This is a genomic window from Arthrobacter sp. M2012083 (genome assembly GCF_000281065.1).
Taxonomy (GTDB): Bacteria; Actinomycetota; Actinomycetes; order Actinomycetales; family Micrococcaceae; genus Arthrobacter.
Map to the genome: position 1 here is coordinate 57,672 of NZ_AKKK01000004.1, position 83,842 is coordinate 141,513.

66 protein-coding genes and 1 pseudogene (1 of these 67 running past the window's edge) are annotated in these 83,842 nt (G+C 60.9%); 49 read left to right on the plus strand and 18 right to left on the minus strand.

The features are described 5' to 3' along the window. Both A477_RS0102375 and A477_RS22680 read left to right on the plus strand, forming a co-directional pair. Positions 1 to 911 carry the 3' portion of a hypothetical protein gene (locus A477_RS0102375; protein WP_157367024.1) on the plus strand. It extends 202 nt beyond the left edge of the window, so only the last 911 of its 1,113 coding nucleotides appear in the window; the start codon falls outside the window, past its left edge; the stop codon is at positions 909 to 911. Between the two features lie 780 nt (positions 912 to 1,691). Further along, positions 1,692 to 2,165 (plus strand): GNAT family N-acetyltransferase, encoded by a 474-nt coding sequence (locus tag A477_RS22680; protein ID WP_017197444.1) that lies wholly within the window; start codon positions 1,692 to 1,694, stop codon positions 2,163 to 2,165. A 1,231-nt stretch (positions 2,166 to 3,396) separates the two neighbouring features. On the opposite strand, the gene A477_RS0102385 is transcribed toward A477_RS22680, so the two are convergent. Beyond that, positions 3,397 to 4,044 (minus strand): TetR/AcrR family transcriptional regulator, encoded by a 648-nt coding sequence (locus tag A477_RS0102385; protein ID WP_017197445.1) that lies wholly within the window; start codon positions 4,042 to 4,044, stop codon positions 3,397 to 3,399. A gap of 181 nt (positions 4,045 to 4,225) precedes the next feature. Between A477_RS0102385 and A477_RS0102390 the strand changes: the two genes are divergently transcribed. The 10 genes from A477_RS0102390 to A477_RS0102435 all read left to right on the plus strand — a co-directional run bounded on the left by A477_RS0102390 (position 4,226) and on the right by A477_RS0102435 (position 18,353). Then, positions 4,226 to 4,447 (plus strand): hypothetical protein, encoded by a 222-nt coding sequence (locus A477_RS0102390; RefSeq protein ID WP_014921494.1) that lies wholly within the window; start codon positions 4,226 to 4,228, stop codon positions 4,445 to 4,447. A gap of 32 nt (positions 4,448 to 4,479) precedes the next feature. Continuing rightward, positions 4,480 to 6,282 carry a sigma-54-dependent Fis family transcriptional regulator gene (locus A477_RS0102395; protein WP_017197446.1) on the plus strand — a complete coding sequence of 601 codons (1,803 nt, stop codon included), beginning with the start codon at positions 4,480 to 4,482 and terminating at the stop codon, positions 6,280 to 6,282. A 220-nt stretch (positions 6,283 to 6,502) separates the two neighbouring features. Next, positions 6,503 to 7,450 (plus strand): C-terminal binding protein, encoded by a 948-nt coding sequence (locus A477_RS0102400; protein WP_017197447.1) that lies wholly within the window; start codon positions 6,503 to 6,505, stop codon positions 7,448 to 7,450. An 18-nt stretch (positions 7,451 to 7,468) separates the two neighbouring features. Then, positions 7,469 to 8,755 carry an aspartate aminotransferase family protein gene (locus A477_RS0102405; protein WP_017197448.1) on the plus strand — a complete coding sequence of 429 codons (1,287 nt, stop codon included), beginning with the start codon at positions 7,469 to 7,471 and terminating at the stop codon, positions 8,753 to 8,755. Positions 8,756 to 8,757: 2 nt separating this feature from the next. Then, complete coding sequence (locus A477_RS0102410) at positions 8,758 to 9,657, plus strand: fumarylacetoacetate hydrolase family protein (protein ID WP_017197449.1); 900 nt, start codon at positions 8,758 to 8,760, stop codon at positions 9,655 to 9,657. Between the two features lie 31 nt (positions 9,658 to 9,688). Next, a complete protein-coding gene (locus A477_RS0102415; protein WP_017197450.1) occupies positions 9,689 to 11,779 on the plus strand; it encodes a hydantoinase/oxoprolinase family protein in 2,091 nt (696 codons plus the stop codon). Between the two features lie 3 nt (positions 11,780 to 11,782). Further along, a complete protein-coding gene (locus A477_RS0102420; protein ID WP_017197451.1) occupies positions 11,783 to 13,543 on the plus strand; it encodes a hydantoinase B/oxoprolinase family protein in 1,761 nt (586 codons plus the stop codon). An 81-nt stretch (positions 13,544 to 13,624) separates the two neighbouring features. Beyond that, positions 13,625 to 14,758, plus strand: coding sequence for a Gfo/Idh/MocA family protein (locus A477_RS0102425; RefSeq protein ID WP_237715699.1), 1,134 nt, complete (start codon positions 13,625 to 13,627; stop codon positions 14,756 to 14,758). A 184-nt stretch (positions 14,759 to 14,942) separates the two neighbouring features. After that, on the plus strand, positions 14,943 to 16,904 hold the full coding sequence (gene iolD / locus A477_RS0102430; RefSeq protein ID WP_017197453.1) for a 3D-(3,5/4)-trihydroxycyclohexane-1,2-dione acylhydrolase (decyclizing): 1,962 nt from the start codon (positions 14,943 to 14,945) through the stop codon (positions 16,902 to 16,904). Positions 16,905 to 16,997: 93 nt separating this feature from the next. Further along, positions 16,998 to 18,353 (plus strand): aldehyde dehydrogenase family protein, encoded by a 1,356-nt coding sequence (locus tag A477_RS0102435; RefSeq protein ID WP_026005296.1) that lies wholly within the window; start codon positions 16,998 to 17,000, stop codon positions 18,351 to 18,353. Positions 18,354 to 18,427: 74 nt separating this feature from the next. On the opposite strand, the gene A477_RS0102440 is transcribed toward A477_RS0102435, so the two are convergent. Beyond that, positions 18,428 to 19,612 (minus strand): Gfo/Idh/MocA family protein, encoded by a 1,185-nt coding sequence (locus tag A477_RS0102440; RefSeq protein ID WP_017197454.1) that lies wholly within the window; start codon positions 19,610 to 19,612, stop codon positions 18,428 to 18,430. 188 nt (positions 19,613 to 19,800) lie between these two features. On the opposite strand from A477_RS0102440, the gene A477_RS0102445 reads away from it, so the two are divergent. The 12 genes from A477_RS0102445 to A477_RS0102505 all read left to right on the plus strand — a co-directional run bounded on the left by A477_RS0102445 (position 19,801) and on the right by A477_RS0102505 (position 35,865). Further along, positions 19,801 to 20,568 (plus strand): SDR family NAD(P)-dependent oxidoreductase, encoded by a 768-nt coding sequence (locus A477_RS0102445; protein WP_017197455.1) that lies wholly within the window; start codon positions 19,801 to 19,803, stop codon positions 20,566 to 20,568. A gap of 52 nt (positions 20,569 to 20,620) precedes the next feature. Further along, entirely contained in the window at positions 20,621 to 22,381 is a 1,761-nt protein-coding gene (locus tag A477_RS0102450) for an IlvD/Edd family dehydratase (protein ID WP_187329936.1), read from the plus strand. A gap of 59 nt (positions 22,382 to 22,440) precedes the next feature. Beyond that, positions 22,441 to 23,415 carry a D-2-hydroxyacid dehydrogenase gene (locus A477_RS0102455; protein WP_014921507.1) on the plus strand — a complete coding sequence of 325 codons (975 nt, stop codon included), beginning with the start codon at positions 22,441 to 22,443 and terminating at the stop codon, positions 23,413 to 23,415. Positions 23,416 to 23,567: 152 nt separating this feature from the next. Next, positions 23,568 to 25,031 (plus strand): APC family permease, encoded by a 1,464-nt coding sequence (locus tag A477_RS0102460; RefSeq protein WP_014921508.1) that lies wholly within the window; start codon positions 23,568 to 23,570, stop codon positions 25,029 to 25,031. 41 nt (positions 25,032 to 25,072) lie between these two features. Beyond that, positions 25,073 to 26,080, plus strand: a complete 1,008-nt coding sequence (locus A477_RS0102465; protein WP_017197457.1) for a Gfo/Idh/MocA family oxidoreductase — start codon at positions 25,073 to 25,075, stop codon at positions 26,078 to 26,080. A 296-nt stretch (positions 26,081 to 26,376) separates the two neighbouring features. After that, complete coding sequence (locus tag A477_RS0102470; RefSeq protein WP_043470061.1) at positions 26,377 to 27,261, plus strand: ATP-binding cassette domain-containing protein; 885 nt, start codon at positions 26,377 to 26,379, stop codon at positions 27,259 to 27,261. Next, complete coding sequence (locus tag A477_RS0102475; RefSeq protein ID WP_231745402.1) at positions 27,258 to 28,256, plus strand: ABC transporter permease; 999 nt, start codon at positions 27,258 to 27,260, stop codon at positions 28,254 to 28,256. The genes A477_RS0102470 and A477_RS0102475 overlap by 4 nt, the downstream gene beginning before the upstream one ends. 72 nt (positions 28,257 to 28,328) lie before the next feature. Further along, entirely contained in the window at positions 28,329 to 29,297 is a 969-nt protein-coding gene (locus tag A477_RS0102480; RefSeq protein ID WP_014921512.1) for a sugar ABC transporter substrate-binding protein, read from the plus strand. 110 nt (positions 29,298 to 29,407) lie between these two features. After that, positions 29,408 to 32,356, plus strand: a complete 2,949-nt coding sequence (locus A477_RS0102485; protein ID WP_017197458.1) for an FAD-linked oxidase C-terminal domain-containing protein — start codon at positions 29,408 to 29,410, stop codon at positions 32,354 to 32,356. Positions 32,357 to 32,990: 634 nt separating this feature from the next. Next, positions 32,991 to 33,614: a carboxyltransferase domain-containing protein gene (locus A477_RS23940; RefSeq protein ID WP_353579759.1), complete on the plus strand. Its 624-nt coding sequence runs from the start codon at positions 32,991 to 32,993 to the stop codon at positions 33,612 to 33,614. Between the two features lie 38 nt (positions 33,615 to 33,652). Then, on the plus strand, positions 33,653 to 34,354 hold the full coding sequence (locus A477_RS0102500) for a TetR/AcrR family transcriptional regulator (RefSeq protein WP_017197460.1): 702 nt from the start codon (positions 33,653 to 33,655) through the stop codon (positions 34,352 to 34,354). 47 nt (positions 34,355 to 34,401) lie between these two features. Then, a complete protein-coding gene (locus A477_RS0102505; protein ID WP_017197461.1) occupies positions 34,402 to 35,865 on the plus strand; it encodes an APC family permease in 1,464 nt (487 codons plus the stop codon). 1,586 nt (positions 35,866 to 37,451) lie between these two features. Here the strand turns inward: A477_RS0102505 and A477_RS0102510 are convergent. Both A477_RS0102510 and A477_RS0102515 read right to left on the minus strand, forming a co-directional pair. Next, positions 37,452 to 38,828, minus strand: a complete 1,377-nt coding sequence (locus A477_RS0102510; RefSeq protein WP_017197462.1) for an MFS transporter — start codon at positions 38,826 to 38,828, stop codon at positions 37,452 to 37,454. Positions 38,829 to 38,945: 117 nt separating this feature from the next. Continuing rightward, complete coding sequence (locus A477_RS0102515) at positions 38,946 to 40,511, minus strand: helix-turn-helix domain-containing protein (protein ID WP_017197463.1); 1,566 nt, start codon at positions 40,509 to 40,511, stop codon at positions 38,946 to 38,948. 107 nt (positions 40,512 to 40,618) lie between these two features. Between A477_RS0102515 and ppnP the strand changes: the two genes are divergently transcribed. After that, positions 40,619 to 40,990 (plus strand): pyrimidine/purine nucleoside phosphorylase, encoded by a 372-nt coding sequence (gene ppnP, locus A477_RS0102520; RefSeq protein ID WP_017197464.1) that lies wholly within the window; start codon positions 40,619 to 40,621, stop codon positions 40,988 to 40,990. Between the two features lie 459 nt (positions 40,991 to 41,449). Next, positions 41,450 to 41,653: pseudogene (locus A477_RS23590) on the plus strand (IS21-like element helper ATPase IstB); the annotation flags it as partial. A 353-nt stretch (positions 41,654 to 42,006) separates the two neighbouring features. Here the strand turns inward: A477_RS23590 and A477_RS0102535 are convergent. The 4 genes from A477_RS0102535 to A477_RS0102550 all read right to left on the minus strand — a co-directional run bounded on the left by A477_RS0102535 (position 42,007) and on the right by A477_RS0102550 (position 45,080). Next, the gene (locus A477_RS0102535; RefSeq protein ID WP_017197467.1) at positions 42,007 to 42,339 is read right to left on the minus strand and encodes a hypothetical protein; all 333 of its coding nucleotides are present in this window, start codon (positions 42,337 to 42,339) and stop codon (positions 42,007 to 42,009) included. Positions 42,340 to 42,445: 106 nt separating this feature from the next. Next, positions 42,446 to 43,018, minus strand: coding sequence for a flavin reductase family protein (locus tag A477_RS0102540; protein WP_017197468.1), 573 nt, complete (start codon positions 43,016 to 43,018; stop codon positions 42,446 to 42,448). Between the two features lie 2 nt (positions 43,019 to 43,020). Continuing rightward, entirely contained in the window at positions 43,021 to 44,067 is a 1,047-nt protein-coding gene (locus A477_RS0102545) for a methionine synthase (protein WP_017197469.1), read from the minus strand. Positions 44,068 to 44,087: 20 nt separating this feature from the next. Then, positions 44,088 to 45,080, minus strand: coding sequence for a DUF1852 domain-containing protein (locus A477_RS0102550; RefSeq protein WP_017197470.1), 993 nt, complete (start codon positions 45,078 to 45,080; stop codon positions 44,088 to 44,090). Positions 45,081 to 45,200: 120 nt separating this feature from the next. On the opposite strand from A477_RS0102550, the gene A477_RS0102555 reads away from it, so the two are divergent. The 6 genes from A477_RS0102555 to A477_RS0102580 all read left to right on the plus strand — a co-directional run bounded on the left by A477_RS0102555 (position 45,201) and on the right by A477_RS0102580 (position 52,078). After that, positions 45,201 to 46,142, plus strand: coding sequence for a LysR family transcriptional regulator (locus A477_RS0102555; RefSeq protein WP_017197471.1), 942 nt, complete (start codon positions 45,201 to 45,203; stop codon positions 46,140 to 46,142). A gap of 627 nt (positions 46,143 to 46,769) precedes the next feature. Next, a complete protein-coding gene (locus A477_RS0102560) occupies positions 46,770 to 47,045 on the plus strand; it encodes a hypothetical protein (RefSeq protein ID WP_017197472.1) in 276 nt (91 codons plus the stop codon). 561 nt (positions 47,046 to 47,606) lie between these two features. After that, positions 47,607 to 48,440 carry an aldo/keto reductase gene (locus tag A477_RS0102565; RefSeq protein WP_026005298.1) on the plus strand — a complete coding sequence of 278 codons (834 nt, stop codon included), beginning with the start codon at positions 47,607 to 47,609 and terminating at the stop codon, positions 48,438 to 48,440. Positions 48,441 to 48,700: 260 nt separating this feature from the next. Further along, positions 48,701 to 49,012: a putative quinol monooxygenase gene (locus tag A477_RS0102570; RefSeq protein WP_011774555.1), complete on the plus strand. Its 312-nt coding sequence runs from the start codon at positions 48,701 to 48,703 to the stop codon at positions 49,010 to 49,012. A 64-nt stretch (positions 49,013 to 49,076) separates the two neighbouring features. Beyond that, complete coding sequence (locus A477_RS0102575; protein WP_017197474.1) at positions 49,077 to 49,712, plus strand: TMEM175 family protein; 636 nt, start codon at positions 49,077 to 49,079, stop codon at positions 49,710 to 49,712. Between the two features lie 143 nt (positions 49,713 to 49,855). After that, a complete protein-coding gene (locus A477_RS0102580) occupies positions 49,856 to 52,078 on the plus strand; it encodes a catalase (protein ID WP_017197475.1) in 2,223 nt (740 codons plus the stop codon). Positions 52,079 to 52,152: 74 nt separating this feature from the next. Here the strand turns inward: A477_RS0102580 and A477_RS0102585 are convergent, their stop codons facing one another. Genes A477_RS0102585 through A477_RS0102595 form a run of 3 tightly spaced genes read right to left on the minus strand, consistent with a single transcriptional unit; the run spans position 52,153 to position 55,103 of the window. Next, positions 52,153 to 52,740, minus strand: coding sequence for a hypothetical protein (locus tag A477_RS0102585; protein ID WP_017197476.1), 588 nt, complete (start codon positions 52,738 to 52,740; stop codon positions 52,153 to 52,155). An 11-nt stretch (positions 52,741 to 52,751) separates the two neighbouring features. Continuing rightward, positions 52,752 to 53,900 carry a zinc-dependent alcohol dehydrogenase gene (locus A477_RS0102590; protein ID WP_014921687.1) on the minus strand — a complete coding sequence of 383 codons (1,149 nt, stop codon included), beginning with the start codon at positions 53,898 to 53,900 and terminating at the stop codon, positions 52,752 to 52,754. A gap of 54 nt (positions 53,901 to 53,954) precedes the next feature. Then, positions 53,955 to 55,103, minus strand: coding sequence for a glutathione-independent formaldehyde dehydrogenase (locus A477_RS0102595; protein WP_017197477.1), 1,149 nt, complete (start codon positions 55,101 to 55,103; stop codon positions 53,955 to 53,957). Between the two features lie 780 nt (positions 55,104 to 55,883). On the opposite strand from A477_RS0102595, the gene A477_RS21920 reads away from it, so the two are divergent. Then, a complete protein-coding gene (locus A477_RS21920; RefSeq protein ID WP_017197478.1) occupies positions 55,884 to 57,011 on the plus strand; it encodes an EAL domain-containing protein in 1,128 nt (375 codons plus the stop codon). Positions 57,012 to 57,077: 66 nt separating this feature from the next. Here the strand turns inward: A477_RS21920 and A477_RS23635 are convergent, their stop codons facing one another. From A477_RS23635 to A477_RS22875, 5 genes are all read right to left on the minus strand, one after another. Then, entirely contained in the window at positions 57,078 to 57,659 is a 582-nt protein-coding gene (locus A477_RS23635) for a helix-turn-helix domain-containing protein (RefSeq protein WP_237715701.1), read from the minus strand. Positions 57,660 to 58,265: 606 nt separating this feature from the next. After that, a complete protein-coding gene (locus A477_RS0102610; protein ID WP_017197480.1) occupies positions 58,266 to 59,375 on the minus strand; it encodes a hypothetical protein in 1,110 nt (369 codons plus the stop codon). A gap of 34 nt (positions 59,376 to 59,409) precedes the next feature. Next, complete coding sequence (locus A477_RS0102615; RefSeq protein ID WP_017197481.1) at positions 59,410 to 61,035, minus strand: PucR family transcriptional regulator; 1,626 nt, start codon at positions 61,033 to 61,035, stop codon at positions 59,410 to 59,412. 158 nt (positions 61,036 to 61,193) lie between these two features. Then, on the minus strand, positions 61,194 to 62,933 hold the full coding sequence (locus tag A477_RS0102620; protein WP_017197482.1) for an FAD-dependent oxidoreductase: 1,740 nt from the start codon (positions 62,931 to 62,933) through the stop codon (positions 61,194 to 61,196). A gap of 23 nt (positions 62,934 to 62,956) precedes the next feature. Further along, positions 62,957 to 63,220 carry a UBP-type zinc finger domain-containing protein gene (locus A477_RS22875; protein ID WP_011774567.1) on the minus strand — a complete coding sequence of 88 codons (264 nt, stop codon included), beginning with the start codon at positions 63,218 to 63,220 and terminating at the stop codon, positions 62,957 to 62,959. Between the two features lie 466 nt (positions 63,221 to 63,686). On the opposite strand from A477_RS22875, the gene dnaK reads away from it, so the two are divergent. The 8 genes from dnaK to A477_RS0102660 all read left to right on the plus strand — a co-directional run bounded on the left by dnaK (position 63,687) and on the right by A477_RS0102660 (position 72,482). Then, positions 63,687 to 65,585 carry a molecular chaperone DnaK gene (gene dnaK, locus A477_RS0102625; protein WP_017197483.1) on the plus strand — a complete coding sequence of 633 codons (1,899 nt, stop codon included), beginning with the start codon at positions 63,687 to 63,689 and terminating at the stop codon, positions 65,583 to 65,585. Positions 65,586 to 65,593: 8 nt separating this feature from the next. Continuing rightward, positions 65,594 to 66,133 carry a nucleotide exchange factor GrpE gene (locus A477_RS0102630; RefSeq protein ID WP_017197484.1) on the plus strand — a complete coding sequence of 180 codons (540 nt, stop codon included), beginning with the start codon at positions 65,594 to 65,596 and terminating at the stop codon, positions 66,131 to 66,133. After that, positions 66,126 to 67,055 (plus strand): DnaJ C-terminal domain-containing protein, encoded by a 930-nt coding sequence (locus tag A477_RS0102635; RefSeq protein WP_017197485.1) that lies wholly within the window; start codon positions 66,126 to 66,128, stop codon positions 67,053 to 67,055. Before A477_RS0102630 ends, A477_RS0102635 begins: the two co-directional genes overlap by 8 nt. Next, positions 67,052 to 67,369: a chaperone modulator CbpM gene (locus tag A477_RS0102640; RefSeq protein ID WP_017197486.1), complete on the plus strand. Its 318-nt coding sequence runs from the start codon at positions 67,052 to 67,054 to the stop codon at positions 67,367 to 67,369. Before A477_RS0102635 ends, A477_RS0102640 begins: the two co-directional genes overlap by 4 nt. Continuing rightward, a complete protein-coding gene (gene clpB / locus A477_RS0102645) occupies positions 67,366 to 70,002 on the plus strand; it encodes an ATP-dependent chaperone ClpB (protein ID WP_017197487.1) in 2,637 nt (878 codons plus the stop codon). The genes A477_RS0102640 and clpB overlap by 4 nt, the downstream gene beginning before the upstream one ends. Continuing rightward, entirely contained in the window at positions 69,999 to 70,427 is a 429-nt protein-coding gene (gene trxA / locus A477_RS0102650) for a thioredoxin (protein WP_017197488.1), read from the plus strand. The genes clpB and trxA overlap by 4 nt, the downstream gene beginning before the upstream one ends. Before the next feature lie 339 nt (positions 70,428 to 70,766). Further along, a complete protein-coding gene (locus A477_RS0102655) occupies positions 70,767 to 71,345 on the plus strand; it encodes a WxL domain-containing protein (RefSeq protein WP_017197489.1) in 579 nt (192 codons plus the stop codon). A 150-nt stretch (positions 71,346 to 71,495) separates the two neighbouring features. Continuing rightward, on the plus strand, positions 71,496 to 72,482 hold the full coding sequence (locus A477_RS0102660) for a DUF916 domain-containing protein (RefSeq protein ID WP_237715702.1): 987 nt from the start codon (positions 71,496 to 71,498) through the stop codon (positions 72,480 to 72,482). A gap of 40 nt (positions 72,483 to 72,522) precedes the next feature. On the opposite strand, the gene A477_RS0102665 is transcribed toward A477_RS0102660, so the two are convergent. Further along, positions 72,523 to 73,551, minus strand: coding sequence for an AraC family transcriptional regulator (locus A477_RS0102665; protein ID WP_044568139.1), 1,029 nt, complete (start codon positions 73,549 to 73,551; stop codon positions 72,523 to 72,525). Between the two features lie 282 nt (positions 73,552 to 73,833). Continuing rightward, the gene (locus A477_RS0102670; RefSeq protein WP_017197492.1) at positions 73,834 to 75,102 is read right to left on the minus strand and encodes an ROK family transcriptional regulator; all 1,269 of its coding nucleotides are present in this window, start codon (positions 75,100 to 75,102) and stop codon (positions 73,834 to 73,836) included. Between the two features lie 250 nt (positions 75,103 to 75,352). On the opposite strand from A477_RS0102670, the gene A477_RS0102675 reads away from it, so the two are divergent. The 8 genes from A477_RS0102675 to A477_RS0102710 all read left to right on the plus strand — a co-directional run. Further along, positions 75,353 to 76,489: a Gfo/Idh/MocA family protein gene (locus A477_RS0102675; RefSeq protein ID WP_017197493.1), complete on the plus strand. Its 1,137-nt coding sequence runs from the start codon at positions 75,353 to 75,355 to the stop codon at positions 76,487 to 76,489. Further along, positions 76,486 to 77,529: a Gfo/Idh/MocA family protein gene (locus A477_RS0102680; protein ID WP_017197494.1), complete on the plus strand. Its 1,044-nt coding sequence runs from the start codon at positions 76,486 to 76,488 to the stop codon at positions 77,527 to 77,529. The genes A477_RS0102675 and A477_RS0102680 overlap by 4 nt, the downstream gene beginning before the upstream one ends. Positions 77,530 to 77,572: 43 nt before the next feature. Beyond that, positions 77,573 to 78,712: an ABC transporter permease gene (locus A477_RS0102685; protein WP_017197495.1), complete on the plus strand. Its 1,140-nt coding sequence runs from the start codon at positions 77,573 to 77,575 to the stop codon at positions 78,710 to 78,712. A gap of 65 nt (positions 78,713 to 78,777) precedes the next feature. Then, entirely contained in the window at positions 78,778 to 79,767 is a 990-nt protein-coding gene (locus A477_RS0102690) for a sugar ABC transporter substrate-binding protein (protein WP_017197496.1), read from the plus strand. A gap of 75 nt (positions 79,768 to 79,842) precedes the next feature. Continuing rightward, the gene (locus A477_RS0102695) at positions 79,843 to 80,694 is read left to right on the plus strand and encodes a sugar phosphate isomerase/epimerase family protein (protein ID WP_017197497.1); all 852 of its coding nucleotides are present in this window, start codon (positions 79,843 to 79,845) and stop codon (positions 80,692 to 80,694) included. Beyond that, positions 80,687 to 81,541, plus strand: coding sequence for a sugar phosphate isomerase/epimerase family protein (locus tag A477_RS0102700; RefSeq protein ID WP_017197498.1), 855 nt, complete (start codon positions 80,687 to 80,689; stop codon positions 81,539 to 81,541). Before A477_RS0102695 ends, A477_RS0102700 begins: the two co-directional genes overlap by 8 nt. Continuing rightward, positions 81,538 to 83,034: a sugar ABC transporter ATP-binding protein gene (locus tag A477_RS0102705; protein WP_017197499.1), complete on the plus strand. Its 1,497-nt coding sequence runs from the start codon at positions 81,538 to 81,540 to the stop codon at positions 83,032 to 83,034. The genes A477_RS0102700 and A477_RS0102705 overlap by 4 nt, the downstream gene beginning before the upstream one ends. A gap of 26 nt (positions 83,035 to 83,060) precedes the next feature. Further along, positions 83,061 to 83,842 (plus strand): sugar phosphate isomerase/epimerase family protein (locus A477_RS0102710; RefSeq protein WP_017197500.1); only part of this gene is annotated, 782 nt, incomplete at its 3' end.

An 83,842-nucleotide genomic window follows, 5' to 3' on the forward strand; every position in this document is an offset into this window, starting at 1 on the left:
ACGAAATTGCCTTCATTTTCGATTCAACTCGAGTTGAAAACTGGAATTACGGTCTGGAGCTTGCCAAGAGTTGGATTCCGGCGCTGAGCGATCTTGGACCGGAGAAGACTGCGATAAGCGTAGGTGATCTCATCGGACTGCCAGCGGAGCTGGCATGGGCGGCGTTGCATCGATACCTCGTCGGTCCAGAGGACTTCCAGCTCCATTCGCCCGAACTCTATTTCGTCACGTACATGACGAATATCACAGCGGGACAGCTGAAGAAGATGGACTGCGACCTACGGGGCAGGACGAAAGCATACCTTGGCTACGTCGACTGTACGGTCTGGAACCCGCTGAAATTGGCGATGCTTCTTCCGCAAGTTGGACTTCGCGTCGGACGTAAGATCATCACTACGGCCGACGAGGATGGCAACGCCAACCTACCGGGCTACCCCTTTATGTCCAGTGGGTTTGAAATCGTAGGTGTTGAGGACGATCATTACTCGATTCTGCTCGATCACCGCTTGGATAATGGCGTACCCACTTGGGCGCAAGAAGACAGCCGAATAGCTCTTAGTGTGCTGGGAGGCGACTTCTCCCCACTCTCTGAGGGTGATGTCTTCGCGAAAGAAATGCGAATCACCTATCTCCAAGAGAATCACGGGGCATCCCTTCAACGAGCAGGCCTCCTCGGGTCCGATAATAATGTTCTCGTTGAAGCCATCAAGGAAAAGATTGCCTCCGGGTTGGTTTACAACCTCCGGTTTATTGAGGGCAGCGTCGGATCAGAACGAGTGCCTGAGTTGGATGCAACTATGTTTACCGTCCAAGTTGAGTTCCCCGACGAAGAAGCGGAGGTGAAGCGCTACCAAGTGGGCTTGAAATACCGCGCCGAAGACCACTCGAGCGAGATCACTACCTTCTTCTGAGACGAAGGTGTTTCTGTCGATTTGCTCTGCACTCGGTAGCTGCAGTGTGGGTGTCTAGTAGGGTGTCCGGTCCGAGTTCATCGGTGAGGGGTGGAGGCCAGGCCGAGTTGTTTCTGGATGCCCCATACGCCCCGGCCCTCCTCGAAGAATCCGAGGTACCCCGCAACCTGCGGGCCCCACGCCGAGACCACGTAGAACGCCCTGATCAACAGTAGGGACGGAAAAAGTCCTTCGATACTTTTCGCTTGGGTGCTTGGACTCCTTTCCCACTGCAGTCGCGCTCTCAAACCCGGGGGACGCAAAGATCGAGAGGACAACGGCGAGTAAGAGAGCTTACCTGGTCTGGACATTGGCAACGTTGAAAACATGGAAGTTCACTCGTCCGGGGGCTTGGCGGGAACATCCCAGCGACCGCGAGCCCCACCGACGGCCATTTCGAAGATCGTCATGACTACGGGGAGTTTGATGGGAATCACTGTGCGGGTACGCGAAGGCGATGGAGATCACCAGGTGAGCGGCATCGTACGCCCACAAAAGAATCCGGATGCCGTACTTGTGCCGAAGCTCGCCCCGGGCTGATCACGGAACACTGACTCTGTTCGTTTCCAGCTGCCTGGCTCAAGGACGTCTGATGCTTTCTTCAGCGTCGCGCGGCTCTTTTGCATCCCAACCGTTGTCCACTTGAAACGATTTCCATTCGGAAGTTGGCGCCGAGCGTGCAGTTTAGTGGCGGCTGCCTTGGGAAGAACGAACGCTCGAGCCACAGTTAGAATCGGGAGCGTGAAAAAACCCCATGTTCAAGCTGTAATAGTCCCACCAACTGCGGTCAGCGGGTCGTTCTATAAGCCCTTCGAAAAGATTGAAGGCTTCGACGAGTATTGGTGGCACGATGTCATTTTGGCAGACCAGCGGAGCCAAACGCATTTCGTGTCAATGCACGTGGCCGGGGAAGAGGTCATCCGTGCGGAGCTCACGCTGCGCAAGAACCCGCCAGGCACTTACCCAGGCTGGACAGGGCCCGGCCCGTTCGCCGCCATCGAGTTCTTCGAGGTTGCAGAGCGCCACCGCGGTAAAGGACTTGGAACACAGGCTGTTTTCAGCGTTGGGACGTTGTTCCCTGGCTTTCGCCTGCATGCGTTGTCGGAAGAGGCGGACGGCTTTTGGGCGTCACTTGGTTGGGCACGGTACTCGCACTTTGAGGAACCCAGAAACCGGCCGTTGTACCTGAGCCCAACCTTCACTGAGAATTCTTAGGCACTAGTACGTTGCGGGCCGTGGCGCACGGACGGCGCTTCTACCTGTTTGTCGGATCAAGGCGAGGTCCCGGTTTGTCTCGAAGCTGCTGTCAATCCCAAGTCATGAGGCGGAGAATGCAATCGTCGAAGTGACGACGAAGTCATCGTAGTGATGTCGCATGTCAAACCGCTCCCGTTCACCATTAGCCCATGCCGCATCGAACGTCGGTGTAATCGCCTCGTCATACCCGTGTATCTGTCACCGGCTGTTCGACTAAGCCGCTCGAATGGTCGGAGATCTCTGACGGCGCGAGCCTGCAACCCAGATCTCCCTAGGAAGCTGGAGCGCTGTGAGCTGTTGGGAAATGCAAAACAAACTTCTGTCGGATGTAGTTATCGGTCCGCCGTGGCGGGTTGTGAAGTACTCGGAAGCTATACGTAGTCATGTCGCTGCATTTGCGATCAGCCATGGATATCTGAAAGGAGGAAGTCTGATGAAGGCGCTTTTCCTCCCATGTGTCCGCTTTAGCGGCACTCTCCGAGTACCTGCCGTTCACCCCGTTGTGCCCTATATTTCTCCGGCCGGGATCTCGTTCGAGATGACTCCGTTTGGGCACAAAGAAAGTGTGGACAATGTCCACACTTTCCGTCTCGAACTGGCCCGTACAGGTATCGGACTGGCCCGGATTGCTTGTGTTTCCGCCACTTCCCAGTGTTTTTAAGGCCCGGAATCCCGTTCGAGTCCCACCTCGGGCACAGCATACCCCCTCGTCAGAGGGGGTTTTTGCTTTAATGTGTGCACAAATGTGGACATGAGACTCTGATGTGTGGTGCCGGCTCGTGCCTGGCCGCCGGTTGGCCTGTTCAGTTATGGGGGAGCGGGTTCAAGGTCTTGGCTGGGCGGCCCTCCGCTTGCTCTTTACCGAGGTTCGTACTTCCATTCCGGTTGCATGGCGGCCAGGGTTAGCCGCTCACTACTCCATACGCCCGGGTAGTCCTGAGAACATGACTTTGAGCGACTCCTTCCGGAGTCTTTCCAGAGTTGTTGCTGTGTCCTCGAGGGAAGACGTGCGCCTGCCGGAACTTAGACCGAACAATGGATATGTGGAGACCAACCCTCGCTCATTCCGAAGCATTGGCCATGATTTACCACTCCCGGCGGTCCCGATTGGTGGGGGAACGAGATGCCGATAGATACCGGCGACCTCCTGAACAGCTACCCGGCCATCCCGCCGCAGCTGACCCTCCTGCTAGAAATCCGCCGCAAGAATCGTACGGGACAGGACGACGGCCCGGTCGGTGAGTTCAGCAAGCTCGGCATTGTCGCATTCCGGTGATGCCCACCGGGTGGCTCCTTCGAGGAGCGTCACGACGACTTTGACCCGTTCTTCAGCCTGTGGAAAGCCCATGTCAACGGCGGCGGCGACGTACATGTTTTGGTGGAGGTTCACCCAATCGTCTACCTGGGAACGCAGCTCGCTGGGGAGAATGTTGGCCATCCTGTCGGTCGCAACCAGAAGGTCCCAGAGGTTGCTTTCGGGGAGTCTCACCTGGCGGGTGAAGTGCAGCCGGACCATGCAATCCCAAAATTCGGATGCCGATTGCGCGTGGTCCACGGCCTCCAGTAGTGCTTGGCCGAAGCGGTGGAAATGCCAGCGCAGCGATTCGGCGACGATCTCGTCCCGTCCGCCCGGGAAATGCGAGTAGAGGCTGGGTGGCTTGATGTTGACGGCATTGGCGATGGTGCGCATCGATACGGAGTTGAATCCGCTGGCAATGGCCAACTCCAGAAAGGCTTCAAGGATGTGCCGCCTTGATGCTCCTTGGCCAGCCCAATCCCATTCCTCCAGACGGTGCGCGAACGTGTCGCGGGCGGACTTGTAGGACGTGCTGCTCATGATGTGACCCTAACAGTCGGGTGGACGCTGCCTCATTTATCGTGACGCGAAGGGCGTTCGAAGTTCAGTCCAACTCTACAGAAACTCTTGGCTAACGACCATTAGTTAGGTACTCTGAAAGTGGCGCAAAGCAGCACCCGCTGGCTCCGCCGTCTGAACGCCTTAGCGGAAGGAACGAGTCATGGATATCGAGGATTCGAGCCGGGGGGCCAAAGGAAGCACCATCATTTTGGGCAGCGGCCTCTCTGGCATGGTGGCCGCTTATATCAGCGCCCGGGCGCTGGAAGACGACGCCACCCACGACCCAAACTGGCGCGCGCAACAGGCTTTCCGTCCTAAAGGCCGAGGCTGGAGAAGCAAGTGGCTGGCTTCGCGCCGTGGCGGCACCGCCGTCGTCTCCTGACAACCTCCACCCCACGAAGGAACGTGTTTGATATGGCCGCTGCTGAAGTCCTTTCTCCTTGGTTGCCCCATGAGTCGCTGCGCCAAACAGACCGGCTGCGCGAACTCTTCCTGATGCAGCCTCACGCTGACCTCACCGGAATCCGGCCGATTGTGGCACGCTCCTGGTACAGAAGCCGTGCGGCTGGCGTCGACGCTGTGGTGGACCGGGGATTCTTTGATGAAGGCCGGGTGGACGAGTTCACCATCAGTGCTGCGGGCCCGCACTTGCAGAAATTGGATGAAGTCGCAGCTGACATGGGAGGCTACGTCAACATCACAGCCCCGAACGGAGTCCTCGTCAAGGCAGACTTCCTGCGCGACGACGGCTTTCCAGCAGGGTATTCACTCTTGGAAGAGAGTTGCGGCAGCAACGGAGAAGGTCTCGCTCTGGAAGAAGGGCGGGGCGTCTGGCTCGCACCGGAGGAACACTTCCGCGAAGACATGAGGGGCAACTGGTGTTTCGCTTCCTTGGTCCGTGATCCCTTCCACAACCGGGTCCGGGCTGTTATCGGTCTTACGTTGCCGGCCAACAGGGTCTCCGCGCTGGAACCGTCATCGACCCTGCTGATGCTTGAGGGGGTTGCATCCCGAATCGAACGCGACATCGAGGTCCGCACGTCATCCAGGGAACGGGCGCTGCTCAGCGAATACTTGACGGTCTCGCGCCGCAGGGGCAATCGCGCCGTGATTGCCTTGGATGGCAAGAACTCCCTTCTCAATGCCTCCGCAACCGCTAGCTTGGAGGACAGCGACTTCTCCATCATTTCGGGCTACGCAAAAGCGGTGATGTCCTCCGGTCGGGAAATGAACTATGAGGTATCGCTTCAGGGACCCGGGCGTTCCACGCTTGAAGTTTCACCGGTGACGCTCTCTGCATCCAATGTCGGTGCCATCGTGGTTGTCCGTCCTCATGTTCCTGTGAAGGTGCGCATTTCCGAGTCCGTCAGCGACCTTAATAGACCGGAACCATCATTGCCGGACACTACGAACCGGCTCATGAAGCATTTGGACGGGACAAGCATGGGTTTCAAACGTGCCCTGAATCTGGCCCGCAAAGCTGTAGAGCAAGAACGCTCAGTGGTAGTGATCGGTGAACTGGGCAGCGGTAAGCGCAGGTTGGCCGGCGCCATTGCGTCGATGCGTGGTGAGCAGATGGTGGTAGATGCGAGGACTGGGGCGCTGAGGAATCCGCAAATTCGGGACGTGATTCACCGCGTGTCCACGGAGCTTCCGCCAACTTTGGTTGTTGAACACGCCGACGAACTCTCCCAAAATGAAGCCGCCGAGCTGGTCAGTAACCTGAGAGGCAACACCACCACCAAACTGGCGTTCACTATCACTCACCCCACGGATGCCACCCTCCTGCTCTCGGACGCATTCGACGTCCTGGAAATCTCGGTGGAGCCCTTGCGTAATCGCAGGGAAGACATCCCACCGCTTGCTTCTGCCATCGCCGCAGAGATGGGCGACCGGAAACTGTCCCGCCGTCTCCTCACCACCCTGACTCACGCGGATTGGCCCAGGAACATCGATCAACTGCGGGCCGTCGTGTCGAATGCCGTGGAGCGTGCCGCCGGGGCCGAAGTGACTGTGGACGATCTTCCTCAGGGCTACCACAGGGTCCTTACCAAGGGGCGGCTGTCCAGGCTGGAGGACGCCGAGCTCAGTGAGCTCCGCACGGCCCTCCAGGAAGCCGATGGCAACCGCAGCCTGGCAGCAGTGGCCTTGCAGATTGGCCGTTCCACCCTCTACCGCCGGATGGACTACTTCCGCAGCCGCGGATTCGACCTCTAATTCGGGAACTTAAGGCAGCCGGCTACCGCTTAGGGCCGGCTGCTTTTTGCTGCCTGCCAAACAGCCTGGCGAAGCTGGGACAGTGTCCCACCCAGGTGTCTCGATCTGGTACGGATCAGCCATACGGACCCGCGTTCTACTTGAAACTACCCGGACACCGGCACCCCTCCACGGGGCGCTGGCAGATCAAGAGGGTACAAAAACGAACAGGACGACGACTATGACCCGCGATGCCCACGGAACCATTCTTGTGGCCCCACATCACTTTCCGAACCTGGACCGCGAGCACGCGCTCGCCAAGGAGTTCGGTTACACACTCAATCCGGCTGCCGACGCCGATTCCTTTCGCAAAGGACTTCCCGACGCCGACATCGTGATGATCACTCCGTACGCGAAACTCACGGCGGTGGACTTCCCTCTGATGTCCAACTGCAAGGCTGTCATCAGGTATGGAATCGGCTACGACAACATTGATGTTGCCGCAGCTACCGAGGCCGGCATTCCGGTATCCATTGTCCCTGGGACTGCGTCGGAAGAAGTTGCCTCGCATGCTTTTGCCATGGGCCTGGCCTTGGCCCGCAGGTTGCCTGCTGGTAATGCGTCCATCCGGGACCTCGGCTGGGCCGGGACCATCGGCTACGACACCCCGGTTCTTTCCGAACTAGAGGTCGGCGTTTTGGGAATGGGCCGCATCGGCCAGCACGTTGCCCGCATGTATCAAGCTGTTGGGGCACAGGTCCGGGCCTACGACCCATTCGTCACGGAGAGCTTTGTGGACCTGACCACTCTGGAAGACATCCTGGAGAATTCCGACGTCGTCTCACTGCACCTGCCGCTGACTGCGGATACGGCCAACCTCATTTCCAAGGATGTTCTGGCCCGGATGCGCAAAGGTGCGGTGGTTGTCAACGTGTCTCGTGGCGGCCTCATCGAGGAATCAGCCCTTGCCCAGGCGCTCACCTCCGGGCACATTGCCGGCGCCGGCATCGACACCTTCGCCGAAGAGCCACTCGGTGCTGAACACCCGCTTCGTTCAGCGCCCAACACCATCCTGACGCCCCACATTGCGTGGCGTTCCAACCGCTCCACGGGTGCTCTGCAGGAGGGCGCCGTGGAGAGGGTCCGCCTGGCTTTGACGGGGCAGCCGCTGATCGACCTCGTGAACTGAAAGACTGGAGAGAACCAAGTGGGAACAGAGCAAAAGAACGCCATCACGCAGAACCACCCCGCGGAGGATCCACATCTGCGCAGGGGACCCCGCGGCTTCCCGTTGCTGCCCGGCGGCTATGGCCGATCGACGTACTACACAGGTGCCCCGAGCCCTTACGCCATCCGGGGCGAGGGGTACCGTGTCTGGGATGACCGCGGCCACGAACTGATCGATGCAAACAACAATTTCACGTCCCTGATACACGGCAACGCCCACCCTGAGATCACGGAGGCCGCCACCAAGGCACTCACAGCCGGTGCCAGCTGGGGAATCCCCAACCTCTACGAGTGGGACCTGGCCGACCTGCTGTTGTCCCGTCTACCCGACCTCGATCAGGTGCGGTTTGCCAACTCCGGCACGGAAGCGGTGATGTCCGCGATTCGCATTGCGCGGGCCAGCACCGGGCGGGAACGCGTCATAGTCACCAAGGGCGGCTACCACGGCACATCCGAGGTCGCTCTGGTTCCAGGCGGCCCCTCCTACCAGAGGGGAGTCACTCAGGGTGTCATTAATGACGTCACTGCGGTGCCGCTCAACGATGTCGAGGCCCTGCGTCAGGAGGTGGAGGCAGCACCGGAATCCTATGCTGCGATAATCCTTGACCTGCTGCCGAACCGTGCTGGCCTGCTCCGGATTTCCGAGGACTTCGTTCACACGGCCCGTGAGTTGGCCACGCGGTACGGGATCGTTCTGATCATTGACGAGGTCATCAGCCTTCGGCTTGGTTTCAACGGCTTCAGTGGAGAGTACGGCGTTTCTCCGGACTTGCTCACCACAGGAAAGTTGATTGGCGGAGGGTTCCCCGTGGGAGCAGTGGCTGGTCGTGCTGAGCTGATGGCCGAAGTGGATCCGACCCGCCCCGGCAGCTTGCCACACGGCGGCACGTTCTCGGGGAACCCGGTCAGTATGGCAGCCGGAGCAGTTGCTTTACGCCTTTTCACTCAAGAAGAAGTCAAGAGACTGAATCACCTCGGCGACACAACACGGGACGCCGTGAACGCGCGGATCGCAGACGCCGGCTGGGAAATACGTGGGCGGGGTTCGCTGCTGCGGGCTGTTCCCTCAGGCGCGGAGAAAGTGGGCGAGCGCACCCAGCATGAACTGTGGTGGGCGTCCTATGAGCGGGGTTTGCTCGGCTCGCCAGCCAACCTGCTGTCCTTGTCCACGCCCATGGACGAAAAGGTCGCGGAGGACATCGCAGATCGACTGACCGATGCCGTGCTCGCCGTGGCAGATGGCACGGCCACGAAAGGGGAGAAGTAACCATGAAGATCGTCTCCTACAAACACGAATCCGGCGTTCGCGGCGGTGTCCTGATCGACGACGCTGTCTATGATCTCGAACTGCTGCTCCAAGGATCCACGGACGCAGTTCACGGCGCCACCAGCTCCGTCCGAGGTTTCCTGGACCTTTACGGCGACCGGATCCCGGCGATCTCGGCGGGGATCGCTGCTGTAGCAGCTGAGGACCCCGTGGCCCGCGTCGGCGCGTTGTCTGAGGTTACCTTGACCACCCCTGTGGCGGACCCGTCAAAGGTGCTCTGCATCGGCCTCAATTACAAGGACCACGTGGCCGAAACCGGAAGGGCGTTCCCTGAATACCCGGATGTGTTCGCAAAATTTGCGTCAACGATGATCGGCCCACAGGACGAAATCGGCGGAACCCGGGTCAGTGAAAACCTCGACTTTGAAGGGGAAGTCGCTGTGGTGATTGGCCGCCGGGCCAGTGAAGTGTCTGAGGACGAAGCCTTGGACTACGTTGCCGCACTGGCGCCCCTGAACGACATCACCGCACGAGATCTCCAGTACCGCGGCACCCAATGGCTGGCCGGTAAGGCCGTTGACGGTTCCACCCCCTGGGGTCCTGCGCTGGTAACGCTGGACGAAGTGGGGGACCCGCAGGCACTGGACATCACCACGTGGGTAAACGGCATCGAAGTCCAGCATTCCAACACGCAATACCAGATCTTCTCCATCGCCCGTGTTGTCTCTTACCTGTCGAGCTTCCTCACCCTCGAACCCGGAGACGTCATTGCCACAGGTACACCGCAAGGCATCGGCGCCAAGCGCAACCCTCCCGTCTGGCTCGAACCGGGCGACACGGTCGAAATTGAGATCGAAAAGGTCGGGCTGCTCCGCAACCGCGTGGCCAAGCCCCAGCGATAAACACTTCAACTCCTAGAAAGACAGAAATCCCATGAGCGAAGTACAAACACAACCGGGTGAAGCGAGGTACCGCATCGCCGTCGATACCGGTGGCACGTTCACAGATGTGGTGGTCGGATCAGATACAGGGGACATGGCCGTTGGCAAGGCCCTGACCACTTACGACCGCGTCTTCACCGGCTTCGAAGCCTCTGTCCGCCGCGCTGCCGAATCTGTTGGCTGGAGCGGCGATGACGTCCTGCGGAACGCAGATGTCATTGTCTACGGCACCACCCACGCCACCAACGCTGTTCTCACCGGCAAAGTGGCCAAAACGGCACTGCTGACCACGGACGGTTTTGCCGACACCCTCCTGCTCCGTGAAGGTGGCCGCAGGGATGCCTTCGATTCAAAGGCCGCCTACCCGCCGCCCTACATTCCCCGCCAGCTGACCTTCGAAATCACCGAGCGCATCTCTGCCGAGGGCGACGTCCTGGTGTCACTGGACGAAGAGCAGGTCCGCGAAGTCCTCGGATCCTTCAAGGAACAGGGCATCGAAGCCGTAGCAGTCTCCTTCCTGTGGTCCATCATCAACGATGCCCACGAGAAGCGGGTTGCCGAGCTGATCCAGGAAATCCTCCCCGGAGTTCCGTACACGCTCTCCAACGCGGCAAACCCCACCATCCGCGAATATCGACGCTCCTCGGCAGCCTCGATCGACGCTTCCCTGAAGCCGTTGATGGCCGACCACTTGGGCAAGCTCCGCTCGGACCTCCAGGAGTACGGTTTCGCGGGGGACCTCTTGGTGGTCACCTCCGAAGGTGCCGTCCTCGACGTCGCCGATGTCCTTGACCGTCCCGTCCTGCTTCTGAACTCCGGCCCGTCCATGGCACCGTTGGTGGGCGCGGCTGCTGCTCCAGACCACGACACCGTGGTGGTCTGCGACATGGGCGGCACCACCTTCGATGTTTCCTTGGTGGAGAACGGCGTGGTCCGTCACACCCGTGAGGCGTGGCTGGGGGAGCCGTTCGTCGGTCACCTCACCGGTTTGTCCTCCGTCGCGGTGTCCAGCATTGGCGCCGGCGGCGGCAGCATCGCCTGGATCGACGGCGGCGGGCTGCTTCGCGTGGGCCCGCAGAGTGCACGCAGCACCCCCGGTCCGGCAGCCTACGGCCGCGGCGGCGAAGAACCAACCGTCACGGACGCTTGCGTGGCGCTCGGCTACCTCGACACAGAGGGCTTCGAAGGTGGCTTCACCCTGAACCGCGAGGCTGCCATTAAGGCCATTGACACCCGCATCGCCGGGCCGCTGAAGATGGACACCCTGCAAGCTGCCCAGGCCATCCTGGATGTCTCCGCCAACCACATGGCCACCGCCATCCGACAGTCCGCCCTCGAACAGGGCGTTGATCCCCGGGGCGCGCTCATTGTTGCCGGCGGTGGCGCAGGTGCCATGGTCGCAGCGATCATTGGCAGGCTGCTGGAAGCCGACACCGTCCTTGTCCCGGCGACCGCCGGCGTCCTGGCCGCCTACGGCGCCCACCGCGCCCCGATCGCCACAGAGTTCCTCTCTCCGCTGCACAACGACACCCGCAGTTTCGACGCCGGTTCGGCCTCCCGTGCTGTGGAGGACCTGACAGCCAAGGCTGAGGTCTTCGTGAAGCGCTTCGATGGCGTGGGAAACGAGCCCAACGTCACCTACTTCGTTGATGCCCGCTACCCGGGCCAAGCCTGGGACCTTCGTGTCTACCTGGACGCTGCGCCAGATACCGCAAGCGACGCCGCAGGGATCATTGAACGCGCCTTCCACGAAGAGCACGACCGTCGCAACGGCACGCACGATCCTGATAGCCGGGTGGAGATCATCACCTGGGGTGTCCGCGTGGAAATCCCGCGGCCGGAACACACCAAGGAAGAAGCGGGGATCAGCCGGGAGACCGAAGTCCACCGCACCGACTCCATTGTCTTCGGTGGGGAGAGCTTCAGCACTCAGCGCTACCGCGGAGTCACCCTTGCCCCTCGGGACAAGATCGAAGGCCCGGCCGTCATCGACCAACCCACAACCACCATCGTGGTCCCACCAGAGTGGAACGCCACGCTTGACGAACGATCCAACATCTACCTCACCCGTAAGGAGGCGTAGGAAATGACACGCGAATTTGACCCCGTAAAGCTCTCGGTACTGGCCAACGCATTTGACGGCATTGTCCGCGAAATGACCAGCGGCCTGCTGCGTTCGGCCCGATCCTCCGTGATCAACACTGCCCGCGACTTCTCCTGCGCAGTACTTACAGCGGACAACCAGCTCCTCGCTGCTGCAGAGGGGGTACCGGTACACGTCTTTGGTGCCGGACCCCTGGGCGAAGACATGGTGGAACTGCACAAAGACATCCGCGAAGGCGACGCGTTTCTCCATAACGACCCCTACATGGGAAACTCGCACGCCGCAGACCATGTGATCCTGGTTCCGATATTCGTCCACGGACGGCACCTGTTCACGGCCGTCACCAAAGCCCACCAGGCAGATTGCGGCAACTCGCTCCCCACCACATTCTTTGCTACCGCACGGGACGTCTATGAAGAAGGTGCGCTGATCTTCCCTTGCGTCCGGGTGCAGCGCAACTACACGGACATTGACGACATCATCCGTATGTGCCGGTCCCGCATCCGCGTCCCCGATCAGTGGTACGGCGACTACCTCGCATCGGTCGGGGCTTCGCGCATCGCCGAGCGCCGCATCCACGAGCTCGCCGAAAAGTTCGGGGTGGAAGACCTTGAAGACTTCGTGGACGCCTGGTTCGACTACTCCGAGCGCCTCACCGCGAGCGCGATCGAAACATTGCCCGAATACGTCCTCCACGGATCCTCTGACCACGATCCCTTCCCGGGTACCGGCCCAGAAGGCGTGCACCTGCAGGCAACCCTTGAGGTAAAGCCCAAGCAGGGCAAGATCATCATTGACCTGCGGGATAACCCGGACAACCTCCCCAATGGCCTGAACCTGACCAAGGCCACAGCCACTGGCGCGGCACTGGCAGGAATCCTCTCCGGCATCCCGGAGAACCTTCCCAGCAACGCGGGAACCTTCCGCCGGGTGGAGGTGCTGCTTCGCGACGGCTGCGCCGTAGGGGTGCCGAAACATCCGTACTCCTGCTCGTCGGGTACTACCAACCTGGCCGATCGGGTGGTCAACATTGTTCAGGCCGCTTTCTCGCAGATCGACGACGGCTATGGCACCGCTGAGGGCGCCGCCGGGCAGGCACCGGCAAAGTCGGTGATCTCGGGTATCGACGAGCGCAACGGCAACGCCTACGTCAACCAGATCCTGGTGGGCGGGGTTGGCGGCCCGGCTACTCCCTACGTAGACGGCTGGCCCACATACCAGCGTCCAGTGTGCGGAGCCCTTCTTTACCACGACAGCGTGGAAGTCGATGAGCAGCGCTACCCGATCCTGGTCCACGAACGCACCCTGGTAGCCGACACCGGCGGAGCCGGCCGCCAGCGCGGCGGACTCGCAACCCGGGTCACCATGGAACCCCGTGGGGAGAGCGTCACCCTCACCTACGGCATCGAAGGCAAGATCAACCCGCCCAAGGGTGTCCGTGGCGGCCACGACGGGGCAGAACCGTCCGCCTGGGTAGAGGACCTCAAGACCGGCGAACGGCGCGAGATACCGGTAGTAGGCCGCTACGACCTGCAGTCGGGCGAGAAGGTCGTATCCATCACCCCCGGCGGTGGCGGCTACGGCGATCCGCTGGAGCGTGACGTCCTGGCAGTCCTCGACGACTACCGGGAATCACGCGTCACTGCCGAGGCCGCAGCTGCCGATTACGGCGTCGTTATCACCGACGGCGCAGTTGACGAGGCAGCCACGGCGAAGGCCCGCCAGGAACGCCTGGCCGGCTAGCCGACAGCTATCGCAACCCATCCCGAGGCGGGGTATATTCCTCGCCTCGGGATGTTCCAACAAACATTTACGGAGATTCACATGGAACCCATTCGAGTCGGCATCATCGGCGTCGGAAATGTCCTTAACCAATACCTGGACAAGATCGGCGTCCACCCCGACGTCAACATCGTTGCGCTCGCGGATGTGAACCCCGAGGCAGTGCGGAAGCGTGCTGCCGAGTACGACGTTCCCAAGGCCCTCACTCCGGACGAGTTGCTCGCAGATGAAGACGTGGAGTTGGTCCTCAACCTCACGCCGCCCAAGCTCCATGCGCCGGTCACCCTCCAGGCGATCGCGGCCGGCAAACATGTCCTTTCGGAGAAGCCCTTCGCAACCTCCCTTGAGGAAGCCAAGCAGATCCTGGACGCAGCAAGGGCAGCCGGCGTCAAAGTCGGCTCCGCGCCCACCACGTTCCTGGGTTCCGGCATGCAGACCAGCCGCAAACTCATCGACGACGGCTGGATCGGCGAGCCGGTGGCGGCCTTCGCATCGTTCGCGTGCCGGGGCTATGAGCACTGGCACCCGAACGTGGACCCCTTCTACAGCCCCGGGGCTGGCCCAATGCTGGACATCGGCCCGTACCTGATCACCAATCTGGTGAACTTCTTCGGCCCGGTGAAGCGGGTATCCGCGACAACGCCGCGTTCCTCCGAGACCCGTCCCCGCCCGGGCAAAGAGGGCGAAGTCATCCAGATCCAGACCCCCACGCACGTCACGGGCGCCCTCGACTTCGAGTCTGGCGCTACAGCTACGGTGATCGTCAGCTGGGACATCTGGAACCACAACCTGCCGCACCTGGAAATCTACGGCACGGGCGGTTCGCTGGCCGCTCCGAACCCGGACCACTTCTCCGGCGCTCCCGTGCTGCGCCGCGGCGAGCCTGGCGACCTTGCGTTGGACATGACACCTCCCGGTGGCGGAGATTGGCGCGAAACGCCCATCACCCACCGGGACGACGCCTACCGTGGCATCGGCCTTGCCGAATTCGGTTACGCCATCCGCAACGGCGTGGAACCCCGGACCGGCGGCGACTTCGCCTATCACGTACTGGAGGTTCTGCTTGCTTTCGAAGCATCCTCGGAGCAAGGCCGACACATCCGGATTGAAAGCACCTGCGAACGGCCGCGCCCGCTGCCCTCCGTCGGGCCCCAGGAACCTTACCGTTTCGACTAAAAGGACAACAGCCAGAACAGCAGCCGACGGCGGGACTCAAGTTCCGCCGTCGGCTGCTGTTTGTCTTCCATGGCCGGGCCGCGTATCAAACTGGGACACACCGGCGCCTTCGCGCGGTGAAAACCTGAAGTTCGGGCGAATCGGTGTGGAAAATGCCGACGCACCTTCGAATTTAGGAGATCGCATGACTAGCACAGCCGCTGCTGACATCGGCACCGTGGTCAACACCGCAGGCGACAAAAAGGCCGTCCGCCGCCGCACAGTCGCACAAGCAATCGTTGAATACCTTCAGGTCCAGTACAGCGAATTAGACGGTGAACGCAGGCGCCTCGTTCCCGGAATGTACGGCATCTTTGGCCACGGCAACTCCGTTGGCTTGGCGCAGGGAATCGACGAATATGGTGTGGACTTCCCGCACTATCAGGGCAAAAACGAGCAGTCCATGGTCCATGCGGCCATCGGGTTTGCAAAGGCTTCCAACCGCGCCGCAACACTTGCGTGCACGGCCTCAGCCGGCCCGGGATCGACCAACATGGTATCCGGCGCCGCCACAGCAACCACCAACCGCCTCCCGGTGCTTCTTTTCCCCGCGGACATCATCAACAACCGTTTCGGTGACCCGGTGCTCCAGCAGATCGAGCACCCGGTGGAACGTGATGTGTCGGCCAACGATTGTTTCCGCCCGGTCAGCCGCTACTTTGATCGGATCACCCACCCGGCACAGTTGCTGTCCACACTCCCTGAAGCCATGCGGGTACTCACCGATCCCGTCGAAACCGGGGCCGTGGTTGTTTGCCTGCCCCAAGACATTCAGGGCGCGGAGTTCGACTTCCCGGAATCCTTCTTCACGCCGCGCGTATGGCACATTCGCCGTCGCCCGGCAGTTGAGGACGAGCTGCGCGACGCCGCCGAAATCATCCGCAACGCCAAGCGTCCGCTGCTGATCTCCGGTGGCGGTGTCCGCTACTCCAAGGCACAGGAGGAACTGGCACGCTTCAGCGCGGAGTTCGGCATCCCGGTGTCAGAGACCTACGCGGGCAAGGGCAGCGGACCCATCACCGACCTCAACCTCGGTGCTCTGGGTGTGACCGGAACCGTTGGCGCCAACGAGATCGCGGACGGCGCAGATGTGGTCATCACTGTCGGCTCGCGTCTCCAAGACTTCATCACGGCCTCGCATTCGCTGTTCCAGAACCCGGATGTTAAGTTCGTCAACCTCAATGTGGGCTCCTTCGATGCCCACAAGATGGGCTCATTCCCGGTCATCGGCGATGCAAGGCTGTCGCTGGCTGCTCTGCGGGAGCGTCTGGCGGCCGTTGGGTACTCGACGTCGGACGAGTTCCGCAGCGACATCGCAGATGCCCGCAAGGCCACGATGGAGGTGCGCAAGCACGACCTTCAGGATTTCGCCGGCGAACTGATGAGCCAGGCCCAGGTGATCGACGTACTCAATAAGCGCACCACAAGTGACGACGCCCTGATTTTGGGCTCCGGCGGCGTGGTTGAAGGCATCCATAAGGCGTGGGATCCCTCCAACGGCACCGAAATTCACTTTGAATACGCCAACTCCTGCATGGGCCATGAGATCCCGGCGGGCCTCGGCTACCGTTTGGCTCGTCCCGATGCGCCGGGCGAGGTATATGTCCTGATCGGTGACGGTACCTACTTCATGCAGCCCACCGAACTGGTCACGGCAGTCCAGGAACGCAAGAAGATCATCACTATCGTTATCGACAACCGCGGACACCAGTGCATCTGGCCCCTCCAAGTTGCCAAGGGTGGTCCTGGCCGCGAATTCGGCACACAGTACCGGGAACGCAGCAAAGAGTCAGGTCGACTGGACGGGTCGATCCTCGACTTCGACATCGCAGCCAACGCAGCCAGCATGGGCTGTGCTGCCTGGTCCACGACGACCATCGAGGAGTTCTCGGCCGCCCTCACCGAGGCGCAGGAAGCCGAAGGCCCCGCCGTGATCGTGGCCCGAGTTGAGCCCTGGCGCTACCTTTCCGGCAATGGCGCCTTCTGGGACGTTGGAGCTCCGATGACTTCGGAGCGACCCGCAACGCTCGAGGGCATCGCCAAGCATCTCAAGGGCCGTGAGCGCCAGCGCTTCTACGCTGCCACCACCGCACCTGAAACGCGCTGAGCGCACCGGGCGGGACCGCTACGCAGCGGTCCCGCCCGTCGTCTTACGGGCTTGCCCGTTCTTTCCAATTTTCGCAACAAAGGAGCATTCATCATGAGCGCATTTGCCGTTACTGATCCGGCTACCGGAACCATCCACGCCGAATACCCCGCAGCCACTGATGCCGAGGTGGAAGCCGGGCTCAGCGCAGCACAGAGGACCTACCAGGAGTGGTCCCGTACCACCACGGTGGCCGAACGGGCGGCCTTGGCCAAGCGTCTTGCGGACCTGTTTGTCGAGCGTAAGGACAAGCTGGCCGCCATCATCAATCGGGAGATGGGCAAGCCGCTGCAGCAGGCAGTGGGCGAAGCTGAGTTCTCCGGTTCCATTGCGGCCGCTTTCGCGGAGCACGCCGAGGAATGGCTGGCCGATGAGCAACTCGAAGTAGCAGACGGGCTCCGGAGCTTCTTCCGGTACCAGGGCCTCGGCGTGATCCTGGGCATCATGCCGTGGAACTACCCCTACTACCAGGTGGCACGGTTTGCCATTCCGAATATCATTTTGGGCAACACAGTGATCGTCCGCCACGCCAGCCAGTGCCCGGAATCGGCGTTGGCGTTGGAGGAACTCTTCCGCGACGCAGGCTTCCCGGAGGGCGCCTACGTCAACCTGTTCGCCACGCACCAGCAGATCTCCACCATCATTGCCGACGATCGTACACAGGGCGTCTCACTCACGGGCTCAGAGCAGGTGGGTGCGATCGTTGCCGAGCAGGCCGGACGCGCCTTGAAGAAGTGCGTGCTGGAGCTCGGTGGGGCCGACGTCTTCCTGGTGCTCGATACGGATGACGTGGACCTTGCAGTGAAGAAGGCCGTCATGGGCCGCATGGGCAATACAGGCCAATCCTGCAACGGTTCCAAGAGGATCGTCGTGATGGACAAGTACTTCGATGAGTTCTCGGAGAAGTTCAAGGCGGCCATCGCCGGCCAGTCCTACGAGAACGGTGATTTCGGGCCGATGTCTTCGGCTTCCGCCACCAAATTCCTGGCCTCGCAGGTGCAGGGTGCCTTGGACCAGGGGGCCGAGATCCTGGTGGGCAACAATGAGCCCGAGGGCAACGTCTTCACGCCGACGGTTATCACCAACATCACCCCGTCCATGGACGTTTACAGCGAGGAGCTTTTTGGCCCTGTTGCGCAGCTCTACAAGGTCGGCAGTGACGCTGAGGCGATCAAGCTGGCCAACTCTTCGCCGTACGGCCTGGGTTCCGTGGTGATTTGCGACGACGTTGAGCGCGCCGAGCGCGTCGGCAACCAGCTCGACGTCGGCATGGTCTTCGTAGGCGCCTATGACCTCAGCGGTGCGGATGTACCGTTCGGCGGCGTCAAGAAGTCCGGGTATGGACGGGAACTCGGCAAGGTAGGAATGCTGGAGTTCGCGAACAAGAAGCTGTTCCGCTTCGCCAAGTAGTCAGCAAACCTAAGAAGGAGGCCGGATCGTCGTGATCCGGCCTCCTCTTTTGTGAGTGGGGTGATGGTGGCGGTTCAGGCCTGGTAGGTGGTGTGTCCGGAGACTTCCGGGATCTCAACCCAGTTCCCGGAACCGGCGCTGCGCAGCGATGCATCCACCAGTTCCGAGGCAGACCAGCCGTCAGCAGCAGACGGACCCAGCTGTTGACCTTCGGCCACTGAGCGCAGGAACAGGGCAGCCTCTATGGTCTTGAGATCGTTAAAACCTATGCCCGGACCCGGACCCGGCTGGAAGCGTCCGAACTCGCCGTAGGACGGCGGCGTCATGATGGTTCGGTAGCCGCTGCGGTCCGTGGCAACTTCCAGCTGGTTCATCCGTTCGAAGTTCCAGCGGAGTGAGCCCTCGGTGCCGTAGACCTCGATGATGTATTCCGCGTGGGGTCCAATAGCTACCCGGGTGGACTCGAACATGCCGATCGCGCCGCCTTCGAACCGGGCGAGCATTGCCGTGTAGTCCTCGTTTTCCACCTCCCGGGTGACTTCGGACGCCTGGCCCATGTCAAAGGAATTCGAGGAGTTTCCCGCCGGAAGAGGCCGGTCCTTGATGAACGTCTCCGTCACAGCATTCAGAGAGGTGATGCGTCCTACCAAGAACTGGGCGAGGTCGAACCCGTGGCTCAAGACGTCACCCAGGACTCCCGAACCTGCCCGGGCCTGCTCGTAACGCCAAGTAAACACCTGGCTTGGATCCGAGGCGTAGCCGGTGAGCAAACGGATCTGCACGTTGGTGATGCGGCCCAGAGTGCCGGAGCGAATCAGCCTGCGGGCCTCCGCCACAGCCGGGGCGTGCCGATAGTTAAAGCCCACCGAGGTGATCAGCCCCGCAGCCTCGGCCCCCTGCGCGATCTCGCGGGACTCCTGGGCGCTCCGTCCCATAGGCTTCTCGATCCAGAAGTGCTTGCCGGCCTCGATGGTGGCAAGGGCTATTTCATGGTGGAGGAAGTTCGGGGAGCATATGGAGACCACATCCACATCCGGGTTCTCCAGTACCTTGCGGTAGTCAGTGGCGGTCTCCTTATACCCGAGGGCATCCTCGGCATGATGGCGGCCGGCGTCGTCGGGATCCGCGGCGATCACAAGCTCCGGGTGCCGTGGCAGTTCCGGGAAGAACTGCTTGGTGGCCAGGTAAGCGCGGGAGTGCAACCTGCCCATCCATCCGACCGAAATCAGGCCAACCCCAATGCGGTTCTGCTGTTCCAAGAGGACTCCTTAGTCTTTACCGCTCTCAGGCGGTGCTGTGCCGCAGAATGACGGCGGCATCTACTGATCAGCCTAGGAATGTTGCGGGTGTGTGCTGTGTCTCAATGTGAGACACATGGCGCCGGGATAGCGCTGTTTTAGTTGAAGGAACCAGCCCGACACCACCTAGCAAGAGGAGCCCGTCGACGATGATGGACCGCAACCAACCACTACGAACCGGCCCCCTGCGCGTGCTCGTTACTGGAGCTTCGTCAGGTGTCGGGGAAGCCACGGCCAAGTTGTTCGCAAGCCGTGGCGCCCGTGTGGCGTTGTTGGGCCGCCGGCCTGAAGAACTGCAGCGGGTGGCCGCGGACATCGGCACCGATGCCCACACTCTGGTTGCCGACGTCTCCGATGCCGGGGCCGTCAGGAACGCTGTGAGGAGTGCGATCCACGTCATGGGTGGTTTGGACGTGGCGGTCAACGCCGCAGGTGTAGCAGGACATGTTGCCTTGGAAAACCTCACCGATGACCACTGGCATGAGGTGCTGCAGACCAACTTGTCCGGCACCTTTTATGTGGCACGCGAGGCTGCACTCCATATGCGGCGGGCCGGCCGGGGTGCGATCGTCAATGTCGCTTCCGACCTGGCCTCTGTTGGCGCTGCAGGACTCGTCCACTACTGCGCAGCCAAAGCCGGTGTCGTGGGACTCACCAAAGCGCTGGCCCTGGAACTTGCGCCCTCCGTCAGGGTCAACGCCGTCTGCCCAGGTCCGATAGATACGCCCATGGTGCGCGCCGGATTGTCGGCGGCACCGGATCCTTTGGCGGCCCTCACGTCGAAAGAAGGCACCGTGCCGCTGAACCGCCTCGCTGATCCAGAGGAGGTGGCAGCCGCTATTTATTTCCTGGCGGTCGAGGGGACCTTTGCCACCGGAACCAGCATGGCGTTCGACGGCGGCACAACAGCTGCGTAGGAACGCCACCAATTACCTGTCAACTGAACAAGCCCAAGGAGCTTTGAAGGAAATGGAAGAGTCAAACTACAAGGACCTCCGCAGCGCACGATGGTTCGCGCCGCATGATCTCACCGGATTTGTTCACCGCACGGCGATCCAAGCTGAGGGATTCTCACGCTTTGCGCTCAAGGACAAGCCGGTCATTGGCATCGCCAATTCCTGGTCGGAACTGGTCAACTGCAACATCCACTTCAAGCTCCTGGCTGATGCGGTCAAGCGCGGTGTCTTGATGGCCGGCGGCCTGCCGCTGGAGTTCCCCACAATTTCCTTGGGCGAAAGCCTGATGAAGCCCTCGGCCATGCAGTTCCGCAACCTGATGGCCATGGACGTCGAAGAGTCCATCCGGGCATACCCTTTGGACGCGATCGTACTCCTGGGTGGCTGTGACAAGACTGTCCCGGCACAGCTTATGGGAGCAGCAAGTGCCGATGTTCCCACGATCATGCTGACCGGCGGACCCCAGGAGCCCGCACACTTCCGCGGGAAACAGCTCGGTGTCGGTACAGACACGTGGAAGTACGCAGATGAACTGCGCGCAGGAAAGATTACCGAGGCGGACTTCGACGAGCTTGAGTCGGCCGCGAAGCCCTCTGCCGGGCACTGCAGTGAGATGGGTACGGCCTCAACCATGACCTCGCTGGTTGAAGCACTTGGCATGTGTTTGCCGGGTACCGCGTCGATCCCCGCGGTAGACGCGCGCCGTGCCCAGGCAGCGGAAGCAACGGGACGCCGCGCGGTGGAGATGGCGCTGTCACAGGGGCCGAAGCCCAGCGAAATCTTGACAAAGGAGGCCTTCGATAACGCCATCACACTCCTGATGGCTGTGGGAGGGTCCACCAACGCAGTGGTCCACCTGCTGGCTCTAGCACGGCGTGTCGGCTACGAGCTGCCCTTGGACCGATTCCATGAGATTTCCCAACGGACGCCCCGAATTGTCAACGTACGTCCATCCGGCGAGTACCTGGTCCAGCAACTCTTCCAGGTTGGCGGAATCTCCACCGTTCTCAAGGAGCTGACGCCACTGCTAAATAAGGACGCAATAACCGTCACAGGCGAGTCCCTTGAGAAGGGCTACCTTAGTGCTCCCGAACCTGACGGCGTGGTGGTCAGTACGCTGGAGGCGCCTTTCGATGCCTCCGGAGGCATCGCCGTCGTGCGTGGCTCCCTGGCGCCCAACGGCGCTGTCATCAAGAGGAGCGCCGCTTCCAAGGACCTGCTGCAGCACAAGGGTTCCGCAGTGGTGTTCGAAGACATCTACGATCTGGGACGCAGGATTGATGACCCCGATCTGGACATCTCCGAGGACTCAGTCTTGGTCCTGCGCAACAGCGGGCCGGTTGGGGCTCCCGGTATGCCCGAGTGGGGCATGCTGCCGATCCCGGAGAGACTTCTGCGCCGCGGTATCCGGGACATCGTCCGGATCTCAGATGCCCGGATGAGTGGCACGGCCTTCGGCACTACAGTCCTGCATGTTTCCCCAGAGGCTGCCGTGGGCGGCCCGCTGGCGATTGTCCGCGATGGTGATCCAATCGTGCTCGACGTCGAGAACCAGCGCCTCGACTTGGACATCCCGGCAGAAGAAATCGATAACCGCTTGGCCGAACTCAAACTTCCGGAACCGAAATATCGTCGCGGCTATGGTCGGCTCTTCATCGACCACGTGAACCAGGCCCACGAAGGGTGCGACTTCGACTTCCTCAAGGGCCTGCCTGACGAGGAACCACAGCGACTGCCGTACGGCCTGATGAGCGGTTGGCAGGGCGGCTGGTAGCCGGCAACGGGTCCAATCTGAAGATGGGTTCCCCACAGGGACACCCCGGGAAGGAAAATGTGTCACAACCAAAAGTAATAGCCATTGTTCAGGAAGGTCGCCCGCTCCCTCCACTGGAACGGCTGAAGGCCGACGCCGATATCGTTGTGGTCCGCACCGCGGATGAGTACCGTAAAGCGCAACCGGGTGCGGAAATCCTGTTTTTGAACGACTTCAGGACCAAACTCCTGCGCGAAGTAGGGCCGGGGGAGTTGCGGTGGATCCATACCTCGAGCATCGGCGTCGATAGTCTCATGACGGACGACATCATCAATAGTGACATCGTTGTGAGCAACTCCCGGGGCGTCTGTGAGCGTCCCATTGCCGAGTGGGTTCTGGGCGTCTTGTTGATGTTCACCAAGGACCTCCGGCGCACCATTGAATTGCAACAGGCCAGAACATGGCAGCATCGTGAGACCGAGCCCCTGCTGGGTCGGAAAGTGCTTGTGGTGGGTCCGGGGCCTGTAGGCCGCGAGACGGTCCTTCTGCTCAGGGCAGCTGGCATGGACGTGACGGTCGTGGGCCGGTCAGGCAGGAACGATCCCCAGCTGGGCACCATATCCGGCTTTGATGGCCTTGAGGAGCTGTTGAGCCAAGCCGATGATGTCGTGCTGACACTGCCGCTCACAGAGGAGACCCGGGGATTGTTCAACTCTGCAATGTTCCGCACCATGAAGCCCGGGGCGAGACTGGTCAACGTGGGCCGTGGAGCGGTGGTCGTGGAGCAGGACCTCCTGGACTCCCTTGATGCCGGACACCTCGGTGCAGCCGCGCTGGACGTCTTCGAGTATGAGCCGTTGGATGCCGGCAATCCGTTGTGGGGTCGACGCGACATCCTGGTCTCACCGCATGCATCCGGCGATCTCATCGGTTGGCGGGGAAGGGTAGTGGACTGCTTCGCCCGGAACCTGAGCCTCTGGAAAGCCCACGAGCCGCTGAACGACGTAGTGGACCTGAAGAAACTCGGCACGGTCAGCCCGGCGGCCGGGGTCTGAGACACCCTGCTGGGGCCAATCCCATGGGGTATTCGGCGCTTTAAAACCGCGTGGAATACCCCATGTGATCCCGTGTCCCAAGCTGGTACAGTGCTCCCACCATCCCCGTCGATAGTGTGATTCAGCATTCAAACTTTCGTGACGAGGATTACATGTCTAGCACAACAAGAGGTACGACGAAAACGCCGACCCAGACCCAGGACCATAAGCTCAGCGGCAATATGGGCGTAGGTGAGCTCGTGATGAACGTGCTCGCTTTCTCCTCCCCGCTGACGACAGTCGCGGGCACCCTGCCCGTGATGCTCCTCTTCAGTGGGCACACTGCTCCGGGCATCTACCTTCTGGTAACACTGATGCTCCTGATTTTCTCCGTGGGTTTTGTGAAGATGAGCCGCAGCGTGGAGGCGCCGGGAGGTTTCTACTCCTTCGTCACGGCAGGCCTGGGCAAACCCGCCGGCCTTGGAGGAGCGTTGCTTGCCCTCTTCGGATATGTGTTTATTGGGTTCTTCGCTCCGTCCCTCTTCGCCCTGACACTTCAGAGCTTTGTGGTCAATACGCTCAATGGTCCTGACATCCCGTGGTACTGGTACGGTCTGGGCATCATTGCCGTCACCACACTGCTCGCCTACAACCGCATTGATCTCTCCGCCAAGGTCTTGACGGTGGTCATGCTGCTGGAATCGGCAGTAGTTATCGTCTTTGACATCGCAGCCTTTGCGGCGGGTTCAGGCGAAGTTGTCCAGGGAATCGGCTTCTCCATGCCGTGGATAACAGATGCCGGTCTGGGTTTGGCACTGCTGTTCGCCGTCGGAAACTTCTTCGGGTTTGAAGCGACGGTCATTTACAGGGATGAAGTCAAGAACCCGGACCGCACCATTCCCAGGGCCACCTACATTGCGGTAGTAGGAATCGGTCTGTTCTATGCTGTCGCCGCCTGGGCTTACACGACCTTCATTGGAGCAGACAAAGTTCAGGACGAGGCCGCCGCTAATACAGTTAACCTCTTCAACGACGGCGCCACTGCTCTGGTCGGCAAGATCTTTGCGGATGTGGCGGTGGTATTGCTGATCACCTCGATCCTGGCTTCGATGCTCTCCATCCAAAATATTGCCGCGAGGTACAGCTTCTCGCTGGCAGCCGATGGGGCGCTACCGTCCGTGCTGAGCCGGGTCCATCCCCGGCACAAGTCACCTTACGTGTCAGCCCTGGCAGTGGGCCTGGTGTGGGCCCTGGCCACGGTGGTCTTCACCTTGGTGGGCGTTGCCCCGGAGCTGCTGTATCCCATCGCAAGCGGCAGCGGAACCTTTGCTGTTCTCCTGTTGATGTTCATCACGAGCTTTGCTGTCCTTGTGTACTTTGTACGGCGGCGCCGCATCGCCCCTGAGTCGGTGTGGAAAACGATTGTCGCACCGATCATCAGCGTCATCTTCCTTGGCGTGATCACCTACCTTGCGATCACTAACTACCCCGAGCTCATCGGGGGATCGGCCGTGATGACGGCGATCTTCATGACTTTCACTTTCGCCTTGTTCTTCGGCGGGATCGGGTACGCGTACTACCTGCGGTCACAACGCCCTGATGTGTACCGGCGACTGGGCCGGCAAAGAGTCGACTAAAAACCAATCTCACCTGATCTTCAACTGTCTGGAGTTTTGCAATGACGCAACAAATCAGAGTTGGCCTCTTCGGCACGGGAAGAATAGGCCAAGTCCATGCCATGAGTGTGGCCACCTTGGATGAAGCCACCTTGTCCTGGGTCTGTGACCCTTTCGTCGAGGGTGCCAAGCAAACAGCCGCGGAGTTCGGGGGGCGCGTCAGCGATGACCCTCACGAGGTCTTCGCGTCAGGGGAGGTTGACGCTGTCATCGTAGCCTCGCCCACGAAGACCCACCTCGACCTTCTGGAGATGGCGGTAGACGCCAACATCCCGGTGCTCTGCGAGAAGCCGATAGATCTGGACATAGGCCGTGTGGATGCCCTGCGTGCAAAAGCAGCGTCGGCGGGCGTGCCCATTGCCTTGGGCTTCAATAAGCGCTTTGACAGGCACTTTGTGGAGCTCAGGAGACGGGTGGGCGCCAATGAAATTGGGGCATTGGAGCAGCTGGTCATTACCAGTAGGGATCCAGCGGAACCACCGGCTGCCTATTTGCCTCAATCGGGAGGAATCTTCCGGGACATGACCATCCATGACCTGGATATGGCGCGCTACTTCATCCCTGACATCGTTGAGGTGTCCGCGAGGGGTGCGAACGTTTTCAGCGATGGCATCCGTGAGGCAAACGACTTCGACTCCACCGTAGTCACCCTCCGGGGTTCCAAGGACGAACTCGTAACAGTCCTGAACTCGCGTCACTCGGCGTACGGTTACGACCAGCGAATTGAGGCTTTCGGAGCAACAGGGCTCCTGCACGTGGGCAACAAAAGCGACAGCCTCGTGCGGTACTGGGGAAGCCGGTCCGTCGAATCCGCGGGCCCCTACCAAGACTTCTTCTTGGAGCGATATGCGGAGGCCTACCGGCTGGAAGTTGCCGAATTCCTCCGCGCCGTCCGTGGCCTGCCATCGAGAAGCCCGGGATTTGAGGACGGCAGGGCTGCTCTCATCCTTGCCGATGCCGCGGAAGAGTCAGCCCGGACCGGTGTTGCCGTGGCAGTGAACCTCAACTAACACCTAGAGGTCGCCTGCCTGGGCCGTTGGCGTTTCGCAACGATATTTACGGCCCAGAGCAGGCTTTTTCCATTCTTTTTGAAACGATTCACAATCGGTGTTCCAAAGTGGTACACATGCTGAATTCGGGGATCCGTCAGAGTTCAGGTAAGTGAAACAGTGTGGTGAAGGTCACGCAGCTTCGGGATGTATTTGCAACTACCCGGAGCCAGCAGGGTCAAACAATGTTGATTGATCAGCCGCCACCAAAGGTGTTTCACCGGTTCATTTACATGGCCCTATCGAACGAGGATGAGATGACCGACGTACCACCGGCGACCCCTCCACTGGTCGCCCTCAACGACATACACAAAACATTCGGGGCGGTGTCCGCATTACGCGGCGTCAGCATCGATGTCCAACCCGGCGAAACCTTTGCTCTGCTTGGCGATAATGCCGCCGGCAAGTCCACGCTGATGAAAGTACTCACTGGCGTGTATCAACCCGATCAGGGTTCCATTGAGCTTGACGGAAAGACCACGGAGTTCCCCACGCCATCCGCCTCCCGCGACCAAGGGGTGGAGATGGTTTACCAGGACTTTGCCCTGGCAGACAACCTGGATGTTCGCTCCAATATCTTCCTGGGGCGGGAGCCGCAAAAGAATGTCCTTGGCCCCTTGTTGCGGATTATCGACCGCAAAAAGATGGAGCTTGAAACCAAACGGGTGCTTGAACGCCTGGACATACCCATCAATCCTCGGCTCAAGGTCAAGCGGTTATCCGGTGGTCAACGTCAAGCCGTCGCCATAGGCAGAGCGCTGGCATTTGACGCCCGACTCATCATCATGGACGAGCCGACAGCGAACTTGTCGGTGGCCAAGGTGGACAAGCTCATTGAGGTGACTCAACGCCTCAAGGATCTGGGCATTGCCGTCATCATCATCACACACCGATTGGACGAGGCCTTCGCCGTGGCTGACCGCTTTGCGGTCATGCGCCAGGGCCAAGTGGTGGGGCGGTTCCGCGTCGGGGATGTTTCAGAAGCCCAGGTGGCCCACTTGATCTCCCACGGCACCTTGGATGACTACATCGACGACGGTGCCGGCATCCCCGAAAAGCGCCGCAAAATCGGGAGCACCTCATCGATGGAAGTCGTCGATGTGATGGCAACTCCAGCCACTACGAACGGGAGTCACTCATGAGTCTCACAATGGAACGCGTCAAAACAAAGCTGGGCCCTGCGGACCTTAAAGAAGGTATGACAGCTACCAAGGTCAAGCGCTTCATCGGTGATTACGGGATCATCATACTTTTTGTGGTCATCCTCGTCTTTCTTGCCGCCGTAGCCCCCAACTTCCTGACCCTCAACAACATCGTCAATGTGGTTAGACAGTCGTCCATCATCGGACTGATCGCCCTCGGGATGACCTTCATCATGATTACCGCCGGCATCGACCTTTCTGTTGGTTCGATTGTGGGTTTGGCGGGTATGACCTTCGCCTTGCTGGCCCCGGCAAGCGGTGGAGCCTTTTGGTTGCCGTTGGTTGCCGGTCTTGCGGTAGGCCTGCTGGTTGGATTCCTGAGTGCAGCCTTAGTGGTCTGGGGAGCCATCCTGCCGTTCCTGGCAACACTGGCAACCATGGCCATTGCCCGCACGGCAGTCCTGGTCATGACGGACGGCCAGGTTGTTTCCGGACTCAGTGGACCTGCTGAATGGCTCGGCTCGGGCTTCATAGGCCCGGTTCCCGTCCCGGTCATCATCTTCTTGATCGCGGCCATAATCTGCGAGTTTGTGCTCAGCCGGACAAAATTCGGTTCGCACGTTTATGCCGTGGGTGGCAATGAAGAGTCTGCCAAGAAGGTTGGCATCTCCACCGGCCGTGTGCTGTTCACCGTGTACCTCATTGGTGGTGTGACAGCCGCGCTGGGTGGTTTGGTCCTCACTGCGCGTTTGGATGGCGCGGCCCCGGTGGCCGGCACTGGCTATGAACTCCAGGTGATTGCCGCCGTCGTCATTGGAGGAACGAGTCTCTTCGGTGGCGTCGGCACCATCCGCGGAACGGTCATCGGCGTTCTCCTGCTGGGTGTGGTGATGAATGGCATGAACCTGATGGGGGTCTCGTCGTACTTCCAGCAAGGCGTCCAGGGCATCATCCTGGTGCTCGCCGTGCTGTTGAACCGTTGGAAGTCGGACTGACCGCAACACCCGCACCAAGCAACAAAAAAATCTCCCTCAGCACAGACAGAAAACCACCGAAAGGAACACACCATGGGAATGCGACGGAGTATCGCAGCGGCGTTCGCAATGATGGCAGCAGGTGCGCTTACGCTGACCGGCTGTGCCGGCAGCAGCAACGCAACCAGCAGTGGCGGGACAGGCAAGACCTACAACATTGGCGTTGTGGTTCTTGACCTCCAAGACCCGGATCTGGCCCACATGACGGACGCCATGAAAAAGACGGCTGATGAAAAGGGTGTCAAGCTCAACATCACCGACTCCAAGAAGGACGTAGGCAGTGAACTGAACCAAGTTGAGGACCTCCTCACCCGCCAGGTTGATGCCGTAATTATGCAACCGTTGGATGGTGACGCCAGCCAGAACGCCGCAAAGCGCGTTATCGCCGCCAACATCCCGCTGTTTATCCTGTCCACCGAGTTCGCCGAAGGCTCAGACGTTGGGTACAAGAGCTACATCGGCGTCGATGACACAGTGGCCGGTGAAATGCAGGCAGATTATTTGAACAAGGCGCTGCCGGAAGGTGGCAACATCGTGTTCGCCGCCGGTGTCTACGGAGCCTCTTGGACGGATCGCCGAAAGAACGGCTTCGACAGCAAGATCAACAAGAACTTCAAGATCGTGGCGGAATTCCAAGCCAAGGGAAGCCGTGACGATGCCAAGCGCAACATGGAGGATACCCTTCAGCGCTTTGGCGCCGGCCAGATTGATGCGGTCGTGGCAAACAATGACGAGATGGCCATTGGTGCAGCCTCTGCCATTGCTGACGCTGGACGGACGGCGGAGTTCAAGGCAGTAGTCGGCGTCGATGGTACCGAACCAGCCATGCAGGACATCAAAGCCGGGACAATGTCGGCTACAGTCCGGCAGGACTCCGCTGGACAGGGTGTTAAAGCAGTTGAAGTGGTTACTGACTTCCTCAACGGCGGGAATGTCGAGAATCGCTACACCCTGCCCTTCACCCTCATTACCAAGGACAACCTCTCTGAGTTCTTGAAGTAGGACAATCCATCAATCAAACGGGCACGGCGGTTTTCTCCGCCGTGCCCGTTCCGTTTTGGCACACCTCCGCACATGCCGCGGCTGCCTACACTTCAGGCGGACCACTACGAATGGAGAATGCGACCATGCCCCATGGTGACGATCGCGACGCGAACATCAGTCAGCTACTCGCCAGACTGGAGCATCACGGGATTGAGGTGGACGACTCCCAGCGAAGACGATCCGAGTACTCCTACGACGCATCCAACTACCGCGTGCGCCCGGCCGCTGTCGCCTTTCCTGGGAATATCGAGGACGTACGCACCGTCTTGCGCGTCTGTTCGGCGCTGGAGGTCCCGACGACCACACGCGGCGGCGGGACCTCGATGGCAGGCAACGCTATAGGCGACGGTTTGGTGATCGATCTTTCCCGCCATATGACCTCGGTAGGAACCCTTGAGGCCGGGCAGAGGACTGTATGGGCCGATGCGGGGGTGGTCCTGGGAGAGTTGCGTACGCAGATTGAAACCATCACCTCTGGGGTGCTGACGTTCGCCCCGGACCCTTCGTCCTTATCGCGGGCCACGATCGGTGGTTCCATTGGTAATGACGCCTGCGGAAACCACTCTGTAGCTTACGGTCGCATGACCCATCACGTGCAGGAATTGGAGTTGGTGACCGCAGACGGCGCGTACCTTCGGGCCGGCCGTGATTTCCTGCACGCAGTCTACCACAACGACATCCATTCCATTGCCCGGGCCCGTGAGTTGTTCGAAGGCCCGAAGTCGCTGGCTGCCGCGAACTTGTCGCCCCTCCGCGTGGAGCTGCAGACCATCCCGCGGCAGGTCTCCGGTTACCACGTGGGACACCTGTTGCCGGAACACGGTTTCAATGTTGCCAGTGCGCTCGCGGGCAGCGAAGGGACCTGTGCTGTTGTTGTGCGTGCCAAGGTGAAACTGGTGCCGAAGCCCCGCGCCACCGCGCTGCTATGTCTGGGCTACCTCGACACCATTGATTCTGCCCGCGATGTCATGACCATATTGTCCGCCAAACCGAGCGCGATCGAGGGTTTGGACGTTTCTATCGTGGACATCATGCGTCACCGTCGGGGACCGGCAAGCGTGGAATCACTGCCGGACGGCAATGCCTTCCTTATGGTCGAGTTTTCAGATGACACCCTTCATCAGGCCGCCGCTTCCTGTGAAGACCTCGTGGAGAAGCTTCGGGCCGAGGGCCGTGTTGTCGACTACTCGGTGGTCACAGAACCCCTGGCGCGAGCCGCGATGTGGCGGGTCCGCGAAGACGGGGCAGGGCTCTCCTCGCGACGGATTGACGGAATTCAAACATGGCCCGGTTGGGAAGATTCTGCCGTTGCTCCCGAACGACTCGCTGACTATTTGGCGGACCTGCTTCCCTTGGTGAAAAAGTACGGCTACGCAGCATTCATGTACGGCCACTTCGGTGCGGGGTGTGTCCACATGCGTTTGGATTATGATCTGCGCAGTGAGGCCGGGCGTCGCAATTTCACTGATTTCACCCGTGAAGCTGCCCAGCTGGTGGTGGCCCATGGAGGCTCGCTGTCAGGGGAACACGGTGACGGGCGGGCGAGAAGCGAACTGTTGTCGGTGATGTATTCCAAGGAGATGATTGGCATCTTCAAAACGTTCAAAGAGCTGTGGGACCCGGCGGGGATTCTCAACCCTGGGGTCATCGTGGACCCCGTTCCGTTCACTGCCTCGCTGGCCTTGGAAGGCGTGGCCAAAGCCGGCCCCACGCACAGTGAACTGACGACGTCGCCGACTGCCGCCGTCGTGCCGTCCTCTGACCGTGAGCTGCTTCCGGTGGTGAGTCCGTTCGTGGGGAACACCCATGCCTGCATAGGCGTGGGTAGGTGCCGCTCCACCACCGGGGGTTTCATGTGTCCCAGCTACCGCGCCACCAAGGATGAGAAGGACTCCACTCGTGGCCGCGCACGGGTGTTGCAGGAGCTGACCAGGGTTCAAGGGAGCAGTAAGGACGGCTGGAAGAGCGCGGAAGTCCGGGAAGCGCTGGATCTTTGCCTGTCCTGCAAGGCATGTTCCGCAGACTGTCCCACGGGAGTGGACATCGCTGAGGCCAAGTCGGAGCTCGTGGATGAGTATTACCGCGGGCGTATCCGACCCTTCACGCACTATTCGATTGGGTGGCTGCCTCGGTGGCTCCCGTGGTTGACCCGCGTAGCGGCTCTGGCGAATTGGGGGACCTCCTTCCGGCCCTTCAGGACGGTGGGGGAGTGGTTGGGCATTAGTGCTCGACGGCGGTTGCCGGCTTTCGCGGCGAACGGCCGGATCCGAAACCGGGTACGGGAAGCCCGGTTCGAGGACAACGCAGACATCCTTCTGTTTATCGACAGCTTCACCCGCGCTTTCAGGCCGGAGGTCATTCCGGCAGCGGCCCGGGTTCTTCGCGACTCCGGTAGCTCTGTGGGGTGTACACCGGACGCCTGTTGCGGCTTGACCTGGATCTCCACAGGGCAACGTGATGGGGCCCGCCGGCGGCTGGCCCGGTTGATCAGCAGTCTCGACGATGGCACGGACAGGGATATCGTCGTACTCGAGCCCAGCTGTGCGGCCGCTATCCGCGATGAAGGTCCAAAAATGGTAGGCGGGCCGGCCGCTGCCCGAGTGGCGGCAAGGGTACGGTCGTTTTCTGTAGCAGTGGATGAGGCCATCAAACGCGGCTGGAAGCCCACGGCTCCTGCACCGGAAACAGCAGTACTGCAGACTCACTGCCACGAGCACGCCGTGTTCGGCTCGGGCGCCCAGAAACGCGTCCTTGAGGCCTGGGGAGTTCCACGAGTAGTGGAATCGTCGTCGTGCTGTGGCGTGGCTGGAAACTTCGGATTTGAGGCCGAGCATTTCGATATGTCCATGAACGTTGCTGAGCACTCTGTCATACCCGCCCTCGCGAAGGGCGAGGCTGATGCCCTTGTTCTCACCGACGGATTTAGTTGTGCCATGCAGGTCTCACAGGTTGATGCCGGGCGTTCAAGTGCACACCTGGCCGTGGCGCTGGATCCCAAACCCACCGAGTCAAAGTAGATGGAGTACGTCGGCATATTTCTGATCCTGATCGCTGCCGGACTGCGGGTGATCGGCGATCATATGGCGAACTCGGCCCAACAACCACGAACCACGGCAAGCATGCGTGGCATCCCCAGCGTTCCACCACGAGCCGCGGCCTTTCTGGTGGCTGCGGCCGGGATCTTCATCTTTGTCACGAGCATCAGTTCGCGGTGAGTGGCCCCATCCAGGGCAGTGTCTCAAACTGACACGATCGACTGTGTGCTTTAAGGCCGATTCTGGAAGAGACCAATAAGCACGACTAGTTTGAGGGTTGATCCCGATGATGAACAGGAAGCTCGCACAAGGACGGCACGTGGAGTGGCTCCGATCTTCGGCCCACTGTGGCCAAGCCGATTTGGGTGAACGCAGCGACTATCAGCCAAAGCGATCCGGCAGGCTTATACATCGTCTCCTACAGGACGTGGCGGAAGGCCGAGAGATCGGCGACGCCACGCCCTGGCCTTCTCCCGGGTCGTAGCCCTTTTAAAGCCGCGGTCCGTAGCGATTGTTCCTGGCACTGTGCTCAAGCGCTACGGACCGCTTTACCCCTGTGCAGGAGACAGATTTGTCCATTCCGGGCCCCGCCGTCCTCGCCAGTGAGCCTGGCAAGGTGTTGGTTGAACTCCCACAGCCGGACTTCCGGGGTCCCCGCGCAACCGCATTCATCGAAGCTTTGCAATCTTTCGAGCCGTTAGGCATTACACGGTGCCGACGGCTACGGGATGGAATCATCGTGACCTACGACGACGGCGCCTTGGAGGTGCACGAGCTACGGGCACTTCTGTTGGCCGCATCCTCCAAGGTCAAGTACATGGAGGGGGACTTTTCTCCGTCAACGCATATCTTGCCAGTGACGTTCGGCGGTTCGTTCGGACCGGACTTATCCATGGCCTCTGTGCTGCTCGACTCTGCCGAGCGAACCCTCATTCGACGGATGTGCCGTTCCCGGCATACTGTCAGGTCATTTGCTGGGCCAGGTGCCTCCGTCTTCTGCGAAGTGCCGTGGTCGAAAGACTGGCTCCGAGCCCAGCCGGACTTGTCTGTAAGAGAAGTGCCGAGAGGGTCCCTCACACTTTCAGCGCAGGGAGTGACCGTTACGAGCCGCCGAGGCTACACAAATGAGCTTGTGGTGGGCAGGGTCCGAGACGCCTTTCTTGACGTTCCGGCGGAGATACGGATGGGGGATTCAGTGTGGCTGAGACTAGGCAAAAGGTGCCTACCTAACGATAGTTAGCTACATTGGATCCAGCCGGACAACGTTGTGAGGATGATATGGACCCTACGCCCCGCGGGCAAGCAAATGCTGCAGTCAGGAAGTTCCTGTCCGGTCATGACTGGTCAACCCAGACGCCCACCCGACAGCGAATACTCCTGGCTTTCCTGCACTTGGCGGCCGTCAAAGGCGTCAACGCCGTGAGCATGAGGACCATGGGTCGCGAACTCGACATGAAAGCGCCCAGCTTGTACTCGAGCTTCCCTCGCGGCAAGGACGAAATCGTTGCCGAGTCGCTCCGCTGGTTCACCCATGGATTCGCCAGAGATCTCCTTGAGGCTGTCGAATCGACAAACACGCCGGAGGATTACTGGGCCGCGCTGGTCCGCGTCCATCTTGCACAACAGCTCCAGCGACCGGAAGCCGATCTTTGGGACCTGCTGATAGCCACTGACAGGGCGGCCCGCTTCTTGAGCGACGACGCCCGTGCTGAGGCCAACCAATGGCTGCGCCTGCACGAGGATATGTTTTCGGCTGCTGCCCGGGAGATGGGGTATCGCTTCAGGGCGCAAACCGTCCGAGTGATTCTCGCGCTCCTCGACGGCGCCGGCCGATGGGTCGACAGGAGCGACAATGACCAGGATTTCGCGGCTCTGTCGGATCGCGCCGTAGCTCTAACTCTTTCGATTCTTGAGATCGATACTCAAAGGCGCTCCACGGATAGGGCATTGTCCCAAGCTGGCACAACGTCGCTCCGCTGAGCGCCGATACTGTGATTCGAAACTCAGATATTAGTGACAGGGATTACATGAATAACGTAACGCTGGAATCACCAAGGACGACGGTTCGAACCCAAGAGACCAGGCTCAACGGCAACATGGGCGTGGGCGAACTCGTAATGAACGTACTGGCGTTCTCCTCGCCACTGGCCACCGTTGCCGGAACGCTGCCTGTGTTGTTGATGTTCAGTGGACAAACAGCCCCTGCCATCTACATTCTTGTCACTTTCATGTTGCTGATCTTCTCGGTCGGCTTCGTCAAAATGAGCCAGAGTGTACGAGGCCCCGGAGGCTTCTATTCCTTTGTCACTGCAGGTCTGGGCAAACCCGCCGGCCTCGGAGGAGCCTTTCTCGCCCTTTTCGGTTACATCTTCATCGGGTTTTTTGCGCCCTCGTTCTTCGGTGTAACGCTGCAGGGTTTTGTGGTCGAAACGCTGAACGGACCGGACATACCTTGGTACTGGTATGCGCTGGGTATTACTGCCGCCACCACAATTCTCGCCTACAACAAGATCGACTTGTCCGCAAAGTTGCTGACGGGAGTGATGCTTCTCGAAGTGGCAGTTGTTGTCGTCTTCGACGTCGCGTCGTTTTCAGCCGATGGACTGGAGGTCGTCTCGTCCGTGGGGTTTGCCCTTCCCTCATTTTCAGACGCAACCTTGGGTTTAGCGCTCCTGTTCGCCGTAGGTAACTTCTTCGGATTCGAAGCCACCGTCATCTACCGCGACGAGGTCAAGAATCCTGACAAGACCATTTCAAGGGCCACATATAGTGCCGTTGTGGGCATCGGATTCTTCTACGCTGTAGCGGCCTGGGCCTTCATCGCATTCCTTGGACCTGAAAATGTCCAAGCCGCGGCCGAAGCCAACACGGTGAACCTCTTCAGCGATGCAGTCGCTGCTCTAGCGGGCAAGATCTTCGCGGACGTTGCCATGATCTTGCTCATCACCTCAGTTTTGGCTTGCATGCTCTCGATCCAAAACATTGCTGCCAGATACAGCTTCTCGCTCGCCGCTGACCATGCGCTTCCAGCAATCCTTGGGCGGGTGCATCCCCGCCACAAATCCCCGTACGTTTCCGCTCTGGCCATCGGCCTCATATGGGCAGTTGCCACCGTCGTCTTCACTTTTCTGGGCGTTGCACCCGACGCCTTGTATCCCATCGCCAGTGGGAGTGGAACTTTCGCCGTCCTCCTGCTCATGTTCATCACCAGTTTCGCAGTGCTCGTGTACTTCGTTCGCCGACGCAGTTTCGCGCCAGAATCGGTCTGGAAGACCATCATTGCGCCGCTCGTCAGCGTGGCGTTCCTGGGCATTATCACCTATCTGGCTGTTGCCAACTACCCGGAACTCATAGGTGGCTCGGCAGTCATGACTGTCATTTTCATGAGCTTCACCTTCGCACTCTTCATCGGCGGAATCGCTTACGCGCTCATCCTCAGGTCCAAACGGCCCGAGATCTATGCGCGGCTTGGGCGGCAGCAGATCGACTGAACCATTTTGCGGGAGTATCGGCGAGTCACGCGATACTCCGGCGTTCCCGAAGCTTCGCCTTCTGCGACACATCTACCCCGCCGAACTAACTTGTGGCCGGTGGCCACCCCAGAGCACCCTGGAGGACTCATGAATAGCTATTACCCACTCGCACTTCTCCTGGCGCGGCAGGAAGCTGCACAAAGCGCTCTTGAAACCGCGCACAGCGCCCTGCCCGGCGCACCTGTCGTAGTCGAACGCCAGAGGCCACATTCACTCCGGTGGGCCGCGTTGCGCGGGCATGTAGCTACGTTTCTCCACCGCCTGGCCTGGGCGATTGAGCCGGGTGAGCGCGGAACGCCGAACTCGGGATCATGACATATCTACCCCTCTCGCGGAATCAGAGCGCTTGAGCGGAGCGCCCACCGAGTCGTTCTTTCGACTGCTCAGTGTCGTGCATGGGGCGGTTCCACTTGTACAGCCTGTCGGGACGGATTTTGTTCCCAGTTATCGCGGCTGGTGTGGTGTGGACAATGTCCACACTTTCCACCCCGGACTGGCCCGTACAACCCCCGGACTGGCCCGGATTCCTTATGTTTCCGCCACTTCCCAGTGTTCCCAAGGCCCTGAATCCCGTTCGAGTCCCATCTCGGGCACGGCATACCCCCTCGTCAGAGGGGGTTTTTGCTTTAACGTGTGTACACTCTGGTTGGTCAGGTCCCTCTGACACTGGCCGCGGGGTGTGCCTGGCGCCGCGGGTCGCCTGTGAAGTTGTGGGGGAGCGGGTTCAGGGTGGTGGCTGGCCGGCCCTCCGCTGGCTCTGTACTGGGGCTATGGGTTCCTTTCTTGGTTCGTCCGGTAGGACGTTGTTGTCCTACACCCCTTCATGGGTAGAGATGCTGAGCACGACATGACTTCGGGACCTTGCACTAAAGATCCTGACTTTGGTTCATTCCTCGAGCGAGAAGACGTTGACGGTGGCTGCTTTGTCAGGCCAAAGGGGGTGTGGACATTGTCCACACTTAAATCTTCTTTATCGTGACTACATGCGACCATTGGCTCTTCCCTCCTTGGGCCTACATCTACTCATGCATGAGAGTGCCTATAGCGACATGACGCCGATCAGGAAGCGCTCTACATATGTAGGGTCATTCCGAGGTGGGGTTCAGTGGCGGTCGGCTGGGCGCTTTCAAGTTGGTCTTGGCCAAGTCTTCGACGCGCTCTGCCAACTCAGGCGGGACGCGGGTCCGACGCAGATGACCGCTCTCCCCAGCGGTGCCTCCGGAACATTGCAGCTCACGCGCTCGGCAGACCGTGCACGTCGGAGCCGGCCACAGTTTGCCGAGAGGGGCCCCTCCGGAGCGGGTCGTCTGACGACGGGTTTTCAAGAAACCTCGTTTCGGCTCTTCGACTCCAGGTGCTCAACGATTGGCAGTGTCGGCCGGGGTCACGTCTAGGTCCAGAAGGCAGGGAATGCCGACAAGCGCTGCTTCGGACAAACGCCGCGGGCGATTACGCTGCTCTGATGGCACGCGTACGGGCCGGACAGCATTACCCGAGGTACTGTCCGGCCCTGCCCATAGTTCCGAAAGACGAGTCCTGCGGTGTTATGGCGCTGTAACGTGGGGGACCGATTGCTTGCGTACTTCAGCCTGCTCGTCGGCGAGGGGTTTGCGTGCTGTCTCCGCGCTCATCAGCAAGCCCACCAGGGAGAGCACACCGATGCCCATCAGGAAGAACGCCGGTGAGCTGGGGTTACCGGTGGTGGCGATCAGCCAGGTGCCGATAAGCGGTGCGACGCCGCCGAAGAGCATGGCGCCGACGTTGAACGGCAACGCGAATCCGAGGTAGCGCGAGCGGGTGCCGAACAGTTCGGTAAAGAAGGAAGGAAACACTGCATCGTTCATGGCGAAGAACATGAGCGAGACGATGAGGACCGCGGAGGCGAGGACCACGCCTCCGAAGGAAAGCAGGGTCATGATCGGGTAGCTCAACACGATGAAGGCGATGCTTGAGATCATCAGCGTCCGTTTGCGGCCGATCCGGTCGGACAGGCGGGCGGCAAGGGGGATAAAGATGATGTGGGCGACGAGCCCAATCGTGACTACCAATGTCGCGGTTGCTTCGCTCATCCCGGCTTCTTCGATGAGGAACGAGGGCGTGTAGCTGAGCAGGAGATAGTAGGCGCCGGCATTGAGGGACATGACGAGCAGTGCCTTCAGCATTGAGGGGAGGCTCTTGCGGGTCTCGGACCAGCGGTTTGAGACCGGAAGCTGATCAACTGCGCTCTGGCGCTGCTTCTTTTCGAGTTCCAGCACCCGGCGGAACTGCGGGGTGTCTTCCAAACGCAGGCGAAGCCAGAGGCCAACGATGCCGAGCGGGCCCGCGATGAGGAACGGGATCCTCCAGCCCCATTCCTGCATGAATTCCGGTGAGGTGCTGGCGTAGAGGATGGTGGCCATGAGCGAGGCTGCCAGGAACCCGGCGGCAGCTGCGATGGGTACGACACTGGTTAGCAGTCCGCGCTTGGCGGCGGGGGCGTACTCGGCGACGAAAGTGCCTGCGCCGGCGTATTCGCCGGAGGCTGAGAAGCTCTGTGTTACGCGGAGCAGCAGGAGCAGGATCGGTGCTGCGATGCCGATGGTGGCGTAGTTCGGTATGAATCCGATGAGGAAGGTGGCTCCGGACATGAGGATGATGGTCGTGGCGAGGATGCTCTTGCGGCCGATTTTGTCGCCTAGGCTGCCCCAGACGAAGGCCCCGAGCGGGCGTACGAGGAACGATAGCGCGAACACTGCGAAGGTGCTCATCAGGGCAACAGCGCGGTCCTCCGGGGGAAAGAAAACTATTGCGATGGTGGTCGCGAGGTAGCTGTAGCTGGCGTAGTCGAAGTACTCCAGCAATGTGCCGAGCCCGCTGGCGATGACGACTCGGCGGAGTATGGATCGGGGGACGGAATCTGTGGTGGCTACGGTGGTGGGCATGGTGTCGTTCCTCATTTGAGTACCGGATCTTCGCGGTGGGTCCGCAGGATGTGACGACCATCATGGCAGCTAACGTCAGCCCGGAATATGGCCTCGGCGGCGAATCCCTACTGTTAGTTATGGCCCTTTAGGTGAAGTACCTACGTTGTCGCGGAAGCCCCTGACTTTCAGGGCGAGCCAGAGCTCGGTCTGTGCATCGATGCCGTCCAGGTCGTGACCGGTGATCTGGACGATCCGCTGCATCCGGTTCCGTACTGTGTGCCGGTGGACTCCCATTCGTTCGGCTGTCGCTTCGACGGATCGGCGTTCGAGAAGCCAGGTGTGCAGTGTGTTCAGGAGGGCTTCGCCTCCGCGCGAGTTCTCGATGGGGGCGAGGACAGCGCTGGAGAAGGCTTCCAGGTATTCGGATGGAGCGGCGTTGATCAGGAACTCGTGCGAGGCTCCGTCGACGTACTCGATGGGGGTGCCGGCCCGACGGCTGGTCTCCAGGGCCAGGGTTGCCTGCCTGATGCTGCGGGCGGAGTGCTCGGGAGCGCCCCTGGTGCCGATCCCCGTGGGGACGTCGAGACCGTAGTCAGCCAGGGCCTGGCGGGGGTCCACAGTTGCCAGACATTCGACGATGCGGTGACGGTGCCGTATAAAAGGGGCGGCGAGGACGACCGCGAGATCGTCGATGAGCACTTCGGCATGGGTCTCATTGCGCGCTTCGATGCTCACGCCCCGCAACGGGCCTGAATCTATGCCGATGCTCCGGAGGAACGTCCGGGCGCTGCCCGGCTCCGTGAACGTCAGGAGGCGGGCAAACCGTTCGGCGCGCTTACGGCGCGCAGATTCGTCGAGGAACCACACGCGTTCGAATTCGAGTGCCAGGAGCGAACGTAGTGCCGGCGCGGCGAGCTCAGCCGTCTCCTGGCCCGTCGGGATACGGACGCAGAACCCCCGGACAGTGTCATTGCCTGCGAACGGGAAGACCTCGACCGTCTCTTCTACGCCGGCGGATGTGCCGTCGGGATCCGCGACCAGTTCCGTGGCTGACAGGAGGAGTTGCTCTCCAAGTCGTGGTGCTTCACGTCCGGCGAGGCGTTCGCTCAAGGGCGCGAGCAGGATCGAAGGAAAGGCCGAGCTTCTGGCCATGACCCTCCCGAGACGGTCGAATACAGCCACCGGCTCCTCGGTCCGTTGCTGCCAGCCGGACAGCAGGTCCCCAAACGAGCCGCCGCGGGCCACAATTGCTGTGATCTCCATCTGCAGGTCGAGCGGCCGTCTGAGCGCTTCCCGTTGTCCTTCCGCGTGCAGGACGGCGATGGTGTGCGCGATTCGCCCGAAGTCGGCGATGTCACCGGTCAGCAGTGGCAGGTCATTCTCGCTTGCCAGAGCCAGCACCTGCGCCGGGAGGCGCTCGAATGCGGCCTCGGCGCCGAGGCCGATGATGAGCCCCGAGGCACCGGCGTCCGTGGCTTCCGACAGGAAATTCTTCCAGGCTGTCCAGTCCTCACCGATGTGCAGCCCGCTGGTAAGCACCATTTCGCCGCCGTGGAGTCTCGGAAACGGTCCTTTTCGCTCGACAGCAATGGGGACACCGGCGGCTCGTTCAACGCCGGCGCCTCCGTGCGCCGTCGTCAGCCCAAGCCCTGGGGTGGAAGCAAGCTTGGCCACCGTGAACGCCGTCAATTCAAGTGCCATGGCCCCATGTTAGCGACGATCAGGCGGCATTTCTGTACGGGCCGGCCACTATTTGGTTAGCCAAGAGTACGCCCCGGCGATGGTCAGGAAAGGATGGCTTCAATAGTGTGATTCGCAGCAGGCCGCACCAGCGAGCCGAAGACCGCAACTGCGAATGGGAGCATGTGATGATCGGCCAGAACGAGTACTTCGAGGGACAAGTACGAAGCCTTGAATTCAAGAACGAGCAGGGAAACTTCACCGTCGGGGTGATGGAGCCCGGTGAATGGAAGTTCGAAGCCCCCGTCAAAGAATGGATGCACCTCGTCCGCGGAACCTGGGATGTGCAGCAACCCGCCGGTCAGGGGGAGTGGACAACCTACAAGGAAGGCGAACGGTTCGAGGTCCCGGGTGGTACCGACTTCACCGTCCGCGTAAAAGACACCGTCGCCTACCTCTGCCCCTACACCGGTGAATTCCTCGGTCACCTGGACATGTAGCATCCGCAACTGCCTGAGTACTGACACAAGTGAGTATGTGTTGGACTGACCTCAACAAAAGGAGCCTGGCGCCAAGCCGGGCTCCTTTTAGTTGCGCCCGTGCGGGCCTTCACCTCTATGAGTGAGAGTTATATGTATCCGTAGCGTGACTCGACGGCTCAGTGGGCAGTCCGCTAAGCCGTTAATCAGTCAAGGTCCGTTCCCCTTGCCTCGAGGTAGACGCTGACTGCATCGATCAGGTGGCCGATATGTTGAGGCATCAGCTGGCCCGCCATATCTGCGTCCCTCCGCACCTAGGCCGCTGCCAGTTCTGCATGGTAACCCGGCAGCTGTGATCGCTGGCCTGCCACCGGACAAGCGCCCCGTCCCCGCTGTTGTTGACTAGGACCAGCTGCTGGCCAAACGTGCCATCCATAACGCCGCCCCCGGTTCGGCAATCAATTCCAAGGAGCAGATCTCATGAGCCCAACCACGCCTGTTGTCGTATCCCAGACCCTGCGGCGACGCCGCGGACTGACCGAGTAAGCCGCCGTTTGCTGCGGCGGACCAGGCTTGCCGGAGGCTCCGGTTGCCCTAATGGCGGTCCTGGACGAAGCACTCCGCGTCGCTGGCAAGGAACAGCTCTCCTACCAAGGCCTTCTCGCGGAGCTACTTCTGAGGGACCTGCTGGCGCGGGTTCCTCAAGGTTCAGCGCATATTCAATATCGTTCGGTCAGTTTTTGGGTGCTGTCCCTGCTCTCGCCCGTCTGGGGATGCGTTCCCGGCCCCGTAAAGCGAGGTAGATCGCAGCTCCGATGACTGGAACCGCGATTATCAGCACAGCCCATCCCACGCGTGCCCAGCCTGAGAGTCCCCGGTCCGTGACTGCCAATACGAGTGTCGCGAGAACGGCGATTCCAAGGATGATGCTTGGTATGGCGGATACTGCCATTAAGACAAAGTTTGGCTGAAGGCTAGCTTCCTGGCTTTGCAGCAGCACTACGAGCTCGTTGCCCATCCTGAGTTCCCTCCAACGCTTAGCTGGACCCGCGCATCAAATGATCCAAGCGGGTTTGAACCCACGAGTGGGCCCTGGCAGTAGCGGCCCCCCAACCGTCTTCGCATGCCTTGACCGGAACAAAATTCGGAGCAGTGCAGCTCCATCCCCATCCCCAGCGGGTGGCGGTCTGGTTGTAGACACGATCGATGGTGTCGTAGGTTCCGTTGACAATAGCGTAGTCGGCGTTAAATGCGACGACGATGGTGCCCCATTGGTTCTTGACGCCGCAGCCGAGGTATACGGCATTTCCGTTTCTTGAGGGCGAACCGAAGCGTCGCATGCGTGCCGACCAGGGTTGGATCCGAGCCATTCAGGAAGTCGATGGACGCTCCGATGTTAACGAGGACGACGGCGGGAGTTGTCCTCCCGCCGTCGTGAGCCGTTCGGCTTGGCACCTCGCCTTGTTGGCGCGGCGTTCAGCCTTCAAGCTTGGAATGCTCGCCCAGGCGGTGCCATGAACGGTTGTGGTAGACCAGAGCGTCACTGGGTTCGCCCGCTGAGACATCACGCATTACGCGCGCCTCCAGGGCGTGAACGGCGATGATTGTGGAGGTCCCCACCTCCATGCGATTGATGACGGCGCAGCGCACCCAGGCGCGGACATCGTCGTAGACGGCTTCGCCGGTTGCAAGGGCGGACCAGCGGTGCGTCTGGTCAAAGCGGTCGGCGCCGGGGGTCGCCCCAAACTTGGCCAAGTCGACGTCGTGCGCGTCCAGCAGGTGCACCACGACGGTTTCGGCGCGTGAGAGCACCGAGGAGGCAGAGGACAGCGCCGAGACCGAGAAAATCAGCAACGGAGGTTCCGCACTCACTGACACGACCGACGATACCGTCAGCGCCACCGGTCCTTCGCCGGCATCCGCCGTAATGACGGCGACACCTCCCGGGTGGCCACGGAACAGTGCTTTGAATTCGTCGGCGGAGAGGGAGGACGGGAAGCTTTGCTTCGGAACCTCGAGCCAAGTGTCTGGGGGGTAGGCGTGAAACATCGTTATGACGCCCCGGGGGTGGAGCGGGCGAGTTCCTCGCGAATGATGTTTGTCCCTGCGCTGAGGGCACTTAGCTTGGCCAGTGCGATGTCCCGGGGGAACGGTGCCATGCCGCAGTTGGAGCTGGCGATGAGCTTGTCCGCATCGACGAACTGCAGGGCCTTGCGGAGGGTGTTGGCGACGTCCTCCGGGGTCTCGATGGTCTCGCTTGCGACGTCGATTGCCCCGAGCATGACTTTCTTGCCGCGGAGGAGCTCGATGAGGTCCATGGGCACGTGGGAGTTCTGGGATTCCAGCGAGATGATGTCGATGCTGGAGCTCTGAAGCAGCGGGAACGTTTCCTCGTACTGCCGCCACTGTGAGCCGAGAGTCGCCTTCCAGTCATTATTCGCCTTGATTCCGTAGCCGTAGCAGATATGCACGGCGGTCTCCGCACGCAGCCCTTCTGCCGCTCTCTCAAGCGCAGCCACGCCCCAGTCCTTGACCTCATCAAGGAAGACGTTGAACGCGGGCTCGTCGAACTGGATGATGTCCACACCGGCCGCCTCCAGTTCCTTCGCCTCCTGGTTAAGGATGGCAGCAAACTCCCAGGCCAGCTTCTCGCGGCTCTTGTAGTGGTCATCGTAGAGAGTGTCCACCATCGTCATTGGACCGGGAAGAGTCCATTTGATCGGCCGGTCGGTGGTTGCGCGGAGGAACTTTGCGTCTTCGACGAATACCGGCCGCTCACGGCGCACTGCTCCGACGACGGTCGGCACGCTCGCGTCGTAGCGATCGCGGATGCGCACGGTCTTGCGCTGTTCAAAGTCGACCCCGCTGAGATGCTCGATGAAGGTCGTGACGAAGTGCTGGCGGGTTTGCTCGCCGTCGCTGACGATGTCGATGCCGCGTCGGCTCTGCTCGTGGATGGCAATGCGCAGCGCATCCTGCTTGCCCTCGAGCAGCGCATCGCCCTCCAGTTTCCACGGGGACCACAGAGTCTCCGGCTCTGCGAGCCACGATGGTTTGGGCAGGCTTCCCACAACGGTGGTGGGCAAAAGTGTGTTCATGATTGACGATTCTCCGTGGGTCAGTTGACGAGAGCGGGGTATTTGGCGGTCCACTGGTCCAACAGGTCCTTGTGGGGCGTGATGAAGTGTTCCTCCGTGTACTTCGCCTGCGTGATCGCGAGCTGACTGCGCTCGACGCGGTCGTAAGCGATCTGGGTACGCGAGTAATCCTGCTCTCCCAGGCTCGGCTGGTAGACGTGGGCGGCGGCGGAATTCGCGTTGTAGATCTCCGGGCGGTAGATCTTCTGGAACGTCTCCATGGTGCTGATCGTGCCGATGAGCTGCAGGTTGGAGTAGTCGTTGAGCAGGTCGCCGCGGAAATAGAAGGCGAGCGGCGCAACGCTGCCGCGTGGCATGAAGTAGCGGACCTGCAGCCCCATCTTTGCGAAGTATGCGTCCGTCAGCGAGAATTCGTCCTGCTGGTACTCGACGCCCAGGACCGGGTGACGGTTCTCCGTTCGCCGGTACGTCTTGCTCGTGGAGACGCTGATGCACACCACTGGCGGCTGCGGGAAGCGTTCCTGGCATGCCGGGGAATCGAGGAATTGCTGGAACAGTTTGCCGTGAAGATCGCCGAAATCCTCGGGAACGGTGGGTTTGCCTGAGGCCCCTGCTGCCGCTGGCAGTACGACGCTGAAGTCGAAGTCACGGACGTAGGAGGAGAAGTTGTTCCCCACGATCCCTTGGTGGCGGACCCCGTTCAGCTGGTCGACGATCTGGATGTCGAGAACCTCGAACAGCGGGAACTGCTGATCCGTACCTTCCGCAGTGAACTCTATCTGCACAGAGACGATCTCAAGCTCGAGCGTGTAACGGTCCCGGTCCGGGTTGTCCCAGCATGCGAGATCGTTGAAGCGGCGCCGAATCATGGTCAAGGCATTGCGGAGGTTCTCCTGGCGGTGCTCTCCCCGTGCCAGGTTGGCGAAATTCGTCGTGATCCGCGAGCCTTCCGACGGGGAGTAGTCCTCGTCGAAGGGGGTGGTGGTGATGCTGAAGGTGAAGTCGTCTGCCATGTGCTGCCAATCCGTTGATGGGCCGGAGACGGCCTTTCAGAAGGTGATGTATCCATGGTGCAGCCTTCCGCGGGGTATCAAGTAACTAGTGGTTACTATGCATACATATAGAATCTTCCTATGCCCCAGATTTCGAGTGGATTGACCCTGCAGCAGCTGCGCTACTTTATAGAAGTTGCAGCTGAGGGGTCGATCTCCGCGGCCGCCGATCTTCTTTATGTAGCGCAGCCGACCATGTCCGCCGCGATGAAGGACCTTGAGGCCCGTGTGGGCCGTGCGCTCCTGGTTCGCTCCGCCCGCGGGGTCACCCTCACCGCTGACGGTGTAGAGTTCCTCGGCTACGCGAGGCAGGTCGTGGAGCAGTTTGCTCTCCTCGAGCAGCGCTATCTTGGTAGGCCACCGCGGCGGCGTCTGCTCGGGGTGTCAACGCAGCACTACTCGTTCGCGGTGGATGCCTTCGTCCGGATGGTCAAGGCCACTGAGGTGGCCGAATACGAGTTCTCGCTGCGTGAGTCCCGTACTTGGGACATTATCGAGGATGTCCGGACGCTCCGCAGCGAGATAGGCATCCTCTACCGGAACGATTTCAACCGGAAGGTCATCGACAAGCTGCTCCGGGAATCCGGGCTCGCGTTCACTCCGCTTTTCCTCGCCGATCCGCACATTTTCATTTCACGGAAAAATCCGCTCGCCTCAAAAGAGCGTGCGACTCTCGATGATCTCGCCGGCTTGCCGCGGCTAACTTTCGATCAAGGTGCGAACAACTCTTTCTACTTCGCCGAGGAGATTCTCTCCACCCTGTCCAGTAAGCAGGAGATCCGGGTCTCTGACCGTGCCACGATCTTCAACCTCATGATCGGGCTCCACGGCTACACGATCTCGACCGGCATCATCAGCGGGCAGCTCGATCCGGAGATCGTCGCCATCCCGCTCGACGTTGACGAACGCATCGAGATCGGCTGGATCGGCCACGCCGCGATCCCGCTCACCGACCAAGCGCAGCGCTACCTCAAGGAATTGCGGGCCGTCGTCGCTGAGTTCGGCGTAGAGCTACTCGACTGACTGCCGCTGAGCGGGTGCGTCTTTACCCCTTCGGTGATTGGACATGTTCGTTGCAGCAAAGCGGGTTGCTGAGCCGTGAGGCATGTTGGGCAGCCCTCTGAAACTGCAAGACAAAGATGCCTGGCGGGCATGCCTCCGTCAAAGGGGTTTTTGCTTTTGACGTGTATATATTCCGTTCGGTCAGGTCCCTCTGACACTGGCCGCGGGTGCGCTTGGCGTTGCGGGTCGCCTGTTTAGTTGTGGGGGAGCACGTTATGGCTGGTGTGCCCTGCGCTTGCCGTGAACTGGGACTGGGCGTTCCTCGCTTGGTTCTTCTGGTTGGCCTACACCGCTTCATGGGTGGAAGGGCGGAGCGCAACATGACTTCGAGAAGCCGAGCTGAAACCACCTAGTTTCAACTCGTTTTTGGTTCACAAAAGCGAGTAGCTGCAGCAGCGTGAGTCTCCACACTTTATTTTGAGTAGATCGTAATAAGGCGTACCTTGGATGTAGGCCAGAGTAGCCCTCGAGTACCGCACCGGTGAACATCCCCGGGCCGGCAGGGCAAGCAACACAACCAGCACAGCCCTTCCGCTTGAGCGGCACTGAACCTGAACCGGCCCTGATCCTGAACCCCAAGGAGAACCCATGACTTTGCTTACCGAGCGCCCCGCAACAACCGAACCCGCCCCTGAGGCCGTAAACCGTATCTCTGTAGCCGGTACCGCACTGCGTGGTGGCAGCTACGTATCCCTTCCCGCAGGCAGCGCCCAGGCCCGTGTTGAAGGCGCCTATGTCACCGCCCCCTGTAGCCGAAAAATCTCTGCTGTCACCCATGGCAGCTATGTCGCGGTATCCGGCGCTCCCGTTGTTGCCGGCGGCACCGTCGAAGGCAGCTACGTAACGCTTTCGAAGGCGTCCTAAGCCCCGGGCGTCTGTGGTGGATGGCGCCATCCGGCGCAAGAAGGGGAGGACGACGGCGACACTGCGTGTCGTCGTCGTCCCTTTTTATGCAGCCTTCGGCGGTCGGCGGGTTGTCCACATGCAGCACTTCGGGGCTGCTTCCATGGGGTGGCCGCTGCAATGCTCGAGGTGCCCAGGCGGCTCAGAGAGGCCCCCTCCCGGAGCGGTAGCACCCAACCCTCGCCTGGGCAGTCACAGCGGCCGGCACCTCGGTCGGATCGAGGTGGTGGAACGCGACGAGAACATCCACTGTCTCTCCAAACAGGGGGTCACAGTAGGTGGCTCGACAGCAAGACTCGCCGTCAGCAGGGCGACAACCTACAGCCGGATGGACAGGCTGGAGGATCACCCATCCGAAATAGGCGGTCGCCGCGCAGACTCCGGGGAGCCCCCTGTATCTTTCGTGTCCTCCGGCAGCGGAGTAGATTGAAGAAACACGGCGGGTGTCGCCATGGTCCGGACGAGAATCGTCGGACGCGGTGCGGCCGACAACGGAACGGGCTCTTTCTGAGAGGAGTTACGTTGCGCGAGATATCTCTTCCTTCCGGTGAGACTGTCCCGGTGCTCGGGATCGGAACGTGGGGCATGGGCGAGAACCCCGACAACGCTCGCCAAGAGACCGCGGCGATCCATATGGCCTTGGACGTGGGAATGTCCGTGGTTGATACCGCCGAGATGTATGGCAATGGCGCGGCCGAGGAACTCGTCGGAAGGGCGTTGGCAGCCCGGCGGAATAAAACGTTTCTGATCACCAAAGTCCTGCCGCATCACGCCACATTGCGCGGAACCATCGATGCCTGCGAAGGTAGCCTGCGCCGGCTTGGAACGGACAGCATCGACCTCTATTTGCTGCATTGGCGAGGTGTTGTTCCCTTGGCCGAAACGCTCGAAGCCTTCGAACACCTGCAGCGGGCCGGGAAGATCCGGTACTGGGGCGTCAGTAACCTCGATGTAGCGGACATGGAAGAACTTCTGCGCTTGCCGGGCGGCCGGAATGTCGCGACAGACCAAGTGCTCTATAACCTGACCCGCCGGGGCATCGAGTTCGATCTGTTGCCCCGCTGCGTCGAGAGGGGCATCCCGGTGACGGCGTACTCGCCGCTGGAGCAGGGGCGGATGCTGAATGATCCAGTGCTGGTGCGCATCGCAACCGAACACGGCGTCAGTCCCGCGCAGATTGCCCTTGCCTGGGTGCTCAGGCAGCCACTCGTCTTGGCCATTCCCAAAGCGTCAAGCCCACAACATGTCCAGGAATGCCATCGGGCCCTCGACGTTCGGCTTGCGCCCCAGGACCTGGCCGACTTGGATCGTGCCCATCCTTCTGCCACCCACAAACGCGTGCTTGAGATGCTCTAGCGGCCTCCTCGTGGCGCGCATCCCTCAGCCGGGACCAAGGCTGCGATGCCAGTCCACCGGCAAGCGGAACCGTCTCTTGTGGTGACCAGCGATCACTGCGAGACTGGCAGTGCATCGCGCCGCTCCGTCGATAGGTTGAGGAGGGTTCCACGATGTCGGCTCGGTCCGCATCTTCCCCGCCGCAGTTCCGTTCACAGGAGGCTCGCCATGAAAACTGCCCTGCAGTATGGAATCCGTCAGATCGGGCCGGGTGAGGGAGCATGATTGAGGTTGCATTGTCGGTGATCCTGAAGGCAAAACCCGGCAAGGAGCAGGACGTCGCAGAGTTCCTCCGCTCCGCACGCTCCGTCGTTGAACAGGAGCAAGGGACGCGCGCCTGGTTCGCTCTCAAGTTCGACGATTCGACCTTCGGAGTATTCGACGTATTCCCCGATGACGAAGCCCGCCAGACTCACCTTGCCGGAGGTGTCGGGCAAGCACTAGCTGCTCAGGGAGCTGAGCTGTTCAGCGCGGAACCGAACATTCAGAACATTGACGTGCTCGCCTACAAGCTGCCCGGTGAAAGCGGGTAGAGGGCTACCGCTCCGCCGTCACCGCACTGCGATCCCGCCTGATGCATAGGTTCAGGAGCGGAGGGTGACACGCTCCGACACCGGCCGTGCCGAGGCGTTCAGCGATGCCGTCATCGCGATCGTTATCACGCTACTGGTACTTGAGCTCACTCCGCCGGAGACCGAACCCGGGGAGCTGCTGGCCGGACTGCTCGGTCAATGGCCGACATACCTGGCGTATGCGGCGTCCTACATCTATTTGGCCGTGATCTGGCTCAACCACAAATCTGCCTTCTCCCGTATCCGGCAGATGGACATCGGCCTACAGTGGGCCAATCTGGGAATCCTTGCCACGCTCGCCCTTTTGCCCTGGCCAACAGCCGTGATCATCGATACAGCCAAGACAGGCAATGTGGCCGACGAGCGGGTCGCGGTCGCGTTGTACGCGATCGTCGGGGCACTGCTGTGCCTGTCATGGCTGGTGTTCTTCTCGCACTTGGCACGGCATCCTGAGCTCACCGAGGAAGAAGTGGAGGATTCCTACTTCGCGCGCGAGCGACCACGTGCCCTTGCCGGGGTAGTGCTGTACCTCGCGGCGGGAACAGTAGGTGTCCTCGTCCATCCGCTGGTAGCATCGGTGATTTTCGTGATCCTGCCTGTTTTCTACGGTCTCACCAGCCACGGGGTCGAGCACAGGCCGGGCTTCCTGCGAGGTCTCTAGGGCGCTGTCCACAGCCGCAATCGCGTTACTTTGCCGCGCCGACTTTGCAAGCGGGATCCCCGGCCCCTAGGGTACTAAGGAAGCTTACCTTTTTGGTTGAGTGCAGTAATCGATTTGCCGATCAACATCGAGGAGAACGCGCAGTGCCAACTGAGGACAACCTTAAGATTCCAGGGGCTCCGTCGATTGAGCAGCCCGCCGTAGAAGAGCCCACAGCGTCGCGTGAGCCTTTGCCGCCGAAGCCTGATCAGCAGGGGCCGGAGGCCGTGTCACCCACGGGGAGCCCCACCGGCGCACCCGCAAACTCACGTGCCCAGTCCGGCCAGTACCTGACAACGGCCCAAGGTCTGAGGCTCGGAGATACAGACCATTCCTTGAAGGCCGGGCCGCGGGGCCCGATTTTGCTGCAGGACCATCACTTGCGTGAGAAGATCACGCACTTTGATCACGAGAGAATTCCTGAGCGCGTGGTCCACGCCAGGGGAGCCGGGGCGCATGGAACGTTCCGCTCTTACGGCACGGCGTCAAAAATTACCAAAGCAGGGTTCCTTGCGCCGGATGTGGAAACCCCGGTATTCGTGAGGTTTTCCACTGTTCTGGGATCCAGGGGGTCCGCTGATACGGTCCGTGACACCCGTGGTTTCTCCACGAAGTTCTACACGGATGAGGGCACCTACGACCTGGTGGGGAATAACATTCCTGTTTTCTTCATTCAGGACGGCATCAAGTTCCCGGACCTCATCCACGCGGGGAAACCGCACCCTGACAGGGAAATCCCGCAGGCTCAGAGTGCGCACGACACATTTTGGGATTTTGTTTCGTTGCATACCGAAGCGCAGGCCCACACGATGTGGAATATGTCGGACCGCGGAATTCCCCGTTCCTACCGGACCATGGAGGGGTTCGGCGTCCACACATTCCGGTTGGTGGATGCTGCAGGTAAGACCACTCTGGTGAAATTCCACTGGAAGCCGAAGCTGGGTGTTCACTCTTTGGTGTGGGAGGAGGCCCAGATTATTAACGGCATGGATCCCGATTTCCACCGTCGCGATCTGGCCGATGCGATCGAATCAGGTGCGTACCCGGAGTGGGAGCTTGGCATCCAGACGTTCCCGGACACCGAAGATCAAATGTTCGAAGGTATCGACCTTCTGGATCCCACCAAGTTTGTCCCTGAGGAACTGGCGCCGGTTCAGCCAATCGGACTGATGACGCTGAACGCCAACCCGACCAACTACTTTGCCGAGACCGAGCAGGTGGCCTTCCATCCGGGACACCTCGTCCCAGGCATCGATGTCACCAATGATCCTCTTCTGCAGGTCCGCCTGTTCTCATACCTGGACACGCAGATTTCGCGGCTCGGTGGACCGAACTTCGCCCAAATTCCCATCAATCGTCCCCACGCCCCGGTCAACGACATGCTGAGGGACGGGATGCACCAGACTGCCGTGCATGGGGGAGTGGCCCCTTACCATCCGAATTCCCTTGATGGTGGTTGCCCCTTCATGGCCGGGCGGGACGTGGGAGCATTCGTGGACGTCCCTGAGGAAATCGCGGCAGGAATTAAGGAACGGAGAAACCCGGCGTCCTTCGATGACCACTTCAGCCAAGCCCGGCTGTTCTTCCGCAGTTTGACGTCGGTAGAGCAGGACCACGTGATTCAGGCCTACACCTTTGAGCTTGGCAAGTGCTATGAAGCGGCGATCCGGGAACGGCAACTCATGGCGCTGGCTAATATTGACGCCGGACTTTGCGCCGCCGTCGCCAAGGGCCTCGGGATGCCGGCTCCCACGGCCACCGTTGACACGCCGGACGTGGAGCCCAGCCCCGCTGTGTCCCAGATTGGTGGGAAATGGCCTGTTTCCGGTCGCGTGGTGGGCATCATCGCGGACAGTGAAAGTGACCTGTCGCTGGTGACCGCAGCACGCGAGGCGCTTGACGCGGAAGGCATGGTCCCGCTGGTAGTTGCGCCGTCCGGGGGTGTGATTAAACCGGAGGACGGTCCCGCAGTGACTGTTCAAAGGAGCTATCTCACCGCGCGTTCAACCGAATTCGACGCAGTCATTGTGGCCGGCGGAGGCACTCCAGCAGCCGACGCCGTGCCGGGCCGCGATGCCAAGGCAGGTGAACCGGGGGCGACCCTTGACCCGCGGGTTGTCCTCATGGTCTCCGAAGCATTCCGTCATGGCAAAGCCATTGGTGTTTGGGGTCCAGCTGCCACAGTTCTGGACGCGGCGGGGGTCCCTCTGAATGCCCCCGGAATCGTCACTGGAGAAGGTCCGGATACAGTAATTCCCGCGGTGGGGGAACTGCTCTCGGCACACCGGGCGTGGGAGCGGTTCCCGGCGGCGGGGTCAACCTCGTAGCACGTCCAGCAGAAGGCTGTTAAGTTCGACGGCGGTGGGTTGCCCATGCGGGCCAGCCCGCCGCCGTCGGGTTGTCAGGCCGGACGGTGCTTTCGCAGCGTTCTTAAGGCAACTACGGCCCCCAAACCCGCTAGTGCCCAAGGGGCACCCACGAGGATGGGGTCGATCCACTGATGGTTGATGTCTGCGCGCTTTTTCCCGACGCGGGAGCTCGCACCATGGTGGGAGAACTCGCTGAGCACACCGGTTTCGGTCACCGGGTTGTCCGGTCGCAGGGTTGCGAACGAACGCAGGTGGCTTTCCCACGCGTCCACTCTGTCGGCGGCGATCAGGACCAGCCAGTGGGCTGCACGTCCTTCGCTGTATTTTCGGTATGCGTACTTCCGCAGCGCACCGGAGATACCCTTGGGAGGGGTTGAGGTGCCAAAGACGGGGGTCACGAAGGCGTGTTCAACGGACCGTTCCCTGGGCCACTTCTCCGGCTGACGTTCGGGAAAGTCCCAGCGCGCACCGGTCTCGATACCGGGCTGCTCGCGGGGGTAGGAGGGTCTGTCCGCCGGGTCGAGGTCAACGCCCCATCCCGGAATTCGTGCCCGCAGCTCCTCCGCAGTCTCCTTCAGCGCGGGGGTGCCGGAGGTGTAAGGCGTTGGTATTTCAGCCATCATGGTCCCTTTCAGGCCGAGGTTGCGACGATGAGGGGCTTGATGCAGTCATCAAGCTTCGCCGAGAAGATGTGGTAGCCCTCGGCGATGTGCTCCAGAGGGATGCGGTGGGTGACAATGTCACTGGGTTTGAGGTGCCCGTTCCGGATGTGTTCGAACAACCGGGGCCACTGCCTTTTGACCGGGCATTGGTTCATCCGAAGCGTCAGCCCTTTGTTCATCGCGTCGCCGAACTTGACGGCGCTGAAGAGCGGCCCGTAGGCGCCCACGACTGACACAGTGCCGCCCTTGCGGACGGAGTCGATGGCCCAGTTGAGGGCGATGGGGGATCCGCCCTGCAGTTTCAGCTTGCTGCTGGTCACATGCTGGAGGAAGTTGCCGTCCGCTTCGGCTCCCACCGCATCGATGACGACGTCGGCGCCCAGATAGTCCGTGGCTTTCTTCAGGTGCACCACAATGTCGTCGTACTCCACAAAGTTGTAGGTCTCGGCGTGGGCGAATGAGCGGGCCTTTTCCAGTCGGTATTCCAGGTGGTCGATGACGATCACCCGCCCCGCTCCCATGAGCCAGGCTGACTTCGCTGCGAACAGTCCCACCGGGCCGGCACCGAACACCACAACGGTGTCACCTTCGGCAATGTCGCCCAACTGGGCGCCGAAGTAGCCAGTGGGCAGGGCGTCGGTGAGCAGTACGGCATCCTCCTCGTCCATCCAGTCCGGAATCTTGGTGGGACCCACATCAGCGAATGGCACGCGCACAAACTCAGCCTGACCGCCGTCGTAACCCCCGCAGGTGTGGGAGTAGCCGTAAATGCCGCCCACGGCGGTGGCGTTCGGATTGACGTTGTGGCAGTTGGAATACAGGCCGCGGGAGCAGAAGTAGCAGGACCCGCAGTAGATGTTGAACGGAACCATGACCCGATCCCCCACCTCCAAGTTTTGGACTGAGGAACCCACCTCGTGGACCACGCCCACAAACTCATGTCCGAAGGTCATCCCGACCCGCGTGTCCGGCATCATGCCGTGATAAAGGTGCAGGTCTGAGCCGCAGATGGCCCCCAATTTCACTTGCACGATCGCATCATTGGGATGTTCGATCTGCGGTATGTCTTTCTCTTCCACGCGCACCTTATAAGGCCCGCGATACACCATGGATCGCATCAGTTCCCCTTCCGGGAAGTAGTTCGTTCCGGCATCGAAATAGCCTGTCGGGCCCTAGGCGCCGACCGGGTGGAGGACAACTTTGGTCCAACCATCCACGCGGTCATCGAAGTTCCTGTAGGCCTCCGGGGCCTTGTCCAGCGGCAGTTCGTGGCTGACCAGGAAGGAGGGACTGGCCTTCCCGCCGGCAATGAGGTCACGAAGGGCCCGGTTGTATTTCTTGACCGGGCACTGACCGGAGCCCATCGTTTGTCCTTTGAACCAGTAGTTGCCGTAGTCGAAGGCCACCTGACCCTGCTTGGCAAGTTCGTCCGGGGCTCCAGGATCCTGTGGCAGGAACACGCCTACTACGCCCAAGCCACCTACGAACCTGACGGAGTCCACCAAGCGGTTCAAGGTCAGGTTGGGCTGTTCGTTTCCGCTCGGGTCGTGGGCCTGGTACCCGACGCATTCGCATCCACGGTCAGCGCCGAAACCCATGGTTTGGTCTTTGACGAACTCCACTGGGTCCACCTTGGAATCGTCCACAGGGATGGCACCGATCTGTTCCGCAAGCTTCAAACGGTCATGATGCCGGTCCACCACCATGACTTTTCCGGCGCCCTTGATGATGGCTGAGTATGCTGCCATGAGTCCTACTGGCCCCGCGCCGTAGATGACTACGGAGTCCCCGGGGTACACGCCGGCCATCTCGGTTGCGTGCCATCCGGTGGGGAAGATGTCCGCGACCATGACATAGTCGAGCTCTTTCTCCTCGGCGTCCTCGCCCAGGCGCAGGCAGTTGAAGTCTCCGTACGGCACACGCAGGTATTCGGCCTGTCCGCCTTGGTACGGCCCCATGTCCGCGAACCCGTATGCGGCACCGGCGAGCTTGGGTTCGGGCTGCATGGTCAGGCAGTAGTTGGTGAAGCCCCGATCACAGTTCTTACAGAACCCGCAAGCGATGTTGAACGGCAGTACGACTCGTTCGCCAACCTTCACCTTGTTCACCGCTGAGCCTGTTTCGATCACTTCACCGAGGTTCTCGTGCCCAAAGGTGCGTCCGGTTTCGAAGCTGGTGCGGCCCTCGTACATGTGCAGGTCGGAGCCGCAAATATTCGACGACGTTATGCGCACCAACACGTCGGCGGGGTGCTCAATCCTGGCGTCAGGTACGTCCTCGACGCTGACGTCGTTCGGTCCTTTGTAGACTACTGCCTTCATTTTTCCGCTCTTTTCTTGTTGCCCAAGCCGATCCGACCGAGTCGATGTTGCTATCCGGGGGCGCAGGCGTAGAAATGCCACGGAGCCCTGAACGGAATGATGGCGCAGCCGTTACCCAGAAACGGGCGTTGATTCAGCGAGGAATTGGGGGATGCAAGTTGAGGTCCGGGCCCGCTCAAAGGGGCGGAATGCCCGAGGCTCTCAGACGTCAGGCTGTCCGGGACTCTGTACCTGCCCGTCCGCCCGAAAACGAGACAACGAATGAGCCTTAATACTAAGCACGCTTAGTAAGAGTGTCGAGGGTTTACCCAAAATAGATGCCGTGAGGATCGACCATAACCATCGTTGAGGGGAGCTTCCCGTCATCAAGCTGTCTTCCCTGTCCGGCGCGGACAGGATTCTGCACGAATTGATCGGGCGGGTATCAAAGGATGCACACATCGGAGTGTCTGCCGCCCAACCCCGGCGGGCATCGACCGTAGGATTTGAAACCGGTCGGGCAGTTTCAAACACACAAGTGCGGGAGGCGGTGTTGCCCATTCGTGGCAGCGTTGCCCGGCAACATCGTTCGCGAAGCCCCCATTGCTGCGCTGGTGCGTCGCTTTCGGGGAATGGGGCCACGAAATGTGCTGGAACCAAGCGTCAGGAACAGGAGGGCCCTATGATCACCGTCAACACCATGCCGACATATCTCAGCGTGGCCTCCGTCCGCGTTCGTCGTCTTTGGCTCCCGCGGTGACTGGCTGCATCCCGCCTCGGAAACGTGTGAGGAGTCGATGGTTGCTCTCCATACTGTTCATCCAATTGGTATCGGCATTGTCAGTATTCCTTCCCTTCCTTGCTGGAATTGATCCGTTGGGCGGCCTGGAGACGCATACCGGAGTATCCACCCTCGTCTCGATCTTGCTCTTCCCGGTTGTTGTTCATGGAACGTGGCGACTCATGCGGCAACGACAAGGCGATCTGCTCGAAGCGTCACTTACCGCCGGCCCCGGAGACCCATCCCAAGGTCAAGAATCAGGATTCGGTGAAATCTCGAGGCCGCTTGATGTCCCCAGGGCGCAGAGCCATGGGGAGGACGGCATCGCTGCCCGCATCGATTCTCTGTTGGTGACCCGGTCACTGATCACGGCGTTCCAGCCGATCTGTCATTTGGGAACCGGAGAGATAGTCGGCGCCGAAGCACTCACGCGCTTCATGGACGCTCCCTTCAGGTCTCCAGATCAATGGTTCGCAGACGCAGAATCGATCGGTCGGGGCCTCGAACTCGAATTCCTTGCCTTGGAAACGGCAATGGCCGCCGCAGCGCGCCTTCCGGCCCACGTCTACGTCGCCGTCAATCTCTCTCCATCGGCATGCCTTGACCTGAGGCTTCGCGACATCGTGAAGAAATCACGTCTAGGACCCGAGCGAATCGTCGTAGAGTTGACCGAGCGCTCTCCGGTAGCTGACTATGCCCGTCTTGCGGCGGCACTCGCTCCGCTGAGAAGTACTGGTCTGCGCATCGCCATTGATGACGTCGGCGCCGGGTTTTCATCCATGCGTCACGTCCTTAGGCTCAATCCGGAACTTATCAAACTTGACCGGACAATCGTGGCGGGAATTGATAAGAACGCCAACCAGAAAGCTCTCTGCGCGGCGATGCTCAGCTTCAGTTCACACATCGGGGGAGGCCTCGTGGCCGAGGGAATCGAAACCAATTCGGAATTGGCCACGCTGGCTGAGCTGGGAGTCAACACCGGGCAAGGCTACCTCTTGGGACGACCATCCGTGCTGACGGAGGACGGGTCCGCTTCGTGGTGGAAGAACCGGTCGCCAGCAAGTGGAATTGACCATCGTCACCATGTCCATGGCGGTTCCTTCGGAGCAGGAGCTACGTCCTTCGGTGGAGACCCTCATCTGCCTTGAGCTCCTGCTGTCCCTCTGAGCGAGGGTGGCCTTCAGAGGTTGACGCCGGGCATTCTGCCCGGTGGTTCACAGTTCGGTCAGTTTTCTTAGCTCGGCGGCTTGAATCCGCAGGAATTCCGGGTCCTCCTGTGCATCCCTGAGCGAGAGCCCAGTGAGTTCCCTGAAGGCGCGCCGCATTGCAGCGAGGCTCGTGAACCCGCTGGCGCCCGCTATGTCGGTCAGGGAACGTCTCCAGGCGGCTGCCTCGGCGAGGAGCTCAATGGCTTCCAAGGTCCGGAGGGCGCGGATGTGTCCGCTGACCTGAAGCCTTTCGTCGTCGAAAAGATAGTAGAGCGCGCGGCGCGAGAGAAAAGAATAAGCCACGACCTCGTCAACAGTGAGCGCAGGATTTCTGAAGTTCTTGCGCACGAATTTCTTGATCGATGCGATGCGGGCCAGCTTGAGATCGTGGGGATCGGCCGGGGCTTCGAGCAAGGAGCTGACCAGAGCCAGCATCATCGATCGGACGACCGGTTGGAGGTGCTGGATCTCCTGCGCAATGACCGAGCCCTGCCAGCCAGACAAGGCAGGAAGAATCAGCCCACGCAAGATGGGATTTTCTCTGATGTCCGCCAGCCCTTTCAGCCGTTTCATTGCTTTCTCGTCCAAGCCCAGCAGCTCCGGATCGAAGTGGACCCGAACAGCGCTGAAACCGGCTGCCGCGTGGAAGTTGCCTGGCGAAGAAAGATCAAAGAACCTGACTGTTCCGGGAGAGACGGACTCCGAGCGTCCCGAGAAGCTGAATCTGTCACATGCAGTCCTGAAATATATGAGCCAGTCGCTGGGCATCGTCTGCCCATTCCAGAAGCAATTGGCGGGTTCATTAGTGACGTCAACCAGGCTGAAGCCTGGACCGTCGAGGCTCAGGGCGGTTGGATTGAAACTCGGACGCACCAGTTTGTCGGTCTGTTCCAACCGAACGGGAGCGTCGATTGCACTCCCGTACCAGCTTCGCCAATGTTCGAACTTTTCCTCGGGAGTGAGCCCGACCGGAACGGCGTAGCGTCTTACGTGGTTATGAGGTGACACGTCCGGGCCGCCAGCCGAATCGTCGCGAGGTGTGTTTTCCATGGGTGGGACTTTCTGGCTGGAACTAGATTCAATGTGCCGCGTCCCTGCGACAGTGAGTAATCATGTTGTGAGGGTGGCTGACCGACATTAAATACTACCTGCGGATGGTCAACAGATGTATCCGCTGACGGTCGGCCGACCGGCTCATTCGTCATCGTCGACCGACTGACGACGATGGCGTTCCCGTTGACCGTACGCGGCTCGAAGGATGTCATCCTTTGACTCGAACCCCGAGCCCAACGCGCCACCGATCAGCGCCGCGGAGGTGGTCATCCATGCAACTTCGGCAAAGTCCCAAACAGTTACTGGATGTTGCAGGGTTGATGCCAACAGGGAATCGTCGATGGTGAACGCTGCGGCCAGCAGCACCGCGACGAACAGCAGGACGTAGCTGATAACGACGCCGATTACCAGCGACCACACTGTAGAGATGTTGTACAAGGAAGCCTTGTATCGTTCGAGGGAATCGTTGCGTTTGGAGCTTTCCCACAAATCGTGCTGGGCGATGATCCAGAACACCATCGAGCTGATGGAAAGTGCCATCAACAATGTCAGCCTCGTCGCCCCGAGGAGGTCCGCGAGCTGCCATATGGTGTCCGTGACAAGCGCGAAGGCGCCCGTGGCGATCGCGGCAGCCATGGCGCTCCTCAGCCCGAAGACGAGCCGCCAAGGGCGGTTCGCCCGCAGCATGCCCGCCAGCAATCGTCCACGACCGAGGCGGGTTGCTGAAACGTAGCGGAACCCAATTGGCCCTTGGTCGGGAACAGTGGTCTCAATATGCCTGGAATTGTGGAACCACGGCGGCCCGAATTCCACGGCGTCATCCTCGGGAACAAGAGGGCGCTGCATCGCCCAGCTGAGATCGGCGACGGCGGTGCGGACCCGGCGGTCGATGTTGACAGCACCGAGCGCAGGCAAGGAAATAAGGGAAATTTGCTCTCCAAGCGCAACCTCCGCGACCACGGTCCGGCCCTCCAGGCGAATCGGAAGATCGGTCAGGCAGACCATGACATCCCATCCACGGAGGTTTCGGTGCTTGACCAAGGAACCCAGCATGGGAGCCAACCCATTGCCGGCCGTAAAGTCCTGGTACTCGACGATCACGGACCAGACGTGGCGCTCATCGGCAAGGTTGAGCAGATCGCCAACTTCGCGGCCATTGCGCGCGGCAAACTCAGCGGTAACCTCCGGCTCGGCGAGCACGCCCAGCATCCGTGCGATTCCGGGGTTGGCATCACCCGAATAGTCCGGCACGCTTTGCCTCCTTGGTTGTGGTTATGGGTTTTGGTTATGGGGTGTGAAAAGGGGCGCCGTGCGGTCGCAGGCGCCATGCTCGCGTGGCGACGTGCAGGTTCAGACGGGTCTCGGGATCGGCAAGATCGAAGCCGGTGACCCGCCGGATGGAATTCAAGCGATAGCGGAGGGTGCTTCGATGGATGGCCAGACTTTCGGCCGTACTGTCATAGTTGCCGCCGTGGTCAAGGTATTGGGCCAAGGTTTGAACCAGGTCAGAGCCCCGGCTGTCGTCTGAACGCTGGAGGGTGCCCAACCACTCGTCTACATAGCCCCCCAGACCCGGTTCGCTCCCGGCTGTGTCCAGGATCCGGTAGATCCCCAGTTGATCAAAGCGGGTGACACCGTAGCAATCGATTGAAGCGGATCGAATGCGCAACGCGTGCAAGGCTTCCGAAAAGGAACGTGGAATGTGGCCAACATCCAGGCAAGGACCGCCGACGCCCATGGACCCCGTGGCACTTCGCAGGGTCTTGGCAAGGACGGAATAGACCTCGGCGCCCAACGGGTCTCCCTGTACTACAGCAATTGCCATCTCCGAGCGCCGTGATACCAGTGCGGATGAATGGAGTTCCACGAGCGTGCGGCGCAATGCGACCACGACCGTATCATCAGTTCGTGGCGGTTCCCACACAGCCACGACGACGTGTTGCGGACCCCTGATGTCATAGCCCAATGCCGCGGTACGAACGCCTGCGTTTGTGGGTTCCATCCCGGATACGAGTTCGTCCACGAGGTCCCGCCCCAGCCTTAGTTCCAGCAGGGCAAGAGCGCGGCGGTGCGACAACTCTGCTTCCAAGAGCCGCGTTGCATACTTTAAGGCGAAGACGTTGGCGGCTGTGATCGGTAGCTCGGTTTCCAGCATGCAAACAGCTCCCAGAACTTCACTGTGCGACAGAGCAAGGGCAACGAGCCGTCGCGGTTCGCGGACTGGTGAGCCCGAGGACATCCAGAGTTGGGCCGTGCGCGATCTGGCCGCCGCGGTCGGTCTGGGGTAGGGGAACGTCGACCCGATCCCAGCTTCCGCACTGATCTTCCCGAATGCGTCTTCAATATAGATGGGCCGCCCCGTCAGCCGTGAAAGGACCACTGCCAGCAATCTTTCCCTGGTGTCACTTTGCTCGAGGTTGCGGGTCGCTACTTGGTCCAAAACATGCCGGATACGGTCGTGTTCTTCCAGCTCAAGGACTCGCGCCGAGAGGGACAGCAGATATCGGTCGAGGTCGGCACTGTGGGTTGCCTGACCCATTGCGTCATCCCGGGATTCGCCGGGGGAAACCGTGGCGCGAGTCGTTGCGGCTATCCCCGCAATCGTTCGGAGCTGTGTCAGCTTCGGGCCGTCCGGAGGATCGGTCGCGGACAGTACCAAGCATCCGTTCAGTTTGCCCTCGCTAACGGTGAACAGCGCGTATCGCCATCCAGGCGCTGCGCATGGCAGAACTGCGTCCTTGCCGTTGAGGCGCCGGACGTCATAATCCTGGGGAATCGCCGCGCGTGCGAGGACGGGATTCAAACGGCCATCCACTGCGAGGTAGCGGTCCTTGACTTCACAGAACGACAACTCCGACACCGCTTGCGCGGCAGTGTTGAGGAATTCTTCTGCCGCACGTCGGTCAGTCATCTTGATCCTCGTCTCTGTCCGGAGGGCGGTTGGGAGTGGACACATGCCTGGATGAACGGTGGTCCGGTGCCCGCTGTGATCGTGACCCTCCATAGGCCGATGGTCGCCTCAAGGACATCAGCATTCCACCACCAAACTACGCCCGTATGGCGCCGTTGTTAAGGTGTTGGGGTTGGCGTGCCCATGGGTCCGTCACGCAGGATGCGCAGGTGCTCGTGGATCATGGCCACCGCTGTTGAGCCTTCGCCGGCAGCAGCTGTTACGCGTTTCACCGATCCATGACGAACGTCCCCCACTGCGAACATCCCGGGGACGCTGGTTTCAAGAGGCAGCCGCCTGCGACCCAGATGGCTGAACTCCGGAGGGAAATCCTCGAGATCGGAACCGGTCAAAACGAAGCCGTGGTCATCCAGCGCGAGTGTACCCTTCAACCATTCTGTGTGCGGCACGGCCCCGATGAAAATGAAAAGGTACCGGGATTCGAAGCTGCGCTGTTCATCAGTGGCTCGCAGGCTGACGACGATCCGTTCCAGCGCGCCTGAACCACTTACGGCCACGATCGTGGCCCCCAGCAGTACGGTTATGGCGGATTGCTCTTCGATCCGTTCCGCGAGGTACCTCGACATATCCGCTCGGAGGTCCGCCCCGCGCACTACCAGTCGCACTGTTGCTCCGGTGCCGGCCAGGAAAAGCGCTGCCTGCCCGGCGGAGTTTCCCCCGCCGACGACCGTCACTGGCTGCGATCCGCAGAGCCTGGCTTCATGGACAGTGGCTGCATAGAAGACGCTGTTTCCTTCCAATTCCTCCAGCCCAGGGATCGGTAGCCTGCGGTAGCGGACCCCGGTTGCCAGAAGAGCGGCCCGTGAATAGGCAGGGCCGCTGCCGTTAAACTCGGCGCGGAACCCGCCGTCCCTCGACTGAATGGTGCGTGCTCCGCAAGCGACGTTGATCTGGACCCCGAACTTGCGGGCTTGAAGGCTGGCCCTTTCAGTGAGTTCCCCTCCGGAGATGCCGGCGGGGAAGCCGAGAAAGTTTTCTATTCGTGGCGACGTTCCGGCCTGTCCGCCCAAGCCGACGGCTTCTTTAAGGACCACCGACAATCCGTCGGACGCTGCGTAGACTGCGGCTGCCAGACCGGCCGGACCAGCCCCGATCACCATGAGATCGTAGGTGGTCGAATGTTCTTTGACAGCTCGCAATCCCGTGGCGAGGGCCAGGTCTGCGTTGGAGGGGTTCCTGAGGACTTGCGAAGCATTCAGCACCACTGCGGGAAGGTCGCCCGCGGGGATACCGACCCGGTCCAGAATGGCTTGTGCTTGGCCGTCGTTCTCAAGATCAACCAGTCGGTGAGGCAAGCGATTGGAGGCTGAAAACTCCAGGAGGCGGAGGGTGTCACGGCTGAAGCGGGAGCCAACGATCCGGATCCCCACGCCAGCGCCGATCAGCAGGATGCGGCGCTGAAGATAGGCACGCAAAATGGTCTCGCCCACTGCGGCGTCAGTCAGAACCACGCGGCGCAAATCCTCCCCGCTGATCTGGAGCACTTCAGAAACTTCTGCGGACACACTGCTGACAAACGCCGGTTGCCCCTCGACCAGGCCCAACTCCCCGAGGAACCGCCCCGGACCGTGAACTTCGAGGATTCGGGTGCCCGGGTCCACCTCCGCGGGTTGTCTGCCACGAACGTCTCGCAGCCCCTCCACGACCAGTACGGTGCCCCGCAGTATGACGAAGAAGTCACCGCCGAGGTCACCCTCGCGCGTGAGGACTTCTCCGGCGGATGTAGCTCTTATGGTGCCGACACGGTCCAACAGTTCGATCTGGGCTTGGCTCAGCCGCGGATAGGCGCCAGAGACATCCGGTGTTTCAACCGGCCCGGAGTCTGCGAAAGGCTGCATCAGATGTTGCCCCCGTCAACTTCTTAGACGAACGCCTCGTGGGGATAGCACCAGCGCCAATTCTCGCCGGGCTCCAAGGAAAGAACGATTGGATGCAACTCAGTGGCGTGGGCTCGGGCGTGCCGCATGGGCGACGAATCACAACACCCGACATGGCCGCAGGAAAGACACAGCCTCAAGTGAACCCAAGGAGTACCCAGGGATAGACATTCCTCGCAGCCTTCCGGCGTGCGCACCCGAACCGGACGAATTTGCGCGAGATGCGGGTCGGGAATTCGTGTAGTCATGTCGGCTCCTGTGATGGTTCGTTCATGGAGCCGACCCGGCCGTGACAGCCAACAACGATGTTACGTCGGCACTGACCAATGGTGTGGGTACCATCCGGCCCGGCGAGCGGGGTGCACCAGATATAGCCCAGTACTAGACCCGGCTCAGCTGCCTGTCAAGTGGTTCACGTGCTCGTGACCCTTGCTTGGTTGGTCCGGCCATGTGGCCGATCCCCACCTGTGTCAGTGCCTTCGTCTCCACGCCCTGGGCCGTTCGCACGACAGGTTAATTTGCTGCAGCATATTTGACCTAACAGGGTCATGCGGCTCGCCCGTCCAGGGGGCAGACTCAACTTCATAAGACTGCATGACGAAGCCACGAAACCCCTGAGCCTCTTGGCTGGGCGGCAACGGCCTGCGTCGTGCGGTGCAACCTCGGGCGGACGTCGCCGCAGGCCGGTCGCGTTCTCTAGGACCGGAGTGAGTCATGGGCAAGGCAGTAGGAATTGATCTCGGAACAACCAACTCGGTGATCGCTGTCTGGGAAGGTGGGGAAGCACGCGTCATTCCCAACGCGGAAGGAGCGCGGACGACTCCATCAGTTGTGGCCTACACCGACAGCGGGGAACGGCTTGTGGGGCAGCTTGCCCGCCGGCAGGCGATCCTCAACCCCAAGGGAACCATTACATCCGCCAAGCGATTCATCGGCCGACACAACGACGAGATAACGGATGAGGCCAAAGCAGTGAGTTTCGACGTCGTGGCGGATGACAAGGGTGTGGCGCGTTTCCAGGTGCAGGGCAAGAAAGTCGCACCTGAGGAAGTGAGTGCGCTCGTTCTTCGTAAGTTAGTGGACGACGCTGCAAAGCAGTTGGGCGAGAAGATAACGGAAGCAGTCATTACGGTCCCTGCGTACTTCAACGATGCACAGCGCACCGCGACCAAGGACGCTGGCAAAATTGCGGGGCTGGAAGTCCTCCGGATCATCAACGAACCTACTGCCGCGGCCTTGGCCTATGGCATTGACAAACGTCAGCATGAGACGGTTTTGGTTTTTGACCTGGGCGGAGGAACTTTTGACGTGAGCCTGCTGGATGTCGGCGACGGCGTTGTGGAGGTCCGTTCCACGGCGGGCGACACGCACCTTGGCGGGGACGATTTCGACCGCCGCCTTGTGGATTACCTGGCTGACGATTTCCAGAAGCAGGAGGGCATCGACCTTCGGGCGGATGCGCAGGCGTTGCAACGGCTGTTCGAGGCTGCCGAGAAAGCGAAAGTCGAGCTAAGTTCTGTGACCCAGACACAGGTGAACCTTCCCTTCGTCACTGCGGACGCCGCGGGTCCCAAGCATCTGACGACCACCGTTCGGCGCTCCGTTTTTGAAGACATCACTCATGACTTGGTGGAGCGGACCATGGATCCGGTCAAACAGGCGATGACGGATGCCAAGGTCACCGCCAATGACATCGACGAAGTGATTTTGGTCGGTGGCTCCACCCGCATTCCGGCGGTACAAAATGTTGTACGGCGTTTGACCGGTGGAAAAGACCCGAACATGAGCGTCAATCCGGACGAAGTGGTGGCTATAGGTGCGGCGATTCAGGCCGGAGTGCTTAAGGGCGAGGTCTCGGATGTCTTGCTACTGGATGTTGTGCCGCTTTCGCTGGGAGTCGAGACCCGCGGCGGCGTGATGACAAAGATCATCGAGCGCAACACGACCATCCCCGCAAGGCGCAGCGAAGTGTTCTCCACTGCTGACGATAACCAGCCCGCCGTGGACGTCGTAGTCCTGCAGGGAGAGCGGGAACTGGCAGCGGATAATCGGGTTCTGGGCCGGTTCCAGCTGACCGATATACGCCCAGCGCCCCGCGGCGAACCGCAGGTGGAAGTCACGTTCGACGTCGACGCAAACGGCATCCTCAATGTCACCGCCCGCGACAAGGACACGGGCAAGGAACAGGGCATCACGATCAGCGAAGGTTCCAACCTCGACGCCAGGGAAGTTGAGCGCATGATCGCCGAGGCTGATTCCCACAGGAGCGAGGATGTGCAGAATCGGGAGCGCATTGACACCCTCAATGAACTGGATGCGGTGGCTTACCGCGTTGAGCGTGCTGTCAATGAGCTTGGTGATTCGGTCCCGGTGCACGATAAGGCCCGTGCTGAACTGTTGGTTGGTCAGGCGCGGGACGCCGTCAGCAACCAGGCGGATGTTGGCGCAGCGAGGGAACTGATTTCCGAGCTCCAGCAGCTGCAGTCGGCGTTGAGTGCCTCGGCAGCCTCCGTGGCCAGTGCGGGGGCGGGTCCGGGACCGGTCTCTCAGCCCGGGTCCTCCGACAATGTGGATGACGATGACATTGTCGATGCAGAATTCGATCGTGGCTAGGTTCGACCATGAGCGACCAGGCAGGGCCGGTTGGGCACGCCGATCCAGGGAGTGAAGCAGAGGCCGCCGCAGCCGGCGAAACGGCACCTGTGGCGGAGGTGCCGGCGGAAGCACTGGCCAAAATGGAGGATCTTTGGCGCCGCGCGCTGGCTGATGCCGACAATATTCGAAAACGCGCCGCTCGGGAGGCTTCACAGCTCAGGGCCCAGGAACGCGCAGCGGTCTCGCTTGCGTGGCTGCCTGTCTTGGACAATCTGGAACTTGCTCTCGCTCACGCCCCCTCTGCCGGGGACCCGCTCGTCGATGGCCTGGCCGCTATCCGTTCTCAGGCCATCGAGATCCTGGCCCGCCTGGGGTACCCGCGGATCGACGGCGAGAACGTACCCTTTGACCCTCGGATTCACGAGGTGGTTAGCGTATCGGAGACGGACGACGTTCCTCCCGGGACCGTGCTAACCGTTCTGCGCCCGGGCTACGGCGGGACGGATACCATCCTCAGGCCGGCCGCCGTCGTCGTGAGCCGGGCGGTGAACGCTGACCGTGGCTAAGGATCACTACTCAGTTCTCGGCGTCCCCCGCACAGCGAAGCCGGATGCAATCCAGCGGGCCTACCGCAAACTGGCAAGAAAGTACCACCCGGACGTTAATCGGGAGCCGGATGCTGCTGAAAAGTTCAAGGAGATCGGCGAGGCGTACGATACGTTGTCAGATCCCGAAACCAGGGCGCGCTATGACCGGTTCGGCGCGGACTACCGGCAATATGCCGGTCGCGGCGCTGATTCGGAGGGCGGCGGCACGGGGTGGGGTTCCGGCGGTCCGCGCCCGGGACGTGGCGCCTACGGGGGCGCCCATGTCGACATGGGCGGCGACGTTGATTGGGAGGATCTGCTGGGTGGCTGGTTCCGTCAGCAGGGCGTGGGCCCGGCGCCGGGCTCGGACCACGAGGCTGAGCTTCGGCTGACCCTTGATGAAGCCATCCGTGGCGGGCGACGCACGGTTCGCCTGGCCGAACCGGGTGGCGAGACACGGAACTATGACGTCGACGTGCCCCCCGGTGTGATGGACGGCCAGCGCATCCGGCTCGCGGGGGAGGGTGCCGGTGGCCGCGACGGGGGTCGGCCGGGGGATCTCTTCCTGACCGTGCGCATCCAGCAGGACGCGAGGTACCGCCTCAAGGGCCGAGACATCCATTTTGACCTTCCTGTCACGCCGTCGGAAGCCGCACTCGGGGCCAGGATCAAGGTCAACGCGCCCGGCGGCCCTGTAACCATTGCCGTTCCGGAAGGGTCTTCCAGCGGCCGCAGACTGAGGCTTCGCGGGCAGGGGTTGCCCGACCCAAAAGGCCAGCCGGGGAACCTCTACGCGGAGATCCGCGTCATGGTGCCCCCGCGGTTGAGTGGTGAGGTCCGCAGGCTCTACGAGCAACTGGCAGCCGTGTCCGATTTTCATCCAAGGGAGGGGCTGCTGTGAGCCACCAATATCCGCTCGCCTACCCGTGGCGCCTGAGTCTCGAAGCGGTGGCCCGTAGTAGCGGTGTCCACTCCGACGTCGTCATGAGGTTCGTGGAGCTGGATCTGATCCGGCCGCTGGGAGGCGATGGTCCTGGCGGTCCCTGGTTCAGTCCGCGGGCTCCGGAATTGATCGCGCGCGTTCTGCGGCTGCATTCGGAGCTGTCGCTGAACTATGCGGCAATCCCGCTGGTGCTGGATTTGCTGGCGAGGGTTGACACGCTGGAACGACGTTTGATTGAAATCTCGTACGTGGAAGGGACTGCTTCGCGATGAACATGGAGAGTTTTACCCAGAAGTCGCAGGAGGCGTTGGCAGGGGCGCAGCGAATCGCCCAGCAACACGGCCATACCGAGACCGACGGCGAGCACCTCCTTGCGGCCCTGCTGGAGCAGGAGGGGGGATTGGTCCCGCGGCTGCTCGTGGGCATGCAGATTGACGTGGAGGAGCTGAACCGGGCGGTCGAGACCGAGCTGCGAAGGAAACCGAAAGTCACGGGGCCCGGCGCAGCGCCCGGCCAGGTGTACGTCAGCCGTAGGCTTGGCGCACTCCTCGATGCCGCTGAACGTGAAGCAAAACGACTCAAAGACGAGTACGTCTCGGTGGAGCACCTACTGGTCGCGCTGGCGGAGGAAGGCCGGTCCACGGCGTCCGGCAGGGTGCTGGCGGAGCACGGCATTACCCGCGAGGCGTTCCTGTCGGTCCTGACCCAGGTCAGGGGAAACCAGCGCGTAACCTCGGCAACGCCGGAGCAAACCTACGAAGCGCTGGAGAAGTACGGCCGCGATCTGGTGGCGGACGCGCATACCGGAAAGCTGGATCCCGTCATCGGCCGCGACGCGGAAATCCGGCGGGTTGTCCAAATACTCTCACGCAAGACCAAAAACAACCCGGTGCTTATCGGCGAGCCTGGAGTCGGCAAAACCGCCATTGTGGAGGGACTGGCCCAGCGGATCGTCCGGCAGGACGTGCCCGAAGGCCTGAAGAACAAGACCATTTTCTCGCTGGACCTGAGTGCCCTCGTAGCTGGTGCCAAGTACCGCGGCGAATTCGAAGAGCGGTTGAAGGCGGTGCTTGCCGAGGTGCTGGCGGCAGAAGGAAGGATCCTGCTCTTTGTGGACGAACTGCACACCGTTGTGGGGGCAGGCGCTTCCGAGGGGTCGATGGACGCCGGTAACATGCTGAAGCCCATGCTGGCCCGCGGGGAGTTGCACATGATCGGCGCAACCACGCTCGACGAATACCGCAAACACATCGAGTCTGATCCAGCATTGGAGCGCCGCTTCCAACCGGTCACGGTTGAGGAGCCCGACGTCGAGGACGCCATTTCAATCCTTCGAGGCTTGAGGGAGCGCCTTGAGGTTTTCCACGGCGTACGGATCCAGGATAGTGCCTTGGTGGCTGCGGCATCCCTTTCCCACCGGTACATCACCGACCGGTTTCTTCCGGACAAGGCCATTGACCTCGTGGATGAAGCGTGCGCCCGGCTCAGGACGGAAATTGACTCGATGCCGGCGGAACTGGATGAGCTCACCCGGAAGGTTACGCGGCTCGAAATCGAAGAAGCGGCACTCGCCAAGGAAACCGACCCGGCCAGCAAGACCCGGCTGACGGAACTGAGGCGTGAATTGGCGGACTTGCGCGGAGAAGCAGACGCCAAGAGGGCCCAATGGGAAGCCGAGCGCCAAGCAATCCACAAGCTGCAGGGAATACGTACTGAACTGGAACGGGCGCGGCTGGACGCTGAGGAAGCCGAGCGGAACTACGACCTCAACCTGGCGGCAGAGCTACGCTACGGCCGACTTGCCGACCTCGAACGGCGTCTGGCCGCCGAAGAAGAACGGCTGACCGCGAAACAGGGCGAAAATCGCCTGCTCCGCGAGGTGGTGACCGAGGACGAGATCGCCGACATTGTCGCGGCCTGGACCGGGATACCGGTCGCCCGGCTCAAACAGGGCGAACGTGAAAAAGTCCTTCACCTGGACGAAATCCTGCGCGCCCGGGTCGTCGGACAGGATGAGGCGATTAACGCGGTGTCGGATGCCATCATTCGTGCGCGCTCCGGTATCCGGGATCCCCGTCGGCCGATCGGCTCCTTCATCTTCCTCGGCCCTACGGGCGTCGGGAAGACCGAGCTTGCCAAGGCCCTGGCCGCATCGCTCTTCGACAGCGAGAACGCGATGATCCGGCTGGATATGAGCGAGTACCAGGAGCGCCATACAGTGAGCCGTCTGCTGGGGGCTCCGCCCGGCTACATCGGCTACGACGAAGGAGGGCAGCTCACGGAAGCGGTGCGCCGGCGGCCATATTCGGTGGTGCTGTTCGATGAGGTGGAAAAGGCCCACCCGGACATTTTCAACACGTTGCTGCAGGTGCTCGACGACGGCCGGATTACAGACTCGCAGGGCCGGACGGTCGATTTCCGCAACACCGTCATCATCATGACCTCCAATATCGGCTCCCAGTATCTGCTGGAAGGTTCGTCCGAAGGAGGGACGATCACGGAGGAGGCGCGCGGCATGGTGATGGCTGAGCTCCGGGCGCACTTCCGACCCGAGTTCCTGAATCGCGTCGACGACACAGTCTTGTTCGCGCCCTTGGGACTGCCACAAATCGAACGAATCGTTGATCTGCTGTTCCAGCAGCTGCGGCAGCGCCTGGCCGAGCAGCAAATAGAGCTGCACCTGACCGAGGAGGCACGCCTTCTGATTGCCGAACGTGGTTTCGATCCGGTCTACGGAGCCCGGCCGTTGCGGCGCTATATTTCGCATGTGGTCGAAACGCAGGTGGGGCGGGCCCTGCTGCGCGGCAGCATCGAGGAGGGCGGAGCGATCACGGTGGCGGTTTCCGGAAACGAGCTCGTGGTTGAATACAGCACAATGGAGCTTGAGGAGGCCGGAACCACATGAACAAAGCCATCATCAAATGCCCTCACTGCGGCAAGTCGAACCGTGTTCCGGCAGCCGCCGATGGCCGACCGCGCTGCGGGAGCTGTCACCGGGACCTGCCCTGGGTGGTTGAAGCCGGCGACGATGACTTCAGCGCGATCGCCGAACGCCCCGGCGTTCCGGTATTGGTGGACTTCTGGGCCGTGTGGTGCGGACCGTGCCGGATGGTGAGCCCCGTACTGGACACGTTGGCACACGAACGCGCCGGGCAGATCAAACTTGTGAAGGTCGATGTGGACCATTCCCCGCAGCTTTCCGCCAGGTTCGCGATACAGGCAGTGCCAACGTTGATGGTCATCGTTGACGGCAAGATCGTTGCGAGGCAAGCCGGCGCGGCTCCCGCGCCGGTGTTGAGGTCTTGGTTGGAGGAAGCACTCACGAAGTAGCCCGGGAACAGCGGGCGACGGCGGCAGGGCGGCGTCCCGCCGTCGTGCCTTTTGGGCTGCGTGCGTCCACGTTTAGATGGCTGAGAGAAATCCCGGTTTCCGACTGGCCCAATGGGAAGACTCATTAATTTGGCATTCTTCCCATCTTGTATACCGGCACTCGCCGGCCCCTGTGCACGAAGTGATGCATTTACGGCGAATGTTTGCATGAATCGAATTCTTCGCCACTTATTCGCGACATCAAGATTCGTAGAATAAATTCACGCTGAACGTGGGGTTCCCCGGCCCCAGCGGGACGCGCGTATTCACTTTTTGTCACCTCAAACACAGGACAAAACCATGCGTAGAATTACCAAACTCTCGGCTATCCTCGCCACTGCCGCTATCGCTGCGACCGTCGGACTGACCCCCGCCTCGGCCGACGTCGTTGACTCCACGATCTCCGGCGGAACTCTAACGGCCACCACCTACGGTGCCACCCTGACGGGGGTCACGCTGGACGGATCGAATACCCAGACCTCCACGGGTGTTGCCTCCTCGGAGTGGACTATCACCGATGCCCGGGGCACGGGCTCGGCGTGGGCGCTTACGGTGAGCGCATCCACGCCGACCAGCGCCGCAGGAACAGATGAATCGATCCCACGCACTATTCCTGTCAGCGGCTTGACGATCACGCCAGGCACCATCACAGCGGGCGCCGGATCGGACTCTGCAGCAACCATCACCGCTCCGGCGTTGGCCCTGTCAACGACCTCCCAGGCCCTGGTCTCCTCGTTGGGCCAGAACATGGGAACGTACACGCTCGCCCCGGCGTTCAGCCTCGCCATTCCGGCCAACGCCTACCGCTCCAATTACGCGGTTGGCGCCAGCGGAGCCTTGAACCCCTACACCTCCACCATCACTTACACCATGGGCTAAAACCGCGTAGGCCTGTCCGCCGTCCCCTTTATGGGGAGGCGGGCGGGCCGGTAAGCGGCCAATATCCGCCGCCGGCCGGCCGGACGCCCCGTCACTTCCATACCGCAGCACCACAAAAACTAATCCGGATGCTTCCAGGACTGAGAAAACGTGAAAACACCTTCCCCACACCGGCCCGGGCGAGTGATCATCGCCATGGCGCTGCTGATCCTGGATATTCTCCTCATGGCCGACCCCGCCTCCGCGGTCGACAACGGGACTTTGGGAATCCGCCCGGAGACAGAGGCGGACTTCTTCCACCTGTCCCTATATCCCGGGGCCAAGTTGGAGGCCACAGCCATCGTCTCCAACCACACTTCCTCACCCGTTACCCTGGCGACCTACCCTGTGGATGGGGAAAACACAGTGCAGGGAACATTTGCGATGGCCGCACAATCCGCCCCCCGCGAAGGTGTCGGCGCGTGGGTCGAGCTTGATACGGAACATATCACCGTCCCCGCCAACACGGACCTCAAAGTGCCCTTCCGTCTCACCGTTCCCGAAGGCACGCCTCCCGGAGACTATGCAGGAGGGCTCATCATCCAAAGCCCCACCGTCCAAGGCAAGACCACGGCAGTCAACGGTGATACCGCCGTTCGACTGGACACGATTCAACGCCAAGGCGTACGTATTTACCTCAACGTTTCCGGCACCGCTGCTAAATCACTTGCCCACGGCGGTCTGAGCTGGAAACAAAACGGGGACAACCTCGACTTCATTCTGCCCGTGCGCAACACCGGCAACACCATTCTGCATCCGTCCGCTTACGTGAGCCTCTCAGGCTGGCCTGTCACGGCAACGAGGTTGGAATTCAGCACTCCCGATGGCCTGCTCCCAGGAGCGAGCATTGACCTGCACGCCACACTCGCACAGGCACCCATTATCCAGGGCGGCGCGGCCGAGGCGACGGTGACTTCTGAGGCCGGCACCACTCAGGCGGGTTCGCGCGTTTTTTACGCACCGTGGCCACTCCTTGCCATTGGCCTGGTCTGCTTTGCTGCCGCCTTCTACGGGGCATGGCGGGCTGTCCGTTTCATTCGCCGCGCCCGCGTTGCGCTCTCCCAACTGAAATCCATGGGGAGCACGGCACCTCATTAACACGCCGAACCATGCGACGCCAGGCCTCATCGTCATGCGTTCAGGCTCCGGGGCTGAGCCTCTGCCGCAGTTGTTGCAGTGCCATATGAACCACGGGCTCGGATTTATGGATCTCCCTGATATTCATCCCGGTAAACTCTTTGATTGCCCGGCGCATGCTTTGAACGTTGGTGAATCCGCACCGTGCCGCAATTTCTGAGTAGGCAAGCCTTTGGGCATCGGCTTGAAGCAGGAGCTCCAGCGCTTTCCGCGTTCTCAAGGCGCGAATTCGCTCACCCAAACGGAGTTCTTCAGTCTCAAAAAAGTAGAACAGGGAACGACGGGAGAGGTTGAACTTTCCGGCGATCATTGCCACGTCCAGATGTGGATTGTCGTAGCTGGTCTCAAGGTATTTCTTTACCGCCCGGCTTAGTGCCGGTTTCTGTGTCTCATCGTCGACCGGTGATTCGAGCAGGGAACCCACCAAGGTTGCCATGACGGATCGGAGGATCTCGCCGGTTCCTGACGCCTCGCTGTCGATTCCCGGCCTCTTCCAGCTCATCAATGCGGGGATCACGAAGGTCCCCACAATTGGGTGGCTTGCAAGGTCAGGCATGCGAAGAAGGGAGCGCAGACCGCTTTCGCTGACGTTGAGGCTGATGCGGTCCATGTTGAGCTGCTGTGCGTGAAACCCTTCGGGCGCATCGAAACTGCCGCCCAGCGACGTGTCGATGAATCTGACGGAGCCCGTCGGTACCGGCTCGGGTGCGCCGTTGAGGTCGAGGGTCAAGCCCTGTGCCTTACGGAAGTAGGCAAGGCGCAGATCCGTGGAGTCGGGATTTGGCGCCCAGAAGCCCAGCGCGGGGGTGTTGTGCATCTCTATGAGGCTGAAGCCCGGCCCGGCAAGATTAATGGCTGAGGGACTGACGGACGCTGGAATCTCACCTTCCGACCGTTCCAGTCGCATCGGTGTTTCGACGGCGTTGCCGTACCACACCCGCCAATGCTCGAATCTTTGTTCGGGATTGAGCCCCTCCGGCACTGCGTATCGTCGCACACGGGCGCTGTTCGCGTCACCAGATTGAGGCATGCCATCCTCCTTCACCAGCCGAGCATCATGGCAGTTGTGCGAGCTGCCACAGCGCCTTAAGGAAGCGGTTGCGGTGACTCGTCAGACCGACCGAAAATGAGGTCCGCTGGTAGGGCAATTTTACCCCTGGATGCGCCATCGGCTGGCGCGTTGATGTGTTTGTTTTGGTGCTGTCGAGGCTTGGGTACGCCGTTCGTGCACAGGGTACGTATTCGGAGAAGGGGCCGCGTCGGCAGGTCCAAACCCACGCGGCTGTCTACTCGAATTCGCTCGGAGCAGTGGTCACGTAGGTGCATCCTGCAATTGTTTGGCCATCGCCCCAAGGAGGGGCCGGGGTGCCGGGGGAGTGGGCTCTTCCTGCCGGTTGACATGTTCGTTTCCGCTGGAAAGCAGCCTGGTTGCCAGTTGATTTATTCGGTGGGGGGAGAGGACATACTCGACGGCCAAGATGCTGGCACCTACCACTCCAGCTTCCTGCCCGGTTTCGGATTGAGTGATATTCAGGTGCTGGGTCGCCAACGGCGTTGATCGTGCGTAGACCATTTCACGTATCCCTGCCATGAGGTGTTCTCCGGATTGGGCAAGCGAGCCGCCCACAACAATCAGGGAGGGGTTGATGAGGCTCACGCACATGTTGAGCATTTCTCCGATGTCGCGGCCCGCCTGGCGGACCGCTTGGATAGCAGCCAGATTCCCGGAACGAACGAGCGAAACGACGTCGCTTCCAGTGATTGCCTCCAGCCCGCTCTCGCGGAGCTGAGCGGCGATGGCAGGCGCGCCCGCTATGGCTTCCAGGCAGGCACTCTTGCCACACCGACAGAGAATTCCTGACCCCCGGGAAACAGCAATATGGCCGACGTCTCCAGCGACACCTGCCGCGCCCCGCTGCAATTCTCCTCCGCTAACCAGTCCCGATCCGATGCCAGTGGCGACCTTGAGGAAGATCATGTTCTCCTCGTTTGGCCAGCGGGTCGCCCGCTCGCCAAGTGCCATAAGGTTGACATCGTTATCGACGAGTACGGGTACGTCCAAGGTCTTCTGAACATAAGCGGGAACATCGAATCCGTCCCATCCTGGCATGATCGGGGGACTCGTCGGCTTCCCGGTGGAGTGCTCAACTGGCCCGGGTAGCCCAATACCGACGGCGATGACATCCGCAGTTGGTCGCTCCAACACTTCCAAGTGTCCCGTCACCATCGCCAAGAGCCAGTCCAGGACTGCTTCAGGTCCGCATGAAATCTCCAGCCGCTCAGTGGTTTCCACGAGTACCGTTCCTGACAGGTCCGTAAGTGCCACGGTGACGTGTGTCGCGCCGACGTCTGCGGCTGCGACCAACTTTGCGCCCGGGTTGAAGGCTAGCCGCGCCGATGGACGGCCACCAGTAGAAGGTGCCCCTGATACGGGAACAACCAGTTCAAGTTTCAGGAGCGGCTCAAGGCGGGAACTGACGGCAGCTCTGCCCAACCCTGTGGTCCCAGCCAGGTCTGCTCTGGTTCGTGGTTGTCCGTCCCGCAGGATTTGCAGAAGTTCGCCGGGTCCGCCGTTGTCCATGACACTCCAATTCGGGGCTCAAATGAGTTTGTTGGTGGGCCTGAATTCTTGACGAACCCGGCTCACAGGACCCTGAGGGCCCTCATCTCCACTCAGTGTCAAGCTGCTCACTCCTTCCCGTCCACTCGGCGAAGTGCTTAGCATCAAAAAGTGCAACTTGGGCGTGCAATCGGCCCCCGTGAGCGTCAAAAGGTGCAGACTTTTGCTGAGCCACTGACCAAAGTCACGTGCTGCGTGTCACTGTTTCGGCATGGAAAACGACAGAACCACGACAACCCCCTCCCGGCTGCGGGCCGGGTTCGTCGGTGCCGGGTTCATGGCTGAGGTGCACAGCCGAGCCGCCCGTGCTGCAGGGGCGGATATCGCCGGCATTGCCTCCTCGAGCCGTGCCAGCGCCGAGCACGCCAAGGACCGCTTGGGTGTGCAGCAGGCTTACGCGTCCGTCCACGACCTCGTTGAGGACGACGCTATCGACGTCATCCACATCTGCACGCCGAACAGCACTCATTACGGACTGGCTAAGACCGCGCTGAAAGCAGGCAAACATGTGGTCTGTGAGAAGCCCTTGGCTACCAATGTCCAGGACGCAACCGAACTGGTAGCACTGGCCGCCAAGGCGGGGACCGTTGCGACCGTTCCTTTTATCTATCGCTTCCATCCAATGGTCCGGGAAGCCCGGGAACGTATTGCATCCGGCCAAACGGGACGGATCTCCGCGATTCAGGGCTCCTACCTTCAGGATTGGCTTCTCTCCCGGGAAGACGACAACTGGCGGGTGGACGCCGTTCTGGGTGGGCCATCCCGGGCGTTTGCCGATATCGGCTCCCACCTGTGCGATCTTGTCGAATTCGTGAGCGGTGAACAGATAACAAAAGTCGGCGCCCTGAGCCGGACTCTCTTCTCAGGCCGGACGAACAACAAGGACATTCAAACTGAAGACCTCGTTGCAGCTGTTTTCGCCACTGAATCCGGCACTGTGGGAAATCTCCTGGTCAGCCAAGTTGCCCCTGGACGAAAGAACCGCCTGATGATCGAGATCGCGGGTTCGGAGGGCACCCTCCAGTTCGATCAGGAAGCCCCGGAGACGTTATGGCTAGGTAAGCGCACGGGGTCCCAGCTGCTTGTCCGTGATGCGGGAGCGCTTAGCCCGGAAGCGGCACGGCTCAGTGTCCTGCCAGCCGGCCATCCGCAGGGTTATCAGGATGCATTCAATGCGTTCGTGGCCGATACCTATGCCGCCATCGGCGGTGACGTCCGCGAAGGTCTGCCGACGTTCCAGGACGGCCTCAGATCGGCCGTCCTCACTGAATGCATTATCAAATCCAGCAAGGGCGGCGAGTGGATCGACGTCCCAAACACAAAAGAACTAGAAGGAGCGCATCAATGAAGATCATCCAAGTAGGCCTCGGCGCCTGGGGCGCCTCATGGCTGAACGTGATTCACCAGAGCAAAAGCTGGGAGCTGGCAGGCGTTGTCGACGTCAACCCCGACGCCGCGCGGGCGGCAGGCGAACAGTACGGAATCCCCGCCTATGCCACCATCGATGATGCGTTGAACCACAAGGACACGTTCGACGCTGCCTTGGTCATCGTTCCACCCGAGTACCACGCAGCCGTGGCCATCCCGGCACTGGAAGCAGGCGTGCACACACTCATTGAGAAGCCCCTCGCCCACAGCCTTGAAGACGGAATCCGGATTATCGAAGCGGCGGAGAAATCCGGCAAACAGGCCATGGTGTCGCAGAACTACCGTTTCAAGCGCGCCGCCCGCACTGTTCAGCGCCTGATCCGCGACGGCATCATCGGTGACCTTGAGCATGTGTTCATCGACTACAAGAAGAACCCTCCGTTCGATGGATTCCGGCTCGAAATGGACGAACCCCTGATCGTTGACGCCATGATCCATCACCTTGACCAACTCCGTGGCATCGTCGGCCTGGAACCCAATGCTGTCCGTGCACGGTCCTGGAACACCGGCACCTCCAGGTTCAAGGGCAACGCCTCCGCGGTGGTGCAGTTGGACTGCTCCAACGGTGTCCGCGTCGTCTATACAGGCTCGTGGAGCTCATACGGCCCGCAGACCAGCTGGGACGGTGACTGGGAGGTCCAAGGCAGCAAGGGCGCCATTACGTGGAAGAACAACGAAGTCACCATTAACTTCGCCTCACTGTTCGACACCGTATTCCTCGCCGGCGCGGTCGAACGCTCCGGGGTCATGCACGTTGAGCTGGACCCTCTCCCGGTCGAGGAACGCCTGGGCACCCTCGCAGCATTCCGCGAGGCCATCGAAACAGGGGAGAAGGCAGAGACGGACGTCACCGACAACATCCAAAGCCTGCAACTCGTCATGGCCACGGCCGATTCCGCCCGGCAAGATGGCGCGCCCATTCCCCTCAAAACCAACGCCGAACTCTTCGGCAGCCACTAGCACTTCCCACCGAGGAAGTGTCGAATTGACTGGAGATACAATCATGCAGCCAAAAACAGCCACCGGCTCGTCCGGTCCGGTTTCCGGGAAGGCTGGCCCCGGAAAATCCCAAGTCGAGTCCCGTTCACGGCTTTCCGGCGTCGGCGACTTCATAGGTGCACAGGGCCTGCTCGTCGTCGTCCTGCTCTTCGGTGTACTGCTGACGTTCCTCAGCCCGGTATTCCTGACCACAGTCAACCTGGTAAACCTGCTCTACCAGTGCACGATCCTCGGTGTGTTCGCCATCGGCATGACCTTCGTGATCCTTACCGGTGGTATCGACGTCTCGGTAGGATCGACCGCTGCCCTGTCGTCCGTGCTGTCGATGGGCGTGATCGTCAACATGGATATGCCGCCGGCAATCGGGCTCCTGACCGGTCTAGTGGTCGGCGCCGGAGTCGGAGCCGTCAACGGCCTGATGGTCACGAAGCTGGGCATTTCCCCGCTGATCGCGACGCTGGCCACACTTTCGGCGGGGTCGGGAATCGCCTTCGCCTACTCCGACGGCGGCAACATCACACCTGTTCCGAAGGTGCTCACTGAAATGGTCAGCGCTAAAATCGCAGGAATTCCCTTGCTCATACCGGCCGTTCTGGTGCTGGCTTTCCTGGCCCACCTTGCCCTCACCCGCACCACCTACGGACGCTCCATATATGCCGTCGGCGGTAACAAGGAAGCAGCCCTGCTTGCCGGGATCCGAGTGGACCGTGTCACGATGAACGCCTACATCATCGCCGGTCTCTCGGCGGGAATGGCCGGACTCCTGCTCACTGGCCGCTTGGCCTCCGGAAGCCCGCGTGCAGGCGACGGCATTGAACTGACCGTCATCGCCGCCGTGGTCATCGGCGGAACCAGCCTCTTCGGTGGCCAAGGAAACATCAAGGGCACACTGCTCGGCGTGCTGCTGATCGCGATGGTTTCCAACGCCGTGAACCTGCTCGGCATCCCCTCGTCCTACGACCGCATTGTCCAGGGCGTCGTCATCTTCGCCGCCGCCGCACTGGACGTATACCGCTACAAGTACGTCCAAAAGAACCTCGCAAGGAAACGCACGATCGGACCGCCGCCGGCGATAGACCCGACGACGGCGGGCGCCGCGGTCGCCAGTCCCGCCACAGCGAACACCACCGGAACCTCGGCCTGACACCTCACCCGCTGACAGCTTGGCCCAGCCGGCATGTCTTAGCACTCAACAGAAAGAGTAAGTCAATGAAGACCTCACCCAAACTGGCGGTCCTCGCGGCAGTCTCCGCCGCTGCCATCGCACTGACCGGCTGCGGAGCACCCAGCGCCGCACAGGAAGCAAACGACGGAACGAAGACGAAGAAGATCGCCGTCCTGCTCTACAGCCAGAGTTTTGAATTCATGGTTGCCCTCGGTCAGGGCGTCAAGGACAAGGCGAAGGAACTCGGCGTGGAGGTCACAGTCCTTGATGCCAAAGGCGACTCCAGCACGCAGATCAGCCAGATCCAGGACCAACTTGCCCAGGGTGTGGACGGCATAGTTCTCAGCCCGAATAACTCCGCTGAGCTGGTTCCCGGCGTCCAGATGATCCACGATGCCGGAAAGACCGTCACCACCGTGGACTCGGTAATTCCGGGCGACATCGCCGACGCTGCCGTCGCCTTCGATAACGAAAAGGCCGGAAAACTCGGCGCTGAAGCCTTGGCCAAGCTCATGGGAAACAAGGGAACTGTTCTCGAATACCAAGGAGCCAAGGGCGCCTACCACGCGATTCTGCGCGGAAAGGGCTTCAGCGAGGGCATCAAGCAGTTCCCCGGCATCAAGGTCATCGGCCGTGACGCACAGTGGACCGCAGACAACGCACTGTCCCTGACCGTCGACAACTTCACCGCCGACTCGAGTATCAACGGCCTTTTCAGCCACAACGACGAAATGGTGCGGGGAATCGTATCCGGCCTCTCACAGATCAACAAGGACGCTCCGGTCGGGTCCGCAAACCACATCCCGCTCGTCGGAGTAGACGGCACGCCCCTGGCCTTGGACCGGATCCGCAGCGGTGTTCAGGACGCCACGATGGACCAGAACCCGTTCGAGATGGGAGCACTGGCCCTTCAGGCTCAAGTTGATCTGCTGGACGGCAAGGAAGTCCCGAAGATGCAGCTGACCGACACCAAGCTCATCACTAAAGAGAACGTCGATGACCCCAAGCTCTGGGGCAACATCTTCAAGGATTAGAACCCCAACGCTATCGAGGCCGGGCCCGGACCGGCTGCCCGACTACACCAACCCACTTTCAATTCAAGGAGAATCATGTCCCGCTTCAAGTATTCCTACAACGCCATCGTCTACTACCAGGAAGACATCGCCAAAGGCATTGACCGCGTCGCCCGGTATGGTTACGACGCCATCGAACTGGTCGGAGAACCGGCAACGCACAACGTAGAAGAGATCAACAAACTGACCAGCGACGCCGGTATCGACGTCAGTTCCATCTGCAGCATCTGGTTTGGAGAGGAACGCGACCTGATCAACCCCAGCGCGTCCAACCGGCAAAAGGCCTTGGACTACGGCAAGTCGGTGGCAGACTTCGCCGCCGCCGTTGGAGCTCCGACCATCATCGTTGGGCCATCCCCGGTGGGAAAGACCGAAGCCCTGGCCAGCGATGAACAGGAATGGGAATGGGCTGTCGAGAATGTCCGCACGCTTGGCGAATACGCTGCCAGCGTCGGCATCAACATCACCCTCGAACCGTGGAACCGCTACGAGACGCATTTCCTGAACCGGCTCGACCGCGCCGTTGAACTCCTGGACGCCACCGGTTTGAAAAACGCTGGCGTGCACGGTGACCTCTTCCACATGAATATTGAAGAAGACACCATCCACGGAGCCTTCGCCCGTGCCGGCAGCAAGGTCAACCACGTCCACCTCGCCGACTCGAACCGCGCAGCGCCCGGCGTAGGACACATCGACTTCCGGCCGACGCTGCAGACGTTGAAGGACATCAACTTCGACGGCTATTTGACCTTCGAACTTCTGCCTGCCGCGTCGAACCCTTTCGCCATGATGGCGCGTGGTGGCCACCTGGAGTTCCTGGACCCCTACACCGAGAAGGCCATCAACGAAATGAAGAAGCTGGAACAGGAGCTGTGGCCCAATGAGTAAATACGAGTTTGGAATCAGCACCTTCATCCTGGTCTCCCCGTTCACCGATCGGGACGTCAATCAGTTCGACGTCGCCAAGGAGATGGGCTACGACCTGATCGAGGTCTGCATTGAAGACCCCGCCGTCGTCAGTGCGGAAGCATTGAAGGAGGCCTCGGTGCGGACCGGGCTGCCGGTGTCCATCTGCGGTGCGTTCGGACCGGACCGCGATGTCTCGCACGAAGACCCGCAGAAGCGGCGGCAGGGCGTTGACTACCTGAAACTCTGCGTTGACATCGCCCAGGCCGTTGGGTCCCCCCACGTGGCCGGTCCGATGTACTCCGCCACAGGCAAAGCCCGGCTGCTTCCCCCCGAGGAACGCCGGCAGCAGCGCCAGTGGGCGGCCGACAGCCTGCGTGAAGTGGCCGACTACGCCTTGGAACGCGACGTAACCCTTGCCATAGAACCGCTCAATCGCTTCGAAACGGATCTGGTCAACACCGTGGAGCAGGGACTGGAACTGTGCGAGCTGATCGGACGGGACAACGTAGGCCTGATGCTCGACACGTTCCACATGAACATCGAAGAGAAGAACATTGCTGCTGCCATCACCTCTGCCGGTGACAAGGTCTTCCACTTCCAAGTGTCAGAAAATGACCGTGGAACGCCCGGCAGCGGTCACGTCCCTTGGTCCGAGACCTTTGATGCGCTGAAAACGATTGATTACCAGGGGTCCATTGTTGTCGAATCGTTCCTCCCCACAGTCGAGGAAATCGCCAAGGCCGTTTCGCTCTGGCGGCCGGTGGCGCCGTCCATGGACGCTCTGGCCAGAGATGGACTCACCTTCCTGAGGAGGGAACTGCCGTGACTGGGACGCCCGGACGCGCTTCAGCAATCGTTGAAGCACGCAATCTCGTAAAACTGTTTCCGGGCGTCGTTGCCCTCTCCGGCATGAACTTCGAACTTCATGCCGGAGAGGTGCACTGCGTCTGTGGTGAAAACGGAGCCGGAAAATCGACGCTGATCAAGACGCTCAGCGGGTTCTATGCTCCCGACGAAGGTGGTGTGTACGTGGACGGCGAACTAATGCCCTCCAGCACTGCGGCCTCCAAAGCCGCCGGGATTGCGACCATCTACCAGGAACACAACCTGGTTCCGGACTTGTCCGTAGCCGAAAATGTTCTTTTGGGAAACTGGGGTGGACACAACGGCATCCTCTCCCGCCGCGAAATCCGCAGCCGGGCCAGGAAGGCTCTCGACCAGGTTGCACCGCACCTCAACCTCGATACCCCTGCGATGGCGCTCTCAACGGTGGACGGTCAGATGGTGGAAATCGCGCGGGCCATAGCCCAGGACGCCAGAGTGATCATCATGGATGAGCCAACCACCGCCCTGACCGAGCAGGACGTTGAGAAGCTGTACAAGCTCGTCAACGAGCTACGGGCCAAGGGCCTTGCGATCATGTACGTTTCGCACAAACTGGAGGAAGTCTTCACCTTGGCCGACCGGATAACCGTCATCCGCGAAGGCAAGACCGTGGCCTCATCCGTCCCTGCGGATGAGCTCGATGCCCGTTCCGTGGTGCAGCTGATGGTGGGTAGGGACGTGGACCTTTACGAGCACATTCCGCGCGAACGCGGTGAACTGGTTCTCGAGTCGCGGGGTCTCAGCCTTGCCGGCGCGTTTGAGGATGTGAACATCCAATTACATGCAGGGGAAATCGTTGGACTGGCGGGACTCGTCGGTGCAGGGCGGACCGAGGTCGCCCGGTGCATATACGGGGCAGATAAAGCCGATGCCGGAACCGTGGAGATCGACGGCCGGAAGCTACGCCTCCATGGTGCCTCTGCCGGCATCGCCGCCGGCATTGCCCTCGTCCCGGAGGAGCGAAAGCTGCAGGCCATCATCCCGATGCTGTCCATCCGCGAAAACACCACCTTGTCCCTGCTGAAACAGGTCAGCAAGTGGGGCGTGCTGCGGAGGGGTTACGAAAAGAAGATGGTCGGCAACTACATCAAGGAACTTGATGTCAGGACCCCTTCTGCGGAAACGCCAATACAGTCCCTGTCCGGCGGCAACCAGCAAAAGGTCATCATCGCACGCTGTCTGGCCAGCAATCCCAAGGTCCTCATCCTTGACGAACCAACAAAGGGCATTGACATCGGTGCGAAAGCCGAGATCCACCGTCTGATCGAACAACTGGCCCGTAGAGGCGTAGCCGTACTCGTGATCTCCAGCGAACTACCCGAGCTGCTCGAGCTCTCCGACAGAGTGATGGTCATGCGGTCCGGCCGAGTAGTGGCCGAACTGGACAAGGCACAAGCAACCAAAGAAAACGTCATCGCATATGCCGCGGCGTAAGCGATCCGACCAGAACGGATAGAATCATGCCCGATCATCAGACCCGGCCGTTCACCTTGTTCACTGGCCAGTGGGCCGACCTCCCCTTCGAGGAAGTTGCGCGCCTTGCCTCGGGCTGGGGTTACGACGGCCTGGAAATCGCCGTCTCCGGAGACCACCTGGACGCTTGGCGTTGGGACGAACCCGGCTACGTCGAATCCAAACTCGCAGTGTTGGAGAAGTACAACCTGAAGGTCTGGGCCATCTCCAACCACCTCAAGGGCCAGGCCGTGTGCGATGACCCCATCGACTTCCGCCACGAAGCAATCGTTGGCTCCAAGGTGTGGGGTGATGGGGAACCCGAAGGCGTCCGCCAGCGCGCGGCCGAGGAAATGAAACACACCGCCCGCCTCGCCCGCGCCCTGGGGGTGGACACCGTCGTCGGGTTCACCGGATCCTCGATCTGGCAGTATGTGGCCATGTTCCCGCCCGTCCCGGAAAAGGTCATCGAGGCCGGTTACCAGGACTTCGCCGACCGTTGGAACCCCATCCTGGACGTCTTCGACGAAAACGGGGTCCGCTTCGCCCACGAAGTCCACCCCTCCGAGATCGCCTACGACTACTGGACCACCGTCCGGACCCTCGAAGCGATCGGCCACCGCGAAGCGTTCGGCCTGAACTGGGACCCGTCCCACTTCATGTGGCAGGGCATCGATCCTGTGTCCTTCATCTGGGACTTCAAAGACCGGATCTACCACGTGGACTGCAAGGACACCAAGCTCCGCCCCACCGGCCGGAACACCGTGATGGGCTCCCACCTGCCCTGGGG

Bases quoted from the DNA above. Each gene is read 5' to 3' on its own strand.
- A477_RS0102475 (WP_231745402.1), top strand. From the start codon at position 27,258: ATGAGTCTCACAATGGAACGCGTCAAAACAAAGCTGGGCCCTGCGGAC.
- A477_RS0102695 (WP_017197497.1), top strand. From the start codon at position 79,843: ATGTCCCGCTTCAAGTATTCCTACAACGCCATCGTCTACTACCAGGAA.
- iolD (WP_017197453.1), top strand. From the start codon at position 14,943: ATGACTAGCACAGCCGCTGCTGACATCGGCACCGTGGTCAACACCGCA.
- A477_RS0102555 (WP_017197471.1), top strand. From the start codon at position 45,201: ATGCCCCAGATTTCGAGTGGATTGACCCTGCAGCAGCTGCGCTACTTT.
- A477_RS0102410 (WP_017197449.1), top strand. From the start codon at position 8,758: ATGAAGATCGTCTCCTACAAACACGAATCCGGCGTTCGCGGCGGTGTC.
- trxA (WP_017197488.1), top strand. From the start codon at position 69,999: ATGAACAAAGCCATCATCAAATGCCCTCACTGCGGCAAGTCGAACCGT.
- A477_RS0102385 (WP_017197445.1), bottom strand. From the start codon at position 4,044: ATGAGCAGCACGTCCTACAAGTCCGCCCGCGACACGTTCGCGCACCGT.
- A477_RS0102690 (WP_017197496.1), top strand. From the start codon at position 78,778: ATGAAGACCTCACCCAAACTGGCGGTCCTCGCGGCAGTCTCCGCCGCT.
- A477_RS0102500 (WP_017197460.1), top strand. From the start codon at position 33,653: ATGGACCCTACGCCCCGCGGGCAAGCAAATGCTGCAGTCAGGAAGTTC.
- A477_RS22875 (WP_011774567.1), bottom strand. From the start codon at position 63,220: ATGACTACACGAATTCCCGACCCGCATCTCGCGCAAATTCGTCCGGTT.
- A477_RS0102460 (WP_014921508.1), top strand. From the start codon at position 23,568: ATGTCTAGCACAACAAGAGGTACGACGAAAACGCCGACCCAGACCCAG.
- A477_RS0102615 (WP_017197481.1), bottom strand. From the start codon at position 61,035: ATGACTGACCGACGTGCGGCAGAAGAATTCCTCAACACTGCCGCGCAA.
- A477_RS0102630 (WP_017197484.1), top strand. From the start codon at position 65,594: ATGAGCGACCAGGCAGGGCCGGTTGGGCACGCCGATCCAGGGAGTGAA.
- A477_RS0102470 (WP_043470061.1), top strand. From the start codon at position 26,377: ATGACCGACGTACCACCGGCGACCCCTCCACTGGTCGCCCTCAACGAC.
- A477_RS0102560 (WP_017197472.1), top strand. From the start codon at position 46,770: ATGACTTTGCTTACCGAGCGCCCCGCAACAACCGAACCCGCCCCTGAG.
- A477_RS0102435 (WP_026005296.1), top strand. From the start codon at position 16,998: ATGAGCGCATTTGCCGTTACTGATCCGGCTACCGGAACCATCCACGCC.
- A477_RS0102505 (WP_017197461.1), top strand. From the start codon at position 34,402: ATGAATAACGTAACGCTGGAATCACCAAGGACGACGGTTCGAACCCAA.
- A477_RS0102700 (WP_017197498.1), top strand. From the start codon at position 80,687: ATGAGTAAATACGAGTTTGGAATCAGCACCTTCATCCTGGTCTCCCCG.
- A477_RS0102665 (WP_044568139.1), bottom strand. From the start codon at position 73,551: ATGCCTCAATCTGGTGACGCGAACAGCGCCCGTGTGCGACGATACGCA.
- A477_RS0102415 (WP_017197450.1), top strand. From the start codon at position 9,689: ATGAGCGAAGTACAAACACAACCGGGTGAAGCGAGGTACCGCATCGCC.
- A477_RS0102590 (WP_014921687.1), bottom strand. From the start codon at position 53,900: ATGCGATCCATGGTGTATCGCGGGCCTTATAAGGTGCGCGTGGAAGAG.
- A477_RS0102550 (WP_017197470.1), bottom strand. From the start codon at position 45,080: ATGGCAGACGACTTCACCTTCAGCATCACCACCACCCCCTTCGACGAG.
- A477_RS0102425 (WP_237715699.1), top strand. From the start codon at position 13,625: ATGGAACCCATTCGAGTCGGCATCATCGGCGTCGGAAATGTCCTTAAC.
- A477_RS0102390 (WP_014921494.1), top strand. From the start codon at position 4,226: ATGGATATCGAGGATTCGAGCCGGGGGGCCAAAGGAAGCACCATCATT.
- A477_RS0102400 (WP_017197447.1), top strand. From the start codon at position 6,503: ATGACCCGCGATGCCCACGGAACCATTCTTGTGGCCCCACATCACTTT.
- A477_RS0102570 (WP_011774555.1), top strand. From the start codon at position 48,701: ATGATTGAGGTTGCATTGTCGGTGATCCTGAAGGCAAAACCCGGCAAG.
- A477_RS0102545 (WP_017197469.1), bottom strand. From the start codon at position 44,067: ATGAACACACTTTTGCCCACCACCGTTGTGGGAAGCCTGCCCAAACCA.
- A477_RS0102450 (WP_187329936.1), top strand. From the start codon at position 20,621: ATGGAAGAGTCAAACTACAAGGACCTCCGCAGCGCACGATGGTTCGCG.
- A477_RS0102675 (WP_017197493.1), top strand. From the start codon at position 75,353: ATGGAAAACGACAGAACCACGACAACCCCCTCCCGGCTGCGGGCCGGG.
- A477_RS0102685 (WP_017197495.1), top strand. From the start codon at position 77,573: ATGCAGCCAAAAACAGCCACCGGCTCGTCCGGTCCGGTTTCCGGGAAG.
- dnaK (WP_017197483.1), top strand. From the start codon at position 63,687: ATGGGCAAGGCAGTAGGAATTGATCTCGGAACAACCAACTCGGTGATC.
- A477_RS0102655 (WP_017197489.1), top strand. From the start codon at position 70,767: ATGCGTAGAATTACCAAACTCTCGGCTATCCTCGCCACTGCCGCTATC.
- A477_RS0102485 (WP_017197458.1), top strand. From the start codon at position 29,408: ATGGAGAATGCGACCATGCCCCATGGTGACGATCGCGACGCGAACATC.
- A477_RS0102585 (WP_017197476.1), bottom strand. From the start codon at position 52,740: ATGGCTGAAATACCAACGCCTTACACCTCCGGCACCCCCGCGCTGAAG.
- A477_RS0102680 (WP_017197494.1), top strand. From the start codon at position 76,486: ATGAAGATCATCCAAGTAGGCCTCGGCGCCTGGGGCGCCTCATGGCTG.
- A477_RS0102670 (WP_017197492.1), bottom strand. From the start codon at position 75,102: ATGGACAACGGCGGACCCGGCGAACTTCTGCAAATCCTGCGGGACGGA.
- A477_RS0102395 (WP_017197446.1), top strand. From the start codon at position 4,480: ATGGCCGCTGCTGAAGTCCTTTCTCCTTGGTTGCCCCATGAGTCGCTG.
- A477_RS0102510 (WP_017197462.1), bottom strand. From the start codon at position 38,828: ATGCCCACCACCGTAGCCACCACAGATTCCGTCCCCCGATCCATACTC.
- A477_RS0102480 (WP_014921512.1), top strand. From the start codon at position 28,329: ATGGGAATGCGACGGAGTATCGCAGCGGCGTTCGCAATGATGGCAGCA.
- A477_RS0102540 (WP_017197468.1), bottom strand. From the start codon at position 43,018: ATGTTTCACGCCTACCCCCCAGACACTTGGCTCGAGGTTCCGAAGCAA.
- A477_RS0102595 (WP_017197477.1), bottom strand. From the start codon at position 55,103: ATGAAGGCAGTAGTCTACAAAGGACCGAACGACGTCAGCGTCGAGGAC.
- A477_RS0102445 (WP_017197455.1), top strand. From the start codon at position 19,801: ATGATGGACCGCAACCAACCACTACGAACCGGCCCCCTGCGCGTGCTC.
- A477_RS0102620 (WP_017197482.1), bottom strand. From the start codon at position 62,933: ATGCAGCCTTTCGCAGACTCCGGGCCGGTTGAAACACCGGATGTCTCT.
- A477_RS0102515 (WP_017197463.1), bottom strand. From the start codon at position 40,511: ATGGCACTTGAATTGACGGCGTTCACGGTGGCCAAGCTTGCTTCCACC.
- clpB (WP_017197487.1), top strand. From the start codon at position 67,366: ATGAACATGGAGAGTTTTACCCAGAAGTCGCAGGAGGCGTTGGCAGGG.
- A477_RS0102535 (WP_017197467.1), bottom strand. From the start codon at position 42,339: ATGGCTCGGATCCAACCCTGGTCGGCACGCATGCGACGCTTCGGTTCG.
- A477_RS0102465 (WP_017197457.1), top strand. From the start codon at position 25,073: ATGACGCAACAAATCAGAGTTGGCCTCTTCGGCACGGGAAGAATAGGC.
- A477_RS0102420 (WP_017197451.1), top strand. From the start codon at position 11,783: ATGACACGCGAATTTGACCCCGTAAAGCTCTCGGTACTGGCCAACGCA.